We start from the raw sequence: 115343 nt of genomic DNA on the forward strand, positions 1-115343 counted from the left end.
ACCTTAGCCGTGTCCTGCGCACCCGTGGCACGGCATCTGAAGCCGCTTCAATCCCCATAGGTCACCGCCTTAACCCGGCGGTTCAGTCCAACCCGATTTTATCTGTCATGCTGTCGCACGACAGATAAAATCCTATTCGTTAGAAGGCCGCGATCGATGAGCGCCAAAGACATTATTGGCATCCTGCTATTCGCAGTCGGGGTAACGGTCGGAACGTTGGGTTACCGCTGGCTCGGACTTGTGTGGTTCTGGATAGGGGCACTCTCGCTCACTGTTGGCTTACTCCTTGTACTAAACGCAGTGCGCGAGCGTAAGTTACTCGATGAAATGCGAAAAGGTGAAGGGCCTGGCGACTTTGGAGATCGGCACTATTATTCTGGCTCTAGCGCTGCCGATTCAATTGATGTTGGTGGCGGTCATGGCGATGGTGGCGACTGAGGTGAATCCGCCTTCTAACCGTTCGCTGGTGCCGACCGTCCGCCTGCGGCGTCCGGCCGCACATCTTTTTCGTAGACGACATGGCCCGGCCACGCTGCGTTACTGTAAGTAGGCCCCAGACATGAACCATCCATTGCGGTGCCAGTGTGGCACTTTGAAGGGCTACGTCAGCCACCCCAAGAAAGTGAACCGGGGCGTGTGCTACTGCAAAGACTGTCAAGCCTATGCGCACTTCCTGGACAAGACCGGCGACATACTGGACGAGATGGGAGGAACGGACGTTGTCGCAACCCTTCCCAAGTACCTCACCTTCACCGAGGGCTTCGAAGCCCTCGCCTGCATGTCCCTCACAGAGAACGGACTTCTGCGTTGGTATGCGAGTTGCTGCAACACTCCAATTGCCAACACCCCGCGTGACTTCAAAGTTTCCTTTGTCGGCCTCGTTCACACATGCTTGGAAGATCCTTCGATAACCTTGGAGAGTTCCTTCGGCCCCGTCCGCATGCGGGTAAACACAAAGCACGCCAAGGGCAAGCCGAAGTCAATGCCGATCAGCACACTCGCAGCAGTTCTTCGGTTCTTGATTTCACTGATCCGCGCTCGCCTGGATGGCAGCTACAAGTGCACACCGTTCTTTGCCCCGGGTCGGGGAACCCCTGTCATACCGCCAAGGGTGCTCACCAGCAGTGAGCGAGATCGAGTGATGAATGCCGTCTAACAAACGTTGCCCGAACCCGCGTTCTCACTGTCTGCCCAGCACCCGCCCGGACCTTCCGCCGGTCGGCTTGCCGTTGCGCCAAACGACTGCACCGTTGACGATCGTCGCGTCGATGCCGCGCGCCGACTGGATCGGCTTCGCCCAAGTCGCGGTTTCATCCACGGTCTTCGGATCGAAGACGGTGATGTCCGCGTAAGCCCCCTCCCTCAGCACGCCTCGATCCTTCAGGCCGAAGGTCTTCGCCGGCAGGCCGGTCATCTTGCGCACGGCGGTTTCGAGGGGAAAAAGCTTGAGGTCGCGACTGTAGTGGCCGAGCACCCGCGGGAAACATCCCCACAACCGCGGATGCGGCGCGATGTCGTGCGGCAACCCGTCGGAACCGATCATGGTGTGCTCGAAGGAAAGAATGCGCTGCACGTCGGCCTCGTCCATCGAGAAGTAAATCGCCGACGCCGGCTGCAGCTTGGCGATCGCTTCTTCGACCGGCAGGCCCATTTTCCTCACCACGTCGTCGAGATCCATGCCCGCGAACTGCGGCCAGGGTCGCGAGGAGCTGACGATCACGCGCGAGCAGATCCGCGTTCGCGCATAACTCAGCATCGTCGAAGACGCCATGTACGGATAACAGTCCAGGCACACCGGCTGGGTGCGCATCGCATCGCCGATTCGCCGCAGCGTTTCCCTCGATCGTCCATGACTGCGTGTGCCCACGACTTTGTGGTGCGAGATCACCACCGGCACATCCAGCTCGCGTCCGACGCGAAAGCTTTCATCGAGCGACTCCATGACCCGCTCGGCCTCGTCGCGCATGTGCGTGCAATAGATGCCGTTGAATTCCTTCAGAGGCCGGGCAATCTCCATCACTTCCTCGGTCGGCGCCGCATTCGACAATTCGTAGTAGAGGCCCGTCGAGAAACCGATCGCGCCCGCCGACAAGGCTTCGCGCACCAGCTCGCGCATGCGCCCGATCTCCGCGGCGGTGGCGGGCCGGTCCAGGTTGTCCATCGTCGCCACGCGCAGCGTCATGTGGCCTACGAGCAGCGCACAATTGGCCGCCGCCGGGTGGGCGCCAAGTTCCTCGACATAAGCGCGGAAGGTCGGAAAGCGGAACCACTTGCCTTCGTTGTCGAGCAGGTCGAGCGGCGACGGTACGACGCCCTTCATGCCGCCCGGCATGGGCGACAACGAGATTCCGCAGTTGCCCGCCACCACCGTGGTCACGCCCTGGCTCACCTTCGGCGCCATCTCGCCGGCGGACAACATCAGCCGGTCGTCATGCGTGTGCGCGTCGATGAAACCCGGCGCCGCGACTTTTCCGGACGCATCCACTTCGACGTCGGCATTGTCCCGATCGAGCCGGCCAATTTTGGCGATGCGGTCGCCGCGCACGCCGATGTCGCCATCGAAGCGCGCAGCCCCGCTGCCGTCGATGATGGTTGCATTCCTGATCAGCAGATCGAATCGCTCGTCCATCTATTTACCCAATAAATTCTTCAGCCACAGAGGATTCTTCACAATACCCCCTTGAGGGGTACACAAAGGATACAGAGAAAGTCGGCGTGGTGGCATCGCCTTAAATTTGTCGCAGGCTGCCGCGCCCGAAACCTATTTCTCGTTTCCCGGAGCCGTCACTCGAAGATTGATCGGAACACGACCGCCCTGAGAATCGATGACGTAAAGCTTCACCTTCGGAAGGATCTTCTCCATGGAATCCAGATAGATCCGTGAGCGCGTCACGTCTGGTGCCTTTTGATACTCCTGCAGCAGCGCCTGGAAGCGGGTGGCATTGCCGATGGCTTCGGCGATGCGCTGCTGCCTGTAGTTCTGCGCGTCGCCCACGGTCCGGCTGGCTTCGCCCCGTGTTCTCGGAATCTGGTCATTCGCATAAGCGCGCGCCTCGTTTTGCGTTTTCTCGCGGTCTGCCATGGCGTCGGCGACATCCTGAAATGCCTGCGCAACGGATGGATCCAGCGTGATGTTCATGATGTTCACCGAGGAGATCTGGACGCCGCTCTGGTAGCGATCCAGCGCCTCCTGGGTCTTCAGCTTGACCCGCCCCTGGATGGCGAGCCGGCCGGTGGTCAACACTTCGTCGATCGGCATGCCCACCACCGTTTCCGTCAGAACGCTTTCGGCGAGCGTTCCGACCAGCGTCTGCGGTCCGTCGACCTGGAACAGATAATCGGCGGGGTTGCGGATGACGTATTGGACCACCAGGGCAACATTGAGGATGTTGGTGTCGCCCGTCAGGAGCTCGACGCCTTTGAGCGACTCCGAGTCATTGTCGCGCAAGTTGAAGCCGACTCCGATCTTCATGACACTGGTCGTCTTGAGAACGTCGACCCGATCCACCGGCCAAGGCATCCGGTAATGCATTCCCGGTCCTACGCGCGCCTCGATGGCTCCGAACCGGCGCACCACCGCGTGCTCGTCCGCATTCACCACGTAGAATCCGGAGGCGAAGTAGGCCACAGGCAGGACGAACCCGAGCACGCCGATCCAGTAACGCCGCTTAGGCATCGCCGACGTATCCCCCGGCGATCCCGCCTCGTTGCGCATGGCCTCCCGACCACGATCGCTCATTGCGACCTCCGGTCCGACCCGGGAGATCGACGCGCGAGCGGCAGGGATTCCGTCTCCGTCCCGGTCTGCGCGGGGTCATGCGGCTTCGATGTCGCGTAATGATGCGAAGGGCTGACTGCTCCTTGACGCGGCAGCGGTCCGAGTACGCGCAGCACTTCCGAATCGGCTGGAAGAAACAGCGTCGTGTTCTCGTCCATGAATTTCTCGTACGCCTGCAGGGTGCGCAGAAACTTGTAGAACGCGGGATTTCTGCTGAACGCCGCGGAATAGATGCGTGTGGCTTCCGCGTCGCCCTCGGCCTTGACGCGTTGCGCCTGGGAATAGGCCTCCGCCTCGATGTGAGTTTTTTCCCGGTCGGCCTGTGCGATGATCTTTCTGCCTTGCAGCTCTCCGGCGGTGCGGTACTCCTTGGCCATCTTGCCTCGCTCCGCTTTCATGCGTTCGAAAACAGGAATGCGGTTCTGCTCGGGAAGGCTCAGCCGCAACAGCTCCACGTCGATCACATCGATACCGTAGGCGGTCCGCGCGAAGGCCGCGACCCGCTCCCGGATTTCTCCGACAATGTCACGGAAGCGCTGGGTATTCCCGTCCGGTGCGATCAGCGACGCCGCCGGATGGGTGCCGAGCACGGACCCGACTTCGCCGAGCATGATGTCGGCGAGCCGCAGATCGGCCGCAGATCGCGTAGCCAGCGTCACCAGGTAGCGCTCCGGATCGGCGACGCGCCAGGTCACCAGGCTTTCGACGACGATATTCTTCTTGTCCACGGTGAGATATTCGGCCTGGCCGGGACGCGAAAAGGTCAGGCGCCTGTCCAGACTCACGACAGTGTCGAACGGGGCCTTGATGTGAAGGCCGGGCTCGTGCATCACTCGTACCACCTTGCCGAATCTGGTCACCAGGCCGAATTCAGTGACATCGACGGTGAAGAAGCAGGTGACCAGCGCCCACACCAGTAGCGCAATCGCGACCAGCGTCACGGCCATGCGCGCCCGCGCGGCGGCCTGTGCGGGAGTCATTGGGTTGGTCGCGTGTTCCATTTACTTGCTCCGGCTCATGCCGGGCGGCTGCAATAGCCACATGTCCAGGTCCTTGACGTCGCCTGCGCCCGGCATGACGAATTTCTGCAGGCCCGGCAGGGTTTCTTCGATGCTCTCGACCTGCAGACGGAACCTGGTGAGCCCGGGCGCGCGCTGGTATGCGCGGAGCTTCTGCCCGAAACCCGCCGCATCTCCCTGCGCGTGCAATATTTGCTGGTCCTTCAAAGCCAGCGCCTGCTCGATCATTGCAGCCGCCTCCGCCTTCGCCTGATTCACGGTCTCGACCGCGAAGATATTGGCCCGGTTGATGGTACGCAGCTTGTCTTCCTGCGAACTGGCGACGTCGCGGAAGGCGTCGTGGACCTCGCCAGGCGGATGGACATACAGAAGTTGGAAAGACAGGATTTCGACGCCGCTTCGGGTGTCGTCCAGGACGCGCTGCAGCGTTTCTTCGACTTGGCTCTCCACGCCGCTTCGTTCAGAGGTGTAGATCGCATCGATGCCGCTGCGCGCGACGACGCCTCGCAGCGCCGCCAGGCTCGCGCCGCGCACCAGCCTGTCGGACTCGGCGACGTTGAACGTGTAGGCGACGGCGTCCTTGATCCGGAACTGAACGGCCCAGCGCAAGTCGATCAGGTTCCCGTCGCCGGTCAGAAGATAGGGCTCCTCCGGGTCCGCCTCCTTCTGGAACCACGACCCCGTTGCGGTGGTGATGTCCGGCGTCGGGGTCCAGCCTGCGGCCGTGCGCGGGCGACCGATGGGTTGCGCCGCCATTTGGGTCTTCTTGCCCGCAAAGCCGAATTCGATACGCTGCACCGAATCCTTCGCGATGATCCGTTGCGCCTCGAACGGCCACGGCAACCGGTAATGCAGCCCCGGTTCGAGATCGGATTCGATGATCCTGCCGAATCGCATTTGCACGCCGACTTCGCCTGGCTGAACCGTGAACAGACCGCTGCCGACATACAGGACTGCAGCGATCGCGGCGGCCGCGCGCGTCAGCCCGGCGGTGGTCAGCCGCAATCCGGACAGAGCGGCAAAGCGGTCCCTCAGCCAGATCCATTCCGCGGGCACGGGGGTGCGCCGCATGCTCAGCACGAGCAGAACGATCAGCAGCAACGCAGCTCCGACCTTGACGGACTCGGGAAGAAAGGCGGTGGTGGTACCGAAAGTTGCGCGCGGATCGATTCCCCAGGCGCGGTATATCCAGTTGAGCGCAAAGCCTGCAAGCAGGGCGACGATGGCAATCGATCCGAGATAGATCGTCATGACCCTGGCACCGAGAAACTTCAGCAGCAGCACCATGCTGCCGATGTTGGTGGCGGGTCCCGCCAGCAGAAACACCAGTGCCGCGCCGGGATTCAGGCCTTTCATCACCAGCGCGGCGGCCAATGGGGTCGCTTCGGAGGCGCAAACATAGATCGGGATGCCGATGAGCAGCATCACCAGCATGGAAGCCAGCTCGTTGTCGAGGTAACGCTCGAAGAAAGCGGGCGGCAACGCGGCCGCCACGACAGCGGAGAGAATTATCCCCAGCACGATCCAGTAACCGGTGTCGTCCAGCAACTGACGAAACGCGTATTGATGAATTCGCCTCACGGCGTGCCACACCCCCGCCCCGCCTTCGGCGATGAGGCCCTGTCCTGTCTGCGGTCCCGAGGGGGGATCGCCAACGTGATGGTGCTCGTGAAGATCGCCGGAGTTCAGATCATGGAAATGCGCTGCCTGCGATTGCGTCTCGCCCGGGGAGGGTGGCACCTGGGTCTCGTGATGCTTCGGAGTCTTCGGCGTGCCGAACAGGTTGGTGCAAACACCGGCGGTGATGGCGGTGAACACCGCGGCAACCGGGCGGGCCACGGTGGTGATCGGATCCATCAGCGCGTAGGTGAGGCCGATGGAGTCGGCCCCGGTTTCCGGTGTGGCGATCAGGAATGCCACGGTCGCGCCCGGGTTCGCACCCTGCCGGCGCAGACCCAAAGCGGCCGGCACGACGCCGCACGAACACAAGGGCAACGGCGCGCCGATGGTCGACGCCCATAGCACCGACTTCAGCTTGCCGGCCCTGAACAGCCTGGCCAGAGTTTTTTCGGGAACGACCACGGCAAGCACCCCGGCGATGAGAAAGCCGAAGAGCAGGAAAACAGAAGCCTGCTTGAAGATGTTCCAGGTCTGCCACAGCACCTGTAAGAGGAATTCAGTCATCAAGAGTTCTCAGCGACTTGCCGGCCGGTGACCGCACTGAGTCGCGGTCACCAGCCGGCAAGATAATTACGCTGATGCTTGTCTCACTTCGGCAGATACTTCTTGTCCAGGATGCACGCCACGGAATACTGTGGATCCACTACGTTGGCAATCTTGAGTTGCGCGGTCTGACCCAGCAACTGCAGCGCTTCGAACTTGTCGTAGCCGTAGTCCTCTACCATCCAGTTGATGAGGTCGGAGCAAGCAAGACGTAAAGCATCCATCAGAGGCCGCGTGCTGCCGATCGACATGACAACTTTGTCGTTTATCAATCGCGGCCAGCCAATCCGCTTGCCCTTGATCAGGTTCACCGTGAATCGCACGTTGAACGAGGTCTCGATGGCGGCGCCGTCGATCTCTCCATCACCTTGCGCCGCGTGGCCGTCGCCGAGCATGAACAGCGCGCCTCTCTCGTTTACCGGGAAGTACATGGTGACGCCTTCAATCACCTCGTTGAAATCCATGTTGGCGCCGTGCTGACCGGGTACCAGCGAACTGATGCATTCCTTGCCGCCGGGCGCGGTTCCAATCGTGCCAAAGAAGGGCCGCAATGGAACCTCGACGCGCCCGATCTTGCTGTTGGGCAGGTCGAGGATGCCGACGCGACGGCTCCTGTCGATGCGCCAGATGAACAAGTGGTCCGGCACCGGTGCCGTGATCATCATGGTTTTGTACTCAGGCGCCAGGGCGCCGAAGTAGGGAATCGATCCGCCCCAGCCCCAGTCCCTGTTGAAGTCGATCTTGTCGAGGTGAACGACCAGCGTATCTCCAGGCTCCGCGCCCTCGATGAAGAACGGTCCGGTCTGAGGGTTGACCTTGCTTAGATCGAGCTTCGGAAAGAGCGTCTTGTCACCCGTTGTGTACACGTCGTTGGACGCGTCCCGGGTGCTCGTCACTACGCTGTCGCCAGGCTTGATCCGCAGTACCGGTGGATGCGAATGACAATAGGTAAACTGAACGTTATCTCCGGGATCGTACTTGAACTCGGCTGCGGCGGCCGGTCCGCACAAAGCAACAATGGATGCGGCAGCGAGCAACCACGAACTCGATGATGCCAACCTGCTGTACTTTGAAAACATGACGACCTCCCGATTATGGTTAGTGTTGCTGAGTCATTCAGTGAGGACACCGTGATTGCGTTGTGTCATTTCATCGTCCCCTCCTTTCTGGGTTTGGCACCGGCCTTCCTGTTTGCGCCGCCGCGGTCATAGTGGCTGCTGTCCTGAAGAAGGCCAAACAGCTCCGAGTCCGCCGGCAGCATCAGGGTCGTTCCCTTGGGTATGAGGTTGCGCGAAGCCTGCATGGTGCGCACGAATTCATAGAATTCCGGCCCTTTGGAGAGCGACTCCGCGTAGATTCGCGCCGCCCTGCCTTCGCCCTCCCCGCGGTGCTGCTGGGCAAGCTTCAGCGCTTCGGAAAGAATGCGGCTTTTCTCCTGGTCCGCCGCCGCCCGGATCTTGAGCCCTTCTTCTTCTCCTTCCGAGCGGAATTTCATGCTGAGACGCCCGCGTTCGGATTTCATGCGCGAGTAAAGAGGCGGCCTGTTCTGCTTCGGGAAGTCAAAACTTTTCAGCAGAACGTCGATTACTTCGATACCGTAGTCTCTCAGCGCAATCTCACGGCACTTGCCGCTCACCTCGGCAAGTATCGCTTCCGCCCGAAAGGTTTTGGGCTCGATTGAAACAAAGGCAACGAGAGGACTTCGCCCGATTGCCGCGCCAAGTTCCGCAAACAGGATGTCGCCGAGTCGCGACTCCGCTCCCGCGCGGTCGAAGACGGTTTGGAAAAACTTCTTGGGGTCGCTGACACGCCAGAGGACTGTGCTTGCAGCGACGACTGGCGTTTTTTCGAGCGTCAGGAACTCCGTGGACGCCGGGGTATAGGCGAATAGCCGGCTGTCAAAGGTTCGGACGCTTTGATACGGGTACTTGAAGCCAAGGCCGGGCGCAGTGATGACCTGCACCGGCTTGCCGAACTCGGTGACGAGCGCGTATTCCCCGGTTTCAACCGTAAAGCAGCATAGCTTCGCCATTGCGGCGACGATGCCGGCGATTCCCAGCGCGACGGCAATACGCATTCGCCGTCGTGTGGTCGACTGCTTGCCACTGCCATCGACTCCCGCCATGACCTCCCCCGGCCATCACGCAGAAGACACTACGACGTCTACACTTGAGTTTGATCGGCGCAGTCTGCGGCCGTTGTATGGACTTGACAAGTGGTGCTCGATGGCGTGGGTGTTGCGCTGCGGCGAAAACCCGGAGACAGCATGGTCGATCATGTCTGCTACAGTGGATCAATAGCCCTTTTTCCGACAACCCGCGCCATGCCAATCCTTGCCTGGATTGTTGCCTCGACGCTGCTTGGTGGCGTTCTGAGCGTGATTGCCGCCGCCATCCTCGCGCTGCGTGCGGGGCCGGGGCAACTGCCGATGCTGGTCAGCTACGCCATCGGCACACTGCTTGGCGCGGCGTTCCTCGAGATCCTGCCCCATGCTTTCGAAATCGCTCCGAGCACGAAGCACGTTACCGTAACCGTGCTGATCGGTATTCTGCTTTTCTTCGTGCTTGAGAAATTGGTGCTTTGGCGGCACTGCCATGAAGAGCAGTGCGAAGTACACACCCGCCGGAACGGTCAAAACGATCACGGCCGCATCGCCACGATGGTGATCATCGGCGATACCTTCCACAACTGCGTGGATGGAGTGATTATCGCCGGCGCATTTCTCGTGAGCTTTGAACTGGGGATTATTACTGCGCTGGCGATCATCACCCACGAGGTGCCGCAGGAAGTCGGCGATTTTCTGGTGCTGCTTCACTCGGGCTACAGCAAACGCCAGGCACTCGGCTTCAACCTTCTTGCCAGCGGCGCCATGGTGGTCGGCGGGGTCTTCGCCTATTACGCGCTGCAGACAATGCAACAGTTCATTCCGCCACTTCTTGGCATTGCCGCGGCGAGCATGCTCTACGTCTCGATAGCCGACCTAATACCCGGGCTGCACCGCCGACGCGGGCTGCTGGCCACAGCGCAGCAAGCGCTGCTGATTGCCGCCGGCATCGGCACCATTTGGGTGGTGGGCCGCATGGCCGCCTCGCTTGCCGGCGTGTGAAACTCAGCGCCGGGGAGATGGGGGTCAGTCGATCTTTGCACCGGCGCGCTTGATGATTTCCGCCCAGCGCGGCCGCTCGCGCCTGGCAATGGCCAGAAACTGTTCGGGCGTGCTACCGTCGATATCGGTATCGAGTTCGGCGAAACGCTTGCTCACCGCCGGCGAATGCAAGGCGGCGACTATCTCGCGATTGAGCTTCGCGACAATTTCCGGGGGAAGTTTCGCGGGGCCGATGACTCCACCCCACGCCACGGTCTCGTACCCCGGCACGCCCGCTTCGGAAATGGTCGGCAGGTCCGGGAACAGCGGGGAGCGATGCGGGCCCGATACCGCGAGTGCCCGCACCCTTCCGGACTTTGCGTATACCGAGAGCGACGTCAGGTTGTCGAACATCACCTGCACTTCGCCGGCGATCAGGTCGCCTATCGCCTGCGGGCTGCCGCGATAGGGAACGTGCAGCATCGACACTCCGGTCATTGCCTTGAACAACTCCCCGCCAAGATGTCCGGTCGTGCCGTTGCCGGCAGAGCCCATGACCAGCTTGTCCGGATTCCTGCGCGCGTAGTCGATCAGCTCCCGGACGCTGCGCACCGGCACATTGTTGTTCACTGCAAGCAGATTGGCGACGCGCAGACAGTTGGAAATCAAGGTCAGGTCTTCGATGCGATAGGGCACGTCCGTCATCAGACCGTGAACGATCGCGAGCGACACGATGTTGCCGTAACCGAGCGTGTAGCCGTCCGGCGGCGCGGCTACGATCTCCATGGTGCCGATTACGGCATTCGCGCCCGGCTTGTTGATGATCACGAACTGCACGCCGAGGCGCTTCGACAATTCAGCGGTGAGGATGCGCATCAGCACGTCCGGCGAACCGCCGGGAGCGGATGGCACGATGAAGCGGATCGGCTTGTCGGGGTAGTCGGCGAGCGCCGGGCCGCAAAACAGGAGCAGCAGTATCGTCGCGAAGAAACGGAGTCTCATGTCGCGCCAGCGAAAAGATCAGAGGTGAAAGGTAAGGGCAAAAGGCTGAACGACCGGGTAAATACGACCAGCCAGTCCATGCCTTCGCTTTCCCGTTTCACTGTTCACTCCTCACCGTTCACCTTACGGCAAAGCGAACACCGTCACCGTCATCGACCCCGGCGGTCCGAGCCAGAATCCCGCCGCCATTCCGGAAACGACGGCGACATATTGCTTGCCGTCGACCGCATAGCTGATCACGCCGCCGACGATCGCGCCGCCACCGTTATATTTGTAGACGACGTTGCCGTTGCGCGCATCCATGGCGAGAAAATTCCCGGTCAGTTCGCCGGTGAACAGCATGTCGCCGGAAGTCGCCGTCACGGAGGCGAGCATCGGACGGCTCGAGTGATAGCGCCACAGCGCTTCGCCGGTGGTCGCCTTGACGGCGGTCAGCCAGCCGCCGGATTTTTCCACCGGATCCCAGGTGAAGGAGCCGCCCAGAAACTGCTGGCCGGCCACGAAGCGCGCTTCGTCTTCCTTCTTGAATACGCCGCACCAGTCCACCGCCGGCACGACCATCATGTCCAGCTTCGGGCTGTAGGCGGGATTGCTCCACTCCACCCCACCGACCATGCCGGGACAGGTATAGACGCCTTCCTCGGTGGGTTCGAGTTCGGCATTGGTGCGCGTGGCCACGGCGACGGAATAAAATTCCTCGCGGCTGTGGCGGTCGACCAGCCGCATCAAGCCGTCCTTCGCCGCCATCGTGACCACGTCGTGCCGCGCACCGCCGATCGAAGCGGTGAACAAAGGCGCCGTGACCGGCATGTCCCAATCATGCGTATCGTGCGGCACCGCCTGCTTGTGCCACAGCAGCGCACCGGTGCGCACATCGAGCACCACGATCGAATTGGTATAGAGATTGGTGCCGGGCCGCAGGTTGGCGAACATGTCCGGCGCGGGATTGCCGACCGCGACATAGAGATGTCCGTTGGCGACATCGAGCGCAGGTGTGGTCCAGATTCCGCCGCCGCCCTTGAGTCGCGAGTCGGCATCGCCCCAGGTTTCCGCGCCGGGCTCGCCGTCGTCGGGGATGGTGTTGAATTTCCACACCGGCGCACCGTCCTCGAGCCTGAAGGCGCCGATCCAGCCCTTGACGCCGAACTCCGAACCCGACGGGCCGATGATCACGAGATTTTCGAACAGCAATGGGTTGATGGACAGCGCTTCGTACTTTTCGGCGTTGGCCGCCTTTACCTCCCACAGCAACTTGCCGGTCTCCGCGTCGAGTGCGAACATCCAGCCATCCTGTGCGCCACGCACGAGCTTGCCGTCCTTGATGGCAACGCCGCGGTTCTTGATCGACCCGTTCGCCTCCTTGCCTTTCGGTTTCCAATCGTGCCGCCACTTCGCTTTGCAGGTCGCCGGGTCGAGCGCGAACGTCGAATACAGCGTGGTGACGTACATCACGCCGCCGTACACGATCGGATTGTTCAGCGCGCGATTCAGGTCGGCGCCCTGGAACGCGCACACCGGCCGCAGCGAAGCGGCGTTGTCCGGCGTGATCTGGTCCAGGTTCACATAGCGCACGCCGGCGTAGTCGTGATTGGGCAGCAACCATTCCGTGCTGCTGCCCGCCTGGTTGAGTTCTTCCTGCGTCGGCCCGGCCGCATACACAAAACTGGCTAACGCCAATGAAAGCAGCGCTACGGCAAATCTGTTCATAATTCCCTCCCGTTAGTTCTTTTCTTCTTTAGGCCCCAGGATTCTATACTCCCTCTCCACCCTTTCCGGGGGGAGAGGGCTGGGGAGAGGGGGGATCTTCAGTGCGGCTGCAGGGTCACCGCCTTCATTGCAGCCGGCTTTGGAACCAGTTCCGCTTCACCTGCCGGATAGTTGTTGATCTTGAGAATGTACGCGACCACATCGGCATACTGCGCCTTGCTCAGCGAGCCCGGCGCATTGTTCGGCATCAGGCTGCGGATAATGTAGTACAGATCGTCGAGCGTGTGCTTGCCGTCTTCCCAGCGCCCCCGAAAGGCTTCGCCGGTGAGCGGCGCCGCCGGATTGCCCTGCAGCCGCGCGCCGTGACAGAGCGAACAATTTTGCTGATACAACTCTTCGCCCCGTACTGCCTGCGCATCGCTGTAGACCCGGCCTTCGTTCGCGGCATCGTCTGCAATCGCCTGTCCGGCGAATGCCGCCAGAACCGGGAAAGCGAACCGCACAAGCGAAAGAAGGTGCATGCAAAAGAGGGTACCCGGGAGGGTGGGCGGAGTAAAGACGAGGACTCGGAATGAGGGGCGAGGGACGAGGGGTGAGGAACGAGGGGCGAGTGAACTGGTTTTCGACCAGTGGCAAAAGCATACCGACGATGCTTTCCGAGTCCTGAATTCTTTACAGCGCGTCGCGCTGCTCTTTGCTCGTCCCTCGCCCCTCTCCCCTCGTCCCTCGCCCCTCGCCCCTCGCCCCTCACACGTGGCAACATGCCGGTTCCCGGCTCAGAGGAGTGCCCCATGCCCGCAAACAGCGAATCTTCCCCCGTCTGGTTCATCACCGGTTGTTCGACCGGCCTGGGCCGCGAGCTGGCGCAAGCCGTGCTGAAGCAAGGTCAACGCGCCGTCGTTACCGCACGCAATCCCGCGCAGATCCAGGACATCGTCACCCGGTATCCGAAGATTTCGCTTGCCCTGCAGCTCGACGTCGTCGACTACAGCCAGATCGATCGGGCCATTTCCGCCGCGGAGAAAACTTTCGGCCGCATCGACGTGCTGGTGAACAACGCGGGCTACGGTTATCTCGCCGCGGTCGAGGAAGGCGAAGAGCAGGAAATCCGCGCGATGTTCGAAACCAATTTCTTCGGCCTCGCCGCGCTGATCCGCCGCGTGTTGCCCGGCATGCGCGCACGCGCGCACGGCCACGTCATCAACATCTCGTCGGTCGGCGGCCTGCTCGGCAATCCCAGCGCGGGTTACTACAACGCGACCAAGTTCGCCGTGGAGGGCCTGTCCGAGGCGCTGGCGAAGGAGGTCGAGCCGCTCGGCATCCGCGTCACCGTGGTCGAACCGGGCCCGTTCCGCACCGACTGGGCCGGCCGCTCGCTGAAGCAAGTGCGCAATCCGAACGACGCCTACGCAAAAACGTCGGGCGCTCGCCGCGCACAGATCAGCGGCTACAGCGGCAGGCAGGCCGGCGATCCGGCGCGCGCCGCGCAAGCGATCATCCGCATCGTCGAATCCCCGACGCCGCCGCTGAACCTCGTGCTCGGCAAGGACGGGCTGAAGCGCGTGCGCGACAAGCTCGACAAATTTTCAGACAGCCTGCGACAATGGGAAACCGTTACCGTCGGCGCAGACTTTCCCGAGGCCTGAGACCATGCAGAACGACAGAATGCGCATCGCGGTTCTCGACGATTGGCAGGGCGTGGCAAAACAGAGCGCCGACTGGTCGAAACTGCAGCAGCGGGCCGACGTCGTTTTCTTCGAAGACCCTTTCGCCGGACCGGACAAGCTCGCAAGGGCGCTCAGCGAGTTCGACATCATCATCGCGATGCGCGAGCGCACGAAATTTTCGAAGGAGCTGCTCGATCGATTGCCGAAGCTGCGCATGATCGCCCTGACCGGCGGACGTACCTGGACCATGGACTTCGACACGCTCAATGCGCGCGGCATTCCCGTGTGCCATACCGGTGGCGAGAAATCCGGCGCCGCCACCGCCGAGATCGCGCTGGGACTTCTGCTGTCCGCCGCTCGATTCATCAGCCGCGGCGATGCCTCGATACGCACTGGCGGGTTCCAGGGCGGCGTGCCGGCCGGCGACGTGCTCGACGGCAAGACGCTCGGCATCATCGGACTGGGCAAGATCGGCGCAAGGATGGCGCGCTACGGCGCGGCGCTCGGCATGCAGGTAGTGGCGTGGAGCGCGAACCTGACGGAGGAGAAGGCCAAGGCGGCCGGCGCGCGGCTGGTGGACAAGGCGACCCTGCTCACGCAATCCGATGCGATCTCGCTGCACCTGGTGCTGTCCGATCGCACGCGCGGCATCCTCGGCGCGCAGGACCTCGCCCAAATGAAACCCGGCGCGATCCTCGTCAACACTTCGCGCGGGCCGTTGGTCGACGAAGCCGCGCTGGTGGAAAGACTGAAAACCGGAAAACTGATCGCGGGACTGGATGTGTTCGCACAGGAACCGTTGCCGACGGACCATCCGCTGCGCAGTCTGCCGAACACCGTGCTGACGCCTCACCTCGGCTATTGCGCGCGCGAGGTCTACGCGCAGTTCTACCGGGAGTCGATCGAGAACGTGCTGGCTTTCCTCGACGGCACGCCGACACGCGTACTCAATCCGGAAGCGCTGGGATAAAGCAGGTGAAAGGTGAAAGATAAGATGCCGTGGTCGCGACTTGATCTCACATACAGCGCCCGATTTGGTCGAAAGTCTTGTTCCATCAAAGGCAGGAACCGGCCAGCAGCAGCCATTGGAGTTGGCACATCAGAGCCGAGCCGGCTGGCCGCTACCTGGCTAATACCGGACATCCGCTAATTGAGCGTTGGAGCCCCGGTCAGGTACCTAACTACGCGCGGCGCGTCTGCGAATGGGCTGCGCCGCTCGCATAAGGTATCCCGTCTAATTGTGCCAAGACCTCTTGAATTACGCGTTCCGGGCAAATTGTTTAGAATTGCGACGATGAGCCGAGACCAACGGCAGCAGATCCGTTTTTGCACCAGCGCGGACGGTACACGTCTTGCCGTCGCGACGGTCAGCGAAGGCCCGCCTTTAGTCAAAGCGGCCACTTGGCTAACCCACGTCGAGAAGGAGCCGTACAACCTATTTTCGCGCCACTGGGTGTCCGAGTTGAGTCGCGACAATACCCTCATCCGCTACGACTCCCGCGGCTGTGGTATGTCCGAGCGGGACGTCGAGCGCATTTCCATGGAGGCTTGGCTCGAGGATCTGGAAGCAGTGGTCTCGACCCTCGACATCGACCGTTTTCCGCTGTTTGGCATGTCTCAGGGTGCGGCAATCGCCATCAACTATGCCGCACGCCACCCGGACAAGGTCAGTCACCTCGTACTCTATGGTGCCTGCGCGCGTGGACTGTTGAAACGCAATCCGCCTCCAAAGATCGTCGAAGCGGCGCAAGCCATGCTCAAGGCTGCGGAGTTGGGATGGGGCGCCGACAGTTCCTCGTTCCGGCAGGTCTTCATTTCCCAGCTGCTTCACGACGCGACGGCAGAACAGCAGCGCGCGGTCGACGAAGCTCAGCGGCTGACGATCTCGGGCGCGAACGCCGTTCGCTTCATGAAGGAAGTCTTCGAGATCGACGTGCGCGAAGCGGCGCCGAAGGTTCAATGCCCGACGCTGGTGTTTCACGCGAAAGAGGATCCGTGTTTCCCGTTCGACGAGGGGCGGCTCCTCGCATCGCTGATTCCCAACGCGCGTTTCGTTCCGCTTCCGAGCAAGAATCACCTGCCGTTCGAGACCGAGGCCGCATGGCCCGTGTTTCTTTCCGAGCTTCGCGCTTTCCTGCCTGCGTCGCGCGCGGCATCCGACTCGCGTGACGCGAACGCGGGCGCAACGAGTAAATCGCCGCTGACGCCGCGGCAAATCTAAATTCTGCGCGAAGTCGGACTGGGACAGACCGACAAGCAGATCGCGCGCAAACTTTCCCTGAGTCCGCGCACAGTCGAAATGCATGTCGCGAACGCACTGCTTGCATTGAAATGCCGCACGCGCGCCGAGGCTGTGCGGCGCGCCACCGAACTCAAGCTGCCCAGCTAAGCCGCCCGGCTACGGTAGCGACTACCGTAATCAAAGGCGGCGCCTGCCGTAGTTTCCCGACTGATTCGCTAGCCGCGCTCGCGGTACCTTGGCGCCGTACCGCTTTGAACGGGGTTTCTGGCCCATCGGGAGGGATGCACACATGGATCGACCATTACAGGATGTTTTCAAGGTTCACTGCTTCGGCTGCGGTGCGCTCAACGCGCACGGCCTGCAGATCAAGAGCCGATGGGAAGGCGACGATATGCTATGTATCTGGAAGCCCGAGCCGTATCACATCGGACATCCCGGATACGTATACGGCGGCACCATCGCCTCGGTGATCGATTGCCACTGCATCTGGACCGCGCTCGCCCACTATTGCCACGAAACGGGCCACGCGCTGGACGTCGGGCCGCCGCCGTTCGCATTTGTGACCGGCTCCCTCAAGGTCGACTATCTCAAACCCGTGCCCATCGACGGGGAGATGGAATTGCGCGCCCGAGTCCTGGAGAAGGGCGAGCGCAAGACGATCGTCCGCTGCCGCGTGCTCCATTCTGGTATCGAACGCGCGACCGCCGAAGCCGTAGCGGTGCGGGTCAAACTGGCGGCTTGATCATGCGCGCCGTCGTTTGCGAATCCTTCGGTGGACTAGATGCCCTGAGGCTCGGAGAAATCGAGAATCCGCAAGCTGCCGCAGGTCAAATTCTCGTCGACGTCCATGCAGCTTCGGTGAGTTTCATGGACTGCCTCATGGTCGCAGGAAAATACCAGATGCGGCCTCAAACGCCTTTTGTGCCGGGCACGGACGCCGCCGGCATCGTCTCGGCCGTAGGCGCAGGCGTCACCCGCTTCAAGCCGGGAGACCGCGTGGCCTGCGGCGGATGGGTCGGCTCCTATGCGGAGCAGTTGACCGCCCCACAAAGCTGGGCCGCGCGCCTGCCGCCGGCTGTCGACTATGTAACCGGCTCGGCCGTGCGGCATTGTTACGGCACCGCCTACTATGGGCTGGTGATGTGCGCGAAGCTTCAGCCCGGCGAAACTGTTTTTGTCACCGGGGCCGCGGGCGGCGTCGGGCTCGCGGTAGTCGACTTGGCACGGCATCTGGGCGCGCGGGTCGTCGCCGGGGTAGGCTCGGCGGAAAAGGCGGCGATCGTGCGCGAATACGGTGCGGCCGAAGTCATCGATTACGCGCATGAAGACTTGCGCGAGCGCATCAAAGCTGTCACCGGCGGCAAAGGCATCGACGTCTTCTTCGATATTCTCGGCGGCGAAGTATTCACAACCATGACGCGGCTGATGAACTGGGGCGGCCGCATGCTACCAATCGGCTTCGCGAGCGGAGCGATCCCGTCGGTGCCGATGAACCTGCCCTTGTTGAAAAACTATTCCATCGTCGGAGTCTTCTGGGGCGCTTGGGGCGAGCGCTTTCCGCATGCCAGCGTCGAGGCCGACGAGCAGTTGTTCGAGTGGGTGGCCCAAGGCAAGCTCAAACCGCACGTGGGAGCGGTACTCCCGCTGGATCAATTCAAGACAGCCATGGAATTGGTGCAGGAGCGAAAGACTCAAGGGCGTGTCGTGCTTCAAGTCCGGTAATCGGCCGGAAACCCAGAAACGATGCGGCTTTCCTGGCAGTGACCCTTGGCTCACCACCGCGCGGCACTGTCGCACAGTTGCGGCAAGGAATATGGCGGAGTGAATTAACGGGCACAAGAACTTGCTTAAAGGAGGGATGGGAATGGAAACGGCAGTTCTAGACAATGCAGTTCGTGGTCGCCTGAATGCGTGGTTCTTCGACTTTCTCGAAAGCTATATGCACCGCAAATACGCAACGATAAAATCGCGTCTGCTCGCCGAGGTCCCACCTGTGCTCGTGGAACTTGGCCCCGGCGCCGGCGCCAACCTCAGATATTTCCCGCGCGGGACCCGGCTAATCGCAATCGAACCGAATCGCCACTTCCACGCGGTCCTGCGCAAGCGGGCGCGGCAGCGCGGAATCGATCTAGACCTACGCGGCCTTGCGGGCGAAGCGCTCGACTTGGCGACAGCCTCGGTCGACTTCGTGTTTTCGTCGCTGGTTCTTTGTTCAGTTAACGACCCGGCAGCGGTACTTGCCGAAGTACGGCGGGTGCTCAAGCCGGGCGGACGATTCGCCTGCGTCGAACATGTGCCGGCGCCTTCGGGCTCGGCTAATGGCGCGTTGCAGCGGGCCGTCGCACGACCCTGGAAATGGACATTCGAGGGCTGTGACCTATGCCGAGATACTGGTGGAATGCTGGAGGGTGCCGGATTTTCACAGGTTCAAATCCAGCTCATGATCGTGCCCACGATGTTCTTGCCCATCCGTCACCAGATCACGGCGATGTGCGTCAATTAAACCGACAGCCAGATTAATCGCGACCATTTTCGGATTTCAACTTCTAGGAGACAGCGGCCGGACGCGCCTCCCCGACTACGGCTTGAACGGCGCGGTCGAAATTGATTCACCAGGAATGACCGCTTTTGCCGGAGGCAGACGCTGGATCTGCGTCAGGCTGTGTGTCCGCAGTGGGTCGACAGTTGCCGGTCGCGTTTACGAAAGGCTTCCGGTCACTTTGTGAACGCTCCGACACTATCTGTCCTGTCGCGTCTTAACTTCTACAAGTAAGAGCGAAAAGCAGAATTCGGCCCTTGAAGTTGCTTTCCGCTCTCCGCTCTCGCCTTTTACCTGCCCTTATATCGCCGGCTTCGCCTCGATCACGCTCCATGGGGTGCTGGTCGGGATTACGCGCTCCAACTTGAAGCCGGCCGCTACCAGGAGCGCGCGGTATTCTTTCTCGGTGCGCTCCCTGCCGCCATGGTTGGTCATCATCATGTGCAAGTCGATCAACTTTGCCGACGAAGGCTCGTTGCCCGCGGGCACGATGCGCTCGCAGATCAGCAGCCGCGCCCTCGCATCCATCGCCTTGCGGCAGGCAGCGAGAATCCTTGTGCATTCCTCGTCACCCCAGTCGTGAAGAATGTGTTTCATGAAGTAGGCGCCTGCGCCGGGCGGGACGGACTCGAAGAAACTGCCGCCAGCGAATTCGCAGCGCTCCGTCAATCGCTGCGTTGCGATGAACGCCCGCGCGCGCTCACCGACATGCGGCAGGTCGAACACGATGCCGCGCAGTCCCGGCGTTGCGCTCAGGATGCTGCATAGCGCGGCGCCGACGCCGCCCGCGACGTCCACCACCGTGCCCAATCCGGAAAAGTCGTAGGCCTCAACCACCGCGGCATTGGTCGTGGACGACGAGCTCGCCATCGCGCGATCGAACATGGCCGCCGTATCGGGGTGTCCCTGCAGGTAGTCGAAGAATTTTTCGCCATACAGATGCTCGAACGGCGCTTCGCCGGTGCGCACCGCATGCAGGATACCTTCCCACGAACGCCAGGAAGTCTCGTCGCCGAACAACAGCACCAGGTCGCGCAGCGATCCGGGCACATCGGCATGCAGCAGTTCCGACAGCGGTGTGTTCGAGATGCGCCCATCGCCGCCTTCCGCGAAAATTCCGGACGAGGCCAGCACCCGCAACACACGGTACAGCGAGGGTGCATGAGCGCCGGTTGCGGACGCCAGTTCGCCGATGTCCTTCGCACCGCCGGCCAGCGCGCCGGCAACATCCAGCGCCGCCGCCGCGTACAACGCGCGCGACGAAAAATACTGCGTGATGAGGCCGCGCAGCCTTGCGATGTCTTCTGCCGGTACGTCCGCTTTGGCCATAGGCGTCCTCAGGATAGCGACCGGTAGACCGCCGTTTCGAAATCGACGAACAGCGGCAGCGACTTCACGTCGGCGAAAGGCATGATCTGCGTCATGTAGACGCCACCGATGCCCGCGGCCGGGTCGATCCAGAAATAACAGTTCGACAATCCGGCCCAGGCCAGGCTGCCGGCGGAACGTCCGGTCGGCGCCTTGTCGTGATTGATCATGAAGCCCAGGCCCCAGCTCTTCGGCACGCCCGGAAAGAAATCGGCGTCGTTCGAGCGCAGCGAATTGACGGTGCGCAACGGCACGACGCGCAGCTCGCCCATGTGGTTGCGCGACATCAGCTCGACCGTTTCGGATTTGAGCACGCGGTTGCCGTTGCCCGCGCCCTTGTTCAGGATCATGCGCACGAAGGCGAGGTAGTCGGCGGCCGTCGAATACAAGCCGCCGCCGCCCATTTCGAATTCCGGCTCCTGCGGCACTTCGAAGTCGCCCGCCGTGAGTGCGCCGTCCGCGCCGCGCTCGTGTAATCGCGCCATGCGTTTGCGCATCGACGGCGTAATGCGAAAGCCGGTGCTGTCCATGCCGAGCGGGTCGAACAGGTTTTCCTTCAGATACACCCCCAGCTTCCTGCCGCTGACCGCCTCGATGACCTTGCCGGCCAGCTCGATATTGATGCCGTAGTTCCAGCGTTCGCCCGGATCGAACAGCAGCGGCAGACGCAGCGCGGCGTTCTGGCAGCTCGAGGTCGCAGGCAGTCCCGTCACTTCCATATAGCGCGCGATCGGCTCGTTCCACATTCCGTAGCCGTAACCCGAGGTATGCGTCAGCAGATGTCGCAGCGTGATCGACCGCTTCGGCGCGCGCAGACGCGGCGAGCCCGCTGCATCGAAACCTTCGAGCACCTGCACGGACGCCAGCTCCGGCACCCAGCGGCCCATGGCATCGTCGAGCGCGATTCTGCCCTGCTCGACCAACTGCATTACGCCGGCGGACGTGATCGGTTTGGTCATCGACGCGATCCAGACCACGGAGTCGGTTGTCATCGGCTTGTTCACGCCGAGCTTGCGGCTGCCGAACGCGCCTTCGTAAACCGTCGCGTCGCGGGTGCACGCTATCGCAGCCACACCCGGTATATCGCCGGCTTCGACGGCGCGATGCAATATTGTGTCGACCGACGGCTTCAGAATCGGGTACATCGGGCTTTCCTGTTGGTAGAGGTAGGCGGGTCGGATGTGAGATCAAAAAACCATTCACCGCCAGGGACGCCAAGGACGCGAAGGAACGTCAAATGCGAGGCAGGGTAGTAGAGGGCAACTCCCGTGCGCTCGAACCGGTAGGCATCGTATTTTCCCGTTCAGATTCGCCTCTTCCCGGTTTTCCCTTGCGTCCTTGGCGTCCCTGGCGGTGAATGTTTTTTATGAGTGCGCCATAACAACGCGGGACCGCGCACCCGCTGCCATACAACCTTCGACCCGCATAAAAACCGGATTATCCCGGAATCTCGGCGGATGCCCCATCTACTTGCCCTTGAAATCCGGTGCGCGCTTTTCCATGAAGGCGCGGCGACCTTCAACATAGTCTTCGCTCTTCATGCAGCGCATAACCTCTGCTTCGGCATCGGAAAAATCGCCGTTCGGCTCGGCCAGTGCATTGATGACCGCCTTCGACGCAGCGATGGTCATGGGCGCATTGGCCGCCAGCTCCAGCGCGACCTTGCGCACGTAGTCATCGAGCTCGGCGTCGGGCAGCACGCGATTGACCAGCCCCATCGCCAGCGCTTGGTCAGCGTCGTAGCGGCGCGCGCTGAACATGATCTCGCGCGCCGCCGCGTGACCGACGGTCGCGACCAGCCGGCCGGTGCCGTGCACGCCATAACCGAGGCCGAGGCGCGCGGCGGGGACCGCGAAACGGCTCGACGCATCCGCGTAGCGCAGGTCGCAGGAGAGCGCCACCGCCAGCCCACCGCCGACACAGAAGCCATGGATCAATGCGATCACCGGTTTGGGTACCGACTCGATGGCGTGATGTGCAGCGGAAGTCGCGGCTTCGTATTCCTTCACGTCGCCTTCGCTGGAGCGGTTTTGCTCGAATTCGGAAATGTCGGCGCCCGCCGCGAACGCCTGCGTTCCTTCGCCGCGTATTACGATGCATCGGATCGATGCATCGGCGTTGAATGTGCCGATCGCCTGCGGGATGGCCCGCCACATGTCGGCACCGATGGCATTGCGGCGCTCCGGATTGTCCAGCACCAGGCGGCCGACCGGTCCGTCGCGTTCGACGCGCAGCTTGCCCTTGCTCATGCGTTCTCCTCAGATAACCTTGGCGCCGCGCAACCCGGCGATGTCGGCATCGCTGTAGCCGAGATCGTGCAGGATTTCATCATTGTGCTCGCCCGCCGCTCCCACAGTGCGCTTCATGCGCGCGGGCGTGCGGGACAGCTTGATGGCCGGACCGACCAGCGTCATGGCACCACCACCGGGATCGGGCACCTGCACCGCCATGCCGAGATGCCGGACCTGCTCATCCCCGAATACCTGGTCGAGCTTGTAGATCGGTCCGCAGGGCACACCGGCTTTCGCGAGCAGGCCGATCAGCGCCGCGGAAGTGTAACGCCGCGTATGCGCGGCGATGGCATCGTTCAGCGCCACGCGATTCTTCGAACGCAGTTTCGCATCGGCATAGTCCGGATGCACCGCGAGGGCGGGATTGCCGAACGCTTCGGCCATTCTCGCGAAAATCGGATTGCCGGCCGCTGCGATGTTGACGTAGCCGTCCGAGGTCGGATAGACGCTGGTCGGCATCGAGGTCGGATGGTCGTTGCCCGCCTGTCCCGGCACATCGCCTTCGACCAGCCAGCGCGCGGCCTGGAAATCCATCATCGCGATCATCGACGAAAGCAGCGAGCTCTGCACCCACTGTCCTTTGCCTGAACGGCTGCGCTCCTGCAGGGCGATCAGTATCCCGAGCGCGGCGAACAATCCGGCGCTCAGGTCCGCAACCGGAATGCCCGCGCGTACCGGCCCCTGCCCCGGTAATCCGGTCACCCACATCAGGCCGCCCATGCCCTGCGCGACCTGGTCGAAACCGGCGCGGTCGCGGTACGGCCCGTCCTGGCCGAATCCGGAAATGCTGGCATAGATCAGCTTCGTATTTTCCCGTGCCAGCGTCTCGTAATCGATGCCGAGCTTGTGCTTCACGTCGGGCCGGTAGTTTTCCACCAGCACGTCGGCGGTTTTCGCCAGGCGCTTGAGCACTTCCACACCGCGCGGATCCTTCAGGTTCAGTGTCAGCGAACGCTTGTTGCGATGCAGGTTGTGGAAGTCCGATCCCTGGCGCGGGCCGAGGATGTCCTCGCTTGCCTCCGCCGGCATTTCGATCTTGATCACGTCGGCGCCCCAGTCCGCAAACTGCTTGACGCAGGTCGGCCCGGCGCGCACTCGTGTCAGGTCGATCACGCGCAGATGGGACAGGGCTTCCATGATAAATACCGGGGCTAGGGGCTAGGGAAAAAACTACGCCGGCGCGGGGCGCGACGGCCAGCGGCCGGCCTCGACCTGATGGAAGAAATCTTCCAGCAGGCGGTTGAACAACGCCGGGTCTTCGAGGTTGGTCATGTGTCCGCTCTTCGGCAGCACGACGAGCCCCGCCGTTGGAATGTTGCGCTTCATCAGCAGCGAAGGTTCCAGCACGGCATCGTCTTCGTCTCCGGCAACGATCAGTGTCGGCGCCATAATGCGCCCCATGTCGGCGGTCAGGTCGTACAGCGACGGTCGCCGTGCCTGGTAGCCGAGCATGGTGTTCGCGGAGCCCTGAGGGGAGTGTTCGGAAAAATGCCGAATGAACTCGGCGAAGCCTCGCGGATCCTTTTCCTTGAGCTGCAGGCGCGACGGACCGTGGCCGTAAGTGGCCGCGACGTGCTCCATGCCCTGGTCGAGCATCGACTTTGCCAGTTCCCGCGATTGCGTCTGGAATTGCGCATACTGCGACGGATGCGCTCCGTAACCGCACCCCGCGACGACCAGGGACAGTGCGCGCGGCGAGTAGGCCATGCCGAAATGGAGCGTGGCAAACCCTCCCATGGAGTTGCCGACGACATGCGCGCGCCGGACGCCGAGCGCATCGAGCACGCCGAGGATATCGTCCCGCGCACGTTGCTGGGAATACTGCTCGACATCCGCCGGCACATCCGACGGCGGGTAGCCGCGCGCGTTATAGGCGATACAACGATAGCGGCGCGAGAAATGGCGAAGCTGCGGCTCCCAGGTGCGCCAGTCTCCGGCGAACTCGTGCACGAAGACAACCGGCGTGCCGGAGCCGCTCTCCTCGTAATGCAGCTTCACACCATCGTCCGTTGTCAGGGTTGGCATGCGCGTTGCTCGCTACGAAATGACGGGGCCGGATTGTTGTTGTGCCGCAGGCGCGGCCGATTTGCGAAGCACATTATCAGATAATCCGCCCTGAGGCCGATCCGGATGGCAACATGACGATGGCTGAAGGCAGTCAGCCCGACGCCGTACAGATCGATACAGTGGAGACGCAGTGGCAAAGGTAGATCGCAGCGTCCTCGAACGGGACGGCGTGCGCAAGGCAGTGCGCGATTCCGGTTTCGGACATCTTCTGATGTCGGACGAGGAGGTGGCGCGTTCTCTCGCACAGACCATGGCCGGACATCGCAAGGGCGATCGGGTGTGGGTGTTCGGCTATGGATCGCTGATCTGGAACCCGTTGATGGAATTCGCCGAACGCCGGCCGGCGCGGATCCACGGCTATCACCGCGGCTTCTATTTGTGGTCGAAAGTCAATCGCGGATCGCCGCAAGTGCCCGGCCTGGTGCTCGGCCTGGATAGCGGCGGATCCTGCCACGGCGTGGCCTACCGCCTGCACGATGAAAAACTGATGGTCGAGCTCGGCCTGCTCTGGCGCAGGGAAATGGTGATAGGCACGTACATGCCGCGCTGGGTTAAAGCCGACGTCGGCGACCGCGTCGTGCGCGCGATCGCTTTTGTCGTCAACCGTAAGAAGCCCGGCTACACCGGCCGGCTGGACGATCGGCAGATCGTATCGATCGCGCTGAAGGCGTGCGGCCATTTCGGCACCTGCGCCGATTACCTGGTCCAGACCGCGACCAGTCTGGAAGTCGCGGGCATTGCCGATCCGCGGCTCTCGCGCCTGGCGAAACTCGTTGCCCATGCGGGCGATTCGGTTCCGGAGTCATAGAAGTTCAAAAAGTACGAATCCGGTCCGCGTCGACGGCCCGCGCCAAAGGGGGCCGGCTTGCGCCTGATGTGACAAATGAATTGCGGCTACTCCATAATGTTCCATATCGACGGCCATGAAATGCGCCTCCCGATGTCGGGACATCCGGAATTTCTGAAAGATTCCGGGCAGCTGGATTCGGGCCTAATGTGAGTTTTAGAGGGATTCCATGAACGCTCCGCTACGCGGCTACACATTGGATTTCATCCAGAGGATGCTGACCCAACAATCCGGGCGAGCATCCGGGTGGTTCCGGGACCTGGAACTCAAATCCGTATTCCAGCCCGCCTTCTGCCTGCCCCAGAAGCACGCCGTGGGATTCGAAGCAAGCCTGCGGGGGATGGATCCGAACGGCAATGCGGTTTCTCCCGAAACCCTGTTCGGACCGGTGGAGAACTATTCCGAGATGGCGATGCTGGACATGTTGTCGGCAACGATACACGTCCACAATTTCTTCTCGCGGCGGCCGTCGCATGGCGTGCTCTCCATCAACCTGCATCCCGAAGTCTTCCTGGATTTCGGCAACAGCGCCGGGTTCCTGACCTCGCTCTTCAGCCACTACGAAGTCGCACCGCAGAAGGTGATGATCGACATCGCCGGCTCCGTGCTGGGGCACGAACGTCTCGACGATGCGATCGCCAGTTACCGCAGTCTCGGCTGCCTGATCTCGGTGGACCATTTTGGCGTGGACAATGCCAACCTCGACTCCATCTGGCACACCGCGCCGGCCATCGTAAAAATCGGGCCTTCGGTGGTCGCGGAAGCAATGAAGAAACCGCGCACGCGGCAGATCCTGCCGCGCGCGGTTTCCCTGCTGCACGAGATGGGAACGCTCGTGCTGATGGAAGGTCTCGAGTCCGAGGACCAGGCTCTGCTGGCGATCGACGTGGACGCGGATTTCGGCAGCGGCTACTTCTTCGGCCAGCCTGTCGATGGCGTCACCGATTTTTCGGAACCGGACGACCTGTTGAACAAGCTGTGGAACAACTACCGGGAACAGCGCGTTTCAGTCCGGCCGGACATGCGCGTGACGCGGGTCTCCCTGGAGAACGAGACGCTGCACTCATCGCACGCGGACGGACTGCGCAAAGCCTCGCCTTCCGACATCGCGCGTTACCGCCAGCAGCGGCACCCGTACCTCGCCGCTATCCAGAACATTGCGGCACAGGTGAGGTCCGGCGTCGCGCTCGAGACTTCCAGCGATGCCTTCCTCGGCCTGGAAGGCGCATTACGATGTTTCCTGCTCGACGGCAGCGGCAGCCACCTCGGTGCCGACATTTTCTCGGCGAGCCCGCCGCCAAGGCAAAGCGCGGATTTCTACAGCATGGGGGCCCTCAACAAGAGCGACTGGTCGCGCCGGGATTTCTTTCGTCGCGCCATCCACGAACCGGAAGTGGTCCAGGCCACCCGGCAGTACTGTTCGCTGACCGGATACCTGCATTGCGTGACGTTCTCGATGGCGACAAGGGCCGGCAACGGCAAGCCGGTGGTGATCTGCGGCGACGTCGACTGGTCGACACACGCGCGGATTCAGTGACACACCGATCGCCCGGTCGATCAATTTACGGGTCGGCAATCGCGCAGCGAAGCTACTGGACTGGCAACCCCAGGCTAGAACCAGCAAGACAACCGTGGTGCAACGGCCGGCAGCACGGTGAACCTTCTCATGCCAGAACCCTGCCCATGGAAGCATGGTAAATCGCCGCATACTTTGCAGGGTCCTTCTGGAACGTTGTCCTGCAGCCGTCACAGCAGAAGTAGTAAGACACGCCTGCGTACTTCTCGATGTGCATCGGATTGGCGGTGCTCACGGCCAACCCGCAAACGGGGTTGATGACTGTGCCTTCCACCGCCGCCGTGCCAGGCGCAGTGCGCGAATTCTGCTGGCTCCTGTCTTGCCCGGCACCCTCGGCCGCCTCCTGCTGAACCTGCCCGGCGTTCACGGGTACCTGGCCACGACCGCGCAACAACGCCAGCACTGCGACGATCGCAACCAGCGCAATCTCGCCCGGTGTCTTGGCACCGGCATCCGGGCCCGCGGGGGCCTGCAAGCGCGCAAGCTGTGATTCGTCGACGCCGCGCATCCGCATCACGGCGCGCAGCTTTTCCGCTTTTCGCCGGCTTGCGATCATCAGCACCTGCTTTGCCGGGCTGCACAAGGCGGCCTCGAGCGCTTCCTCGTCGCCTTGCCCCTGCGTCGCGACCAGGACGACGGGCGCTTCACCCGGAGTATCGGTAAGCCTGATTCTGAGCCGTTCCGCAAGGAACCGCGCCTCGTCGGCGGCAGGCGTGCTCCCGAGCACGCACAGCGCGCTGCGAACGCTGTAAGGCTGGATGAAGAGTTCGATGCTCCCGTTGCTGGCGCAGGACATCGTGTAGTGCTCGACATCCTCTTCTGGATAAACGCGGTCGTTGCTGATGCGCACGAGCTTCGGCTCGCCGTTCTCGATGGCGCTCTGCGCAGCGCTGATGACCACGCTCTTCGCGCACCCTCCGCCGATCCAACCGTGCAGCGTCCCGTCGGCGAGGACGATCGCCTGGGCGCCAAGGTAAGCCGATGTGGGGGCGATCGCCCGAACCACCGTGACGAGCGCGTAGGCCTCGCCGCGGCTGTTCAGTTCGCGCGCCATATCCGGGAGTTCGTCGTTCGTCATCGCAACGCCTCGATGATCCGCGGCAATACGCGCTCGATGCCCGCAAGGTCGGCGCCCGGCGCGAGCAGATCGATGTGCGGCATGGCCGCCTGCATCCCCCGGCTCTCGGGACTGAAACCGGGCTGGTTCAACAACGGGTTGAGCCAGATCATGCGCCGCGACCGCCGTCGCAGCGTGGCAAGCGCCTGCGCCAGAAGCTCCGGCTCACCGGTGTCGTAACCGTCGCTGACGATGATCACGCCGGTGCGCGAATGCACCAGGCGCGCCGCGTGGTCGCGGTTGAAATCCCGCAGGCATTCGCCGATGCGCGTGCCCCCGGCCCATCCGGCGGCAAGGAGGTGCAGGCGTTCCTGCGATCGCCACGGGTCCGGGTCGCGCAGCGCCTCCGCCACGCCGGTGATGCGGGTGTGGAAAATGAAGCAATGCACGTCGGCCAACTCGGCGCACAGCGCGCGCGCAAGGCGCAGGTAAAAAAAGCTGTAGAGGCTCATCGAACGGCTCACGTCCAGGAGCAACAGCAGGCGCGGGCGCACGCGACGGCGTTCCTTCCAGGCGAGCCGCAACGGCGTGCCGCCGCAGGCCACGCTCTGCCGAATGGTGCCCTGCAAGTCGAGCCGGCGGCCGTGATGAAAGCGTGCTTCACGGCGCAGATGAAGGTGCTTCAGGCGCCTGGCGAAACGGCGCATCAGCGCCTCGATGTCGCGCGCGTGTTCTGCCTGATTCAACTCGCGAAAATCCGTGGACGCCAGGGATTCTTCGCGGCTCGCTCCGTGTCTGGCGGTGCCAGCGTCAGCGTCGCCGGCGACTCCGTGGCCCGCACCGGCGGCAGGCTCGATTTCGCCGCCGTCGCGCACCCCAGCAGTCGCCTCCCGCGCCCCGGCGGCAACAACGTTGCTTTCCACGAATATTTTTTTGTTCGGCGGCAGGAAGTAGGCGTCGAACAGGGCATCGAAGCGCCGCCATTCGTCGCCACGGCCGCATAGCAGCGCCTTGAGGCTCCAGCGCAGGATCTGCTGATCGAGAATCCCGGTCTGCACGGCCGTTTCGAGCACGCGGATCGAATCTGCGCCGCCTACACCGTAGCCGTTGGCGCGCAGGAACCCGGCAAAGCCTGTCAGACGCGCCTGCAAGGCTGCGCCCGGGTCAACGGCCGGGGAAGCGGCGACGATCAACATGCCGCCGCAATCCGGGCGACGACCTCCCGGGTAAACCCGGCGCGGTCCTCACGGGTCTTGATGAGGGCACTCAGGGTTTCGAGGATGCGCTCCGCCCCGTCGTCGTCGATCACGGAAATTCCCATGCGCAACAGGGCCGCCGTCCAGTCGAGCGTCTCCGCGATGCCCGGCTTTTTCTGCAGTTCCATGCGGCGCACGCTCTGCACGAATTCGACCACCTGGCGGGCAAATTGTCCCGCCGCCCGCGGCGCCTTGATTTCGACAATCGCCAATTCCTTCGCGAAGGCGGGATAGTCGATGTACTGGTACAGGCAGCGACGGCGCAGCGCGTCGGAGAGTTCGCGCGTGCCGTTCGAGGTAATGACGACCAGCGGTCGGCTAACGGCGCGCATGGTGCCGAGTTCCGGGATCGACATCTGGAAGTCCGATAGCAGTTCGAGCAGGTAGGCTTCGAAGGCCTCGTCGGCACGGTCGACTTCGTCGATCAGCAGCACCGGCGGCTCGGCGCAACTGATCGCCTCGAGCAGCGGTCGCTTCAGGAGATAGCGCTCGGAGAAGATGTCCTGCTCCTTTACGACAGCCGGACGGTCATCATGCTCGAGCAGCTTGATCGCCAGCAATTGCCGCTGGTAGTTCCATTCGTACATTGCGGCGTGAACATCGAGCCCTTCGTAACACTGCAGGCGGATGAGCCTGGCGCCGCGCACCGTGGCGAGCGCCTTGGCGATTTCGGTTTTTCCCACGCCGGCGTCACCCTCCAGCAGCAACGGACGGCCGAGATCCAGCATCAGCAGCAGCGCAGCCGCGAGCGCAGGCTCGGCGACATAACCGGCGCCCTCCAGTTGGAGTTCCAGGTCGACGACCTCATTCATGCGTTGGGCGGGAGGATTCACGCCGTTTTCCTGGAAAACAGGCCGCGCAGCCAGTCCTTGAAAATCGTCCACACGAGCGCGAGGCCGTTCAGTTCCCCGGCAGCCGGTGGAGGGATAGCCACTGCAGCCGCCGGCACGCCGCCGCCCGCTGCCGCGGGAGCCGCTCGTTGCGCCTGGAGCGCGCTGACCTGACCCGCGAAGTTGTCGGCGAACTGTTTCAGGATCTGGTCGGCGACCGTGTTCATCATGCGTCCGCCGAAGGCAGCCGCCTTGCCGCTCATCGATACTTCGCTCGCGCCCACCAGAGTGCAAAGGCCTCCTTCGGCAGCCTCGATACGGGCAGTCAGATTCATGGAAGCGCCTGAACTCCCCGTACTATCGGTACCCTTGCCCAGCAGACGCAACGTCCGGGCGGCCGAGTCGACATCCTTCATCTCAACCTCTCCCCGGAAGGACATCGTCGCCGGACCCACCTTCACTGTCACTGTTCCCTTGTAGCGTCCTGCGTCGAGGCGTTCGGTAATCTTCGCCCCGGGCATGCACGCGGCAACCGCTTCGAGGTTCTGCAGGAATTCCCACGCGACCTCCGCCGGGCACGGCATGGGATACGTCTTGTCGATCTGGACGTTCATGCCGATTGTCAGCCGCTTATCCGACCGGGCGCCCTATCTTGTGCTGATGCCGAGCGCTTTGCATTGCTGCCACACACGGAAGGCGGTGTGCGGCATGTCCATGTGCGTCACCCCCAGATGCGCAAAGGCATCCACAACCGCGTTGGAGAAGCACGGAATGCCGCCGACATGGGGCGATTCCGCCACGCCTTTGGCGCCGATCGGATGGTGCGGCGACGGCGTGACCGTGTGATCGGTTTCCCAATGCGGCGTTTCCACGGCCGTCGGCAGGAAGTAATCCATCAGGCTGTTGCCGAGATGGTTGCCGTTCTCGTCGAACGGGATAGCCTGACCAAAGGCCACGGCAAAGGCTTCCGTAAGACCGCCATGGATCTGGCCTTCGATGATCATCGGGTTGATGCGCGTGCCGCAATCGTCCAAGGCGTAGAAACGCCGGACCTTGGTCTCACCGGTAAAACGGTCGATATCCACAACGCAGACATAGGCGCCAAAAGGGAAGGTCATGTTGGGCGGATCGTAGTATTCCGTTGCATCGAGCCCCTTCTCCATGCCGTCCGGCAGGTTGCTGGTGTGCGCCGCCATGGCGATCTCTTTCATGGTCCTGGCCTGGGCCGGGTTGCCCTTGACCTTGAAGCGGTCGACCTCCCATTCCAGATCGCCTTCGCCCACCTCCAGCAGGTGAGCCGCGATCTTTTGCGCCTTTGCGCGGATCTTGCGCGCAGCCATCGCCGCTGCGGCGCCGCCGACCGGAGTGGAACGCGACCCCCAGGTGCCCGCTCCATAGGGGGCCTTGTCCGTATCGCCTTCCTCGATCTGGATCTCGTCCGACGACAAGCCCAGCTCGGTGGCGATGATCTGGGCGTAGGTCGTCGCGTGGCCCTGGCCCTGACTCATCGTGCCCAGCCGGGCAATGGCGCTGCCGGTGGGATTGACGCGGATGTCGCAGCTATCGAATAGTCCTATGCCGAGGATGTCGCAGACCTTGGTGGGTCCGGCGCCGACGATCTCGGTGAAGGTGCAAACCCCGATTCCCATCAGTTCGCCTTTGGCCCGTTTCTGGACCTGTTCCCTGCGCAGGCCTTCGTAATCCACCGCCTTCAACACCTTTTCCAACGCGGCTTGGTAGTTGCCGCTGTCGATCGTCCATCCCAGGGACGTGTTGTAAGGAAACTTGTCCGCGCTTACGAAGTTGCGCCGGCGGATCTCGGCCTTGTCGATGGAGAGCTTCTGCGCCAGGACGTCGATCATGCGCTCGATCAGGTACACCGCCTCGGTCACCCGCAGCGAGCAGCGATAGGCCACGCCGCCGGGTGCCTTGTTTGTATAGACCGCATCGACCCGGCAATAGGCCTTGGGAATGTCGTAAGAGCCGGTGCAGATGCTGAACAGGCCGGCCGGCAGCTTGGTGGCCGATACGTGGGAATTGAACGCGCCGTGATCGGCCAGTGCGGTAAAGCGCAAGGCCTTGATGCGGCCATCCTTGTCGGCCGCCAGTTCGCCGACGCCGTGATAGTCGCGCGCGAATCCGGTCGTGGAGATATTGTCGATGCGGGACTCAATCCACTTGATCGGCACTCCCGTCACGATCGACGCCACGATGGCAACGACATAGCCCGGATAGATCGGGACCTTGTTGCCGAATCCCCCGCCGATGTCGCCGCCGATGATGCGGATCTTGCTTTCGGGAATGCCGGATAGCATCGCGACCACGGTGCGCACCAGGTGCGGCGCCTGCGACGTAATGTAGACCGTCAACTGTCCCGTGACCTTGTCGAACGAGGCCACGCAGCCGCAGGTCTCCATCGGACACGGATGCACGCGCGGGTTCAGGATCTCTTCGCGGACGGTCACCGCGGCGCCGGCGAAGACCGCATCCGTGGCGGCCTTGTCGCCCGCTTCCCAGGTGAAGATATGATTGGGATGGGTGCGCTTGCCGTGACCGACCTCGTCCTTGCCGGCGATGTCTTCGCGAATGACCGGGGCACCGGGAGCCATGGACTTGTGCGGATCGACGATTGCGGGCAACTCCTCGTAATCGACTTCCACCATGTCCGCTCCATCCGCGGCGCTGTAGCGATCGCTGGCGATCACCATCGCGACCTCCTGCATCTGGAAGCAGACTTTCTTGTCCGCCAGCACGGCCTGAACGTCGCTGCCGAGCGTCGGCATCCAGTCCAGTTTCACCGGCTTCAGATCCTCCGCAACCAGGACCGCGACGACACCCGGCACGGCCAGCGCCTTGGCCTTGTTGATCGATTTGATGCGGGCATGGGCATAGGGGCTGCGCACCATGGCTCCGAACAGCATGCCCGGCAGCTTGATGTCATCGATATAGCTTCCCTTGCCGCGGATGAAGCGGGCGTCCTCCTTGCGCAATCTGGAACTGCCCAATCCCTGAAGCTTTTTTTCGCGCTCGATCGTGTCGGTTGAACCAGCCATGGCGAAATCTCCCGGTAAGGTGCTACGTATCAGGTATGCGCCGACGACATTTTCTTCGCCGCGTACTGCACCGCCTTGACGATGTTCTGGTAGCCCGTGCAGCGGCACAGATTGCCCGCCATCCAGTAGCGAATCTCTTCTTCCGACGGGCTGGGGTTTTCCTTGAGCAGCCGGAAGGCGCGCGTAATCATGCCGGGCGTACAGTAGCCGCACTGCAGTCCGTGTTCCTGCGTAAAGCCTTCCTGCAACGCGTGCAGTTCGCCTGACTGCTCGAAACCCTCGATGGTGAGCACTTCGGCGTCCTGGCATTGCACGGTGAGCACCGTGCAGGACTTCACCGACATGCCGTCGAGATCGACGGTGCACGCGCCGCAGTGCGAGGTCTCGCAGCCGATGTGCGGACCGGTATGCTGGAGTTTCTCGCGCAGGCTGTGAATCAGCAACTCGCGCGGCTCGACCAATACTTCGACTTGCCTGCCGTTGAGCTTGAACGACACCGCTTGTTTCTTGGCCATGTCTTTCTCCTCGCAGTCGAATCAGTGGGTGGCGCGCGAGCGGGCCGTGCGCAATGCCCGCTGCGTCATTTCGCCGGCCATGGCCGTCTTGTACTCCGCATCGCCGCGCTGATCCGCGGCCGGATCACAGATGCTCATCGCAAGCCTGGCAGCCTCTGCGATCGAAGCGTCATTCATGGCCTTTCCTCGCAGCGAGTCTTCAGCCGCGCGCGCCCTCAGCACGGAGGCGCCGACGTTGGTCAGCGCAATCGCGACTTCCTGGACAGTCTCGCCTTTCATGCGCAGCATGACGGCAGCCGCCGCGGTGGCGAAATCGCCGACCTTGCGCTTGAGCTTGGCGTAGCAGGTACCGGTTCCCGGCGCGGGGACGGGGATGCGTATTTCGGTCATGATCTCGCCCGGCTTCAACAGCGTGGCGTAGCTGCCGACGAAGAAGCCATCCGCAGGCACGACGCGCTCGCCTGTCGATGCCTTGAGAACGAAGGACGCGCCCAACACCAGCATCAGCGCCGGATGGTCGTTGCCCGGGTCGCCATGGGCGATATCGCCGCCGATCGTGCCCTTGTAGCGCACCTGCGGATCGGAGATGAGCCGTGCGCCCTCGACCAGCAATGGACACTTGTCCTGCAGCAATTTCGACCAGATGAGTTCGTTCTCCGTGGTCATTGCGCCGATGCGTAGCGTGCCGCCGTCCTCGCGTATGCCTTTGAGTTCGCGAATCCTGCCCAAATCGATCAGATGGCCGGGCTGGGCAAAGCGCAGTTTCATCATCGGCAACAGACTGTGGCCGCCGGCGAGCAACTTGGCCTCATCGCCGAACTGCTTGAGCAAGCCGAGCGCGTCGGGAATGGTCTTCGGCGCGTAATACTCGAATTCGCGGGGAATCATGGTCGCTCCTCCCAGAGGCATGTTCTTCTATGGCCAATACTGTTCTTACGCACTGCAACAACACAAGTGTTGTTTGCGCAGATCGCCGGATCATGCCCGCCAATGGCAGGGAACGAGTTGCTGGCGCGCTCTCTGCGCGCCAACGCGTTTACTCGACGGCCTCCAGTGCCGGCAATTCGAGCCGCCAGCCGGTGCGTTGTGCAAGCGCCTGCACATCCTCCACCGTGTCCAGGTCGGTGATGAAGCGGGTGTTGGCGGTTTTGTGCATATGCACGAGTTCGGGTTGGCGCTCGATCAGGTGGCGGCAGCCCAGGTTCATGCCGCTGGCGAGAATCTGCGCGTGCGCCACCTCGTCGAGCAGGATGGGGTTGCCCCGTTGCCCATCCACCACCGGCACCACGACATGGCCCGCCGGGCGCTTCTTGAACGCTCCGATCAGCTCGGTCAAATCGCCCGCTGCGATCAACGGCTGGTCAGAGGGCACGATGAATATCGCATCGAAGATTCCGTTGAGGGCGGCCAGCCCTACCCGCACCGAGCCTTCCTGACCTTGGGCATGCGCATCGTTGTGCGCCAGCGTCACCGAAAAGCTCCGCACCTGCTCCTCGATCGCGTTGCGCGCGTGGCCTGTCACCACGACCACCTCGTCGACACCGGCACCGCTGAGGGCGACCAGTTGCCGGCTGATCAGCGGCACTCCCTGAAGCCGTATCAGCGGCTTGGCCACACCACCCATGCGCCGGCCTTCGCCGGCAGCCAGCAGGACTGCACCGATGCGCAACCTCGGGTACAGTCCGCCGCCTTGTTTGAGCAAGCATCCCATGATCGTGATTCCGTCAGTCTGGTTCGTGAATGAAGGCGCGTTCATACCGGTCTATCGGGTACGCGCGACAAGCTCGACCGATTGTACGCCGGCATGAACCGGGTGACATGGTGTCCGGTGCGGGCGAGTGCGGGCGCGGTTCGCTTCCCGGCCGGCGGGCAGCGGTGCCGCGCCTAGCGCACGGCGGCGTGGGATCCGCCTTACATCCCGCCGAAGGCGGGTTGCCCTTTACTCGCCCCTTATGGGCGAAGCCCGGTTATGGTCGAAGACCGGTACCCTGCGGGATCCAGCGAAGTCGGGCGGCCCTCGTTCCTCGTCCCTGGATTTTTCGCTTCATGCGCAAGCAACATGCGCTTGCGCTCCAGCCCGCCGGCGTAACCGGTCAGGGAATTGTCGGCGCCGATCACGCGATGGCAGGGCACGATGATGGATATCGGGTTGCGCGCATTGGAGTGACCGACTGCGCGCGAGGCCGTCGGTCTGCCGATACGGCGTGCCAGCTCGGCGTAGGAGAGGGTCTCGCCGAACGGGATGTTGCACAGCTCGCGCCACACCGTCATCTGGAATGCGGTGCCTTGCGGCGCCAGCGGCAGGTCGAACTCGGTCAGCGCGCCGTCGAAGTAGGCCCGCAACTGCGCAACGGTCTGCGCGAACGGCGCCACGCCGCCGTCGCGAACCCAGTCGGGCTGAACGGCCGGACGGTGTTTGTCGTTGTCGGTATGCAGGCCGGTGAGCGATGTTCCGTCGGACATCAGCAGCAGCGGACCGACCGGGCTTTCGAACGTCGTATAAAAAGTAGTCATGCGAGTGTTCTCCATAAATGCATGGCGGCATAGCCGCGCCACGGGCGCCAGATTTCCGCATGCGCCAGGATCTTGCGCTCGTCGTCGATGCCGAGCGCCTTGCGAATGCCGAGGTCGGTCGCGGGAAACGCATCCGGCCAGGAAAAAGCGCGCATCGCCAGATACTGCGCAGTCCACTCGCCGATTCCCGGCAACTTCTTAAGCCGCGCAATCGCTTCGTCCACATCGGCACCGGGTTCGAGCAGGTTCGGGTTTCGGGCCATCGCGCGCGACACCCCGAGCAGCGTGTGCGCGCGCGCCGACGTCACGCCGATCTTCGCGAGTGCCGCCGGCGATGTTTTGGCAACCCTCTGCGCGGTCGGCATCAGCAATCGCAATTCCGGAAACGGCATCTCGACCGGCTCGCCGAAGGCCGCCGCAAAACGGCCGGCGATCGTCGTCGCCGCCTTGACGCTGATCTGCTGGCCGAGCACCGCGCGGATCGCCACCTCGTAGCCGTCGAACGCGCCGGGCAACCGCAACCCGGGACACAACGCCGCGAGCCTGCCCAGACGTTGCGCGATGCGCGCCGGCTCCGCACCCAGGTCGAACAACCTGCGCACTCGCGTCAGCACCGCCGGGATTGCGCGTCCCAGTTCCGGGGCAATCTCGACGGACAGCGCGTGGCGGCGCGAGCTCGGCTGCACGCGGATCCAGCCGGTGCGTCCGCCGATACTCACGGTGCGCAGATAACCCAAATCGACGATCGCCTCGACGCCGGCGTAAAGGCGCTTGTCCAGGAACTGCAGCAGCGCTTCCCAATCCAGCGGCGGCCGGTAGGCGAGATCGAACAGGAAGCGACCCGCTGCCTTCGAGCCGTCGGCACCACGACGGAACTGGCTCGGATTCAGGCGGTAGTTGGTCTTGAATGCGTCGTTGAAGCGCCGCAGGCTGGCAAAACCGCTTGCAAAGGCGACTTCCGTGACGGGCAGCATGGTGTCGGTCAGCAACAGCTTCGCGGTCAACAGCCGCTGCGTTTCCAGCAACTTGTTCGGCGAGACGCCGAATTCGTCCTGGATCACCCGTCGCAAGTGTCGGTCGCTGATTCCCATCTCCGCAGCCAGCGCGGGCACGCTGATTTCGTTCAGCGCGCCGTCTTCGATGCGGCGTCCAAGCGCCACCGCAAGGCGGTTGCGCGAATCGACCAGTGCGTTACCGGGCGCGATCTCGGGACGGCAGCGCAGGCAGGGACGAAAGCCCGCCAGTTCGGCGGCCGCGGCGTTCGGATAAAAAGTGCAGTTGCGCTTCAGCGGCCGGCGCGAATTGCAGATCAGGCGGCAGTAGATGCCGGTGGACGAGACGCCGACATACATCAATCCGTCGAAACGGGGATCGCGGCTGACGAGCGCCTGGTAACAGCTTTCGGGATCGAGTTGCATGCGAGCATGGTGCCCGCTCTCGCAATCCCGCGCTAGCCATTTTCGGACATGCAGTTCCTCCCTAGCCGGCTTCGACCGACACGATCTTCGGCAGGGTTTCGTGGTGATGTACCACCAGACGCTTGGCGTTCTGCCACACAGGAAATTCCGCCGTGTCCATCATGAACATCTTTTCAATCTCCACGTCGACCTGGCGCTCGCGCAGCCGGCGGCGGTCGCGCTTGCCGCAAAAGCGCGCCCAGTTGATCGAAGCCCAGCCCACCTGGATCAGGCCCATCACGAGGACGATGATGCTGTAAAAGCCGATCAAGTCGACCAGTGCTTCCCAGCCGCGGCGCATGACCATTTCTTCATAAACCGCGGTATAGCCGGCGTACCACGCCAGCAGCGTCGCCACCGGCAACAGCAGATAGACGTATGCAGTCCACAGCACGATGGTCAGCATGCTGAAGAAGGCGCGCATCGCCGGGGGCTGAAGCTCGGGCCGCTCGATGACAAATTCGCTCATGTGGTGTGTATTCCCCGATCGGGACTGCGCCAGGTTGCACGCTTGCCGGTCCGGCGCATGAGGACACGGGGCGTGGCGACAACGGTGGTGAAAACGTTGATGACCCAGAACGCGACCGGGTACCAGATCATCCAGAAGTAGTAGCGGAACAGGCCCTTCTCGTAGCGCGAGTCCATCAGCAGCGCGATTGCCACCTGGAGCATGCAGGTGATGCCGATCAGCACGCCGGAAAATCCGGGCAACAGGGTCGGCACCTGGATCGCCTGCGGCAGGTCGACGAACTTGCCAATGGCCCACAGCGCGAAGGTGATCAACATGGTGTGGGCCCACAGCATGCTGACGAAGTACTCGAGGAAAATCGGCCACATGCGCCGCTCGCGCCAACTGCGCAATTCGCCGAAGCGGCGGAAGATCACCTGCGCGCCGCCCATCGCCCAGCGCAGCCGCTGACGCCACAGCCCGGTCAGCGTCTCCGGCATCAGGATCCAGCACAACGCGCGCGGCTCGAAGCGCACGTCCCACTTGGCGATCTCGAGTTTCCAGGTAATGTCGATGTCTTCGGTCAGCATGTCCGGGCTCCAGTAGCCCGCCTGGTGCAGCGCCGACTTGCGGAAGGCGGCGACTACGCCGGACATGGTGAACAGCCGGCCGTAAGTGCGCTGTGCGCGCTTGAGCAACCCCGCCGTCGAGGAAAACTCGCCGACCTGGATGCGCCCGAACAGCGTCGAACGGTTGCGGATGCGTGGATTGCCGGTGACCGCACCGACCCGCGCGCTGGAGAGGAAGTGCCACATCATCCAGTTCGCCGCATTCCTGTCGAGCAGCGCATCCGAGTCGATGCAGATCAGGAATTCATTGCGCGTCAACAACGCCCCGGCCGTCAAGCCCATCGCCTTGCCCTGGTTGGCCGCGAGGTGGATCACACGCAACCTCGGGTGCCTGCCCGCCAGTTCGTCGAGGATGCGGCCGGTGCCGTCGTTGCTGCCATCGTTGATTGCGATGACTTCGAAGTCCGGATAGTTCTGCCGCATCAAGTGTTCGATGGTTTCGGCGACTATGCTCTGGTCGTTGTGGCAGGGCACCAGGAAGGTCACCGCCGGCGTCATCGAAAGCGACGGCGGCGCATTGACCCTGCCCAGCTTGATCTCGTAGTGGAAGAAGTAATACAGCGCGCCGATCATCCAGTGATAGGCCATGAACAGCGGGTAATAGAACGCGAAGCCGAACAGGATCTTGCCGGCCAGGCCGAATTCTTCAAACATGTTTTGCGCCCTTCATGGCCGGGTCAGTCCTTGCGCGGAAAATTCTGCAGAGACAGTGCCGGCTTTATCGTCGCCAGCGCCGGACGGTCGGCAACGAAATCGTCGGGGTAATAGCCGATGTTGACCGCGCCCAGCCGTTGCAACCGCTGCATTTGTGCCGCGAGCTCGGCCGCCGGCACCGGCTTGCGCGTGTTCCAGTCGACGCTCTGCAGTTCGAATACGGTCTTCGTCAGTCCGCCCGGCTGCGCGGCAACCTTGCGCACCAGCGTCTCGAACCAGGCATCGGGCCTGACCGCGCCTTCGAGCAACGGCATCGCCATCAGCGCCGTATAGTCGTAGGCCGAAAGGAAATCGGGCAGCGACTGCGCGAAGCGCGCCTGGCTTTGCGGTTCCATCACGGGCCGCGCGTAAAGATTGCGCGCGGTCTTGATCGAGCCCTGGTAACGGCGTACCCGCTGCGCCAGTTCCCCGGTGAATGCGATCAGTGTTGCGGTCTTGCGCTGTGTCCAGCGTTCGAGCAGCAGCGGATCGGCACGGATCGCCTCGATCGATGCCGGCAATCCCCACTCGGCATAAGCCTGTTGCGCGGCGGGGCTGGCATCCTCGAAGTCGTTCAGCGTCGCGTCGTCGTGGAAGAGCAGACCGTCGAAGCGCGCATGTTGCGCGAGGTCTTCGTAAATTTCGCCAACGATGTCGCGCACTTCGGCGCTGAATGGCGTCAGCCGCCGGTAGCGGTTACCCGACGCCGGTGCGGCCGGATCGAAAGACTGCACGGCAAATTCCGCAATGGCGTTGTTCGAGGGCAGTTCGAACGCCATCACCGGCATCCACGCATAGACCTTCACCAGCGCGCGCGTACTCAGTTGCCAGGCGACATGCGAGAACAGGTCGGCGCGCATCGGCAAATGGCGATTCGGAAAGTAGACGGACCCGGCCTGGCCGTTTCCGTCCGGATCGGAGAAGGCTTGCAGATAGACAGTGGTCACGCGCAAGGCTCGAATGCGATCGAGCAGGCGGTCGAGGTTGGCCTGTTGCTGGCGCGGATCGGCGTCGTAGACGTAGTCGAGATCGATGTGCACGACGCGCTGCGGCACCGGCAGCGGCCCCTTGTCCACCAGCGCTATGAAATCGTTCAGCGCCGGATTGTTGATGATCGCGTCGCGACGGATGCGCGACAGGTCGCCCGCGGCTTCGTTGGCACCGCCGTCCAGGTTCATCGCGAACGGCATGCCGAGTTCGCGCGCGATCTCGATCGCCTGCCCGCTGTCGCGCCCATAAGGCCACACCATCACCCGCGGTGCGCGCCCGGTCCTGGACTTGATCAGCGCGGCGTTGCGGGCGAGATCGGCACGTATGCGCGCGGCGTGCGCGCGCTCGTCCTCGTAGCCGCTGCCGGCCTCGAAGCGATAAGTCACCACCGCCGGGATCATGTTGCCCTGGGGATTGGCCAGGATGCCGCGATGCAGGTCGTAGCTGTGCGAGGCGATCTCGACGAGTCCGGAGGCAGCCATTTCCGAAATCTGCTCCCAGGACAGGAATCGGCTGCGCGGAACTTCTTTGCCTTCGTATTCGACCGTCCTGCCCGCCGGCGCATCGAGCCAGTGGCCGGACAGCGCGACGACGGCCGGATAGTCGAACAGCTTCAGCAGCGGAAATACACGGGTATAGACGCTGCGGTAGCCGTCGTCGAAGGTCAGCAGCACGGCCTTGTCGGGCAGTGCGCGCTTGCCCTCGCGGGCGGCAATCACGTCGTCGAGGCCGATCACGTGAAAGCCGTTTTCCTTCAGCCAGGCGAATTGCGAAACGAGTTGCGCGGTATCGACGGCGAAGGGATCGGGAATGACGCGCACGTCTTCCTGCACGTCGTGGTAACACAGTACGCGGTATGTGTTCGCCGCCAGCCCCGCTGCGGGGAGGCACGACATGAGCAGAACGAACAGGAAGGCGCGGGCCATCTAGAATTTCCAGTTCACGGCAGCGTTGTAGTAATTCGCGTACTCGCCCCGGCCGTCGTAGGGATGCAGCGTGCGCTGCGCGCCATAGAGCAGGCTCAGGCGGTCGTCGACGTTCCATTCGTGCTCGTAACGGATGCCGCGGGTCGGGCCGCTGCCGAAGTTCTTTTGGTCGTACTGCCCGATCGATAGATAGAGCCGGTGCGCGAAACCGCGCTCGTAACGGCGCCAGAGGCGCTGCTCGCCGATCAACGTTACGTCCGCGCCGAAATCGCTTTCGGGATTGAAGTAAGCCGCGCCGGCCAGCGAGTTGCGGGACGTAGACAGGCCGAGCACGCCGTCGAGCTTGTAGACCGGGCCGGTGATCAGGCGCTGGGTCGCGGAGCCGCTGAGGATTTCGCGCCGGTTGCCATCGCTGAAATCGATGTTCTGCACGCCGGCGCGGAAGCTGCGCGATTCGCTGACGCGGTAAGTCGCACCGGCACGCAGCGACCAGCCGTGCACACCCGTGCTGCGGGCCTGCAGCGGAATATCGTTGCTGGACGTGTCGGCGGCGACTTCGATGTTCCATTGGTCGTTCGCCCACCAGTCGCCCGCCACCGACAGGCCGGCGTCGGATTCGTCGTCGTAGCTCTCGTTGACTTCTGCGGAGGCATGCCAGTCGCGGATGCGATACTCGGCGCCCACACCGATGCGGCGCCGGAAGCCCGTGCTGTCGGGAAACGTTGCCTGCGCTTCGAACTGGTGAAGAAAGGCGCGCCAGTCGCGATCGATCGGCGCGGAATAGAGATGGGTCTCGATCTGGTGTTCGCGCGAACCCAGCGGACCGCCGCTGCCGCTCGAGTCGCCCGTGCCGGCCTCGACCTGCAGCTCGCGCATCTGATGGATGCGCCACAATCGCGCGACGCGCTGCACCTGTTTGTCTTCGGGGTATTCCCCTTCGAGCGTGGCGGCTTCGCGTTGCGCCGGCTCCCAGTCGCGCAATTCGCGCAGGGTGTCGGCGTAGCCGATGCGCGCCGCGCGATTGCGTGGCTCGGCGGCAAGAATCCACAGGTGGTCCTGCTCGGCACGGCGCGGCCAGCCGCGCGCGTTGTAGACGGCTGCGAGCTTTTCGCGCGCTTCCATGTTCCACGGTGCCAGGTCGCAAAACGCCTCGAGCCTGTGCTGCGCGTCGTCGAGCCGGTCCTGATAGCCGCGCGCCGCGCCGGCCGTTGCCAGGGCACTCGCGTAATCCGGGTTGTCGGCCACGGTGAGCGGGCTGTAAGCGTTGATCCGCTTCGGCGTCGCGGCCACAACCTTGTCGATCTGCTCGATCGCGGCTTGGTGCTGTTCCGCATCGGAGTAGGCATAGAACAATCCGACCTGCGCGGCAAAGTCGCTTTCGCCCTTCGATTGCGCCTGCAGAAACAGATCGCGCGCCTTTTTTGGTTGATGGAGATAGAGAGACGCATCAGCCGCGGCCGCCTGCGCATACGGCGCAACGTCGACGCTGTCACGAACCAGGCTCTCGTGAAGATCCACCGCTTCCTGCATGCGCACTCGATTGCGCAACAGCACGATGCGATCGAACTGCAGACGCCGCTGCGTCGCGCTCGCGGGTTTGCCGGATGCGGCGGCTTCCTTCAGCAACTGTTCGTTCTGCGCCAGTGCGGCGTCGGTTGCCGCGAAACGGCCGGGCGCATCCTGGTCCGCCGCCGCACCCCAGCGCGTGGTGATCGCTGCACGTTCGCTGCGCAGGGCAAGCAATTCTTCGTCGGTGAGCAGGCCGGGCGAGGCCTGCGCGAGTTCAAGCGCACGATGCGGCGCGCCGAGCCGCGCGACCGTGAAGATGCGGTTGCGCTGCGCAGCGCGGTTTCCCGGATCGAGCACGAGGATGCGCTCGTATACCGGCAACGCCTGCGTGTGCTCGCGCTGTGCGCGCAACGCTTCGGCGTACGCTTCGAGCAGCGGAACCTGGCGCCACGTCGTCTTCCGTCGGCTTTCGAGCAACGCGACGGCTTCGCCCGCCTTGCCATCGTCGATCAACGCATAGGAAAGCCCAACGATGGCGTCGTTGCGATCGGGTGCCTGGCGCAACGCTGCGCGGAAGAGTTCGGCAGCGACGGAGAAACGCTTCTGGTTGTTGGCTGCCCGGCCCAGACGAACCAGTACCGCGGGAGGCGCCGAGAAGAGATCGACCCTGGGCATTAACGCCAGCAGCTCGGCGTCGCGATGGGCCTCCTCGAGCGCCTGCAGGTAGTCGTAGAGGAAGGGTTTGCTGCCCGGATTACGATCCGCCTGTTCCTTGAGCCGTTGCAGGCGCTGCAATTGTGCTTCGTTCAGAGGTGGCGAGGGCGGCTGCGGGGGGTTTTGCCCCCAGCACGGGAGGATGGGTGTGGCGCCCAGAAAAGCCAGGGCCAGCACTAAGCGATGTGGAGGTCTCAGAACCCTCTTTCAATTTTTCTTTAGATTCAGCAACTGGCGCAAGTAACTTCACAAACTTTCTAGCGCCGGTCACAACAGCACACTCGCGCACGCGAGCAGCCCCCTGCAAAGCTGCATGGATTCTACGGTAATCCCGTCGGGAATGACGACTGGATCGCTGAAAATTTTTAGAAGGAGAAGACCGGCAAAACCTGCCGGATTTTCCAAATCGGGGCTAGCTCAGCCTGACTCCATTTCCTCACAAATCCAAGCCACAAAAATCACGTTCAGTCCGTACCTACGTTTGACTCGACAAGAAAGAGAGCACCGGAAATTCTCCAGCGCAGAGGAAGGCAATGTATGCTGGGAAAACGAGGACAGAGTCTTGTTCTTTTGACATTCATTGCCCTTCGAAGAAGTCACTTCTTTGGGAGAGACCCGGCGTACTTTGTCCCCAAGCGCACCCACCTCGCCAGCGCCGGTTCGTCCGCGAGCCCGGCGGGTTCGACCAGGATCCACCCTTTCATCGGGCGGCCGCTCAGGTCGAATATGCGGGTGTGAGGTTCAGCCAGTGCGGTGGCGGTCGCAGCCGGGTCCAGGCGCACGATCAATTCCTGCCGGTGCACGCCGCAGCACATGTTGCCGTTGAGCAGAAACGCGAGGCCTCCGAACATCTTTTTCTCGGTCAGCCCCTTTTCCCCTGCAAGACGCTTGCGAATGCGCTCTGCAAGCCCTTCGTCGAAAGCCATCGTATGCACCTCCCGGTTGGTCGGCTGCAGCGTCGCATTGATACTGTCGCGCTCGGCGACAGCCGAAAACGTTGACCCAGCTTCAACCGCTAAATATTAGCTTACGCCGCAACAAGCTCGCAGTGAGAGTGCGGCGACAAGACCAGTGCGGCTGTTGGGGTTGGGCGTGCATTTGGCCTGTGTTGTGTCGACGAAGCGCTGCGCCGGTAGATCTATCTGAGGGATGAGGCCTTTGTCGTGCGCACACAGGCTCTGGCCGAGCCGCGACGCTCAGTCACGTGCGAGATTCCCAAGGCACAGCGACGCACAACGCACAACCTTGCCAGTGATCGAACGCCGGCGCCTCTCACGAGGAAGTCCTGTTCCGGGCGCACACGGAAAATGGCACAAGACCTTACTGTTCCATCTCGCGCGTCGAAAGTATGTTTGGAGTATCGTAAACGCCGCTCTATAAACGCGGGAGGCTCGCATGCCCAAACTTGTTCAGCAGTCGGTCAAGCTGCCGGCACCGCCGGAGCGTCTCTACGACATGTACCTGGACTCCTCACTGCACGCGGAATTCACCGGCGCCCCGGTGACGATCGGGAGCACGCCGGGCGCCGAATTTCGCGCATTCGGTGACATGCTGTCGGGCCGCATGCTGGACACCGCGCCCAAGCGCATGATCGTGCAGTCCTGGCGGGCGTTCCATTGGAAGCCGGAGGACCTCGACTCCATCCTGATTCTGACGTTCTGGCCCGACCCGGCGGGCGCCCGCATCGATCTGATGCACGTCAACGTGGCCGATCACGACGTCGAGGGCGTAACGGAAGGCTGGAAGAAATACTACTGGGATCCGTGGCGGGCCTGGCTGAGCAAGAAGCCTTGAACTGCTCAGGGCATTTTTCTCCATTGGATTGGAGCCATCAGTTGCAGCCATTATGGGACTGGAAGTACTGTGCGGCTTTACTAGACTCGGGTAACGATTGACCCCGTCATGCGTTCGATTCACGAAAACTGACGTGCTGCGGACCCTGTCTCGATATGCCGGCAAAATCATCGGCGCCGCGTCTGGCGTTGCGGCATGCGGATTATGGCTGTGGACCCTTGGCACACCTCAGGGCGTCTTCTCACTCTCTGCCGCGAATATCGCGATCGACGTACTGATGATGCTGATTGCCATATCCGCTGTGATCGCGTCGGTACGTGGTCACGGTCTGGCCTTGGTGGTCATGTTCATCATGTCTTTTTTCCCGGTGGGTGCTTACCTTTTTGGAATCCCTCATTGGCTGCGCTGGATTGGCGTATTGGATCTCGGCTTCCTGGTGGCCGGTCTCATGATTTGGTCTTCGACACCGAAGACGGCGGAGCATCAAGCGTCGGTCACCGATCAGAGAGATCGGTAGCGGCGACAAAACCCGGGTTAGAGCCTGATCCCTTGTTTTCTTGTTTTGCACGTGCAGACTGCACGGGGCTCCATCCCAAGGCGGAGCGGCATGCGCTCCACGAGCACTGATTAGCGAGCCATCGCCGCCCGCTCGGTCCGGAAGCCCCTCACCGCGGCCATCCCAAGGACAACGAACAACGCGAGGACGATGAGGTGTGTCACCACAAATGCCGGAGCCTTTTGGGTGGGAGCTATGGCGATCAGTGCCGGGATCTTTTGAAAGAGCTGCGCGACCAGGACGAAGACATTGAGGTAGAGCGCGACCACCGTGGACACGACGAAGACCCCACGCCAGGCCCCGGCGAGGTGCTTCCAGTAACGCGTGGCGATGGCGGCAAGCAATACGACGAGTGAGATACCCCCCACGATGTGGGAGGGCAGGAGGGTCGCGAAGGGGAAGCCAAACCCGGTGACATTGGTTAAGACGGTGGTCACCAAGTAGACCACCGTCCAGCCGTCGAACCGTACCCCTGCCATGAGGCCTCCCACCACGACCAGGCCCGCGATGATTCCCACGAGACTCAATACAACGTGGATCAGCGTGAATGTAAGGAGATCAATGATCACGGTTGCATCCTTTCAGAAGGTAACCAGAGTCGTGCAATGAACGGGGCGGAACGCGGCGGCGATTAACATTGATTATGCCGACGGCAACGTCCGCATATCAATTGATGATGATGACAGCAGTATCGTAACCCAACAGCATGAAACGCAACAGCCTTGTGATGCCCGTGTCCGTACAACAACACCCAATAATGTGGCACCGTCCTGCGGAGCGCGCCTCCCGCCTATCCTCAGAAGTGTTTTGCCTTGCGAATGTCCGATCATGACCTTTTCAAACCCCTCTCATATGAGTTGGGGTCGACTTGGTCAGGCACTGTCTGTCACCTTAATTCTGAGCTACGATGAATTACGTTTAGATCGCACCTACGTTTGACGCGACAAAGGTTACTGAACAAGTATTGGAACTTCTCGCGGAAAACTTCTTTGTGCACACTGCATGCTCGGCCTCATTTCCCCCTAGGTTCGATGGGTGCGTCGTCTGACCGTCGATATCGTGCGGTACCGTGTTTCCGACAAAACATCCGCGTTACATCTACTTCCGGAATTTTTCTGCAATGCTGTCGATCGTGGCAAATACGGGCTCGATCGAATAGCCGGCCACAAATGCCAGTGCCACCGGCGACAGCGAGATACCGCTCCCTATCCAGCCAAAACCTACCACGACTCCGGAAAGTGCCCCCAACGCAACTCTCACTTGATGCCGCACGGGTGACGTATTGGAGAAAGTGGTGTCCTTTATCTGATCGGATATCAAACGCGTCACGTAGGCACAAGCGCCGATCAATCCGAGCAGAAGTGGCAAGAACGTCACGTTGATCACTTTAATGACCATCATCCCCTTCTCTTGGGTCTCGGTTATCCATCGTCTGTTCACAAAGAATGCAAGTATCTCTCTATTCATGCCCGTCAAGTTGGTGGGGTGAGTCAAGTCCCCCGGTTGGAACCCTGTGTCGATGAGCCCGAAGGAAGTGAGATAGCCAAACAACTGCAGCTTGGTGACCATTTTGCTTGTGTCAAACCACATTTTCTCGAACTCATTATTGATATCAATTATGGTTTTTTTCTGCTCAGGCGACAGTTTGATTTTGGCGAAGTCTTCTTCCGCTGGTATCCCTCCGAGCGAAGTCAGTCCCTGACTGATTTTGTTGGCGATCTGTTCATCAGCGGCAACTATCTTGTCAATCTCGGCGGATAAATTAGCTGCGGTCGCAACAATAAACTGAAGGCAAATGGAAGCGAAAAGCGCGATTAAAAGAATGCTGAGATAATTTCTGGCGGTGCTCTTCGCAAGTGATGTTGTCTCCAGCCGCCACCATAGAACCCAGGATCGACGCTGACGGTTCAAGCTGTTTGACGACATCGTATCCAGGCTCACCGGCTTGATGATTGAACAGAGCGTATTAAATGCTCCCCAGAATTTCGAGGATACTTCGGGCGTCCATGTGCTGGTATCCCGCGCCTCCCAAGCTGATGCGATCGTGGCGACGATATCTGGAGAAATTGATTTTGCGTTTTCGGCGGAGAATTTCAGCAGAATTCCTACTTGCTCGAGTGCAGCCAACTCGATTTCTTGAGGTTTCGACATGGTTTTCGCTTGCTAAAGGTTCGAAACTAATTAACCTTTTAATCCTGGACCATTTTTGCGAAAAAGCCAAGCCTATACAGCGCGCCTGACTCCTCAGAAATATACGCGGTGGGGCTATCTCGCGAAGCGATCGACGCAATCTTTGCTGTAATCCGCTTGATTCGGGCGGTTGCCGGTACGGTGAATACGCCCCCCAGGTTTCGCGCGACGAGGTGGCGAACTCGATTGCCGCTTTCAGGGAATTGAGCGCCGCCTTCGAATGATTCCAGTTGGCCGTTTCCAGCCCCTCCCAAAAAATGAGTTTGAGTCGAATTGGTCAGGCGCCATCTGTCAGCTCAAGTCTGAGTTACCACAAGTCACGGTCAAGTCGTACCTACGTTTGACGCGACAAAGGTTACTGAACAAGTATTGGAACTTCTCGCGAAAAACATCTTTATGCACACTGCAGGCCCAACCCCGCTTCTTGACCCCGCTTCGCTTTCCCCCCGGCCGTGCGACGTGGAGCTTGACGTCGTCGTCGGTGGTCAGGGTTGGCATGTCATTTTTCCTACTACCGATTCACCTGAATCAGCTCGATGCTGACGCCATCTGGCGCGGCGACATAGCAAAGCACCATCCCGGGTTTGAATTCCCACGGCTCCACCGCCATGCGCACGCCTTTTTGTTTCAGTGCCGCGCAGAACGCCCGCAGATCCCCTCGATAGGTGAAACCGAAGTGATCGGTCCCCCACTCGTCGTGGCTGGAGTAACCGTCGAATTGCTGCATAGGTTTGGTCGCGGTCGGTTGTTCTCCCGGTCGTTGTCCGCGGATGACGATTGTCATGCCGCCGACCCGGACATCGATCTGCGGCGCGCCGCGTAGATTGGGTTGTTCCGCGGCGATCTCGCCACCGAACATTTCCTTGTACCAGTCCGCGGCCGCCTTCGGGTCCCGGCTGATCAGATGAATGTGGTCGAACGCAATCACTTCGCCCATACGGCTATTCCTCCCGGCAGTGCTCTGGGAAAACTCGATAGGCTGAAGGCGTTCCCTTCGGCTCTCTTTTCTGGTCAGCGCCCTTCCGCGATCGAGAGTTCCTGAAGCTGCCACACACGCACCTTGCGCCCGCGGGCGCGCAACAGTGGTGCTGCCATCTCCTGCATACGCACCACAGCCCGAACTTTTTCCGGGAACGGCAACTCAGCGAGTTTGTGCCTGCGGGCTTCTTTGGCAGCAAGGAGTCTGGCGATTTCGGGAGTCAACTCTTCCATTGTTTCCAGTTCGATTCAAGGTCATGGCGCGCCAACACGCCGGACAAGTATTCCATATCCAGCTTTGCCTGGGTATTGAAGATTCGCACCCGCTCGCGGTCTTTGTCCCGCCCGGTTTGAAGGCAGATGGCCACAAGATGTTCGGCACGTAGCACCCGAGTATGCGTGTCCTCGTAGGGTGTGTCGAGTGCCTCGGCAAGGGCTTCCTCCAGCAACGCGTTGTACGCCGGCAGAAACTGCACCGGCACACCCTCGATGAATACGCATTCGCCTTCCTCCGCATAACCTTGCTTACGCAGGGCCGTGTAGAGCGGCGCAAGAGAAAGCAGTCCGCCACGGGTCTGCGGTAGAACGACGAACACATCGAGATCGAAAGTCAGCAGCGGCTCAACGTAGAAAGTTGCTCCCATAGCGCCGCCGATTGCGTAACGTCCAAGTACCCCGGCGCGTTCGAGATCGTTGAGTACTTGCAGTGTGCGTCGCATCGTCGGCGCCTTCCCGGAGCCATCAGCCCATACATGCCCGTTATCAACTGTAGTTTGCCATGGAATTCTTCCGGGCAAGGTCAAAAACCATATAGCCACGGAAACACACGGAATGACGCGGGAATCAATCCGGAAAGCAGACCACGTCATTGCTTCTTTCCTTCCGCGTGGTTCCGCGGCTAACCTGCCTTGGCCCTTCCCCAGATCATTCTCCGTGATTCCGTGCCTCGGCAGCCGTCGATACGAGGAACGTGAAAAATTCTCGAAGTCATTGCACCTTGATGCCTGTTTCTTTCACAAGCTTCGCCCAGCGTACTCGCTCAGCGGCGAGAAACACCCGGAACGCTTCCGGTTTGCTGGCAACGATTTCGGAATCGGCGAATTCGCGGCGAGCTTTGATGGCCGGGTCGCGCAGGATCTTGCTCAACTCGACTTGCAGCCGCTCGACGATCTCGGGCGCCAAACCGGCGGGGCCGGCCATCCCGGTCCAGATGGTCATTTCCACTTCGGGCATGCCGAGTTCGGTGAAGGTGGGTACATCGGGCAATTGCGGGGATCGCAATGCGCCTGTGGTGGCCAGCGCATGCAAACGCCCGGCCTTGACGTATGGGTCCACGGTCGTCGCAAAGCCAAAACCATAGTCCACCTGCCCGCCGATGAGATCGGTGATCATGGGCGCTTCGCCCTTGTACGGCACCGCGGGCACCTTGATGCCGACCCTGCGATTGAACACCTCGGTCGCGAAATGATTGAAGTGCGCCACACTCGGGGTTCCATAGCTCATCGTGTCGCCCTTCGCTTTGACCAGCGCCACCAGCTCGGCAACGGTCCGCACGTTGAGCGAGGCATTGACCACCAGCACGGCGGGACGGCGCAGGAACTGGGTGATAGGCGTGAAGTCCTTCGCCGCGTCGTAGCCGACATCCATGCCGATGGCCTGCGCGATCGCCTGCTCGTTGGGCGACATGTAGAGAAGTGTATAGCCGTCCGGCCTTGACTTGGCAACGGCGTCGGCGCCCAGCACGCCGCTGGCCCCGGCACGGTTGTCGATCATGATTTGCTGCCCGAGGGCTTTACCGAGCTGATCGGCGATGATGCGCGCCTGCGTATCCGCCACGCCCCCGGCCGGCCATGGCACGACCCAGCGGATGGGGCGGGTGGGATACGGGTCCGCAGCCCACGACAAGCCGGCAACGAGCAGCAACCCGAGCGCGAGTCCCAGCGCACGGGCGAACGCTTTGGTTCGATGGATCATCCGGACGCTGGCCAGCTTGAACCGGCGCAGCGTGGGCGTGGCAGAAAGCTGGCCATGACGCCTAGAAAGTATAGGCTTGTCATTTTTCAGTGGTGCGGTTAGATGTTGAATCCACCCTGTCATTTCCTTGCGGCCAAGATCGCCTGAAACTCATCGACGACGAGCCGACAATACCAAGTCAACCTCACCAGGTTTCAAATTCTTGTCACCAAAAAGCTCTGTTTGAGTTTTCCCTTGATAAGGCCTATCGCGAACCTGGATCTTCCTTCCCGGAAACGCGTACTGCAGTGCTGTATAAGTCGCATACAACGTAAATTCCCGAGCATCAGTTCTTACGTAAACTGCCGCTCGAGGTGTCAGAAGCATTGCTGCTTTCTCAAACACACGATGAAGCAAAACCTGATAGTCGATCATGTTTTCGAAACCACCTCGACTCATATGCTTTGACTTGACGGGACGTGAACGGCCCCCAAGGAGCCATAGCCTTAGCCACTGGTCATAGTGGTAGTTAACAACCGCGTAGTAAGGGGGCGAAGTTAGCAACAGATCAAACCTTTCTCGCCGCCTTGCCAGCTCGGTCAATACTTCAACTGAATCCCCAAGTCGAACCTTGGAATCAGAGAACTGTGGGGTCCCATGCTTGTACCGCCACTCGATCCGCGCTGTTAAGAACGCGATAGGGTCTTTGCGCTCCGGCTGCATCTTTTTCGAACGCCACCACTCCACTGAATAGTCTGGAGCCATGGATCGCGATTGATGCATTTGATTAGAAAGTGAACGCGCCAAATCGCCGTGTAAATTGTTCAGCAAGAATGCCATCAAAGTTCGATCTACCGAGTTTCTGCGCCAATTCAGATGGCTTCTAGCGGCCAACAGGAATCTCAAAACTTCGGAAGAGAAGCACCAACGAAAGAACTCAGGCAATTGGCGAATTGCGGGCGCGCTACCTGATCGCGCAAGCTCCGCGAGCTCCGCTAGCCTTGCAAGAACCGCATCCTTTGGTGCGGGACACAATTTCACCTGGCCATAGATCCATCCAGCCGGATGCACTTCGATTCCTACTCCCGTCCGTCCAATTGCCGCAGCAGCGTAGATACTTGTGCCGCGCCCGGCGAAGGGATCAAGTACACGACCACCTTGTGGACAGTAGTACCGCACGGTCTTTAGTGCGAATTCCATTGGGAACATGGCGTAATAGGGTCCCAACCCTGCCCAGCGTCCCAAGAATCCTGTTAGCTTGCCTTCCCCTTTTCTTTTCAGTGGCCTGAAAAGAGGTCGACCAGTCTCGCGAACAAATCGCATTGATTTCTCAATGTGACCCTCAATATAGGACGGCATTGCGGACTCGATGCGATGCCGACTATCCATTTTTTCCACCCACTAGCTCTTCTGCAAGGCGCTCTAGCACGCGGCGGCCGATATTCATTGGCAGAGTTGCCTCTGCGTGCGCTGCAGTCAGCGGGATTAGTGCATTGGGATAGCGAGTTGTTTCTAGACAATCGAGAAGATTCAGTGCATCCGCCAACCGAGGATACTGATCTGGTCGAGCAGTCGAGATATCGTGGTGTACCGGATCAAGAAAAGGTACCGCCGCAACGAGCAGGGAGCCAGCACGAGTCTTGTAGAAGAACTTCCTTCCAAAGTAGGTCTGCTTCCCATACTGCTCAGGAGAAGAAGAGAAGATTATGTTTTTCTTTATATACCGGTCTGTAAGAAAAAAAGCAGATTGCCTTGGCAGACGATCTGGGACGCCTTTGTCGTCTTGATCGAGACGCATCAGATGGTCGGCAAAAATGCCAGTCTTCTCAATGCCCACAATCAATAAATCTGGTAGGCCGCGCTGTCGTAGGATCTGATTGATACGACGTAGCTCTTGGTAGATTGATTGGGAAAGCCATGCGGGATGACCATAGACGGCCAATGGTCCATCCACTACGAAGGCGATCTGCGATAGAACTGGCAACAGATTCTTCTTCTCGATCATTCGCAAAACATGAATCAGGCGAAGCCGCTCAAGTATCTGCATTACTTCGCCGAAAGCTTTTCCTGAAGAGCCTACTGGGTTGATGCCCTCGTGTATACGCAGTGCGTCGGTCGAATAGAGTTTACGTTCGCCACATGCGCAACTGTAGATGCCAAATCCTTGATGGTGCTTACCATCTGGCTGTGCACACTCCTCCCAAGGGCATTTGGAACTGGGTTGTTGACGATGAGCCAGAAGTACTTCGTATGTTGCAAGAAGATTTTCACAACCCTCCCAACCCTTCTGCTGTTCTAACGCCTCATAGAGCGCTCGTCGGAACGATGCCCATGCGTGAGGCTCATCACGAAATATCACGTTGCAGCCAGGCAGTACCGTATCTAGAGACTCGGCGTTCTCAATACGGCGATACTCGGTGGGCGGCGGCTGCCGATCTCGTTGTTGCGAAAGGCTGCTTAGCTTCGAAACGTCAATGATGACGGTGGAGACGGTAAGGTATGCAAGCTCCGCCCCGGGGAAGCCTTTTCTTGGCTCGTAGGCCTGCGAACTTCCATCGATCGCCACGACCAGCCTTGGAAGAAATTCAGAGGGCGCAACTCTTGCAGCGACGAGTTCCTCAACCTTTTCCTTATTCCACTCGGGAACTCGAATCGCCCCTAAGAGCTCTTTAACACGTGGGTTTGTAGCAAGACGTTGTATGGCGCGATAGGAAGGCGCCTCTCCTTTAAACGGCACTGGGCACCTCAAATCGGTCGACCTGCACCGGAATAACAAAGCTATTCGACAGCGTCTTTACTCGTATGAATCCTTTGTCTTGAGCACGCAGAATAGAACGCTCGAAATCCGCGAAATCATAGAACTTGTTCAATTCCTTCGTTTCTTCAGTACTGTTCAGATGGCCAATGAACCAATTTGCTGTGTTCTTGAGTATGTTCTTCTGAATGCTTGAGACCTCTTGCGTGGAGTAAACCAGGCCGAGACCAAGTTTCGCGCCCTCCTTTGCTGCCCGCACCCAGATATCCTGCAGATCCGTCTCTTTACTCGAGGGAAGGAGGTTGTGTGCTTCTTCTATGTAAATAAGAATCTTGGGCGGAACCTGTGCGCCCGTGAAAGCCGACAGGTTCGAAACGAAGATTCTCGTCATGATTCGATCCGCCGCTGCCTTATTGATTTCCGGACTACCTGCCGACTGGTCAATAATCACCAACCTTCCCGTAACAAGATCGGAATACAGTTCGTCAGCATAGTCTGTACCCACAGTGTGGCTGTGCTGTTCTTGCACACGAGCGACCATTGCAGAGCCATTTCGATACTCAAACATCCCCAGTACATTGCGAAGTCTCTGGTCTGCCCAAGGTTCCCCGCTACTACCAGCCCGATTCATATAGGTTTGATTGAAGGCCTGAAAGCCTGTCTTGTCTCCTCGTCTGATGAAATCGTGCAGTGCCTCCATAGCGGTTGCCGCTTGATGCCAGTTTATTCGCGTCTCCCCGAGAAGGCGTGCCGCCTGGCCGTGCTCACCATTGGGGTCATCTTGGCTACTCGACAGGGCCGTGAGGAGTTGCTGATTGAAGAGACCAGTCGGAACGGCATGCTGCAGATTTGCCGGAGGAGTAAATCCCGCTTTTGCCAGCAATGCCCTGTAAGCAAATGCAGTGCGGTTGTGTCGAGTTACCTCTGATAGATTCTCTTGGTCCTCGATTCCAAACGCGACATCTCGAAAGTTGGAGAGATACTTGTCACTTCTCTCAGCAAGTGCCGCATTTATGATTTCCTTTCCGAGCTGCAGATTCTCCTCTGCATAGAAATTCAGCTTGGTAAGTTTCCTGCGAGGATCATCCGTTCTGGCAATACTTCCATAGGTTACGACGTCTTCACCTCTACCCGCCGCATTTCCGCGCCAGACATTCTTCAATGCTCCCGCGTTTAATCCGCCGGTCCCATCTTGAATGTTCTCATTTGCATACTCACCGTTGTAATCAAAGATCAGTTGACCTATACGCCCTTGGCGAGGATCCGCATAACGTAACTCGAAAATACTTCTCGCAATGACTTTGACCGTGTTCGACTTGCCAGTACGAGTCATGCCGAAAAGAGCTGTCTTTTGATCAACGAGATCCAGTGGACTCAGGTCAACCCGAACATTCGAGATCCCTTGATGCTGTCGATTGGTAGATGCGTAACGCACCTCGCCAACTGGAACGAGTCGCTGCGACAACGGAAAGAGATAGTGACCAGGATCAAATACCATTCTTGCCGGGTCACGAAAATTTACGATTCGCTGTAGCCCCTCATCCCGAGGTTTGTATACCTTTAGCCCACGATTCGGATAGTAGTTTGAAATATCTGAGCCGAACTTGAGCACGAGCCGATCATTCTCGGCATCATCGATGTAAAACGTTCCGATAATGCGACATCGCACACCAGCAAATGAAAGTTGGTTGCGTGTGTAGCCATCCATAATGGCCTCGTCGTCCCAATTCGCATCTTCACCGGAAGCACGCTGCGCCGCGTCAGCTCGCAAGCGTTCAAGCTCTCCCTGATTGGGAAGCGGGGCCGCATCCATTACTCGCAATAGTAGGACGCTCGCATCTTCGGATTGGTAAGAAAAGATGGCATCCGTATCAATACGAGTAGCGAGCAAGAAGGACAAGCTCGGAATCCCTCCAACGCGTTCACGATAGGAGTCGTGTATGACTACGACAGCCTCCTCGTAGCCAACAGAGAATACCTCGCCCACATACTGTGGCTTCTGGACTAAGCCTCCGAGTAGACGTTTAGCCTCTTCTGCCTTTTGGTTTAACCCGGCAGCCTCGATTACTTGATCAAGCGCCATATACCCCCCTTCCATCAAGGAACGGCAACACCGATTGTCCCAGCTTCACGCACGATGTTGCCGCGCAATCCTGTATAACCTGCTCAAGTTATACTTCATGCAACCATGACCGTCAGCCATTGAGCATCGAAAGATAGTCCCAATTTGCCACGCGCCCGCCGTTGAGCGAAGCGCGCTTCGGCAAAGCGCAGGAAGATGAGGCCAAGGACAGGCGTCGAATATTGCCCCGCCTTCAGCCCGGAATTCGCCCGGAACTGATCCGCCACGGCCCACAGGCGCTTTTCCAGCGTTTGATTAGCGGCGTCCTTCTCGGTCGGTGCGACCCAGTGCATGAACGATTACCCCTCAATCACGGCTTGGGCCGGTAGTCGCGCGGGTCGATGCAAGCGTCGTACGCGGCGCGGTCAATTTGAATCCAGTCGGTGCTGTTGATGCCGCGACGATTGCGTGCGGTCGGACTCACGGGAAAGGCGGAAGCGATTTTGATCCAACGGGATTGTTCCGCAGAGATCACGCGCACTTCGGCCGCCACTTCGGAGAGATCCTGGTCCTGGCTGAAGACGAGCGCCACGTCGTACTCCCGGCGGTGCGCCATGCGGATCACATCGAGGGCGATGCGAACGTCCACGCCCTTCTCTTCGGCCGCGAGAAACGCATGCGTCGTGCCGTCCGGAAGCTTAACGGTCTGGTTGCGGTAGCGTAGCGGCCGGGAAAATGTCCAGATGCCATGGCGGCTCATGGCGAGGAGTTTTGCCGCCCAGAATCCGCTCCAGAATGCGTTGTCGGTGGGATCTGGGACACCGGTGTAGAACCGCACCTGGTCGAGTTGCCAGCCGCGGACTGCACAAATCGACTGCGCAAGCGCCTTTACATCGAAATTTGGGTAGGTATGGCCAAATGCCGCCCGCACAGCATGAAAGAGATTCTGGCCGTCGATGAACGCAATAGCGCGCTTGACTTGGGGCTCGGTAGGCATTTCCGCCCCCTAGAAACGATAACCCCGCCCGGGCCTTTCGGCAGATCGGGCGGGGAGGAAGTGCAAATCAATTATAAGGGAAAACATCTCGCTTTCCAAGCGCAAAACCTGCTTGCCCATGACAGTCATCCTGCTCGCGATTATCAAGTAGGCGTCACCAAGACCGCCAGCCCGCATGCATTGGAAAGTACAGCCCGCGAGAAACGTCGCCAAATGCTGCGGCATATGCATCAAGTTGGCCAGTGTATCGCTTGCGCTCCTCGTCCAGAAACGCTTCAATGTTCGCGCCTTCGTGCAGGCTGGTCTTGTAGTCCACCACCACCGGGTTCCGTTCGCATCGCGAATCAGGCGATCCCGAAATCGTGTCAGTCCGAGTGCACCCGGACTCGCGGCTCCGCCTTCAGCCAGGTTGTGCGCTTCGCAACGCGCAGGTCGTAGTCCACCTGAAGGTTGAGCCAGAGCTCCGGCGATACCCCGAAATACTTGCCCAACCGCAGCGCCGTGTCGGCGGTAATCGAGCGCTTGCCGTTAACGATGTCGCTGATGCGATTGGGCGGCACGGCAATCTCGCGCGCGAGTGCGTTCATGCTCACGCCCAACGGCTTCATGAAGTCCTGGTAGAGAATCTCGCCCGGAGGGATCGGATCGAGCAGTTTGGCAGCCATGATGTCTCCCAGGAATGGTAACAGCCTACCACTCGAGGCAGGCGGCAAGCAGCGGGAAGTAAAGCCCGCGGCGGGCACCCCAAAACGTGGCAACCGGCCTGGCCAGACTTGAAACCGCCGGTTGCATTGCCTACAATGCAATCAATGATTGCAAAAAGGTGAAACCGATGGCCAGCATCACGATCCGCAACCTTGACGAGCAAACCAAGGCACGCCTGAGGGTGCGCGCGGCGCACCGCAAGCGTTCCATGGAGGAAGAGGTCCGCCACATTCTGCGCGCCGCACTGGCGGACGATGCGGCGGCATCAAGCGATCTCGCGCAAGCGATCCGGCGCCGCTTCGAGCCGCTTGGCGGCGTGGAACTCTCGCTTCCCGCCCGGGAGCCGATGCGGGATCCTCCAAAGTTGCGCAGGAAGTAACCGGCTCGGTGATCATCCTCGACACCAACGTCGTTTCCGAATTGATGAAGGCGGCGCCGGCCGAGCGTGTTCTCGGTTGGATTGCGGCGCAGCCCGCCTCGGCGCTTTACACAACCAGCATCACGGAGGCGGAAATCCTGCACGGTCTCGCGTTGCTGCCCACAGACAAGCGGCGCAACGCCCTCGAAAGCGCCGCCGAGGCGATGCTCAGTGACGACTTCGCCGGCCGAATCCTCCCCTTCGGCAGCGACGCGGCCCACGCCTACGCGCGCATCGCGGCCGACCGCCGCCGCGCTGGCCGCCCGATCTCGCACTTCGACGCCCAGATCGCCGCGATCGCCCGTTCCGCCGGGGCGGCGATCGCCACCCGCAACGTCACGGACTACGACCGCTGCGGCGTCAAGATCCTAAACCCCTGGGATGTCTGATTCGGGACTGCCGCCAGATCCGCTCCATTTGCTTCCGCGTCGCCCGTCCGGATCGCAGATGGCAAAACGATGTATCGGATTACTTTATACAACGTAACGACTTCGTTGGCTCTTGTACGTTGCACAGAGGATACTTCGGGAGCGCCTACCGCAAGATCTCCCGCCACCCGGCCAGTATCGGGAAATAAAGTCCGCAACGCGCTTCGCGATCGAGCGCCGACGCATAGCGCTGAAGTTGTGCCGCGTAGCGCTGCTGTTCCCGGTCCAGGAACCCTTCGACGTCTGCACCTGTGTGCGTACTGGTCTTGTAGTCCACTATCCACCGCGTGCCTTGCGCATCGTTGAACACGCGATCGATCACATAGTTGCGATCCCGCGTACGAATACGGAACTCGCTGTTCGCCTCGGGGTGCGATCCGAGCACCCAGCGGCCTTTCTGGTCGGTGATCGCGTTTCGCAATGCCTCCAGTACTCGCTCCGCTGCCGCTTCCAGCTCGGCACCACTCACGCCCCGCGCGGAGAGTTGGCCGCGTACGGCGATGCGGGCCTGCGCGACCCGAGCCGCGTCCCAGCCCTTCAGTTCATCGTCGGCGATGCGACGGAGCCACGCGTGCACGACTGTGCCCATGTGCCGCGCTGTTTCTCCTACCCAGGAGAACTCGATTTGCGCGGCATCCTCTCTGCCTTCCAGCGGCGATCTCCAAATTGTGGAATCGGGCACGGCAGGAATGCTGAAGCCCAATGGCAGCCGCCGCAGTCGATCACCTGGCAACCGCCCTGCTTCCCCCGACTTCGCCTCCGAATTTGTGGGGAGGGGAATATTTTCTGACAAGGCCCCCCACGCAATCCCCAGCAAGCTCCTCCGCGAAGGCATCTTCACCACTCCGTCCTCATCTACCTTCAGGCACGCCAGCAAATGCAGCCGCGACTCCGCCCGTGTCGCTGCGACATACAGCAAGCGCCCCGCCTCGATGTCTTCCGCCTGCTTGTCCAAGTTCCTCACATATTGGTAAAGCGGCTCCTTATCCCCGCCCGTCTCATCGATCGGCGCGAGCAGCAACCCCGTCTCCCCTGCTCCCTCACCTCCAGCCCCTCTGCTCCGCCCCAAGTGTTCCCTTGTCCCGGAGGGAGAGGGGAGAGAGCGCCACGCGAACAGCGGCTTGCGTCCACTGCGCCGTGGGCGATCCAGGCCGGGCACGATCACGGTGTCGAACTCCAAGCCTTTCGCCTTGTGGATGGTCATGATCTCGACCGCGTCCAAGCCGGCATTCACGTCGGGCAGCGCGTAGAGTTTTTTCAGGCTCGTCCCCAGCGCGGAGAAATCGGTCAGTTCGCCTGCCTCTTCCAGGCGATCGAGTTCATCGAGAAAAATTTCCGCGTCCTCGAGATCGGTGACGTCCTCGACGCAGGCCGGACCGCCCAAAGCCAGCCAGACTCCCTCGACGCGATCGCGCAGCGTGCCGCGCAGCCGATTGCCGAGAGCGGGCGCGAGCACCTCGCGCATGTGCGCAAGGCGCGGCGGGTCCTGACGATCCCCCTCTGCTGCGCTCCAAGTGTTCCCTTGTCCCCGGCCCTCTGCTCCGCCCCAAGTGTTCCCTTGTCCCGCAGGGGGAGAGGGAGCTCCAAAGCTTTGCTGAAATTCCGTCGTCGCTGATCGCGGCTCCTGCATTAATTCCCAGATGGTGCGATCGTTCCTGCCCCCCTCTCCCCGGCCCCCACCCTCTGCCCAGCCCTCTCCCGCCGAGGGAGAGGGAGCTTCAGGGCGTCCACCGGCGCAGAGGTCCAGCAGTTCTTTCAGATCGAGCCCGCACCACGGGGCGCGCAGGATGGCGAGCCAGGCGACGCGGTCGGCAAGATGGGTCAGCGCGCGCGTGAGCGCGTAGAGGTCCTGCACTACTTGTTTTTCGCCCAACTGCTCGATCTCCACCGCGCGAAAGCGGATGCCGGCATCCTTCAACGCCGGGACGATGGCGTCGAGATGGCTGCGATTGCGCACCAGGATCGCGGTCTTGCCTTGCGCTGTTTTCACCAGTTCGACCACACGCTGCGCCTCGCCATCCCGGTCGGAGAAAGTCTCGAGAGTCGGTTCGCCGTCCAGCGTCGCTTCGTGGAACAGCACTGACGGCGAATAAGGCACCGCCCCGGAAGCTTCATCTTCAGCCGTCGGCAACACGCGGGGAAACACCTCATTCGCCCACTCCACGATCTTCGCCTGCGAGCGGAAATTGGTGGAAAGCGTCAGAGGCTCGAGCTTGACGCCCGGCAGCCCCGCGCGCCGCGCGTGCAGAAAGAGCCCCACCTGCGCGTCGCGGAAGCGGTAGATGGACTGCATCGGATCGCCGACCACGAAAACCGTGCGTCCGTCACCCGCCTCCCAGCCCGCGGTAAGGCGTTCGAGCAATTCCCACTGCGAGTTGGACGTGTCCTGGAACTCGTCCACCAGCAGGTGCCGGACGCGTGCATCCATGGAAAGGAGGAGGTCGGTGGGTTCGTCCGGCGTGCCGAGCGCAAGGAGCGCGCCGTGCGCAATCTGGGTGAAATCCACCTCGCCGCGTTCGCCGAAGAGAGCGAGCATTTGCGCCATGGCGGGCTTGAGCAGCGCGAGGATCGCTTCCAGCGCTTCCCACTGCATCCCGGTGTATTCGGGCGGCGGCGCCGCGCTCAGCGCGACCAGTGCTTCGCGCAAACCAGGAATGGCAATGAGCTCCGGCGGTGCGGGCTTTGGTTTCTTGCGCCACTCGCCCTTCTGCGTCAGCACCTCGTTCGCCAGCTCCACCGACGCTTGCGGATAGAGCGCCTGCGCGTTGCGGATGAGCCGGTTCCTTTCTGCGGCAAGCGTCGCTTCCAGCTCCCCGCGATTCGGCGCATCGCCCGTCTTGCGCAGCCACTGGTCGCGCCGCTCGAGCATCCCGGCGAGCAGGTCGGTGGCATCCGCGACGTTGTTGTCCAGGTGCGCGAGCAGCCGCGCCACTGGCGGCGTGAGATCGGCGAGCGTGCGTGCCGCCGCCTCGTCGTACAGTTCTGACGCGTCCTCGGCCACCGCCGGTTGCGCGCCGAGCTTCGCGAGCACCGGCATCTGCCGGGTGAGCGCGGCGCACAGCGCGTCGATGGTCTGGATGCGCAGTCGCGGCGCGAGCTCGGGAGAGAGCTTCTCGATGACGCGCTTGCGCATCTCCGCAGCAGCCTTCTTGGTGAAGGTGATGGCGACGATCTCCTCGGGCTTCTCCACCGTCTCGAGAAGTTTGAGATAGCGCTGCACCAGCAGCTCGGTCTTCCCCGAGCCCGCTGGCGCCTGCACGATGAACGAGCGGCGCACGTCGAGCGCCGCTTCGCGCTCCTTTTGGTCGGCCGGTGCGCGCTCAGCCATCACCCTCTCCCCGACCCTCTCCCGTCGAGGGAGAGGGAGCTTTTTGGCCTTTATTAGAGTCCTTCATCATTCGACCTTCGCATCAGAATCCCCCTCTCCCCTCGCGGGACAAGGGAACACTTGGAGCGGAGCGGAGGGCCGGGGACAAGGGAACACTTGGAGCGTAGCAGAGGGGCTCATTCATCGCCGCCCTCCTCGCCTTCCGCCAGCGCATTCACTTTCTCGTACACGCGGCAGAGCGGCTGCAGATCGCAGTAGCGGCAGGTGGCGAGCTGCTTCTTGGGATCCACGCGCGCATCGCCGGAGGCGAAGCCAGTACCCAGGGCTTCGATCTCCTCCTTCCAGCCGTCAACCAGCGCGTTCCAATCCTTCGCCTGCTTCACGTCCGGGATCAGATCCTTCCTATCGGAAAAGCCCATGTAGCGCATCTCGCCGGTCTTGAGCTTGGCGAAGGCGACGGCGGCGATGTCTTCCCTGGCGTTCAGAGCATAGAGCGGCAACTGCGGATCGTCGGGACGCTCGCCGAGCCACTCATTGGGAGTAGGCCGCCCGGTCTTGTAGTCGATGAGTGCGTGGCCGCCGGCTTCGAGCTTATCCATGCGATCGATGCGGCCGTTCAACTCGAGTCCGGCGACAGAGAGCTTGCGCTTTTCCTCCATCGCGACGACTTCGAAAGGAGGACGCTCGCGCTCGACTTCGAGCCATTCGCGTGCGAGCTTCGCAAGGCGCTTGCGTTCAAGGCCGGCGAAAGGTTCTTCGAGCTTCGCTTCCCGAACTGCGACAGCGGTTGCGCGCTCGATGACAGGACCACAGTCCCCCTGGATGCCTTCGCTTCCTTTCAATTCGCTCCACAACTCTTTCATCAAGGTGTGCAACAGCAGGCCGCGGGCACGCGCGTCCAGACCGGCGACGGGTTCTTCCAGACTCTCCGCAGCCAAACGATGGCGCGCGAAAGCACGAAACGGACAGGCCGCCTGGTCGGAGAGAATCCGGGTTCCACCTCTCGGTGTTTTCGTGGCCAGTGCGGGCGCATGGCCGTCCTGCACGGTCTCGCTCCTGCGAGCGGCGAAGATGAGATCGCGGTAACGTTCGTAGATCCTTGTCTGTGGCGTCCTCAAGGGGACGGCAGAGATCAATGGAGAGGCGAGCAACGTCCTGTCCTCTTCCATCGTGGGATGCGAGACGACGACCTCGCCCGCTGCGGCCAGCCAGCCTTCGGTGATGCGCTTACCGCGCGCCAGGGTCGCTTCCGCGGAAGCCTCGGGAATCCCCGCCTTGCGCTGCAGAGCCGGAGGAATGAAAGGACTGGGCGCGGCGGCCAGCGGCCAGGCCTCGTCGGTCAGCCCGCTCACCCACAATGCATCGAACTCGAGCCCCGCCGACTCGAGCACGCCGAGCACCTGGATCGGCGCGTCCGGCGTCTCGGGCTGGAACAGGGTATCGGTGCAAAGGCGCCGCAATCGTGCGAGCGCCTGTACAAATGACATCTTCGGCGTAACGCGCTCGAGCTTGGCGAACTCGGCCAGCGTCTCGTTGAACTTGGCTCGGGTCTGGAATTCGTCGGAGTCGAGGCCGCGATCGCCGGGAAAGCCCGCCGCTTCGAGGAGCGCGGAGAAATGCCGCGCCCATTCGTGCGGCGAGCGCTCGCCGCCGGGTTGCTCCCGCACCATGGCGAAAAGCGCCTCGAGCCCTTGGCGCAGCACAGGCGCGCCTTCGATCAGCGCCACCAGCTTGCCCAGCGTCACGCGCGCAGGCGCTCGCTTGCGCGACTCCGCGTCGAGCCGCGCACGCTGCGCAAGTTCAGGCTCGGCGCCGGCGAGGAAGGGCGAGCGCATCAGCTTGCTCGCCTGCTCAAAGGGAATCTCGCCGGAAGCGAGCTCAAGGACGGAGAGCGCGGCGCGCGTAAGCGGATAGTCGGCGAGCGGTGTGCCGAGCGAAATATTGATTGGCAGCGCGTTGCGCTCCGCGCCGGGAAGGTTACGGGCCGGGTGCATGACGCGCGCGAACACGCGCGCCACTTCCTTGCGGCGCTGTCCCAATTCGGGAACCACGATGCCGATGCGCTTTGCGCCTGCTTCCAGTTTTGCGCGCGCCCAGCTTGCCGCCGCTTCCAGCTCCTCGCGCGCCGAGGGGAAAGCAATGCGGCTCGCCTTCGCTTGCTTTGCCTCTGGCGCGCAACTGCGCACCTCTATGCCCTGCTTCGCGCAGGCATCCAGAAAGTCCCGCACCTGCGGCGGCACGACGTCGAAGGCGTACGCGACTAAAAGTTTCGGTTTCCTGAGCGCCGCTTCTTTCAGCAGCGGCGCGACGACGTCGGCAACGCGCGCGCCCTCGGTGTTGCCCTCCTTGTCGCAACGCCTCGCGTAGTCCTTCGCCCACTCGGCAAAGGCTCTGGCGTCTTCATTTCCCGGAAAGCTCCCCAGCACGCCGGCAATGCGCCACTCGTGCGCGAGCCCCCAGGCCTTGCGGCAGTCCGCCGCGGCGCGCGGCACGGCAAGGAGCGCCTCGCCCCACTCGCTCGCGCGGATCGCCGCCTCCCACAGTTCCTGTTCCTGCGCGCCGGTGAGCAGCAGCGGAAGTTGCGCCGCGATATCGGAGTACAGCGCATCTTCGTAGAGCCGCTCGACGAAGGCGCCGAACGGAAGAATGTCCGCGGTTTCCCAGACGGTGAGGCCGGATGCGATTTGCCACTCGTCGAATTCGCGCGCGAGCGTCTGCGCGAGGCGCCGGTTCGGGGTCACGACGGCAATGCCCTCGGAATGTCCCCTGGCGAGATGCGCGAAGAGCTCGCGCTTTTGAACAACCGGAAATTCGGCGCCGACAGTCATGGCGCCCAATTTAATGGAATCCCGATCCTCGTGTTACCCGAAACAAAAATTCAACCACGGTCCAGCAGGCCGACTTTGTCTTTCTTGTCCTTCCAGTCGTCGGCATCCGCGGGAGCGTCCTTCTTTTCCGTGAGCGTCGGCCAGGCTTTCGACAACTCCGCGTTCAGTTTCAGGAAAGCCCGCTGGTTCTCAGGCACATCGTCCTCGGCATAGATGGCCTCGACCGGGCATTCGGCCACGCACAGCGTGCAATCGATGCATTCGTCCGGATCGATGACAAGCATGTTCGGGCCTTCGTGGAAGCAGTCCACGGGACAGACGTCCACGCAATCGGTGTACTTGCACTTGATGCAACTCTCGGTGACGACGTAGGTCATTACTGATCCTCTTAAAACGGGGAAAGCGCCCTTGAAACCCGTCGATGCACGCACCACATACGACTCAGCGCCTATCTTGTGTGCCGCCGAACGTGGCGCGACGCAACAAACCAAGACTATATTCTAGCAAAAACTCCCATCCGGACTATCGACGTTGCAGTGATTTTTAGGACTATGTCACGGAAAACCAAGCGGATTTCGCATATCGCACAAATGCGGTGCGGCGCTGCGCCTGCTTCCCTTCCAAAAACTTTTTCGCTAGCATAGGTCCCACTCTTCAGATCGCAGTTCGTCCGGACCGCGACGTTTCCCGCACTCTTTATCCACTGCCGAGGCAATCCATACATGAGCGAGCATATACATCACGTTACCGACGACACTTTCGAACCCGAGGTTCTCCAGTCACAGGTTCCCGTACTGGTGGATTACTGGGCGGAATGGTGCGGCCCGTGCAAGATGATCGCGCCGATCCTGGACGAAGTGGCGACCGAGTATTCGGGTCGCCTGAAGATCGCCAAGCTGAACATCGACGAGAACCAGGGCACGCCGCCGAAGTACGGCATCCGCGGCATCCCGACACTGATGCTCTTCAAGAACGGAAACATCGAAGCGACCAAGGTCGGCGCCGTATCCAAATCGCAGTTGACAGCCTTTATTGACAGCAATATCTAAACTCGCTAGGCTTCACCTCGTACTGGTCGGCGAACGCGCGAATTAGAACAGCGCCGCGACCGGTTACGGGCAGGTCCCTTCCCGTTTCACATCTTCCCGATCCTTCCGATTGTCACCCTGTAAGGCCCCCTCTTTATGCATTTGTCCGACCTGAAAAACCTCCACGTAACGGAACTCGTGGAGATGGCAATCTCCAACGAGATCGAGAATGCCAACCGGATGCGCAAGCAGGACCTGATCTTCGCGCTGTTGAAGAACCAGGCCAAGAAAGGCGAAAGCATATTCGGTGAAGGAACCCTGGAAGTCCTGCCCGACGGATTCGGATTCCTGCGATCGCCGGATACCTCGTACCTGGCCGGCCCCGACGACATTTACGTCAGCCCGTCGCAGATACGGCGATTCAACCTGCACACCGGCGATTCGATCGAGGGCGAGATCCGCACGCCAAAGGACGGCGAGCGCTATTTCGCGCTGGTAAAAGTCGACAAGGTCAATGCCGAGCCGCCCGAGAATTCCAAACACAAGATCCTGTTCGAAAACCTCACCCCGCTCTTCCCCACCGAGCAGTTCATCATGGAGCGGGACATCAAGTCCGAAGAAAACCTCACCGGCCGCATCATCGACATCATCGCCCCGATCGGCAAGGGCCAACGCGGCCTGCTGGTGTCCAGCCCGAAGAGCGGCAAGACGGTGATGCTGCAGCACATAGCGCATTCGATCGCGGCGAATTTTCCAGATGTCTATCTGATCGTGCTGCTGATCGACGAGCGTCCCGAGGAAGTGACGGAAATGCAACGCTCGGTCAAGGGTGAAGTGGTGTCCTCGACTTTCGACGAACCCGCCACCCGACACGTACAAGTGGCCGAGATGGTGCTGGAAAAAGCCAAGCGCCTGATCGAACACAAGAAGCACGTCGTCATTCTGCTGGATTCGATTACGCGTCTCGCGCGCGCCTACAACACCGTCGTGCCGGCATCGGGCAAGGTGCTGACGGGCGGCGTGGACGCGAATGCGCTGCAGCGGCCGAAGCGTTTCTTCGGCGCCGCACGCAATATCGAGGAAGGCGGATCACTGACGATCATCGCCACCGCGCTGATCGACACCGGCTCGCGGATGGACGACGTGATCTACGAAGAATTCAAGGGCACCGGCAACATGGAAATCCACCTTGACCGACGCATGGCCGAAAAGCGGATCTATCCTTCGATCAACGTCAACCGCTCCGGCACCCGGCGCGAGGAATTGCTGATCGAGAAGGAAATCCTGCAGAAGATCTGGGTGCTGCGGAAACTGCTTTACCCGATGGACGAACTTGAGGCTACGGAATTTCTGGTGGACAAGTTGCGGGGTACGAAGAACAACGCTGACTTCTTTGACAGTATGCGTCGGGGCTAATGTAGGTCATCGGGTACAAACGCGCGCTACCCGCAAACGGCCGGCTCCGCCGGTAACGAGTCCGCGCGCGACCCCATGGACGAATTGGAAGCGACGGAGTTCTTGGTCGATAAGCTGCGCGGGACCAAGAACAATGCGGATTTTTTTGACTCGATGCGCCGTGGTTAGATAGGTACGGGATAAAAGCGCGCCCTGCCCGCAAACGGCCGGCGCCGCCGGTAACGAGTCCGGGCGCGACCCAATGGACGAGATTGAAGCTACGGAATTTCTGGCGCACAGGTTGCGGTGTGCGAAAAAAAGCTTATTCAGCTTAGGTACTTAGTCCCCGACAGTCGCTTCCTAGCCCTTGAATTCGGGGTTGCCAATCCCCACGTTCCTGTGGATAATCCGCCCCCTTCGGAAGCGCAAATCCCGCTTCCATCAGATAAGGAACCAACATGAAACCTGAAATCCATCCCCAATATGCCGATGTCGCGGTGACCTGCAGCTGCGGGAATACGTTCACTACGCGTTCCACGCTGGGCAAACCGCTGCACGTGGAAGTCTGCTCCGCCTGCCACCCCTTCTATACCGGAAAGCAGAAGATCATGGACACCGCAGGTCGCGTGGAGAAATTCCGCCAGAAGTACAGCAAGGGCAAGACCGACACGAAGACCACCGCCGCTTAAGCGGTCGCTTGTGGCCACAGCAAAAAAAAGGGCAGCCTTGGCTGCCTTTTTCTTTTCTTCACCGGCTGTCGGGCGACCGATAGAATGATGCATGCAATTGGGCTGAGGCTCGGCATCCGCATCGAAGAGGTTCGAGGGAAACCGCGATGGAATCAAGCATCCTGGAGTTAGTGTCTCCGACGAATTGGGACCCCATCGTCAACGCCATCGAATCCGCGGACGCCACGCAGGCGTTGGAAAGAGGCCGCATCCTTTTGTTCAAGTTTCTGGGATTTTCGCTGACCCCGCGGGAGCAACGCTTTCTGAGCCCGGAATGCGCCGACCCGCGCGCCAAGAACATCAGCTACGACTCCGGCACCGACAAGGTTCGGGGCACCACTGTGCAAGGTGGAGACCGGGAGGACCTGACTGCGATGATGCGCCGGTTCGCCGCCCAGGCGCTGAACTTCGTCAACCAATTGTTGCCCATCTACGCAGAACATTTGGAAATGGGACGAACGAGCTACCGGCCCGTGGAAATCCTCGGGCGAACGACCTCGGCCACCAAGAACGATACTCGGCTCCATGTCGACGCCTTCGCGTCCAGCCCGGTGCAGCGGCGGCGCATCCTTAGGCTGTTCACCAATGTCAATCCACGCGGAGAGCCCCGCGTGTGGCAGGTCGGCGAACCGTTCGAACAGTTTGCTCCGCGCCTGTTGCCGGACATAGGGCTGCCGCGACCCATTGCCCCCTGGCTGCTGAAGCAACTGCGCATTACCAAAAGTCTCCGCACGCCCTACGATCACGTGATGCTCAATCTGCATGACCGGGTGAAGCTTGATACCGGTTATCAACGTAATGCGCCACGTGAGCAAGTAAATTTCCCGCCCGGATCGACCTGGATTGTATTCACCGATCGCGTGCTGCACGCTGCCCTTGGTGGGCAGTACCTGCTCGAGCAGACGTTCTATTTGCCAGTGCATGCGATGGCAGACGAAAGAATTTCGCCGCTGCGTATTCTCGAAAGCCACTACGGGCGGCCGCTTGCGTGAAATGAAGCCGATGAGCTTCGATGGCAACGACCGCGAGGCGTCGTCCTAGGTCGCCGGCACGACATCCTCCCCCTGCCCTGTCCGCCCCATGCTTCGCCCTGCCCATCTGCTGCGTAACGAGACTATCGCCGCGCATATCACGGAGAATCCGGTCGCGCTGGCCGTCCTCCTCTGCATAGCCTGGATTCTTCCCGGACTGGTCGGGCACGATCCCTGGAAACCGGACGAAGCGCACACCTTCGGCGTCGTCTATCAACTGCTGAAGGACGGCGACTGGGTCGTCCCGATGCTGGCCGGCGAACCTTATCTCGACAAGCCGCCTTTGATCTACTTGACGGCGGCTCTGACCGGCACGCTGTTTTCTCCGATATTGCCCCTGCACGACGGCGCACGCCTCGCCGCCGGCGTCTACATGGCGCTGGCATTCCTGTTCATCGCGCTGACCGCGAAGGAATTGTACGGAAGCAGCAAGAGCTGGGTTGCCGCGCTGATGCTGCTCGGCTGCGGAGGGTTGCTGGTGCGGGGACACCAGTTGATCGCGGATACCGCATTGCTGGCCAGCCTCGCGATCGGCCTTTACGCCCTCGCAATCTCGGCACGCCGCCCGCTGATAGCCGGATTGTGGCTGGGGACAGGCCTCGGCGTGTGCATCCTTTCCGAGGGACTGGTCGAACCGGTCATGCTGCTGCTCACGATGGCGTTGCTGCCGCTCATGTCATCGCACTGGCGCACCAGGCAGTATTTGCTGACCGTAGTTGTGGCTCTCGTGGTCGTAACGCCGTGGGCCGTAGTCTGGCCGCTGCTGCTGGAGGCTCGTTCACCGCGCCTGTTTGCGGAATGGTTCTGGGTCGAGAACGTGGAAAGGCTCAGGGGCATTTTCATTTTCACGGCGGACAAAAATTACTTCTATTACGCGAATGTGTTCCCCTGGTTTGCCTGGCCGGCCTGGCCTTTCGCGCTATGGGGACTGTGGGTCGAAGGTCGTGCCGGATTGCGAAAACCCGGGATCGTTCTTCCGCTCACTGCATTTGCCGCCTTCTTTCTGTTCCTCAGCATCATCGGCGAGGGCCGTGACGTTTACGGCATGCCATTGTTACTGCCGATCTCGCTGCTGGCAGTGGTGTCGTTCGAAACCCTGCGGCGCGGTGCCGCCAACCTGTACTACTGGTTCGCGATCATCCTGTTCACCTTCTTCGCCATCGTCGGCTGGTTCTACTGGATGGCGATCGACCTCGGCATACCGTTACGACTGTGGACGCACATGATGGACATGCAGCCGGCCTATCAGTCGGGTGGTCGTGCCATTGTGGTGATATTGGCCGCGCTGTTCACTTTCGCCTGGCTCCTGCTGCTGTTCAACGTCAAGCGCAGGCCGGAGAGGCCCGTGATCACCTGGGCGATCGGCATTACCATGCTATGGGCGCTGATCGCGTTGCTGCTGGTCAGATACATCGATACCGGGAAGACGTACCGCGCCGTATTTACACAGTTATCGCAGGCGATACCGGCGTCGCACGGCTGCATCTACAGCCAGTCGCTGGGAGATCCGCAGCGGGCGATGCTGCATTACTTCGCGAATATCCTGACCGTGCGCCTTGAAAATCCGGGCAAGCGCCCCGATTGCGATCTGCTGATCATTCAAGACAAGTGGAAGTCACCAACCCACGTCGACGGTTCCTGGAAACTGATCTGGGAAGGACGCCGTCCCGGCGACAAGGTGGAGCGCTTCCGGCTTTATCGACAATCATGAGCGATTCACTGCAACGATTTCTGCTGGAGAGCACGCCGGTTCGCGGCGAGATTGCGCATCTGGATGCCACCTGGCGCGCCGTGCTCGAACGGCGGACTTATCCGGCACCGCTGGAGCGGCTGCTCGGCGAGATGATGGCGGCTGCCGCACTGCTATCGGCGACGCTCAAATTCGAAGGCTCGCTGATCATGCAGATGCAAGGCAGCGGGCCGGTGCAATTGCTGGTGGTCGAAGCAACCAGCGAACGGACGCTGCGCGCCACCGCAAAGTGGGATGGAGATCTCGCCCAGGGCAACGTGACCGGGCTGCTGGGCGCGGGACGTTTCGTGATCTCCATCGTGCCGTCCAACGGCAAGCAGACCTATCAGGGCATCGTCAGCATCGAGGGCGAAAGCATCGCGCAGGTCCTGGAGCACTACATGGCGAAATCCGAACAGCTGGAAACCCGCCTTTGGCTTGCCTCGGATTCGCGTCAGGCCGCCGGAATGCTGTTGCAGAAGCTGCCGGCGGCGCCGAGCGAAGATGCGGATGCCTGGAACCGTGCGACCCGTCTGGGCGAAACCATCAAGCCCGAGGAATTGCTTCGGCTTCCGGCGCCGGAAATCATCCGCCGCCTCTATCACCAGGAAGACGTGCGCATTTTCGAACCGCGCCCGGTCGCGTTCCGCTGCTCCTGCTCGCACGAGCGGGTCACGTCCATGTTGCGCATGCTCGGGCACGATGAAGTGCGCTCCATTGTCGAAGAGCGCGGCAACGTCGAAGTGGACTGCGAATTCTGCGGCCGGCATTATATCTTCGATGCGGTCGATGCGGAGCAGGTGTTCGCGGCGAACGTCATCACGCCGGCGGAGAAGACGAAGCATTGATAGAAGCCGTGACGAACTGCTCATTCAAACGGACGCCTTCAGTAACCGCAGGTATGTCCAATAACGAAACCTCCCGCGTTCGCATCGACAAATGGCTTTGGGCGGCCCGCTTCTATAAAACCCGCAGTCTGGCGGCGGATGCAGTGGAGGGTGGCAAAGTGCAGGCCAACGGCGAACGCGTGAAACCGGCAAAGGTGCTCAAGGCCGGGGACATGCTCGCCATCCGCAACGGACATTTCACCTGGCAGATCACGGTGCTTGCATTGAGCGAGCGCCGCGGTTCCGCCACCGAAGCGTCCAAGCTGTATTCCGAATCCGATCAGAGCCGGAGGGAGCGCGAGGAGAAGAGTGCGCTGCTCAAGATCGAACGCCAGTCGAATCCGTTTCCCGGAGGGCGGCCCACCAAGAAGGCGCGCCGCCAGATCATCAAATTCACGCGGGAGCAAAACTAACAGCTGCGACCAAGTCATATTCCCCGGTGCGGCGCGCTGGCGGCCGTTCCCGCAAACGGGCCTGCGGCTAACGAGTCACGGCCGCGCCGCCAGATCATCAAATTCACACGGGAGCAAAACTAACAGCTGCGACCAAGTCATATTCCCCGGTGCGGCGCGCTGGCGGCCGTTCCCGCAAACGGGCCTGCGGCTAACGAGTCACGGCCGCGCCGCCAGATCATTCGCTTCATGCAGGACAACGATTGAGTCTTGACGAGCGAAACACCATTTTCCGCAAAGCAACATTTTTCTCGACAAGTCTCAAAACGCGGGCGTACACTGCGCCCTCCTTTCCGCCACCGTCAGAGAATGCTCAAGACATTCGCCGGTGGCGTTGCCGTTCCAGATGTTCCCGAGTGAGGAGATGCTCAGATGGATGACGTGGTAATCGTCGCTGCATTGCGCACCGGCGTCGGCAAGTTCGGCGGCACGATAGGCAAAATCCCCGCAACAGATCTCGGCGCGAAAGTCATTTCCGCGCTGCTCGCCAAGACCGGTGTGAAGCCGGACATGATCAGCGAAGTGTTGATGGGCCAGGTGCTCACCGCTGCCGCCGGCCAGAACCCTGCACGCCAGGCTTCCATCCGCGCCGGCCTTCCCCACATGGTTCCGGCGATGACCATCAATAAAGTCTGCGGTTCGGGGCTGAAGGCGACGCATCTCGCCGCACAGGCGATCAAGGCCGGCGATGCCGGCATCGTCATCGCCGGCGGGCAGGAGAGCATGAGCCTGGCGCCGCATGTGCTGAACGGCGCGCGCGACGGTTTGCGCATGATGGACGGCAAGTTAATCGACACGATGATCGTCGATGGCCTGTGGGACGTCTACAACCAGTACCACATGGGTGTCACGGCCGAGAACGTTGCGAAGAAATGGAAGGTATCGCGCCGGGAACAGGACGAGTTCGCCGCCGCCTCGCAGCAGAAAGCGGAAGCCGCGCAGAAAGCCGGCCGGTTCAAGGATGAGATCGTACCGATCACCATTTCCACCAGAAAAGGCGACGTGATCTTCGACTCGGATGAATACGTGCGCCACGGCACGACCGCCGATGCGCTGGCGTCGCTGAAACCGGCATTCGACAAGAGCGGCACCGTAACCGCCGGAAATGCATCGGGCATCAATGACGGCGCCGCTGCCGTGATGATGATGAGCGCGACCAAAGCAAGGGAACTGGGCTTCAAACCGCTGGCACGCATCAAGGCTTATTCGTCCGCCGGAGTCGATCCGAGCATCATGGGGATTGGTCCGATTCCGGCGTCGCAATTGTGTCTGAGGAAAGCTGGGTGGACGCCCGGGGAGATCGACCTGCTGGAAATCAACGAGGCGTTTGCAGCGCAAGCGATCGCGGTCAACCGCGACATGGGCTGGGACACGTCGAGGGTGAACGTCAACGGCGGCGCGATCGCGATCGGCCATCCGATCGGCGCATCCGGCTGCCGCATACTGGTCACACTAATTCACGAGATGATCAAGCGCGATGCGAAGAAAGGCCTCGCGTCGCTATGCATCGGCGGCGGCATGGGCGTTGCGCTCGCGGTCGAGCGGGGCTAAAGACAAAATCTGGAACCACGGAGGACACGGAGATCACGGAGGAAAGGTCAGGAACTGAAGTGAGCCAATGGGATGCAAGGTGGCCATCGCTATCGATTGGATACTCCGTCGATCTTCCCTTGTCCAGGTAGTCTTCAGCTCTCGAATTTCTCCGTGCCCTCCGTGGTTCAAGAATTGGAATCCGAACTGGAGAAAAGCAATGAACAACGGACGTGAAGTGGTAATTATTTCCGGCGTGCGAACCGCGATCGGCGATTTCGGCGGGGCACTGAAGGATTTCGCACCGACCGACCTGGGTGCGCGTTGCGTGCGTGAAGCGCTGTCGCGCGGCAAGGTGGCGCCCGAGGAAATCGGTCATGTCGTCTTCGGCAACGTGATCCACACCGAAACGAAGGACATGTATCTGTCGCGCGTCTGCGCAATCAACGGCGGGATCCCGAAGGAAGTTCCGGCGATGACGCTGAACCGGCTGTGCGGCAGCGGGCTGCAGGCCATCGTCAGCGCCGCCCAGATTGTTGCTCTGGGAGATGCGGACGTCGCGGTTGCGGGCGGTGCGGAGTCCATGAGCCGCGCCAACTATTGGCTGCCGGCTGCGCGCTGGGGTTCGAAGATGGGCGATCAGGTCGTACTGGATGCGCTGACTGGCGCGTTGTCCGATCCGTTCGATGCGATGCACATGGGGGTAACCGCGGAAAATGTCGCGGCCAAATACAGCCTGACGCGTGCCATGCAGGACGAGTTCTCGGTCGAAAGTCATCGGCGTGCGGCGAATGCGATACAGAATGGTTATTTCAAGGACCAGATCCTGTCGATAGAGATCAAGGACCGCAAAGGCACCAAATTATTCGACACCGACGAGCACGTGCGCGGCGACGCGACCGTGGAGAATCTCGGCAAACTCAAAGCGGTGTTCAAGAAAGACGGTACCGTTACCGCGGGGAATGCTTCCGGCATCAACGACGGTGCAGCCGCAGTCGTTTTGATGGAACGCAAACTCGCGGAAAAAAAAGGGTTGAAACCGATGGCGCGGCTGGTCGCATACGGCCACGCGGGCGTCGAACCGACGCTGATGGGTCTCGGCCCGATTCCCGCAGTGCAGAACGCCATGAAGAGGGCGGGCCTGAAAGTCGCCGACATGGATGTGATCGAATCGAATGAGGCCTTCGCTGCGCAAGCCTGCGCCGTCGCGAAGGATCTCGGCTTCGATCCGAAGAAGGTCAATCCGAACGGCGGCGCCGTTGCGCTGGGTCATCCGGTCGGCGCCACCGGCTGCATCCTCTCGGTCAAAGCGCTCTATGAACTGCAGCGCATCGAGGGCAAGTACGCACTGGTGACCATGTGCATCGGTGGGGGGCAGGGAATCGCTGCGATCTACGAGCGCCTCTGACGCTCGTAGATCGCAGCAGGGGCTAGGGACTAGGGGCTAGGGGGGGAATTTAAGGATTAGCCCAAGTCACAGGCGGCGCCATGCGCCGCTTTTTATTTCTAGCCCCTAGCCCCTGCATTTCCCCTAGCCCCTGAGCGCCAGCGGACCGCAGCCGCTGCAGCTCATCCAGGCACAGATGGATGAAGGCCAGCGCCGAAAACACCGGCGCCACCAGATTGAAGGGCGGGATGAAGTACATCACGCCGGTGATGAGCCCGAGCAGGAACAGCCGTCCACGCGCGATTTCGAAAATCCGCCTCATCTCTGCCGCATCGGCATGGTCTGACCAGGTGAAGCTGGCGTGGTCCAAAACCGCATTCTGAATAACGGTCGTCCAAGTGCCCCAATAGGCCCAGCTCACGCCGATCCAGACAGCGAGGGCGATCAGCATCGGCACCAGCAGGATGATCAGAATGATGGGGTGCACAAGAGATCTTGCGGCATCAATCAAAGCCTTAATCACAACGTCCATTTGAGCTCCATGGGTCTTAGGGGACTATATTAAATATATGTTTATATGAAATTAAATTTGAGTTACACGCGAATACGCCAACATTCGCAAATTTTGTGTTGACTTAGCCTGAGAGCCCATTACAATGCCATTGTTTTTTGCAGTGCAACAAGCTTCAGCCGCATCACAGGATTCAGTCCCGTAAATCGTTTCGCCTGCTCGAAGGAGAAAATCATGTACAACGTACCTGAGCAATTGTTGGCCACGAATAAGGAAAGCCTCGAAACTTTCGTTGAATTCGCCGGTATCGCCGCAGCCGGTGCCGAAAAGCTGCTGGACGTGCAACTGAAGATTGCCAAGGCCGTCTTTGCCGACACCGTGAAGCATGCCAAAACGGTCGTTGCCGCCAAAGATGTCCAGGAACTGACCGAAATCCAGACCTCGATCGTCCAGCCCTCCGCTGAAAAAGCGGCTGCTTATGGACGCAGCGTCTATGCCGTCGTCGCTGAGACCCAGACGGAACTGAGCAAGTTCTTCGAAGTACGCTTTGCCGATGTGAACAAGAACTTGACGACTGCCCTGGACAAGGCCGTAAAAAGCGCACCCGCTGGTTCTGATGTTGCCGTCGCTGCCGTGAAGTCGGCGCTGGCCGCCGCAAACCAGGCTTACGACGCATTCAGCAAGGCGACCAAACAAGTCGCGGAAGCAACGGAAGCCTCGATCACCGCCGCCAGCGGCGCGACCACCAAGAAAAAGGCCGCTTAAGCGTCCAGTAAACAGATTCAATTCAAAGGCCCCCGGAATAGTCCGGGGGCCTTTTGTTTTTGGAGGGGGCCGTCCTATAGAATCCGGTTTGATTTGGCGTTATCCGTTTTTGGCACTCACCAATCACCAATCCCCGCTCATGCGCCTGACCGACCGCCCGACATGGCAAGCCCTGGATGCGCACTCCCGTGACATGGGCGATGCGCGAATCCTCGACTTGTTTGCGCAGGATCCGCAGCGCGCCCAGGCGTTTTCGATCGAAGCCTGCGGGATGCTGCTCGATTATTCCAAGAATCCGATTTCGGTCGAAACACGACGTCTGCTGGTGGCTTTGGCCGTAGACGCCAGCGTCCCGGCACAAATTGCGGCCATGTTCGAAGGCCGACGCATCAACGTCACCGAAAAACGCGCCGTCCTGCATACGGCCCTGCGCAATCGTTCGCAGCGGCCGGTCATGGTGGACGGGCAGGACGTCATGCCCGGGATTCGCGCCATCCTCGAGCGCATGCGCGGCATGGCCGAACGTATTCGCGGAGGCATCGCGCGGGGCTGCACCGGCCGAACGTTCACCGACATAGTGAACATCGGCATCGGCGGCTCCGACCTCGGTCCGCTGATGGTGACAACAGCGTTGCGGCCCTATGGCTCGCCCGGCCTGCGCGCCCATTTCGTCTCCAATGTCGACGGCGCGCACCTGGCCGCCACCCTCGCCGGTCTGAATCCCGAGGCGACACTGTTCATTGTCTCGTCGAAGACCTTCACGACACAGGAAACCTTAACCAATGCGCGCTCTGCGCGCGAGTGGTTGCTTACTAAACTGGCTGCTTTCGCTCCCGCGGACTTGCTGGTTAAGCATCATTTCGCTGCCGTTTCGACCAATCTCGAAGCCACCGCCGCCTTCGGCATCATCCCCGAGCGCGTGTTCGGATTCTGGGACTGGGTGGGGGGTCGCTACTCGCTGTGGTCCGCCATCGGACTGCCGATCGCACTTGCAATCGGCTTCGAACGCTTCGAGGAACTCCTCGTCGGCGCCTACGAAATGGACGAGCACTTCCGCAACACCCCGCTGCAACGCAACCTGCCGGCCATGGCAGCGCTGATCGGGGTGTGGCACCTCGATTTTCTGGGTCATCCCACGCATGCGGTGCTGCCTTACGCCCAGGACCTGTTGCATTTTCCGGCCTTCCTGCAGCAGCTCGACATGGAGAGCAATGGCAAAAGAGTGGATCGGTCGGGCACGGCGACCAACTACTCCACCGGACCAGTGATTTGGGGCGCACCGGGGACCAATGGCCAGCATGCGTTCCTCCAGCATCTGCACCAGGGCACCCAGGTCACGCCGGCTGACTTCATCGTTGCGGTAAACGCGGGCGACAACATGCCTGGGCACCACGACATGCTGCTCGCCAACTGCATCGCGCAGACCGAAGCTCTGTTGCGGGGCAAGAGCGCCGACGAAGTCCAAACCGAACTGAAGGCGCGCGGCATGCAGGGCGAGGAACTGGAGCGACTGACGCCGCATCGCGTGTTTCCGGGAAACCGTCCGAGCAACACCATAGTTCTCAAGCAACTGGACCCGCGCTCACTCGGTGCGCTGATCGCGCTCTACGAGCACAAGGTATTCGTGCAAGGCGCGATCTGGAACGTGAACTCCTTCGACCAGTGGGGCGTGGAACTCGGCAAACAGCTTGCGGGTGGCGTGCTGGAGGATTTGAAGGCCGGCAAACCGGGACCGAGACACGACGCATCGACGCAAAGGTTGATCGAGTATGTCCTTAAAAACCGTGACGCGTGACGATCGTGACGACGTGACGAGGTACCAATGAGAACAGCGCGCCATGCGACGCTTTCTTGCGTCCAGGCTATCCGGTTTTGCATTTGTCCCTGCTCTTACGCCGTCACGGCTCGTCAACCTTCCAGGTTGAGGAAGTGCTCCCTGTAGTATTTCAATTCCTCGATCGATTCATGGATGTCGGCCAGCGCCTCGTGCTTGCCGTGCTTGACGAAGCCGGCCATGATTCCCGGCTTCCAGCGCTTGGCCAGTTCCTTCAGCGTGGAGACATCCAAGTTGCGGTAGTGGAAGAAGGCCTCGAGTTTCGGCAGGTGCCGGGCGAGAAAGCGGCGGTCCTGGCAGATTGAATTGCCGCACATCGGCGACGTGTTCTCCGGCAGGTGCTGCGCCAGGAAAGCGATCAGCGCCGCTTCCACTTCCGCCTCGTTTTCTGTCGCTGCCTTGACCCTGTCGATCAGGCCGGATTTCTTGTGCGTGGACTTGTTCCACGAATCCATGCGGTCGAAGACGTCGTCAGGCTGATGAACGACCTTGACCGGGCCTTCGGCTACGACGTTCAACTGCGAATCGGTGATGACGATCGCCACTTCGAGGACACGGTCATTGTCGGGACTCAGCCCGCTCATTTCCATATCGATCCAGATTAGGTTGCCGGGATCCTGTGCCATAATCTTTTGTGTTTTTTCGAATTTTCCTGACGCCATTCTGTCACAGACCCTAACCGACATCCATGAACACATTTGCCATATTGTTCCTTGCAGCGTTACTGACAGCCACCGGTCTGCGTCTCTGGCTGGCGTCGCGCCATGTGCGGCACATCCAGGCGAATCGCGGCGCGGTTCCCGCCGCGTTCTCGGATGACATCGGTCTTGAGGCCCACCAAAAGGCCGCGGACTACAGCAGCGCGAAGACGCGCCTCAACATGAAGGTCATCGTCTTCGATGCAGCGGTTCTGCTGATTCTGACTTTCGGCGGCGGGCTGCAGGCAATCGACAATCTCGCGGCGTCTTTTTTCGCGACCGGGATTTTCCGTGGCGTCATGTTCGTCGCGGTCCTGGCGGTGGTCCTGTCCGTCATCGAACTTCCGTTCGACCTGTACCGCACTTTCGGCATCGAGAGCCGCTTCGGCTTCAACAAGATGACGCTGGCGATGTTCTTCGGCGATCTTGCAAAACAGGCGGCGGTCGGCACGATACTCGGATTGCCGCTGCTGTTCGCAGTGCTGTGGCTGATGGCGGGAATGGGCGAAACATGGTGGCTGTACGTGTGGCTGGTGGCGATCGTCTTCATGCTCTTCGTGCAATTCATAGCGCCCAGCGTGATTGCACCGCTGTTCAACAAATTCGCACCGATGCAGGACGGCGAAATGAAGACGCGGATCGAGAATCTGATCGCCCGCTGCGGCTTCACGTCCAAAGGCCTGTTCGTGATGGATGGGTCGAAACGCAGCAGCCATGGCAATGCCTATTTCACCGGCTTCGGAAAATCCAAGCGCATCGTGTTTTTCGACACGCTGCTGTCGCGGCTGGACATCGCCGAGATCGAAGCGGTGCTGGCGCACGAGCTCGGACATTTCCGCATGCGCCACGTGATCAAGCGGCTCGCGCTGATGGCGGCATTCTCGCTGATATTCTTTTTCCTGCTGGGCCAACTCAAGAATCAGGAATGGTTCTATCAGGGACTCAACGTCGGCTATCCCGCCATGGATGCGATGGCGCTGACCCTGTTCTTCATGGTCATGCCGGTATTCACCTTCCTGCTCCAGCCCCTGCTTGCGATGTACTCGCGCAAGCACGAATTCGAGGCCGATCAGTACGCCGCGAAATTCACGCCGGCTCGCGACCTCGTTCACGCCCTGGTGAAACTGTACAAGGACAATGCTTCCACACTGACGCCGGATCCCCTGCATTCGGCGTTCTACGATTCTCATCCGCCCGCTGCTATTCGTATTGCTCGCCTCGAACAACTCGCAAGAACGTGAAGATCATGAACCACGGAGGGCACGGAGAACAACGAATGGAGATAAAAAACGAACAACGGTCGGACGATTGCCTGAAGCTAACCATATTCCTGCCCATTTCCCGCTACATTTTCGAACTTTCTATTTAATGCATTCCTCCGTGTTCTCCGTGGTTCGGAATTTTGAATGAGGTATTCTTTATGAGCGAGATATCGGAAGGACTGGTTCGGAAGAAATGCAAACCCTGCGAAGGCGGTGTGGCGCCGATGACGGAAACTCAGATCGGACACATGCTGAAAGGACTGTCCGGCTGGGAGTACAAGAACGGATTGGTGCAGAAGACGTTCAAGTTCAAGAATTACCACGAAACCATGGCGTTCGTTAATGCCACTGCATGGATTTCGCATCGCGAAGACCATCATCCCGACATTGCGGTCGGCTATGGCCAGGCCACCGTCGCCTACATGACGCACGCGATCAAGGGGATTTCGGAAAACGATTTCATTTGTGCCGCCAAAATAGATGCGCTTTTCGATCTGTAAATCAATCACCGCAGAGGACGCAGAGGGCGCGGAGGAAGAGCAAGAACAGGAGCGAACAACAAATGCGCACCGAATCGTCCGGCAGATTGCTCCTTCTTCCGCTTTAAGGTTTTGTTCCGCTATTCCTCCGCGTCCTCTGCGGTTGGCGTTGGTCTTGAATAAGCGTTGAGTGCGCCGCAGACCTTGCATCACGGCCTCGTAGTCGGCACTTTCGGCCGGCAATATCTGGTCGAACTCCCCGGTCCCGAAATCCTTACCTGTTTTCCGCGCGGCAAACGCAGCACGCTGGCCTGCGGCGATCGTGTCGAAGTCGCTCGCACAGCGCCCGACCAGGGTGTCGTCGAAGCCATCGATCCCCGCTCCGCATTGCTGTATCGCTCCGACCAATTCCGCCAGAAACTGATTGCCGCCAACGTCACGCAGATCGTCATCGTGCTGGCCGTCGTCCCCAGTTTCTACGAAGAGTTGCTGAATCGCTGCATCGCGGCCGCCGAAAATCAGCGCCTTTCATTGGTCATCGTATTGAACAAGTTCGACCTGGCGGAAGAAAGCACCGGCGCGATGGATCGCCTGATCCTGTATTCCGATCTCGGCTATCGCGTCATCCCGCTATCGGCCAAGCGCGACATATCGCCGCTGCGTCCCGCGCTGAGCGGACAGGTGAGTGTCCTGATCGGTCAGTCCGGCATGGGAAAATCCACGATCATCAACGCGCTGATTCCCGGAGCCGGAGCCACCACCGCGGAGATTTCGGCGGCGCTCGATTCGGGCCGGCATACGACGACTCACGCCAGGCTCTATCACCTCGATCCCACCTGCGATCTGATCGACTCTCCCGGGATGCAGGAATTCGGCCTGCATCACCTCACGCAGCAGGACATTGCCGAAGCATTCCTCGAATTCAGGCCATTGCTGGGCCATTGCCGTTTCCACAACTGCAGGCACCTGGTGGAGCCCGGGTGCGCGATCGCGCAGTCGGAAGCCGAAGGAAAAATCGATGCACGGCGGCTCGACGCCTATCGCAAACTGGTCAGGGAGATCGACTCGGGCAGGAAGTTTTAGTGTCCTGTTCCGCTGGTTCGTCGCTGAAAACCCGACGAGAATCGGCGGAACGGGGTACTGGGCACGTTACGCGCCCACCCAGCGCGCGACGGTGACCAGCGCGATGATGAACATCCACAACACCAGTGTGCGCCACATCATTCCCACCGCGCTTGTCATCGTGTTCACATCGGCGTCATCGCCGAGTCCGAGCTCGGGACGAAAACTCACGGTGCCATGATGATGCAGCGTTTCGCCGAGCCGAACTCCCAGCGCACCGGCGCCGCTCGCCAGAACCACACCCTGCTCCGGATCCATCCATGTCGTCGCCTGCGAGCGCCAGCAGTACACGGCATCCTCGAAGTCGCCGGCAACGGCGAAACTCATTGCCGTGAGCCGCACGGGAATCCAGTCGATGTAGTAAAATATCTTCTGCGCGAATTTCCCGAAATCGCCGTAATCCTGTCGCGAACGCGAACCCCATTTCTGATCGAGGATCCCGGACAGGCGATAGAGCACCACGCCGCTCGGGCCGGGCAGGATCAGGAACCAGAAGATGACGCCGAACACATGGCGATGCGAATTGATCAGGCCTTCTTCGATGGCCACCTTGGCGATCTCGGTGCCGTTGTACTCTACCGCCGATTCGCCGCGCCAATCGGTCAACAGCACCCGCGCCCGGTCCAGATCGCCGGTGCGCAACGCTTCGACGATTTCGGTGAAGGCATGACTGAACTGGCGGAATCCCATGGCGAGATAGAGCACCGCGACGTTCCACACCCATGCCGCGGCGATACTGACGTCCAGAAGGAAATAATGAATCGCCAGCGAAACCAAAACCCAAGGCAGCATCGCCAGCAGCCAGGCGACCATGCCCTGATCCTGCGCGCCGGCATTGAAATGATTGCCCAACGAATTGACGTAGCGCAGATACCAGCGATAGACCGCATTGCGCGAGCTGAGCGGCCGAACCTGCTCGATCAGCAGCGTGAACAGAATAGAGAGGAATGACATTGCGAAGTCGGATCACCGTTCCAGCCCGCATCTTACCGGATCGCAGCGCAACGGCCGGGACTGGCGCCCCGTCACGCTGACTTCGCCCCGGCAGTCACTTCGCTCCGGCACTAGCTTGGCGGTGCGGTGCCGGGGCGCCATTTGTGTGCGACGGGTTTTACTCCAGCTCTTCGGCGCCGGTAGTGCAAGTCTATCAACCGGAAACACTTTTTTGGCTCACCGCCGGATTGGCACCGCTATTGCTTTGATAGCGTGCAGACGGAGAATGGTCTTGCTGCCCGAAAGCAGCATGATCCGGTAGGGACACTAGGGTTCCGACCCGAAAGGGTGACTGGTCCGAGAGTGGCCCGGCCTCATGATGAGGCTCCACGGAGGGATAAAAGCCCGGGAGAGCGAGACTGCTCTCCATCGCTTTTTCTACCCGAATGAGGAGTTCAACATGCAAGGCCTGCTCACTGTAGTCACGCGTCGCGTTACGCAGTCCCTCGTCGCCATCCTGCTTCTCGCCGGGAGCGGCGCCTTCGCCGCGGGAACGGCAAAAATCGGCACGGTAATCTGGATCGGCTACGGGCCCTACTACGTCGCCGACGCGCTCGATCTTTACAAGAAGTCCGGCCTCAAAGTCACGCTGCAGGTCTTCAGAGATCCCGCGCTGATTCCGCCCGCGATCGAAGGCGGCTCGGTGGACGGCGGCATGCTGACTTACGACCAGGTCATCGGCCAGGTCGCCAAAGGCAGCACCCAGCGTGTAGTCAGTCCGATCGATTATTCCGCGGGCGGCGACGCGATCGTCAGCAGCGTGGACATCAAGAAGGTCGCCGACTTCAAGGGCAAGAAAGTGGGCTTCAATCCACTGTCGCCCTCGGACTTTCTGTTGTCTTACGCGCTCAAGGTCAACAAGCTGAGCGAGAAAGACGTCCAGCCTGTCAACATGACGCCGGAAGCGATCCCTGCGGCGATGGCCTCCGGCGCATTGCCGATCGGCGTGACCTACGAGCCCAACGTGTCGCAGATCACCGCGCTCGAAGGCGGGAAGAAATTCCATGTGGTGTATTCGTCCAAGGATGCCCCCGGCCTGATCACTGACGTGATGGTGTTCAAGAAGGAGGTCATCAAGGCCAAGCCCGAGGTCGTCAAGGCGCTGATCCAGGGTTACATCGACGGGCTCGACTACATGAAAAAGAATCCCGACAAGGCCGCTGAAATCATCGGCAAGGCGCTCGGGGTGTCCGCCGCCGAAGTGAAGGAACGACTGTCCGGGGTGTACAACATGCTGCCAAACGAAATGACCAAGGTCTTGGCGAAAGGCAAGGACACCACCTCCCTCTACGTCAGCGGCGCGCTGATCGGCGAAATTCTGAAGGCAAAAGGCCAGATCACCGCGATACCGAAAATCGAGGATACCTACGACGACTCCATCCTCAGGACGATGATGAAGAAGTAACCGGAGCGGGCCCGCGCACGCGCGGGCCCTTCAGGGGCAATCCAACGACATGCCGAAACAGTTCTTTCGCTCTCCCGACGGCGCCTGGCTGAATATCGTGGCGCTGTCTTATACGCTCCTGGGATGGGCATTCGGCATCGCACTGATGACCGCCGACGCCTGGTATGCAAACCTGGTCGGCGTGCTGCTCGCCGGGCATTGCCTGACCTACAGCGCCTACTTCGTGCACGAGTTCGCCCACCAGAGCATTTTCAAGTCTGCGGCCGCGAACAACCGCTGGGGCGTGCTGATGAGCTGGATCAACGGCAGCTGCTACGCGTCTTTCCAGGCGTTGCGCCGCAAGCACATGCGCCACCACATCGATCGCGCCGATGTGCTGACTTTCGACTACAAGAAATTTCTGCGGGTGTCTCCCGCCTGGTTCCGCGGACTGGCGATCGCCGCCGAATGGCTGTACATCCCGGCAGTGGAACTGATCATGCACGCTTACGTGATGGTGCTGCCGTTCGTGAAGCCGGCGCGACATGCCGAGCGGCCGCGCGTACTCGCGACTGTCGTAATCCGGCTCGCTGCGTTCGCGGCGCTCGGCTGGTATGCGCCGCAGGCGCTGGTGCTGTATGCCGTTGCCTACTTCATCATGCTGCACGCGCTGCGTTTTACGGACGCGTATCAGCATACCTACGACGCCTTCGCGGTACTCGAGGAAGGCGATATTCCGGACGACAAGGTTCGCGATCGCCGGTACGAGCAGGCCAACACCTATTCCAACCTGGTTTCGGTGGTCCACCCCTGGATGAACCTGCTGTTGCTGAATTTCTCTTATCACAATGCCCATCATGAGCGCCCGATCGTGCCATGGCATGATTTGCCGGCGCTGGACGCACAACTGTTTCCATCGGACCACGTGCAGGTCATGCCGATGAGTGAACTGCTCAAAGGCTATCACCGCGACCGTGTCGCCCGCATTCTGTCCGACGACTACGGCGAGGTCGCCACCAGTGGTCCCCACAAGGCGGACGGCTTTCTCGGCGCTGCAGGTGTCTCCTTCCTCACCGCAGTGTGATATAGGGGATGAACCCGAACTACGCGCTTGCCGGCAAGGCCGTCATGGTCACCGGAGCGGCCCGCGGTATCGGCCACGCCATCGCGCGCGGTGCGTACGTTGTTGCCGTTGCTGGGATCGGGATCGAGCATCATCAATCAGGCCTCCATCTGGGGCCTCACCGGCGTATCGGGTTTCTCCGCCTACGTCGCCAGCAAACATGCGGTGATCGTGGTTTCCAACGGCGAAGTGATGCACTGAATCGATGACCACCATTTCCCTCGAAGGCAAGACCGCGCTGGTCACGGGCGCTGCGACCGGCATCGGGCGGGCCATTGCCGTCGCGCTCGCGGCGGCCGGAGCGCGCATTGCGGTCAATCACCTGGGGCGCGCCGCCGAAGCGCGGCAAGCGGTCAAGGAAATGGCCGCCGCCGGCGCGAGCGCCATCGAGGTCGACGCCGACATCACCAAGGCCGCCAAAGTCGAACGCATGGTCAACAAGGTCAGAGATGCGCTGGGACAGATCGACATCCTGATCAACAACGCCGGCGTGATCCTCGAGAAACCGTTGCTGGAAACCAGCGAGGAGGACTGGGACTTCGTGCTCGACACCGACCTCAAAGCCGTTTTCCTGTGCTAGCGCGCGGTGCTGCCGGCGATGGTCGAACGCGGCGGCGGCCAGCATTTTCCCGGCACCACCAGCCTCGACGCAATGACGCTGGCGCATACCGTGCGCGACACCGTGCGCGAGTTCGCGCGACATGGCGTGAAAAAACTCGTCATCGTCAACGGCCACTACGAAAACCAGTGGTTCCTGATCGAGGGCATCGATCTGGCGATGCGTGAATTGGGCACAACGCCGCTGACGATCATGCGCTTGGAGTACTGGGATTTTTTCACTCCAGCAACGCTGGCGAAAGCGTTTCCCGATGGATTTCCCGGCTACGCGCTGGAGCATGCGGCCGTGCTCGAAACTTCCATGATGTTGCACTACCATCCCGAACTGGTCCGGCTGGACCGCATCCCGAACGATCCGCCGGCGGATTTCCCGCCTTACGACATTTATCCGACCCGAACCGAATGGGTGCCGCCGTCCGGCGTGTTGTCATCGGCGAAAGCCGCGACCAAGGAGAAAGGATCGGCGATGGCGCAGGAACTCACGACATTGATCTCCGGCGCGGTGCGCAAGGAGTTTTCGTGATCCAACCCCCTACACCCAACACAGAGGCACAGAGGGCACGAAGAAAAACAATAACAGAGGAAAAACCGCTGCGAGTTGGAGATACCAGTGTATGCAATCGTCGGAGCGGGTCGACAGAAATTCACACCTCCAAGAAATATTCATTCCGTCTTCCTCTGTGCTCTCTGTGTCCTCTGTGCCTTAAGGTGCAACACTTACGGCCGAAGCTGCTGTGTTGGGTGTAGATAAGGTGTAGACATGAACCTTCTTGAAGGTTTGGCATTGGAGCGCACGGCGCTGCTGGTCATCGACATGCAGCGCGACTTTCTCGACCCGCGCGGCTACGCGGCAAAGGCCGGGCTGGATATTGCGCCGTTGCAGACCGCCATCGCGCCGGTGCGCAAGCTGCTCGATGCCGCACGCGCCGCCGGACTGATGATCGTGCACACCCGCGAGGGACATGTCCCCGATCTGTCCGATTGTCCGCCGGTCAAGCTTGCCCGCAGCCGCAACGCCGGCGCGGAAATCGGCAGCCCCGGTCCGCTCGGACGCCTGCTCATTCGCGGCGAACCCGGACACGATTTCATCGATGAATTGCAGCCGGCCGCCGCAGAGATCGTGATCGACAAACCCGGCTACAGCGCCTTTGCGCACACCGACCTCGATCACCGGCTGCGCGTGCGCGACATCGAAACGCTGTTGTTGAGCGGCATTACCACCGAGGTCTGCGTCAGTTCCACGCTGCGCGACGCGGTGGATCGTGGTTACCGCTGCATCACCATCGGCGACGCCTGTGCATCGGCATTTCCCGACCTGCACGACGCAGCCCTGCGCATGATCGCCGTCGAAGGCGGCATCTTCGGGTCCGTCTCGAGCAGCGAACAAGTTGCCGCTGAACTCGCTGGCAGAATGGTCGCGTGACCGCGGCCACAGAATTCACCCGAATATTTACACCCAACGCAGAGGCGCGGAGTGCGCGGAGTGCGCAGAGAAAAACAAACGGGGATAGAAACTGCAACAAGTTCGAGCGTCAGATATACACAATCATCGGAGCACATTGGCAGGAATTAAGCCCGCCACGAACCAATCATATTTCTCTTCCTCTGCGTCCTCCAGCCTTTCTCTGCGCCTCTGCGTTGGGTGTAATCCTTAGATGGTGATCCAGCTTCAGCCTGGTCCCCCAGTACCGCCGGCGTATATAGGCGTATGGAAACGAACGCTGCTGCGCACGCCGGAGATCGAGGACACGACTACGCAGGTGGTCTGGATGCAGACGCAATCGTGGCACGCCGACATTCGCGTACCCGCCGGCCGTCCAGCTTTCGCGGGCAAAGCAGGGCCGGATCAGTTGAACCGCACCGAGTTGCTGGAGCTGGCGAGGCAACAGGGATTCTGCGGCACGACGGTCGTGGACGAGGATATCTGCAGATGGTTGCGGCGCCACGACTTCCAACCGCCGAGCGGCGCCAACGACATCGGCCGCATGGTGTTCGACACACCGGACCGCGTGTTCGAATATGGCGTCGAAACCGATTACTTTGAGATCTGGGAACGTGTACCTGTGAGCGCCGGGGAAAGCTCTGCCAATCAATTGTCAGCCGACCCTCTGACCCTGCTACTGACGATGGGCCCGTTCTTCATGATCGTTCGCCCGCGTGCAATCAGGCTGCCACAGGCGACCTGCCTTGCCGACTTCGCGGCAGAAAAATGCAGTGCCGAGCTGCGGCAACTGGTGGATTTCGAGATCTCGTTCGGAAGGCGCGGCAACTGCAGCGACACGTGGCGGATAGAACTCTCGACGTTGCCGTGGCAGGAGGGCGCCGATATTCCAATGGATGCCTGATCAGCGCAATGGCATTGCCGGAATGTGCATAATACATAATTACCATACACACGGAGACAATCGGTGCGGACCAACATTGTCATTGACGAAAAACTGATCGCGGATGCAATCAAGGCTACCGGAGCACAAACCAAGCGAGAGGCCGTGGAGCTTGGACTCAAAGCCCTGATTCGGCTTAAGGAGCAGGAGGCGCTCAAGGGATTTCGCGGCAAGCTCAAGTGGCGGAGTGATCTGGACCGCATGCGAACCGACTGATGCTCCTGGTCGATTCCGGCGTATGGGTGGATTATTGCAACGGTCGGATTACGGAGGAAACCGACCGCCTTGACGCACTTCTCGGGACCGAGCCTGTAGCGATTGGCGACCTGATACTAGCCGAGGTGCTGCAGGGATTCCGCAATGATGCCGACCATGCGACCGCAAAGCGGCTAATGACCAGTCTGACGATTTACGACCTGCTGGGAGCCACGCTGGCGCTCAAGACTGCCGACAACTATCGGGCGCTTCGAAAAAAAGGCGTCACCGTCCGCAAGACGACGGATGCAATCATTGCCACGTTCTGCATCGAAAACGGGATCCCGCTTTTATATTCCGATCGCGATTTTGATCCGTTTGTTAAACACCTCGGACTGAAGACGGCTCTTCGTCGCATTTAAGAAATCTATCGAACATCGGGCCCGCCATCAGCACAGGAAAAGGCGGTTGCCGCGCGTCAGTCGTTGATGGCCTGATACACCATTTGCTTGAACAGATAGCGGTCGTAACGTCGCGGCATGCCCGGCTGCCCTTGAGTCATCCATACGCAAATCAGTTCCTCTTTCGGATCGACGTAGAAGCCCGTGCCTGCCGCCCCCGCCCAGTAGTATTCGCCGGCCGAACCGGTAACTTCGAACCGGCCTGTTTCCCGTCTCACGGCGAAACCGAGCCCGAAGCCGGTGCCCGCCGGCAGCGTTGTCAGTCCCGAGGCTTTGGTGTCGCCGAGATGGTCCGCAGTCATGTACTGCACGGTGGTGCGGCTCAACAACCGCACGCCACCGAGTTGGCCGCCGTTGATCATCATCTGCAGGAAGCGGGCATAGTCCGCGGCGGTTCCCACGCTGCCCGCGCCGCCAGCATCGTTCTTCTGGGGTACCGTAACATCGAGGAGGTTGATGGGGGTATTGGTCGCACGATCGGTGGCGAAGGGTTGCGCGAGCCGGTCGAGCTTTTCTTTCGGCACGATGAACGCCGAATCCGTCATGGCAAGCGGCGTGAAGATGCGCTCCTGGAGGAACTGGCCGAGGGGCATGCCGGATATCGCCTCGATCACGCGCCCGAGCACGTCAGTCGACAAACTGTATTCGAATGTGCTGCCCGGCTGGTGCGCGAGCGGCACCTTCGCCAGGCGCTCGATCTGCTCGGTGGGCGTCACGTCCTTCCAGTCGACGCCTTCCTTCGCGTAAAGCTCCTTGACCTTGGGATGCGCGGTATAGGCTCCATACACGAACCCCGATGTGTGCCGGAGCAGATCCTGGATCGTAACCTCGCGATCGACCGGAACGTTGAAATATTTCGCCACCCCGGTGTAGGGGTCCGTCGAGGCGACGCTGACCTGCAGATTGGCGAGCGCCGGAATATATCTGGAGACGGGATCGGTCACGCGCAGCCGCCCCTCCTCCATCAGCATCATGGCCGCCACCGAGGTATACGGCTTGGTCATCGAGTAAAGACGGAAGATCGCATCCTTCGTCATCGGCTTGCCGCTCGCGGGGTCGAGTTGCCCGAAGCTCTCGAAGTAGACGATCTGACCTTTGCGCGCAACCAGTATCACCGCACCCGGGTATTGTCCTTTCTCGATCTCGCCCTTGATTGCGGGACCGATACGCGCCAGACGCTCTGAGGAAAATCCGAAATCTTCAGGTGAAGCCGACGGCAGATCCGCCGCCCAGGTTGCAGCCATTACGGAAAATACAACCATCAAACACCCGAAGAGATTACGAATTCCTGTCATGTCCGTCCCTCGATAATTATTTAGTAGCGTATTTTTCTTAAGAGACTCATCCAGCGGCGAGTCGTCCTGAGAACGTCTTGAGGTCCACGACTTCACCGTAGGCCGAGGCCAGAGCCGCCATGAACGCGCCGTGCACCAGCGTTGCGGGAATGATGTTGCCGCCGAACTCCAGATCGCAGGCTGCGCAGGCATCTTCGATCACCGTACAGCGATAACCCATGTCGAATGCCGCTCTCACGGTGGCGTCCACGCACAGGTTGCTCATCGCGCCGCAGAAGAACAGTTCTTTCGCCCCGAGCACGTGGATGATCTTGGCCAGCGTAGTATCGCGAAACGCATTCGGATAATTCTTGGTGATCAGCATGTCGTCGCCCTGCGGCGTGACCCGCGGATCGATCTCTACGCCGGAAGTCCCATCCAGTAGAAATCCGACTGCCGGATCCCTCTCTACATGCCGCACGTGAATGACCGGCATGCCTTGGGCACGGAACAGTGCGATCAGTGACGCGGCCCGCTCGACCGTGCGTTCGATGCCGGGTAGCACGAATTTGCCATCAGGAAAATAATCGCGCTGCAGGTCAATGACGATGAGGGCGGTGTCGAACATCGTTTCAGGTAGCAGGTAGGAAAGTCAGGCAGCGAGGCGCATTTTCACCGGTATGCCCGCCTTGGCGCACAAGCCGACCAGATAATCGAGTGAAAGCAGCTCCACCTTGCCCCGCGTGATCTCCGATACGCGAGGTTGCGTAATGCCCAGTCTTTTTGCGGCATCCGCCTGAGTAAGAGCGCTATATTCCATCCACCCCCGCAATGCCTCGGCAAGTTGCGCACGCAGCAGCATGACAGCCGCCTCATGGGGCGGGAATCCCAGGTCGAGGAACACGTTTCCGCTGGATTTCGAAATTTTTGTGGTCATCGTCCAGCCCTTTTTTAATCGCGACCTTCATGTCCGCGCGAATCGTCTTCTGCTTTTCTCTCTTGGAAAGCATGCAGGACATAGCAGTAGCTTCACGCGACGATTATACGAATATTCGTATCGACGTCAAGCATCGAGACATTAACGGCGCCCATGGTGCAGCGCATCCAGCCGCCCGGTTCTGGACTTGGCGGTCGGGCGGGTGCATGCTTTTCAGCCTGCCCGGTCGCGGGCGGGGACCTATGACGGCGCCATCGCGCACACGCTGCGCTCGCGCCACGGTCCGCGTCGCCTTATTTCGGCCGGAGAGAACAGAAGAATCGACTACGGGAGGGGAAAACCATGAGTGCTGCCGGATCTGCTGCAAACCCGCGCTGGTGGGTGGCGGGCGACTGGAACGGGTTCTTCGGTCTTTTCACCAACGTCCTGCTGAATGTCATTGTCCTCACCACGCTGTGCCTGTATGTCGTGCAGCTTCCGCCCGACACGGTGTACGGACGGGTGCTGCCGGCGCTGGGCATTGCGCTGCCGATCGGCAACCTGTTCTACGCCTGGCTTGCCTACAAGCTGGCGAAGGAGACCGGTCGCTCCGATGTCACGGCGATGCCGTACGGCCCGAGCGTGCCGCACATGTTCATCGTGGTGCTGGTCGTCATGCTGCCCACCTATCTTTCCACCAAGGACCCGATGATCGCCTATGCCGCAGGGCTGGCCTGGTGCTTCATCATCGGCGTGATCGTTCTGCTCGGTTGCTTCGTCGGGCCGTGGATCCGCAAGATGACCCCGCGCGCCGCGATGCTCGGCACACTGGCCGGCATTTCCATCGCCTTCATCTCGATGCGCCCGGCCTTCCAGATGTGGGAAGTGCCCTGGATCGGCTTCGTCTGCTTCGCCATCGTGCTCATCGCCTGGACCGCCAACATCCGGCTCCCGGGCGGCGTTCCCGGCGGACTGGCCGCGGTGATTGTGGGCGCGGCGATCGGCTGGCTCGCCGCGGCCTTCGGCTGGAGCGACTACATGAAGGGCGCCGAAGTCGGCAAGGCCTTCGAGCAATTCGGCCTGCACCTGCCGTGGTTCTCCGCCGATGTATTCCGCGGTCTGGCGGGCATTGCCCCGCTGCTGGCCACCGCCATCCCGCTGGGGATCTACAACTTCACGGAAGCGATGAACAACGTGGAGAGCGCCTCGGCGGCGGGCGACAACTACAACCTGCGCAAAATTCTCGCGGCGGACGGTATCGGTGCGATCGTCGGATCGATGCTGGGAAGCCCGTTCCCGCCGGCGGTGTATATCGGGCATCCGGGCTGGAAGTCGGTAGGCGGGCGCATCGGTTATTCGTTCGCCACCGGTATCGCCATTGCGCTGGTCTGCTTCCTCGGACTCACCGCGCTGTTGCTGAACCTGATTCCGCTGGTGGCGATCCTGCCGATCCTGCTGTACATCGGCCTGGTCATCGGCGCGCAGGCATTCCAGGCCAGCCCGGCAAAGCACGCGCCGGCGGTGGTGCTGGCCATCATCCCGAACATCGCCGAATGGGCCAAGATCAACATCGACGGTGCGCTCGGCGCGGCGGGCACCAGTGCCGACAAAGTCGGCATGGCCGCGCTCGGACAAGTGGGCGTCGTCTATCACGGCCTTGCCACACTCGGAGGCGGATCAGTGCTTGCCGGCATGGTGCTGGGTGCGATGGCAGCCTTCATCATCGACTCCAAGCTGACCCACGCCGCCATCGTGGCGTTTGTCGGCGCGGCGTTCGCCTTCATCGGCCTGATCCACGGTCCGCAACTCGGCTGGATGGTGTCGCCGCTGGTCTCGCTCGGCTATGTGATGTTCGGCGCGGTGTGCCTGCTGATGTCGCGACAGGAGACGCCGCCCGCCGCGGCGTAGCGCCGTAAGGCGAGGCCGCGCAGCCGATATCTTCAGGCCGGCACGACGTGAGTGCCGGATGCGCCTGAAAGCGCGCGCCCGAGGTTGGGCGGATTGGTGATCAGTGCGCGATCGCCGCCGCCTTCGAGGAAAGCGATGATCGCCTCGATCTTGGGACCCATGCTGCCTTTCGGAAACTGCCCCTCGGCGAGATAGCGCCGCGCGTCGGCGAGCACGATGCGCTCCAGCCAGCGCTGATCCGGCTTGCCGAAATTGACGGCCACCTTTTCCACGCCGGTGGAAACCACGAACAGCTCCGCACGGATGTCGCGCGCCAGCAGGCTGGACGCGAAATCCTTGTCGATCACCGCTTCCAGGCCCTGCAACCCGCCGTGTTCGTCGCGCAGCACGGGAATGCCGCCGCCGCCGCAAGCGATGACGATGTAGCCCAGGTCGATCAGCGCCTCGATGATGTCGCGCTCGATGATTTCCTGCGGCAAAGGCGAGGCCACCACCCGCCGCCAGCCGCGGCCGGCCTCCTCCTTCACGGTCCATCCCAGATCCTGTGCCAGCGACTTGGCGACGTCCTCGGTCATGTACGCACCGATCGGTTTGGTCGGAGCTTTGAAAGCCGGGTCGTTCGGATCCACCCGCACCTGCGTGACGATCGCGACCACCTTGCGCTTGAGTTTGCGGCGCTGAAATTCGTTGTAGAGCGCGCGCTGGAACATGTAGCCGATCGCACCCTGGGTGTCGGCGTCGGCATAGTCCACCGGCACCTCCGGCACGACGCCCTTGGCAATGCCCGAGCGGCGCAGGATGAAGCCCACCTGCGGGCCGTTGCCGTGGGTGAGCACCACCGTCCAGCCCGCCTCGACCATGTCCGCGACATACTGCGAAGTCATCGTCGCAGCTTTTACCTGGTCAGGAATCGATTGATGCTGATCGTCCAGGATGAGCGAGTTGCCGCCGACTGCCACGACCGCTGTGCGATTGCGTTTGCTCATCGCGGTGCCCTCTGTCTAGGACCGAGTGGACCGAACAATGCCGGGCACGGCCACGCCGACCCGGGACGCCAGCGCAATGACGGCCTGCGTGAAACACTCCAGCGGTGCACGCGTGATGCCCGCGCCGATCTGGCCGACGCCGGCTTCCTTGTGGGCGATGCCGGTGTTGATGATCGGCGTGATGTTGGTATCAAGCACGCGGCGGGCATCGATGCCCGCAGGCGTGCCGCTGAAATTTATCGCCGGCAGCGTGAACGCGCTGTTGCGGCCGAGCGTGATGTGGCGCATTTCGCGCGTGCTCGCGATCGCATCCTGCGGCGTACCGCCTACGAACTGCACGATGGCAGGCGCGGTGGCCATGGCAAAACCGCCGAGACCGGCGGTCTCGGTGATGGAACTGTCCCCCATGTCCGGCGCCGCGTGCTCCGGCCCATAGCTCGGGAAGTAAAGTCCGCCCACGACCGGGGAAGGCGCTTCGAACCACTGCTCACCGGTGCCCGAGAGGCGGATGCCGAAGCGCACGCCGTTACGCGACATGGCGGTGACCAGACTGCTTCCCGGCACGCCATGTGCGGCATCGAGCATCGACTTGCAGGCTGCCATCGACAGATTCAGAAAAAAATGGTCGTTGCCGGCGATGAACGTCACTGCGTCGGCGATCGCTGCCGCGTCGAAACCGGAATGCAGCGCCGCGGGCACGATCTTCTTCAGGAACAGCGAAGACGCCGCGGCGTTGCGGTTGTGGACTTCGTCGCCCATTTGCAGCGCCTGCGCGATCAGCGGCTTCAGCTCCAGCGGTCCGGACTTCGCGAGGGCGGCAGCCAGCGCGGGGGCGAGCACCTCGGCCATCCATCGCAGGCGTTTGATCACTTCCGGGGAATTGGCGCCGAAGCGCAGCACCTTGCCGAGACCCTCGTTCATGTTGGAATACGCGCGATTGCTGCCGGCGGCGTTTTCGATCACCCACACCGGCATCGACGGGCTGATGACCCCCGCCATAGGTCCCACCGTGGCGTGGTGGTGCGCAGATTCGAATGCGATCGTTCCGCCTTCGGCCAGCCGGCGGGCCGCCTCCGCGTCGGCGGCCCAGCCTTCGTACAGGATCGCTCCGATCACTGCGCCCTGCATCGGCCCGCACATTTCCTGCCACGCGATCGGCGGCCCGGCGTGCAGGACCATGCGGCCGTCCATTCCCGGCATCTGCGCGCGGGCAACGCCGATCCCGGCAAGCACCGGTTGGGCGGCGAGAAAAGCCGCGTAGGCTTTTTCATTGGCGTGCTCCACCGCCGGGTGATTGAGCAGTTGCGCGAGGCTCCAGCCGGCGACGCGGTTGCCGCCCGCCGGCGGCGTCCAGTCCACCTGCACCGATTTGCCGCCGGCCGACACGATGGAATCGGCAAACGACTGCAACCCGACGTTGATGATGCGTTTGTCCTCACGAAACAGCGTGCTCATCGAATCCTCATTCTCTTCATTTCAGTGTCCGCTGCGCGGCTGCACACCCGCGGCGACGATGGCGGCGGCGAGCCGCACCGCCTGCGCATTGCTCTCAGTGAGCAGCATGCCGGCTTCGGTCAGCGCCCGGCTCTGGCGGGCGAGGTCCTGCGGGTCCGCGGCCGTGCCGCAGATTTGCCCGACGAACGCCACGCTGCGGCCCTGCGCGGCGGCGGCTGCGCGCGCGCGATGAATCGCCGGCACGAACTCGCTGGCCGGATCCATGTGGCTGCCATGGCCCAGCACCACGTCGAGAAGGATGACCGCCGTTTGCGGGTCCTCGGCCTCCTTCACGATACGCTCGGTGCGCAGACGGTAGTCGATCATCGGATGCGGGCGGCCGCGGGTAAATACGTCATCGCCGAGGTCGACCAGCGTGTGATGATGGCTCTGCCAGACATCGGCGAGTTCGTGCGCATTGCGCGTCGGTGTATTCGAGTGCACCCCGGCCAGAAGTTCGCCGAGCAGCAGCGTCGCCTCGTAGCAGAACGTGCCTCCGCTGTAGAGTCCGCGCAGGTAGCGTTGCGATTCGGCAAATTTCGGCAATCCGGCAGGCAAATCCGGCACGCCGGTGTAACTGTCGCGCGGCTTTTCTCCCTTGACGATGGCAACTGCCGCGCGGGCGGCGTCCTCCAGGGTCTTCACCGCGTGCACGCCCTTGCGCGCTATGCTCGCGGGATCGGCGCCGAGGAACACCACCACCACCGGCTTGCCCGCCTTTGCTGCCTCGGCCAGCACTCGCTCTGCCACATCGGGTGAAGGCGGCTTCGAGATCAAGACCACGACCTGCGTCGCGGGATCGGCAGCGAGATCCTTGAGGCCCTTCAGCATCGAGATGCCGCCGATCTCCCGATGCAGGTCGCGCCCGCCGGTGCCGATCGCTTGCGAGATGCCCGAGCCGAGGCGATCGACCAGCACGCTCACCTGTTGCAGACCGGTGCCCGAGGCGCCCACCGCGCCGACCGGGCCGCGCTTCACCACGTTGGCGAAGGCAAGTGGCGTGCCGTTGATGATGGCGGTGCCGCAGTCCGGCCCCATGACGATGAGGTCGCTATCGCGCGCGAACTCCTTGAGCGCGAGCTCTTCCTCCACCGACACGTTGTTGCTGAACAGCATGACGTTGAGCCCGAGCCGCAACGCCTTCATCGCTTCCGCCGCCGCGTAATCGCCGGGCGTGGATATGAGTGCCATGTTGGCATCGCCGGCGACTTTCAGCGCCATCTGAATGCTGCGCGGACGCAGCGCCGCGTGCGTCTCGCCGCCGTCGTCCTCGGCCTGCCGGGTGAGGCTCTTCATCGCCTCCTCGATCGCCGCGGGCAGGGCTGATTTCTCGCCCTGCACCACGATCAGCAGGTCGCTTGCGTGCGCACCCTTCGCGTCGACGCGCAAGCCGGCTTCCGCCAGCAGCGCCAGGTTGTTCTCGGTGGCCATCACCGCCGAGGCCTGTTCCACGCCCGGCAGCCTGCCCAGCATCGCCGACAGTTGCATCAGCGACACCGAGTCCCGGTATTCTCGGGAAACGATTTTCACCAGAATGGCAGACAAGTCACGCTCTCCAGATTCATCAGGCGACTGCGGCCGTTCGGCCGGCATTGCTTTCGAATTGAGCGGCGCGCGGGAGCGGATGCCTCGGTGGACGATCCGGCGACGGCGCCTCCTGCGTCGCCAGGTCCGGCGCATAGCCGAACAGCAGGCCGCACAGCGTATCCGCGCCCGAGCTGTGTCCGCTCGCCAGCGCACGCGCGGTCGCCTCGACGACATCGCCCGCGCCCGAGATCGCAACCGTCACATCGACCAAGCGCTCGGCGAATCGCCCCTGCGCCGCGTCGCTCAGCATCTGGCGGCTGATTGCATTGGTGCGCAGGACAAGCGGCGCGAGCGAATCGGCCAGCGACCGCAGCATCGCGTCGATGCCGCTTTCGAAGCCGGCACGGCTCCGGAGCGCCGCCAGATAGCCGGCGATGAAGTCGTCACCCGAAGGCGTCAATCCAGGACCGAGCCCCACGAGTCGCGCCGCCGCCCCGGCGACGGCCGTGACGTCATGCCGTTCGGTTGCCCGCGCGAGCATCGGCAGCGTGTGCGAAAGCCGGGTGGCGAATGCGCGTTCGACCGAAGAACGCGCACTGGCGGGAGCGGCAAGCAGCGGCCCAAATCCCCGCTCCGGCGCGCGTTCGACCAGGGTCGCGCGCAACTCGTGCAGCGCCACCGCGATGGCGGCGCCGCCAGGATCCATCGAGACGGCGGCGACGGCGCCGCGCCAGACGGCGGCACCGGACAGGTCGACGGTAATGCCCGCGTTGGTTATGCGCAGCGCCGCATGATCGAGAATCGCACTCTGCCCCGGAATCAGCCAAGACTCGAATGACGCGACCGGGCTGGCCAGCCGGATGCCGTGCGGAAGGTTGCCCAGATCGCTCGCCAGCAGGGTTACCAACTCGCCCGCATCCGTTTCGATGTTGCAGGCGCGGCGGAAGACGCTGTGCAGCCGCCCGTGGGCGCGCGCGGGCACAAGATCTCCAACGCAGTCCGAGATTTCGGTGTCGGACACGAGGTCGCGCGGATCGCGGCTCACTACGGCATCGCAGCGCTCACGCGCCGATGGCGGCCAGCGCGCGCCTGGAGTCCGATACCCAGCCGAAAATCCCGCCTTGTGCCTTGATCATCGCCAGCGCGGCCTTCTGGAACTCCGGGAAGTACGACCCGACGCAATCGGACAGCACCACGCATTCGTAGCCGCGGTCGTTGGCTTCGCGCACGCTGGTGTTGACGCAGACCTCGGTGGTGACGCCGCAGACGATCAGCGTCTTGATGCTGCGGTCGCGCAGGATCAGTTCGAGATCGGTGGCGTAGAACGCGCCCTTGCCGGGCTTGTCGATCACCGGCTCGCCGGCCCGGGGATACAGTTCCGGCACGATGTCGTGGCCGACCTCGCCGCGCACCAGGATGCGCCCCATCGGGCCGGGATCGCCGATGCGCGTCTTGCCCCGGCCGCGCACCAGCTTTGAAGGCGGGCAATCGGTGAGATCCGGCCGATGGCCTTCGCGGGTGTGCACCACCAGCATCCCCCGCTTACGTGCCGCCTCCAGCACGCGCGCGGTCGGCGCGATGGTCGCCTGCAGCGGCGTAACGTCGTTGCCCAGGGCCTCGCCGAATCCGCCGGGCATGACGAAGTCCCGCTGCATGTCGATGATCAGCAGCGCGGTCGTCTTCGGATCGAATTCGAGTTCGTACGGTTCCGCTTCGATTGCCATGTTCGCCATGTCGCCTCCCTTGCACCGTTCTCGCTGCGCGACGGTGGATTCCGCGCGGCGTCCGTGGGTATACTCAATGGTATACAAGATGCCACACGGGGGAAAGCAGTGTCCATGACCCTATCGTCGCTCCTCACCGATTACCGGCTGGCAAAGCGCACACCATCCGAAGTGATCGAATCGCTGCGCCCCGCGCAGGACGATGCGTATGCCTGCGCATGGATCTGCCGAGTCGGCCCCGATGCGCTTGCCCGACGCGCACGGCAACTCGAACAGATGACGCGCGAGGATTCGCGGACCCTGTCCCGTCTGCCGCTGTACGGCATTCCGTTCGCAGTCAAGGACAACATCGACGTGGCTGGCCTGCCGACCACCGCGGCCTGCCCCGCGTTCTCCCATGTTCCCGAGCGCTCCGCCACGGTGGTCGAGAAGCTGGAGGCAGCCGGCGCCATCCTGGTCGGCAAGACCAACCTCGATCAGTTCGCCACCGGGCTGGTCGGCACGCGCTCGCCCTACGGCGCCGTGCCCAATGCATTCCGCCCCGAATACATCTCGGGCGGCTCGAGTTCCGGGTCGGCGGTCACGGTCGCACGCGGCGCGGTCAGTTTTTCCCTCGGAACCGACACCGCCGGCTCGGGCCGTGTGCCGGCGGGGCTGAACAACATCGTCGGCTTGAAACCCAGCCGCGGCCTCATCAGCGCGCGCGGCGTGGTGCCGGCCTGCCAGTCTCTCGACTGCGTATCGGTGTTCGCGCTTACCGTTCCCGACGCGGTCGCGGTGCTCGAGGCGGCGCGCGGCTACGATGCGGAAGATCCCTGGTCGCGCGAATTGGCATTGTCCGCGCCGAGACTGCCGGAGCGTTTCACCTTCGCGCTCCCCGAGCCACTCGAATTCCATGGCGATGCCCATGCGATGCACGCGTTCAACGAAGCGGTGGACCGGCTCGAAGGCCTCGGCGGCAAGCCGGTCCGCGTCGACTTCTCGATGTTCCTCGAAGTGGCGGGGCTGCTCTACGAAGGCCCGTGGGTGGCGGAACGGCTCGCTGCCATCCGGCCGTTCTTCGAAAAGCACGCCGACCAGGTGCATCCGGTGGTGCGCAGGATCATCGAAGGCGCCGCGAAGTATTCAGCGGCGGACCTGTTCGCCGGGCTGACCCGGATCGAGGCGCTGAAGAAGACCGCAGCGCGATTGTGGAACCGCGCCGACGTCATGGTGGTGCCCACCGCACCGACCGCCTACACCATCGAGGAACTCGTCGCCGAGCCGTTCCTGAACAATCGCAGGCTCGGGCATTACACCAATTTCGTGAACCTGCTCGACCTCGCAGCCTGCGCAGTCCCCGCGTCGATGCGTCCGGACGGGCTGCCCAGCGGCATCACGCTGATCGCACCGGCGCGCAGCGATCTCATGCTCGCCGATCTCGCGCAACGCTTCCACCAACTCACCGGCCTCAAACTCGGCGCGCTCGACGAAACGCTGCCGCCGCCCGAACCCGTCGCATTCGCCGACGATAGCGTGCGCATCGCGGTGGTCGGCGCGCACCTCTCGGGGTTGCCGCTCAATTACCAACTCATCGAACGCGGCGGCCAGCTGGAGAAAGCGGCGCGCACCAGCGCGCAGTATCGCCTCTACGCGCTGCCGGGCACCACGCCGCCCAAACCCGGAATGGTGCGCGATCCCGGTCATGGCGGCGCCATCGAACTCGAAGTGTGGCACCTGCCGGTCAGCGAGTACGGCTCGTTCGTGGCCGGCATCCCGTCGCCGCTGGGCATCGGCCGTGTCGAACTCGAAGACGGCGAATGGGTGCAGGGCTTCGTCTGCGAGGGCTGGGCGGTGCAGGGTGCCGAAGAGATTTCGCAGTTCGGCGGGTGGCGCGCGTTCCTCGCGCAGAAAGCCGCGCATTGAATCGCGCGGCGAGTCGAGCGCCGGCGAAGAAGGCGGACGGAGCCCGGCGGCGAACGGCCGCGGCGCCCGACGAGGCGCGCAAGCCGTCGTTGGCCGATTCCGTGTATCTGGGCATCAAGCAGAGCATCTTCGATTTCCGGCTGCTGCCGGGTGACCGCTTCACCGAGAACGAAATCGCCGCGCGATTGCATGTGAGCCGCACGCCGGTGCGCGAGGCGCTTTACCGGCTTGAGCGCGAAGGCTACCTGCAGGTGCAGTTCCGCAGCGGCTGGAACGTTCGCGAACTGGATTTCAGGCAGTTCGACGATCTGTACGACTTGCGCATCGCGCTCGAAACCGCCTGCGTGCGAACCTTGTGCGATCGCCCCGAGCAGCCTAGCCTCAATGAACTGGAATCGATCTGGCTGGTCGTGCCGAAACGCAGGCTGCGGGACGGCGAGCAGGTATGCGCGCTGGACGAGGCCTTTCACGGCACGCTGGTCGCCGCCACCGGCAACCGCGAGATAGCGCGCTGCCATCAGGAAGTGACCGAGCGCATCCGCCTGCTGCGCCGGCTCGATTTCACCGAAGAAGGCCGCATCACCGCCACCTACGATGAGCATGCGCAAATCCTGCGCGCGGTGTTGCGGCGAAGCGCCGATCGGGCGATCCAGTTGCTGCGCAACCACATCGAAACCAGCAAGGCCGAGGTCAAGAAAATCAGCCTGCACAAACTGTATTCCGCCCGGCGCCGTTAAGACTTTCGGCGGCCGGGTATCGAAAGATCCATGATCCAAATCTCAACGCAAAGGCGCAAAGAGCGCAAAGGGATGCAAAGAAAGGCAAGAACTGATTGATGCGGAAATTCCGAAGTCAGAATTGTTGTGGGCGGCAACCATTTGCTCCTTCGCTCTTCTATCTTCATGTCTTGTCTTCGTTTTCCTTTGCGGCCTTCGCGTCCTTTGCGTCTTTGCGTTGAGGTGTTGCCCTAAGCCGCTTCGAGAACGATCAGGTCCTGCCCCGCCGACACCTGCGAGCCTTCCTGGCAGAACACCTGCAGCACCTTGCCGTCGCAGGGCACGGCAATCGGGAATTTCTTCTTCATCGCGCCACGATACCGAATTTCACTTGTGAATCGCGGCGGCCAGTTGGTCGCAGGTGGCGGTCCAGCCGACGATCGCACCTTGGGCGCGGATCATGTCCATGGCAGCGCGCTTGAACTCGGGAAAATAGCTTTCGGTCGCATCCTCGATCAGTAGTGAATCGTAGCCGCGGTCGTTTGCCTCGCGCATGGTGGTCTGCACGCAAACCTCGGTGGTCACGCCGGCAAACAGCAGATGTGTCGTACCACGCAGGCGCAGGATGTCGCCGAGCGGTGTGGCGTAGAACGCGCCCTTGCCCGGCTTGTCGATCACGATTTCGCCGGGCAGCGGCGCGCAGCCGGGCACGATATCGTTGCCGGGTTCGCCCGCAATCAGGATGCGACCCATCGCACTGGGGTCGCCGATGCGCAGCTTGGGATTGCCGCGCTTGAGTTTCGCCGGCGGCAGATCGGACAAGTCGGGACGATGCGCTTCGCGTGTATGGATGATGGTGATACCGGCCTTGCGGCAGGTATCGAGCAATCGCTTTACCGTCGGCACGATGGCGGCGAGCAGCTTGACGTTGTTGCCGAGCGTCTCGCCGAAGCCGCCCGGTTCGATGAAATCGCGCTGCATGTCGATGACGACGAGGGCCGTCGACGGGACGGAAAATTCGTAGTCGAACGGTTTCGCCTGTACCTTTGCCATGTCAATAATCCTTCGCGGTTTTGGACGAGCCGGTGGCGGCAGCGCTGCCGCCGGCATGGCCCGCCATGCACGGGCCGATCACGCCGATGTCTGCCCGGGCCGTCGGCGTTTCATGGACGATGCGGCCGTCGAAGATCACCAGCAGCCGGTCGGAAAGTTCCAGCAACTCGTCGAGATCTTCGCTGACCAGCAGCACTGCGGCGCCGGCATTGCGCGCGGCGAGGATGCGATCGTGGATTTCCGCGACTGCGGCGAAATCCAGGCCGAACACCGGATTGGCGACAATCAGCACCGAAACATCTTCGGACAGCTCGCGCGCCAGTACCGCGCGCTGCACATTGCCGCCGGACAAGGTCGCGATGGGCGCGTCCGCGCCCTGGGTCTTGACCTTGAACTCCCCGATCCAGCGCTGTGCCTGCTCCAGCATTGCGCCGCCGCGCAGCCAGATGCCGGAGGCGAGCGGCGACTGATCGAAGTTGCGCAACGCCATGTTTTCGGCGACGCTCATCCCGGGCACGCAGGCATTCCTGAGCGGCTCCTCCGGCAGGCTGAATGCGCGGTGCAGGCGAATCTCGCCGCGCGAAGCGGCATAGGGCTTGCCATTGACGTGGACCGAGCCCGCGACCGGCTGGCGCTGGCCGATCAGCGCTTCGACCAGTTCGCGCTGCCCGTTGCCCGACACGCCGGCGATGCCGACGATCTCTCCGGGGCGCACGTCGAGCGAAAAATCCTCTACCGCGGGCAGGCCGGTGTCATCTTCCACCACGAGATTACGCACGGAGAGCCGCGGCTCGTCGGCAGCCGTCCCGGCTTTGGTGCCGTGCGCCTGTGGAATGTCGCGCGATCCGACCATCATTTCCGCCAGCCTGGCCGGAGTCAGGTCGGCGATGCGCCCTTCCCCGGTGAGCTTACCCCGCCGCAGCACGGAGGCCGCGTCGGCGAACGCCATCACCTCGCGGAATTTGTGGGTGATCATCAGGATGGTCACCCTGTTCGCGCGCGTCATGTCACGCAGCATGCCCAGCACTTCGTCGGCTTCCGAAGGCGTCAGCACGGAAGTCGGTTCGTCCAGGATCATGAAGCGGCGATCGAGGTAGATCTGTTTGAGGATTTCCAGCTTCTGTTTCTCGCCGGCCGCGAGCTGCGACACCGGTTTATCCAGCGGCACCTTGAACGGCACCGTCTCCATGAAGGCGGCGAGGCGCGCCCGTTCCCGCCGCCAGTTGATGACGGCCGGCACATCCGTGCGCGACATCACCAGATTCTCCGCCGCGGTCATGCTCGGCACCAGCGTGAAATGCTGGTAGACCATGCCGATGCCCAGAGCATGCGAATCGTGCGGCGAATGGATCGAGCGTTCGCGTCCATCCACCGAAATCTGCCCGGCGGTCGGTTCGTAGAAACCGACCAGGCATTTCACCAGCGTGCTTTTGCCCGCGCCATTCTCGCCCAGCAGTGCGTGGAAAGACCCGGCCGCCACGCGCATCGATACATCGTCGAGCGCGGTAAACGCGCCGAAACGCTTGGTCATGCCGGAGACCTGCACCTCGAGCGCGTGGTCGAGCACGATCTCGTGCTCGGGCTTGAACCGCATCATTTCCGATTCGGACATCAGACGACCGCCTTGATCGCTTCGATCACCGCGGTGGAACTTCCGACCGCGCCGAACACGCCGCCCTGCATCGTCACCATTTTCAGCGCCGCGAGGTGATTGCCCCGGTCGGTGGCCGCGGTGCAGTCCGACAGGATCAGGCACTCATAGCCGCGGTCGTTGGCGTCGCGCATGGTCGTGTGTACGCACACATCGGTGGTAATGCCGGTGAGAATCAAATTTCGGATGCCCCGGGTATGCAGGATCAGATCGAAATTGGTGGCGTAGAACGAACCCTTGCCGGGTTTATCGATCACCGGTTCGCCCGGCAGCGGCGCAAGGTCGGAAATGATTTCCCAGCCGGGCTCGCCGATGGTCAGGATGCGCCCGCACGGCCCGACGTCGCCGATGCCGATGCCGCCGGTGCCGATCTGCCGCGATCGCCAGCGTTTGTTGGCGGGCAAATCCGACAGATCGGGCTTGTGGCCTTCACGCGTGTGGATGACCGTGTAGCCGCCCTTGCGCATCGCGGCCAGCAGTTTCTTGAGCGGCTCGATGGGCTTGCGCGTGAGCGAGATGTCGTAGCCCATCTTGTCGACGTAGCCGCCCTCGCCGCAAAAGTCGACCTGCATGTCGATGACGATCAGCGCGGTATTGGCCGGCGTCAGGTTGCCGTCGTAAGGCCAGCGGTACGGGTCGGCGTCGACGTAGCAGCCAAGATTCCTGGTTTCGTCACGCATGTTTGCGCCTCCTCGGCATGTCCCGGACAGCGGTGTCCGGCCGGTAGTCACGCACTGGCGCGGGAAAGCCGCAGGATGTGCCGTCGATCACTTTCACATCGCTTTCCCAGGGCAGCCGGTAGCGGCCCGCGACCATGTCCTGCATGTAGGTATAGGGACAGTCCTGCGCGCCGCCTCTCACCGCGACATAGCCGCGATGACCGAACTGGTAGATGTTGTTTTCCACGCCCCATTGAACACGGGCTTCGCGCACCAGATCCGGACGTAGTTCGCAGGTGATGATTTCATCGGGCCGGTCGCCGCCTTCCACCAGCAGCGTGCCGTCGAAGTTGACGAACATGCCCTCGCCCATCGAATCGAAGCTGCCGTCGCTGCCGCACATGCACACGCTCGCGGTATAGATCAGGTTACAGAACGCGTTGGCCTGGTTGGTGACCTTCCACGTGTGGCGGATCGGCGCCGTGTAGCCGGCGGTGCGGATCATGATGTCGGCACCCTTGTACGCGGATTCGCGCGCCATCTCCGGGAACATGCCGTCATGGCAGATGATCAGCGCCAGCTTCGAGCCGTTCGGTCCGTCGCACACCGGGATGCCGAGGTCGCCCGGTTCCCAAGGTTCCACCGGTACCCATGGATGCAGTTTGCGGTAGTAGAGCTTGATCGCGCCCTGATCGTCGATGATCAGCCCGCTGTTGAAGGGATTGCCGTTCGGATTGAATTCCATGATCGAGAAGCAACCCCAGATCCTGTTGTCGACGCAGGCGAGTTTGAACGCGGCGACCTCCGGCCCGTCCAGGCGGCACATGATTTCCGGATTGGTATCCATCGACAGGCCGTGCAGTGAATACTCCGGAAACACCACCAGGTCCATGGTGGAGAGGTTGCGCCTGGCCTTGGCCACCATGTCGCAGATCTTCGTCGTCTGCACCGCAAGATCCAGCGGCGTTTTGACCACGGGCAGTTGCAACTGCACCATGCCAAGCACTACGCCGTGAGGAGATTTGTTCAGTCCGCCCAGTCCGCTCATGGTTCCACCTCCGTGTCTGTTGGTGCGATGCACATTAGCGATTGATGCTCAATTCGCCCGGCGCGCCGGCCAGCGTGCGTCGCGTCGAGCAGGTCGCGATCATGATGCCGAGCGTCAGCACGTAAGGCGCGGCATTGAACAGGTAGTAGCCGCTGGTGATGCCGACCGACTGCAGCGCGGGGCCGAGCGCGCCGGCGCCCCCGAACAGCAGCGCCGCGTAAAAACAATACAAGGGATTCCAGCGCGCGAAGATCACCAGCGCCACCGCCATCAACCCCTGCCCGCTGGACAGGCCTTCGCTCCAACTGCCGGGATAGTAAAGGGACAGGAAAGAGCCGCCGATGCCCGCGAGGAATCCGCCCACCGCCGTGGCCAGCGTGCGCACCACCGGTACCCGAAAGCCCATCGCGCGCGCCGCATCGGAACTGTCGCCGACCATGCGCACAATCAGTCCCCAGCGTGTGTTGCGGAACGCCCAGGCAAGCAGGATCGCAAGCACGATGCCGATGATCAACAGCGGATTGACTTGAAGCGCTGCCTGAATCTGCGGCGAATCGCTCCAGTTGCCGAACGGAATCGACAGCAGCGTCGGCGCCTTCGGCTGCACATAAGGTTTGCCGAGGAAGAATGCGAGGCCGGTGCCGAACAACATCAAACCGATGCCGACCGCGATGTCGTTTACGCGCGGCAAGTTGCAGATCAGGCCATGCAACAATCCGAGCAGCAGTCCGGCAACGCCGGCCGCCAGCACGCCCAGCCAGGGACTGCCCGAAACGTACGACACCGCGTAGCCGCTCATTGCGCCCATCACCAGAATGCCTTCGAGGCCGAGATTGATGCGGCCGCTCTTCTCCGTAATGCACTCGCCGAGACTCACGAACAGGAACGGCGTGCTGACGCGGATTGCACCGCCCAGCACTGCGATCGGGACACCCCACCAGCCGAGTTCCATCTTTAGATTCCGTGACAATCGTGAAAACGGCCAGCAATTATGGCCGTTTCAGTGAAGGGTAACGTTTGCGAAGCCAACGTTATGCCGGAACTACAATTCATTCGCACGCGGGCAACGCCCGCATATTGTGACGGCGTGACGATCGTAAATGCGGAATGGTTCGAGCTCACTCTCGCCTTAGTCCCGTGCCTTACATGCGACGTCATACCTCACCCCTTTCGTCTTACCTGCTACCGAACACGTCGTCACGACCATCACGATTATGGCGAAGCCGGTTATGGCAACGCCGGTATCCCTTGGGAACGCCCGCGCGTCACGCCGTCACGGTCTTTTGTTGAAAGACGCGAAAGCGTCCATACAACGTTTCCGCTGCGAGAACCAGCATGAAAGCCATGCCCTGCAGCACGAGCACGGTCGCGTCCGGCATGTCGAGGCGCCGCTGCAGCATGCCGCCGCTCGCGGAGATGCCGCCGAGCAGCACCGCGACCGGCAGGATCGCCAAAGGATTCTGGCGTGCGATGAAGGCGACCAGGATTCCCGTGTAACCGTAACCTGCGATCAGCGATGCGTTCGCTGCGCCATGCACCGCGGCCACTTCGGCCATGCCGGCCAGGCCGGCGGCGCTGCCGCCGAGGAAACACGCGGCCAGCACCAGCTTGCTGACGGGCAGCCCGGCCAGACGTGCGGCACGCGCATTGCCGCCGACGATGCGCAGCGAAAATCCCATCGTGGTGTGCTTCACCAGCACGTACATCGCAATGCAGAACACGATGCCGAAACCAAGGCCCCAGTGCACGTCGAGACCGAAAAAGGGTCCGAGCATGTTGGCATCGCCGATCGGGTACGTTGCCGGCTTGTTGAGGCTGCCCGGATCGCGCAGCAACCCCTCGACGAAGTGATTGAACAGCGCGATGGCGATATAGGTCAGCAGCAGGCTGGAGATGGTTTCGTTCACGCCGCGATATTGCCGCAGCGCGCCCGCCAACGCGATCCACATGCCCCCCAACAGCATCGCGAATACGGCCATCGCAAGCTTGACTACGAACGGCGGCATGCCGGTCAGCAGATGTCCGGCCACCGCGGCGGCCAGCCCACCCAATACCAGCGCGCCTTCTCCGCCGATAATCATCAGTCCCGCCTGTGCCGGCAGCGCGACGCAAAGCGCGGTGAGAATCAGCGGCGCGGCTCGCACCAGCGAGTTCTGCCAGGCGAAGCCGCTGCCGAATGCGCCCTGGTACATCAGCGCATAGACTTCCCGCGGATTCTTGCCGAGCACGGCGACGAACAGTCCGAACAGGGCCATCGCCGCCAGCAGCGCACCGACCGGAATCGCAAACGCTTCTAGCGCCCGGCCGAGGCGGCCGGAACCGGAGAAGGCCACGGTATGCCTTCAGACCTTGCCGCTGACGCCTTCAACCAGGTAATTCATCTGCTCGAGCACCGGATCCGTCTGCTTCAATGCGTTACCGGATTCGATCACGGTCTTGCCGGTGTTGTCCTTCAGCGGGCCCTTGAAGATCACGTACTCGCCTTTCAGCATTTGCGCCTTGATGCCGTCGGCCTTTTTCTTCGCCGCATCGGGCACCGCCTTGCCGTACGCCGACATTTTCACGAATCCGTCCTTGAGCCCGCCGCGCACGAAATTCTTGAACGGCGCCGCGGACATCGCGTCCTTGACGTGCATGCTGTAGACCGTCAGCCAATTCCACTCGGCACCGGTGAGATAGCCCTTTGGCGCCAGCGCGGATTGGTCCGCGTGATAGCCGCAGACGTAGATGCCGCGGCGTTCGCAGGTCTCGACGATGACCTTGGGGCTGTCGACGTGACAGGTGATCACATCCACGCCCTGGTCGACCAGGCTGTTCGCGGCTTCGGCTTCCTTGACCGGCAGCGACCAGTCGCCTGTGACGATCAATTGCGTGGTGATCTTCGGGTCGACGCTCTTCGCGCCGAGCGTGTAGGCGTTGATGTTGCGCAGCACCTGCGGAATCGGTTTGGCGGCGATGAAACCCAGTTTCTTGCTCTTGCTGACGTGACCGGCGATCACGCCGTTCAGGTACTGGCACTCGTCTATGTAACCGAAATAGCTGCCGGTGTTCTTGGGGTGTTTGCCTTCGGTCCACAGGCCGCCGCAATGGGCAAAGCGAACTTTCGGATATTTCTCCGCCATCTTGATCATGTGCGGATCGAAATAACCGAAGGAAGTCGGGAATACCAGCGCCGCGCCATCCTGCTCGACCATCGACGCCATGGTTTTCTGCACTTCCACGGTTTCCGGCACTTTCTCCTGCTCGATCACCGTTACGCCCGCCATTTTCTTGATCGCCGCGGCAGCCTGGGCCTGCGCCTGGTTATAGCCGTAGTCGTCGCGCGGACCGACATAGATCACGCCGACGACCAGTTTGTCGGCGGCGAAGGCGGGCGAAGCGAGCCATGGTGCCGAGCCCACGGCGCCGGCCGCACCGAGCATTTTCAATACATCGCGACGATTGAAATTCCTGGACATGTTCTGAGTCTCCTCTAGGTATGTGGTGTGATTGGAATGAAACACGTTCGCCCCGCAGGCGGTGGGTTCGGCGTTTTTTCCGTGATCTATTCCGCAAGAGCCATGCCAAACGCCGCAGCCGGCGCATCAAGCGCTTTACCAGCAGGTACCCAGAGTTGCGGACCGGGATCGACCGACCTGCGAACTGCACGCGACGGCCATTAGTGGTGCACGCAAAGTGGCGCATGCGCCGGTCTGGTGCGTCAGGGAGAGGCAATGTCCTTGGCGGCGAGCCAAGCGCGCCAGCCGCCGTGAACGGTGATGTCGGTCGCCCCGGCCGCCGCATGCGCCTCGCACACGAAACCTTGTACCCTCGAACCATCGGCGAGTTCTATCGTGCCGATGCCGAGCGGCGCTGCGATACCGGCGACGAAGCTGCCGAATTCTTTCGCGGGCAGCTCCCAGACTTCGAGTTCGATCGCCTTGCCGCCGTCGCCTCGCACCATGCCAGGCCGGTGCGGCGGCCCGCCGGGCAACGCATATAGCTTGTAGTGCGGCGCACTGCTCGTGGCGCTGACCAGACGTGCTCCGCGGCTCAGCAACTGATGATTCAGCGGCAGGCCCGACAGATGGGCACCGCACACTGCGACCTTCACCTGGCCGGACGGCGACGGCGTGACGCCGACCGGTTCCGCGGCAGGCAGCGGCCGGTTGGTCGCGCCGGCGGTATTCACGCAGGCGCGTTGTAGTTTCGACGCAAGGCGCAGCAGCGGCACGTCCTGGTGCGCGGGCGCGAAGAGCGTTACGCCCAGCGGCAAACCGTTGGCCTCGAACCCGGTCGGGACCGCGGTCGCGGCGTAGTCCAGCAGGTTCATGAAATTGGTGTAGTAGCGGAGATTGGAGTTGAGCTGGATCGGATTAGCCTCCAGTTCCGCGATCGTATAAATCGTCCCCGCCGTCGGCGTCACCACGACATCGACTTCGGTCCAGACCTTGTCCGCGAGGCGCTTCAGTTCCCGGAGTTTGTACAGCGCGGCATAGGCGTCGGCCGCAAGCCAGTTGCGGCTCTTGCCGATGATTTCGCGCGTGACCGGAAACAACGCATCGGCATGGTCGTCGAAGAATTCGCGGATCGCGGCGTAACGCTCCGCCACCCACGGGCCGTCGTACAGCAACCGCGCAGCGTCGAGAAAAGGTTGCAGGTCGATTTCCACCGTGCTGCCGCCCAGTTCTTCGAGTTCCTCCACGGCCACCCGAAACAACCGTTCGCATTCGGCGTTGTCGAAGAAATGCAGGTTCGCTCTCTTCGGCACGCCGAACCGGAATGTCGGCGCGGCACCGAAATCGAAACCGTAAGGCTCCGCCGCGCGCGAGAACGGATCTGCGGCATCGAATCCCGCCGCGACTGCGACCGCCGAGCCGGAACTCGACCCGCCGGAAATGTAGTCCGGGTTGAAACTGTTTCGGCAGGCGCCATAGGGCGAGCGCGTACCGACGAGTCCGGTCGCAAACTGGTCGAGGTTGGTCTTGCCGATCGGAATCGCGCCGGCATCGATCAGCCGTTGCACGACCACCGCACTTGCTTTCGGCGTGTACGCAAACGCGGGACACGCGGCCGTCGTCGACACGCCGGCCAGATCGATGTTGTCCTTGATGGCGAACGGAATGCCATACAGCGGCAGCGTCTCAGGTTTCTTGTCGTCGAGCGCCTTCGCGTACTCGCGCAGCTTCTCCACCGGCAGGCGATGGATCCAGACGCGATTCGGATCTTCCGCCGTGCGCCCGGCGATTTCCTCGATCGATGCAGAAGGTTTCAGCTCGCCCCTGAGGTAGCGCTGGCGCAGGTTAGTTATCGATAGGTCCATACTAAATAGTCTCAAAAAATCTTCAACGCAGAGACGCAGAGGAGAACGGAGGGCGCAGAGATAAACCAAGAAGAATGAATATGCGCATTGGAACGTAATTGCGGATGATCGCCATAGTGACCTCTGCTGCCATCTGTTGGTTCTCGTCTTTCATCTCAAAGTCTTTCTCTGCCTACTCTGCGCTCTCCGCGCCTCTGCGTTGGGTTTAGACAGCGTTGGGCTTAAGCAGCTTCGAGGACGATCAGGTCCTGGCCGGCGGAAACCTGCGAGCCCTCGCGACAGAATACCTGCAGCACCTTCCCGGCAAAAGGCGCGGCCACCGGAAATTCCATTTTCATGGACTCGACGATGACCAGCGGATCGCCTTCCGAAACCTTGTCGCCGGGCTTGACCGATATCTTCCAGACGTTGCCGGCCAGATGCGTCGCCACGGCGCGGCCGTTGGGAGGAAGCCTGTGTTCGCTGTCCGTGGCGGATCCGGCCATGGCGGCTTCCGCCGCATAGTCCGTCTGACCGGCGTCGCGCCAGCGTTCGCGTTCCGCCTCGAAGGCGGCCTGCTGGCGCGACTTGAACGCGGTGATCGACTGCGCATTGCCTCGCAGAAAATCGTTGTAGTCGCGCAGTGAAAACACCGATTCCTCGATCCGCAGCGGATAGCGGCCGAGCGGAAAATCCTCGCGAATCTTCAGCAGCTCCTGTTCGGTGACCGGGAAAAAACGAATCTGGTCGAAGAAGCGCAGCAGCCAGGGCTTGCCTTCGGTGAACGCGTCCGTCTGCTTATAGCGATTCCACATCTGCAGCGTGCGGCCGACGAACTGGTAACCGCCCGGCCCTTCCATGCCATAGACGCAGAGATAGGCGCCGCCGATGCCGACGGCGTTCTCCGGCGTCCAGGTGCGCGCCGGATTGTATTTGGTGGTGACCAGCCGATGGCGCGGGTCCACCGGTGTCGCCACCGGCGCCCCGAGATAGACGTCACCCAGGCCGAGCACCAGATAGGAGGCGTCGAATACGAGTCGGTGCACATCGTCGATCGAGTCGAGTCCGTTGATGCGGCGGATGAACTCGATGTTACTCGGACACCACGGCGCATCCTTGCGTACCGACTGGGTGTATTTTTCGATGGCCAGCCGCGTCGCTGCGTCGTCCCAGGACAACGGCAGATGGACAACCCGCGTCGGCACCTCCATATCGTCGATCGATGGCAGTTCCTTTTCCGCCGAGATCAGCAGATCGAGGAGTCTCGCCAACGGCAAGCGGCGGCCGTCGAAATGCACTTGCAACGAACGGATGCCCGGCGTGAGATCGATGACGCCGGGGATGTTCTGTTCCTGCACCCAGCACATCAGCGCATGCACGCGAAAGCGCAGGTTCAGATCCAGCACCAGCGGTCCGTATTCGACCAGCAGGTAGCGGTCGCCGGCTTGGCGGTAGAGCACCTCAATCTGCCGCTTCGTCGCTGGGCTCCTATGCAGCAGAGGTGAGGCGTGAGGGGTGAGGGGTGAGGGATGAGGAAATTCTCGCTGCGCTGGCATCGAGAGGGTCTCGATCGCCTTGTCAACGGCAGCAGACATTTGCGCCGCCCACTCCTGGCTCACGCGCGTGAAGCGTACATGGTCGCCTGGCTTGAGCTGCCCCATTTTCCACAGTTCGCAATCGACGATGACCGCCGGGCAAACGAATCCGCCCAGGCTCGGTCCGTCCGGACCGAGGATCACCGGCATGTCGCCGGTGAAATCGATTGCGCCGATCGCATAGGCGTTGTCGTGGATATTCGACGGATGCAGTCCGGCTTCGCCCCCGTCATGGCGCGCCCACTTCGGCTTCGGTCCGATGAGCCGCACGCCGGTACGGCTGGAGTTGTAGTGCACCTCCCACTCGGTGGCGAAAAAAGTTTTTACGTCGTCCGTCGTGAAGAAATCCGGCGCGCCGTGCGGGCCGTATAGCACGGCGATGTCCCAGTGATCGAAATAGTGCGGCAGCAATGCTGGCGGCGGGGTCACGCCTGCTTGCGGTAATTTCTCGCGTTTTGCGAGATGCAGCATGTCACCCACGCGCAACGTGCGCCCCGCATGACCGCCGAAGCGGCCGAGGGTGAAGGTCGCCTTGGCGCCGAGATAGTCCGGCACGTCGACACCGCCGGCGACCGCGAGATAGGTGCGCAAGCCCGCGCCGGTAACGCGGCCGAGTTTCAGCACGGAACCGGCTTTGACGGCATGCGAACTCCATAACGCGAGCGGCTTGCCGTCGAGCGTCGCCTCCATCGGCGCGCCGGCAATCGCAATCACGGTATCCGAATGGAATTTCAGCACCGGCCCCGCGGCCGTGCACTCCAGCGCCGCCGCGCCCTGATCGTTTCCCAGCAGGCGATTCGCAAGACGCAACGCAAGTGCGTCCATCGGCCCCGAAGGGGGCACGCCGACGTCCCAAAACCCAAGCCGGCCCGGCCAATCCTGCACGCTGGTCTGCACGCCGGGCTCGATCACCTCGACGGCGCGCGAACGGTACACCAGGCTTGCGAGCATGCCCGTGGTCTGCCGGCCTTGCGCGAACGTCGCATCGGTCACGACCTGGCGCAGATAGTCGAGATTGGTCTCGATGCCGGCCACGCGCGTATCGGACAGAGCGGCGGACAGTTTCTTCAGCGCGGCGCGCCGATCCGGCGCGCGCACGATGATCTTGGCGATCATCGGGTCGTAGTAAGGCGGCACCTCGGTACCCTGCTCGACCCAGGTCTCCACGCGCGCATTGCGCGGAAACGTCGCGGCGGTAAGCGTGCCGCTGCAAGGCTGGAAGTTCCGGCCCGGATCTTCGGCATAGAGCCGCACCTGGATCGATGCGCCTTGTGGAACGGGTTTGATTGCATCGAGCGGCGGCAGATCGCCGGATGCGCACTTCACCATCCATTCGACCAGATCCACGCCGGTGACTTCCTCGGTCACGCCGTGCTCGACCTGAAGCCGGGTGTTCACTTCGAGGAAATAGAATTCGCCGGTCGCCGCGTCGAGCACGAACTCGACGGTCCCTGCGGAGCGATAGCCGACCGCCTGCGCCAGGCGGACCGAAGTGTCGAGCAGTTGTACGCGTACCGCGTCCGAAAGATTGGGGGCCGGCGTTTCCTCGATGACTTTCTGGTTGCGGCGCTGGACCGAGCAATCGCGTTCGCCGAGGGCGATGACCTTGCCGTGGCCGTCGCCGAATATCTGCACTTCCACATGGCGGGCCTGCTCGACGTATTTTTCCAGATAGATGCCCGCATCCTTGAAGTTCGCGCGAGCCAGGCGATCCACTGACGCGTAAGCCTCGGCGAGTTCGTTTTCGGTCCGGATCAAGCGCATGCCGATGCCACCGCCGCCAGCCGTGCTCTTGAGCATCACCGGATAGCCGATGCGCATGGCTTCGGCACACGCCTGTTCCATATCGGGCAGCAGGCCGCTTCCCTGCAGCAATGGCACGCCATTCTGCCGGGCCAGTTCGCGCGCGCGATGCTTCAACCCGAATGCGCGCATCTGCTCCGACGACGGGCCGATAAAGGCGATCGCGACCCGCTCGCAGGCTTCGGCGAAATCGGCGTTCTCCGACAGGAAACCGTAGCCCGGATGGATGGCCTGCGCTCCGGTCGCACGCGCGACTTCCATGATCTTCTCGCCGCGCAGATAGCTTTCCGCAGCCGGCGCCCGCCCGATACACACCGCCTCGTCTGCCTGCGCCACGTGCAACGAAGCCAGATCGGCTTCGGAGTAAACCGCCACCGACTTGATGCCGAGCCTCTTCAGCGTGCGGATGATGCGGCAGGCGATGGCGCCTCTATTCGCGATCAGGACCTTCTCAAACATTTGTCTTTGACTCTCACACTAGACCTGTGAACCACGGAGGACACGGAGAAGAGCAAGAATAGTTATAGGGAGATTTCGTTGTGCCGATTGGAACTGGAGCACAAAAGAGCGGGCGCCACCGCTCGTACGTTATCCTTGCGCAATCCTTCTTCCCGTCGGTCATCCATAACTCCCATTTCTTGTTATCTGATTTCTTCATGTACTTCCTCCGTGTCCTAAAAGGGTACTCCACGCTTCGCGAGGGTATCCGTGCTCTCCGTGGTTCGGGACTTTCGTTCTTTGATCGCTAGTCCACCGTTACATCCCATATCAGCAACCGGATAGGAGTCGGGTTATACGCATTGCACGGATTGT

General features: G+C 61.6%; 106 protein-coding genes and 2 pseudogenes (1 of these 108 running past the window's edge). 41 read left to right on the top strand and 67 right to left on the bottom strand.

The window, feature by feature from the left end:
* Positions 1-156: 156 nt before the first annotated feature.
* Both HY067_21670 and HY067_21675 read left to right on the top strand, forming a co-directional pair.
* Positions 157-438 carry a hypothetical protein gene (locus tag HY067_21670; protein ID MBI3530564.1) on the top strand — a complete coding sequence of 94 codons (282 nt, stop codon included), beginning with the start codon at positions 157-159 and terminating at the stop codon, positions 436-438.
* Between the two features lie 121 nt (positions 439-559).
* Positions 560-1156 carry a hypothetical protein gene (locus HY067_21675; protein ID MBI3530565.1) on the top strand — a complete coding sequence of 199 codons (597 nt, stop codon included), beginning with the start codon at positions 560-562 and terminating at the stop codon, positions 1154-1156.
* Positions 1157-1180: 24 nt separating this feature from the next.
* Here HY067_21675 and HY067_21680 read toward each other — a convergent pair whose 3' ends face one another.
* The 6 genes from HY067_21680 to HY067_21705 all read right to left on the bottom strand — a co-directional run bounded on the left by HY067_21680 (position 1181) and on the right by HY067_21705 (position 9145).
* Entirely contained in the window at positions 1181-2629 is a 1449-nt protein-coding gene (locus HY067_21680) for a D-aminoacylase (protein ID MBI3530566.1), read from the bottom strand.
* Between the two features lie 132 nt (positions 2630-2761).
* Positions 2762-3739 (bottom strand): FtsH protease activity modulator HflK, encoded by a 978-nt coding sequence (hflK, locus tag HY067_21685; GenBank protein ID MBI3530567.1) that lies wholly within the window; start codon positions 3737-3739, stop codon positions 2762-2764.
* Positions 3736-4779, bottom strand: coding sequence for a protease modulator HflC (locus HY067_21690; protein ID MBI3530568.1), 1044 nt, complete (start codon positions 4777-4779; stop codon positions 3736-3738). The genes hflK and HY067_21690 overlap by 4 nt, the downstream gene beginning before the upstream one ends.
* Positions 4780-6981, bottom strand: a complete 2202-nt coding sequence (locus HY067_21695) for an SO_0444 family Cu/Zn efflux transporter (GenBank protein ID MBI3530569.1) — start codon at positions 6979-6981, stop codon at positions 4780-4782.
* An 83-nt stretch (positions 6982-7064) separates the two neighbouring features.
* The gene (locus HY067_21700) at positions 7065-8099 is read right to left on the bottom strand and encodes an acetamidase/formamidase family protein (GenBank protein MBI3530570.1); all 1035 of its coding nucleotides are present in this window, start codon (positions 8097-8099) and stop codon (positions 7065-7067) included.
* 65 nt (positions 8100-8164) lie between these two features.
* A complete protein-coding gene (locus HY067_21705; protein MBI3530571.1) occupies positions 8165-9145 on the bottom strand; it encodes a protease modulator HflC in 981 nt (326 codons plus the stop codon).
* A 198-nt stretch (positions 9146-9343) separates the two neighbouring features.
* On the opposite strand from HY067_21705, the gene HY067_21710 reads away from it, so the two are divergent.
* Positions 9344-10126, top strand: a complete 783-nt coding sequence (locus tag HY067_21710; protein ID MBI3530572.1) for a ZIP family metal transporter — start codon at positions 9344-9346, stop codon at positions 10124-10126.
* 24 nt (positions 10127-10150) lie between these two features.
* On the opposite strand, the gene HY067_21715 is transcribed toward HY067_21710, so the two are convergent.
* From HY067_21715 to HY067_21725, 3 genes are all read right to left on the bottom strand, one after another.
* Complete coding sequence (locus tag HY067_21715) at positions 10151-11107, bottom strand: tripartite tricarboxylate transporter substrate binding protein (GenBank protein ID MBI3530573.1); 957 nt, start codon at positions 11105-11107, stop codon at positions 10151-10153.
* A gap of 123 nt (positions 11108-11230) precedes the next feature.
* Positions 11231-12814, bottom strand: coding sequence for a PQQ-binding-like beta-propeller repeat protein (locus HY067_21720; GenBank protein MBI3530574.1), 1584 nt, complete (start codon positions 12812-12814; stop codon positions 11231-11233).
* 98 nt (positions 12815-12912) lie between these two features.
* Positions 12913-13335 (bottom strand): cytochrome c, encoded by a 423-nt coding sequence (locus HY067_21725; protein ID MBI3530575.1) that lies wholly within the window; start codon positions 13333-13335, stop codon positions 12913-12915.
* 270 nt (positions 13336-13605) lie between these two features.
* Here HY067_21725 and HY067_21730 point away from each other — a divergent pair, with 270 nt between their 5' ends.
* The 6 genes and pseudogenes from HY067_21730 to HY067_21755 all read left to right on the top strand — a co-directional run bounded on the left by HY067_21730 (position 13606) and on the right by HY067_21755 (position 19226).
* Positions 13606-14460, top strand: a complete 855-nt coding sequence (locus HY067_21730; protein ID MBI3530576.1) for an oxidoreductase — start codon at positions 13606-13608, stop codon at positions 14458-14460.
* A gap of 19 nt (positions 14461-14479) precedes the next feature.
* The gene (locus HY067_21735; GenBank protein ID MBI3530577.1) at positions 14480-15451 is read left to right on the top strand and encodes a D-2-hydroxyacid dehydrogenase family protein; all 972 of its coding nucleotides are present in this window, start codon (positions 14480-14482) and stop codon (positions 15449-15451) included.
* A gap of 1062 nt (positions 15452-16513) precedes the next feature.
* Positions 16514-16870 (top strand): annotated as a pseudogene (locus HY067_21740) (response regulator transcription factor).
* A gap of 142 nt (positions 16871-17012) precedes the next feature.
* Positions 17013-17465 (top strand): PaaI family thioesterase, encoded by a 453-nt coding sequence (locus HY067_21745; GenBank protein ID MBI3530578.1) that lies wholly within the window; start codon positions 17013-17015, stop codon positions 17463-17465.
* A gap of 2 nt (positions 17466-17467) precedes the next feature.
* The gene (locus HY067_21750) at positions 17468-18445 is read left to right on the top strand and encodes an NADPH:quinone oxidoreductase family protein (GenBank protein ID MBI3530579.1); all 978 of its coding nucleotides are present in this window, start codon (positions 17468-17470) and stop codon (positions 18443-18445) included.
* Between the two features lie 136 nt (positions 18446-18581).
* Positions 18582-19226, top strand: a complete 645-nt coding sequence (locus tag HY067_21755) for a class I SAM-dependent methyltransferase (protein ID MBI3530580.1) — start codon at positions 18582-18584, stop codon at positions 19224-19226.
* Positions 19227-19562: 336 nt separating this feature from the next.
* On the opposite strand, the gene HY067_21760 is transcribed toward HY067_21755, so the two are convergent.
* The 5 genes from HY067_21760 to HY067_21780 form a co-directional block, all read right to left on the bottom strand.
* Positions 19563-20591 (bottom strand): methyltransferase, encoded by a 1029-nt coding sequence (locus tag HY067_21760; protein ID MBI3530581.1) that lies wholly within the window; start codon positions 20589-20591, stop codon positions 19563-19565.
* 8 nt (positions 20592-20599) lie between these two features.
* Complete coding sequence (locus HY067_21765; protein ID MBI3530582.1) at positions 20600-21775, bottom strand: beta-lactamase family protein; 1176 nt, start codon at positions 21773-21775, stop codon at positions 20600-20602.
* A 321-nt stretch (positions 21776-22096) separates the two neighbouring features.
* On the bottom strand, positions 22097-22879 hold the full coding sequence (locus HY067_21770; protein MBI3530583.1) for an enoyl-CoA hydratase/isomerase family protein: 783 nt from the start codon (positions 22877-22879) through the stop codon (positions 22097-22099).
* A 9-nt stretch (positions 22880-22888) separates the two neighbouring features.
* Complete coding sequence (locus HY067_21775; protein ID MBI3530584.1) at positions 22889-24058, bottom strand: CoA transferase; 1170 nt, start codon at positions 24056-24058, stop codon at positions 22889-22891.
* A 33-nt stretch (positions 24059-24091) separates the two neighbouring features.
* On the bottom strand, positions 24092-24946 hold the full coding sequence (locus HY067_21780; GenBank protein ID MBI3530585.1) for an alpha/beta hydrolase: 855 nt from the start codon (positions 24944-24946) through the stop codon (positions 24092-24094).
* A gap of 172 nt (positions 24947-25118) precedes the next feature.
* Here HY067_21780 and HY067_21785 point away from each other — a divergent pair, with 172 nt between their 5' ends.
* Together HY067_21785 and HY067_21790 are read left to right on the top strand one after the other, a co-directional pair.
* The gene (locus HY067_21785) at positions 25119-25796 is read left to right on the top strand and encodes a gamma-glutamylcyclotransferase (GenBank protein MBI3530586.1); all 678 of its coding nucleotides are present in this window, start codon (positions 25119-25121) and stop codon (positions 25794-25796) included.
* A gap of 208 nt (positions 25797-26004) precedes the next feature.
* Positions 26005-27372, top strand: a complete 1368-nt coding sequence (locus HY067_21790; GenBank protein MBI3530587.1) for an EAL domain-containing protein — start codon at positions 26005-26007, stop codon at positions 27370-27372.
* A 127-nt stretch (positions 27373-27499) separates the two neighbouring features.
* Here HY067_21790 and HY067_21795 read toward each other — a convergent pair whose 3' ends face one another.
* The 15 genes from HY067_21795 to HY067_21865 form a co-directional block, all read right to left on the bottom strand.
* The gene (locus tag HY067_21795) at positions 27500-28489 is read right to left on the bottom strand and encodes an XdhC family protein (GenBank protein ID MBI3530588.1); all 990 of its coding nucleotides are present in this window, start codon (positions 28487-28489) and stop codon (positions 27500-27502) included.
* Positions 28486-29664 carry a VWA domain-containing protein gene (locus tag HY067_21800; GenBank protein MBI3530589.1) on the bottom strand — a complete coding sequence of 393 codons (1179 nt, stop codon included), beginning with the start codon at positions 29662-29664 and terminating at the stop codon, positions 28486-28488. The genes HY067_21795 and HY067_21800 overlap by 4 nt, the downstream gene beginning before the upstream one ends.
* Positions 29658-30536 (bottom strand): MoxR family ATPase, encoded by an 879-nt coding sequence (locus tag HY067_21805; GenBank protein MBI3530590.1) that lies wholly within the window; start codon positions 30534-30536, stop codon positions 29658-29660. The genes HY067_21800 and HY067_21805 overlap by 7 nt, the downstream gene beginning before the upstream one ends.
* Before the next feature lie 17 nt (positions 30537-30553).
* Positions 30554-31168: an SRPBCC family protein gene (locus tag HY067_21810; GenBank protein ID MBI3530591.1), complete on the bottom strand. Its 615-nt coding sequence runs from the start codon at positions 31166-31168 to the stop codon at positions 30554-30556.
* 33 nt (positions 31169-31201) lie between these two features.
* Positions 31202-33607 carry a carbon-monoxide dehydrogenase large subunit gene (locus HY067_21815; GenBank protein ID MBI3530592.1) on the bottom strand — a complete coding sequence of 802 codons (2406 nt, stop codon included), beginning with the start codon at positions 33605-33607 and terminating at the stop codon, positions 31202-31204.
* Positions 33608-33636: 29 nt separating this feature from the next.
* Positions 33637-34122, bottom strand: a complete 486-nt coding sequence (locus HY067_21820) for a (2Fe-2S)-binding protein (protein MBI3530593.1) — start codon at positions 34120-34122, stop codon at positions 33637-33639.
* A gap of 21 nt (positions 34123-34143) precedes the next feature.
* Positions 34144-35010 carry a xanthine dehydrogenase family protein subunit M gene (locus HY067_21825; protein MBI3530594.1) on the bottom strand — a complete coding sequence of 289 codons (867 nt, stop codon included), beginning with the start codon at positions 35008-35010 and terminating at the stop codon, positions 34144-34146.
* Positions 35011-35158: 148 nt separating this feature from the next.
* A complete protein-coding gene (locus HY067_21830) occupies positions 35159-35833 on the bottom strand; it encodes a nucleotidyltransferase family protein (GenBank protein MBI3530595.1) in 675 nt (224 codons plus the stop codon).
* 239 nt (positions 35834-36072) lie between these two features.
* Positions 36073-36636: a methylated-DNA--[protein]-cysteine S-methyltransferase gene (locus HY067_21835; GenBank protein ID MBI3530596.1), complete on the bottom strand. Its 564-nt coding sequence runs from the start codon at positions 36634-36636 to the stop codon at positions 36073-36075.
* Entirely contained in the window at positions 36633-38054 is a 1422-nt protein-coding gene (locus HY067_21840) for a helix-turn-helix domain-containing protein (protein ID MBI3530597.1), read from the bottom strand. The genes HY067_21835 and HY067_21840 overlap by 4 nt, the downstream gene beginning before the upstream one ends.
* 61 nt (positions 38055-38115) lie before the next feature.
* Complete coding sequence (gene pgaD, locus HY067_21845) at positions 38116-38562, bottom strand: poly-beta-1,6-N-acetyl-D-glucosamine biosynthesis protein PgaD (protein MBI3530598.1); 447 nt, start codon at positions 38560-38562, stop codon at positions 38116-38118.
* The gene (gene pgaC / locus HY067_21850) at positions 38559-39824 is read right to left on the bottom strand and encodes a poly-beta-1,6 N-acetyl-D-glucosamine synthase (protein ID MBI3530599.1); all 1266 of its coding nucleotides are present in this window, start codon (positions 39822-39824) and stop codon (positions 38559-38561) included. The genes pgaD and pgaC overlap by 4 nt, the downstream gene beginning before the upstream one ends.
* Before the next feature lie 23 nt (positions 39825-39847).
* A complete protein-coding gene (gene pgaB / locus HY067_21855; GenBank protein ID MBI3530600.1) occupies positions 39848-41779 on the bottom strand; it encodes a poly-beta-1,6-N-acetyl-D-glucosamine N-deacetylase PgaB in 1932 nt (643 codons plus the stop codon).
* Positions 41780-44083 (bottom strand): poly-beta-1,6 N-acetyl-D-glucosamine export porin PgaA, encoded by a 2304-nt coding sequence (gene pgaA, locus HY067_21860; GenBank protein ID MBI3530601.1) that lies wholly within the window; start codon positions 44081-44083, stop codon positions 41780-41782.
* A gap of 515 nt (positions 44084-44598) precedes the next feature.
* Positions 44599-44928, bottom strand: a complete 330-nt coding sequence (locus tag HY067_21865; protein MBI3530602.1) for a TfoX/Sxy family protein — start codon at positions 44926-44928, stop codon at positions 44599-44601.
* 469 nt (positions 44929-45397) lie between these two features.
* Between HY067_21865 and HY067_21870 the strand changes: the two genes are divergently transcribed.
* Together HY067_21870 and HY067_21875 are read left to right on the top strand one after the other, a co-directional pair.
* Positions 45398-45796 (top strand): SRPBCC domain-containing protein, encoded by a 399-nt coding sequence (locus HY067_21870; protein ID MBI3530603.1) that lies wholly within the window; start codon positions 45398-45400, stop codon positions 45794-45796.
* A gap of 133 nt (positions 45797-45929) precedes the next feature.
* Positions 45930-46313: a hypothetical protein gene (locus HY067_21875; protein ID MBI3530604.1), complete on the top strand. Its 384-nt coding sequence runs from the start codon at positions 45930-45932 to the stop codon at positions 46311-46313.
* 110 nt (positions 46314-46423) lie between these two features.
* Here HY067_21875 and HY067_21880 read toward each other — a convergent pair whose 3' ends face one another.
* The 13 genes from HY067_21880 to HY067_21940 form a co-directional block, all read right to left on the bottom strand.
* The gene (locus HY067_21880) at positions 46424-46921 is read right to left on the bottom strand and encodes a hypothetical protein (protein ID MBI3530605.1); all 498 of its coding nucleotides are present in this window, start codon (positions 46919-46921) and stop codon (positions 46424-46426) included.
* A gap of 529 nt (positions 46922-47450) precedes the next feature.
* The gene (locus HY067_21885; protein ID MBI3530606.1) at positions 47451-48503 is read right to left on the bottom strand and encodes a hypothetical protein; all 1053 of its coding nucleotides are present in this window, start codon (positions 48501-48503) and stop codon (positions 47451-47453) included.
* Between the two features lie 550 nt (positions 48504-49053).
* Complete coding sequence (locus tag HY067_21890) at positions 49054-49479, bottom strand: VOC family protein (protein ID MBI3530607.1); 426 nt, start codon at positions 49477-49479, stop codon at positions 49054-49056.
* Positions 49480-49553: 74 nt separating this feature from the next.
* A complete protein-coding gene (locus tag HY067_21895) occupies positions 49554-49754 on the bottom strand; it encodes a hypothetical protein (GenBank protein ID MBI3530608.1) in 201 nt (66 codons plus the stop codon).
* Positions 49742-50239 carry a hypothetical protein gene (locus HY067_21900; protein MBI3530609.1) on the bottom strand — a complete coding sequence of 166 codons (498 nt, stop codon included), beginning with the start codon at positions 50237-50239 and terminating at the stop codon, positions 49742-49744. Before HY067_21900 ends, HY067_21895 begins: the two co-directional genes overlap by 13 nt.
* 268 nt (positions 50240-50507) lie before the next feature.
* Positions 50508-51617 carry a tripartite tricarboxylate transporter substrate binding protein gene (locus HY067_21905; protein ID MBI3530610.1) on the bottom strand — a complete coding sequence of 370 codons (1110 nt, stop codon included), beginning with the start codon at positions 51615-51617 and terminating at the stop codon, positions 50508-50510.
* Between the two features lie 27 nt (positions 51618-51644).
* Positions 51645-52796, bottom strand: coding sequence for a site-specific DNA-methyltransferase (locus HY067_21910; protein ID MBI3530611.1), 1152 nt, complete (start codon positions 52794-52796; stop codon positions 51645-51647).
* Between the two features lie 58 nt (positions 52797-52854).
* Positions 52855-54210, bottom strand: a complete 1356-nt coding sequence (locus tag HY067_21915; GenBank protein ID MBI3530612.1) for a DNA double-strand break repair nuclease NurA — start codon at positions 54208-54210, stop codon at positions 52855-52857.
* Positions 54200-56311 (bottom strand): ATP-binding protein, encoded by a 2112-nt coding sequence (locus HY067_21920; GenBank protein ID MBI3530613.1) that lies wholly within the window; start codon positions 56309-56311, stop codon positions 54200-54202. Before HY067_21920 ends, HY067_21915 begins: the two co-directional genes overlap by 11 nt.
* Before the next feature lie 95 nt (positions 56312-56406).
* Positions 56407-56643 carry a type I restriction-modification system subunit M N-terminal domain-containing protein gene (locus HY067_21925; GenBank protein MBI3530614.1) on the bottom strand — a complete coding sequence of 79 codons (237 nt, stop codon included), beginning with the start codon at positions 56641-56643 and terminating at the stop codon, positions 56407-56409.
* A gap of 17 nt (positions 56644-56660) precedes the next feature.
* Positions 56661-57287 carry an NYN domain-containing protein gene (locus HY067_21930; GenBank protein ID MBI3530615.1) on the bottom strand — a complete coding sequence of 209 codons (627 nt, stop codon included), beginning with the start codon at positions 57285-57287 and terminating at the stop codon, positions 56661-56663.
* A gap of 154 nt (positions 57288-57441) precedes the next feature.
* A complete protein-coding gene (locus tag HY067_21935) occupies positions 57442-57603 on the bottom strand; it encodes a hypothetical protein (protein ID MBI3530616.1) in 162 nt (53 codons plus the stop codon).
* Positions 57604-57652: 49 nt separating this feature from the next.
* Complete coding sequence (locus tag HY067_21940; GenBank protein ID MBI3530617.1) at positions 57653-57952, bottom strand: HigA family addiction module antidote protein; 300 nt, start codon at positions 57950-57952, stop codon at positions 57653-57655.
* A 167-nt stretch (positions 57953-58119) separates the two neighbouring features.
* Here HY067_21940 and HY067_21945 point away from each other — a divergent pair, with 167 nt between their 5' ends.
* Both HY067_21945 and HY067_21950 read left to right on the top strand, forming a co-directional pair.
* Complete coding sequence (locus HY067_21945) at positions 58120-58371, top strand: plasmid stabilization protein (protein MBI3530618.1); 252 nt, start codon at positions 58120-58122, stop codon at positions 58369-58371.
* A gap of 8 nt (positions 58372-58379) precedes the next feature.
* On the top strand, positions 58380-58799 hold the full coding sequence (locus HY067_21950) for a PIN domain-containing protein (GenBank protein MBI3530619.1): 420 nt from the start codon (positions 58380-58382) through the stop codon (positions 58797-58799).
* A 145-nt stretch (positions 58800-58944) separates the two neighbouring features.
* Here the strand turns inward: HY067_21950 and HY067_21955 are convergent, their stop codons facing one another.
* From HY067_21955 to HY067_21965, 3 genes are all read right to left on the bottom strand, one after another.
* Positions 58945-62166, bottom strand: a complete 3222-nt coding sequence (locus tag HY067_21955) for a UvrD-helicase domain-containing protein (GenBank protein MBI3530620.1) — start codon at positions 62164-62166, stop codon at positions 58945-58947.
* A 176-nt stretch (positions 62167-62342) separates the two neighbouring features.
* On the bottom strand, positions 62343-65003 hold the full coding sequence (locus tag HY067_21960) for a PD-(D/E)XK nuclease family protein (GenBank protein ID MBI3530621.1): 2661 nt from the start codon (positions 65001-65003) through the stop codon (positions 62343-62345).
* A 41-nt stretch (positions 65004-65044) separates the two neighbouring features.
* Positions 65045-65371 carry a ferredoxin family protein gene (locus HY067_21965; GenBank protein ID MBI3530622.1) on the bottom strand — a complete coding sequence of 109 codons (327 nt, stop codon included), beginning with the start codon at positions 65369-65371 and terminating at the stop codon, positions 65045-65047.
* Between the two features lie 345 nt (positions 65372-65716).
* Between HY067_21965 and trxA the strand changes: the two genes are divergently transcribed.
* The 9 genes from trxA to HY067_22010 all read left to right on the top strand — a co-directional run bounded on the left by trxA (position 65717) and on the right by HY067_22010 (position 75182).
* Positions 65717-66043, top strand: coding sequence for a thioredoxin TrxA (trxA, locus tag HY067_21970; protein MBI3530623.1), 327 nt, complete (start codon positions 65717-65719; stop codon positions 66041-66043).
* Between the two features lie 135 nt (positions 66044-66178).
* Positions 66179-67438 (top strand): transcription termination factor Rho, encoded by a 1260-nt coding sequence (rho, locus tag HY067_21975; GenBank protein ID MBI3530624.1) that lies wholly within the window; start codon positions 66179-66181, stop codon positions 67436-67438.
* 437 nt (positions 67439-67875) lie between these two features.
* Positions 67876-68106, top strand: a complete 231-nt coding sequence (rpmE, locus tag HY067_21980; GenBank protein MBI3530625.1) for a 50S ribosomal protein L31 — start codon at positions 67876-67878, stop codon at positions 68104-68106.
* A gap of 146 nt (positions 68107-68252) precedes the next feature.
* The gene (locus HY067_21985) at positions 68253-69137 is read left to right on the top strand and encodes a Kdo hydroxylase family protein (GenBank protein ID MBI3530626.1); all 885 of its coding nucleotides are present in this window, start codon (positions 68253-68255) and stop codon (positions 69135-69137) included.
* Between the two features lie 88 nt (positions 69138-69225).
* Positions 69226-70887 (top strand): glycosyltransferase family 39 protein, encoded by a 1662-nt coding sequence (locus HY067_21990; GenBank protein ID MBI3530627.1) that lies wholly within the window; start codon positions 69226-69228, stop codon positions 70885-70887.
* On the top strand, positions 70884-71753 hold the full coding sequence (gene hslO, locus HY067_21995) for an Hsp33 family molecular chaperone HslO (GenBank protein ID MBI3530628.1): 870 nt from the start codon (positions 70884-70886) through the stop codon (positions 71751-71753). Before HY067_21990 ends, hslO begins: the two co-directional genes overlap by 4 nt.
* A gap of 53 nt (positions 71754-71806) precedes the next feature.
* Positions 71807-72205 carry an RNA-binding S4 domain-containing protein gene (locus HY067_22000; protein MBI3530629.1) on the top strand — a complete coding sequence of 133 codons (399 nt, stop codon included), beginning with the start codon at positions 71807-71809 and terminating at the stop codon, positions 72203-72205.
* A 411-nt stretch (positions 72206-72616) separates the two neighbouring features.
* On the top strand, positions 72617-73795 hold the full coding sequence (locus HY067_22005) for an acetyl-CoA C-acetyltransferase (GenBank protein MBI3530630.1): 1179 nt from the start codon (positions 72617-72619) through the stop codon (positions 73793-73795).
* Positions 73796-73994: 199 nt separating this feature from the next.
* Entirely contained in the window at positions 73995-75182 is a 1188-nt protein-coding gene (locus tag HY067_22010) for an acetyl-CoA C-acyltransferase family protein (GenBank protein ID MBI3530631.1), read from the top strand.
* A gap of 49 nt (positions 75183-75231) precedes the next feature.
* Here HY067_22010 and HY067_22015 read toward each other — a convergent pair whose 3' ends face one another.
* Positions 75232-75693, bottom strand: coding sequence for a hypothetical protein (locus HY067_22015; GenBank protein MBI3530632.1), 462 nt, complete (start codon positions 75691-75693; stop codon positions 75232-75234).
* A gap of 213 nt (positions 75694-75906) precedes the next feature.
* On the opposite strand from HY067_22015, the gene HY067_22020 reads away from it, so the two are divergent.
* Entirely contained in the window at positions 75907-76437 is a 531-nt protein-coding gene (locus HY067_22020) for a phasin family protein (protein ID MBI3530633.1), read from the top strand.
* A gap of 139 nt (positions 76438-76576) precedes the next feature.
* Positions 76577-78232, top strand: a complete 1656-nt coding sequence (gene pgi / locus HY067_22025; GenBank protein ID MBI3530634.1) for a glucose-6-phosphate isomerase — start codon at positions 76577-76579, stop codon at positions 78230-78232.
* 113 nt (positions 78233-78345) lie between these two features.
* On the opposite strand, the gene orn is transcribed toward pgi, so the two are convergent.
* A complete protein-coding gene (orn, locus tag HY067_22030; protein ID MBI3530635.1) occupies positions 78346-78897 on the bottom strand; it encodes an oligoribonuclease in 552 nt (183 codons plus the stop codon).
* Positions 78898-78959: 62 nt separating this feature from the next.
* Between orn and HY067_22035 the strand changes: the two genes are divergently transcribed.
* From HY067_22035 to rsgA, 3 genes are all read left to right on the top strand, one after another.
* On the top strand, positions 78960-80210 hold the full coding sequence (locus HY067_22035; protein ID MBI3530636.1) for a M48 family metallopeptidase: 1251 nt from the start codon (positions 78960-78962) through the stop codon (positions 80208-80210).
* A gap of 179 nt (positions 80211-80389) precedes the next feature.
* The gene (locus HY067_22040; protein MBI3530637.1) at positions 80390-80731 is read left to right on the top strand and encodes a 4a-hydroxytetrahydrobiopterin dehydratase; all 342 of its coding nucleotides are present in this window, start codon (positions 80390-80392) and stop codon (positions 80729-80731) included.
* A gap of 165 nt (positions 80732-80896) precedes the next feature.
* Positions 80897-81793, top strand: coding sequence for a ribosome small subunit-dependent GTPase A (gene rsgA / locus HY067_22045; protein MBI3530638.1), 897 nt, complete (start codon positions 80897-80899; stop codon positions 81791-81793).
* Between the two features lie 66 nt (positions 81794-81859).
* On the opposite strand, the gene HY067_22050 is transcribed toward rsgA, so the two are convergent.
* Positions 81860-82786 (bottom strand): CobD/CbiB family protein, encoded by a 927-nt coding sequence (locus HY067_22050; protein MBI3530639.1) that lies wholly within the window; start codon positions 82784-82786, stop codon positions 81860-81862.
* A gap of 439 nt (positions 82787-83225) precedes the next feature.
* Between HY067_22050 and HY067_22055 the strand changes: the two genes are divergently transcribed.
* The 9 genes and pseudogenes from HY067_22055 to HY067_22095 all read left to right on the top strand — a co-directional run bounded on the left by HY067_22055 (position 83226) and on the right by HY067_22095 (position 88951).
* Positions 83226-84230: an ABC transporter substrate-binding protein gene (locus HY067_22055; GenBank protein ID MBI3530640.1), complete on the top strand. Its 1005-nt coding sequence runs from the start codon at positions 83226-83228 to the stop codon at positions 84228-84230.
* Positions 84231-84279: 49 nt separating this feature from the next.
* The gene (locus HY067_22060; protein ID MBI3530641.1) at positions 84280-85293 is read left to right on the top strand and encodes a fatty acid desaturase; all 1014 of its coding nucleotides are present in this window, start codon (positions 84280-84282) and stop codon (positions 85291-85293) included.
* Positions 85294-85386: 93 nt separating this feature from the next.
* A pseudogene (locus HY067_22065) lies at positions 85387-85503 on the top strand (SDR family NAD(P)-dependent oxidoreductase).
* Between the two features lie 34 nt (positions 85504-85537).
* Positions 85538-85912 carry an SDR family NAD(P)-dependent oxidoreductase gene (locus tag HY067_22070; GenBank protein ID MBI3530642.1) on the top strand — a complete coding sequence of 125 codons (375 nt, stop codon included), beginning with the start codon at positions 85538-85540 and terminating at the stop codon, positions 85910-85912.
* A gap of 18 nt (positions 85913-85930) precedes the next feature.
* Positions 85931-86473, top strand: a complete 543-nt coding sequence (locus tag HY067_22075) for a creatininase (GenBank protein MBI3530643.1) — start codon at positions 85931-85933, stop codon at positions 86471-86473.
* A 237-nt stretch (positions 86474-86710) separates the two neighbouring features.
* Positions 86711-87373 carry a cysteine hydrolase gene (locus HY067_22080; protein MBI3530644.1) on the top strand — a complete coding sequence of 221 codons (663 nt, stop codon included), beginning with the start codon at positions 86711-86713 and terminating at the stop codon, positions 87371-87373.
* 232 nt (positions 87374-87605) lie between these two features.
* A complete protein-coding gene (locus HY067_22085; GenBank protein MBI3530645.1) occupies positions 87606-88295 on the top strand; it encodes a hypothetical protein in 690 nt (229 codons plus the stop codon).
* Positions 88296-88358: 63 nt separating this feature from the next.
* Entirely contained in the window at positions 88359-88550 is a 192-nt protein-coding gene (locus tag HY067_22090; GenBank protein ID MBI3530646.1) for a type II toxin-antitoxin system VapB family antitoxin, read from the top strand.
* Entirely contained in the window at positions 88550-88951 is a 402-nt protein-coding gene (locus HY067_22095) for a PIN domain nuclease (protein ID MBI3530647.1), read from the top strand. Before HY067_22090 ends, HY067_22095 begins: the two co-directional genes overlap by 1 nt.
* A gap of 56 nt (positions 88952-89007) precedes the next feature.
* Here the strand turns inward: HY067_22095 and HY067_22100 are convergent, their stop codons facing one another.
* Genes HY067_22100 through HY067_22110 form a run of 3 tightly spaced genes read right to left on the bottom strand, consistent with a single transcriptional unit; the run spans position 89008 to position 91201 of the window.
* On the bottom strand, positions 89008-90285 hold the full coding sequence (locus HY067_22100; GenBank protein ID MBI3530648.1) for a beta-lactamase family protein: 1278 nt from the start codon (positions 90283-90285) through the stop codon (positions 89008-89010).
* 46 nt (positions 90286-90331) lie between these two features.
* Positions 90332-90892, bottom strand: coding sequence for a cysteine hydrolase (locus HY067_22105; protein MBI3530649.1), 561 nt, complete (start codon positions 90890-90892; stop codon positions 90332-90334).
* Positions 90893-90916: 24 nt separating this feature from the next.
* Complete coding sequence (locus HY067_22110; GenBank protein MBI3530650.1) at positions 90917-91201, bottom strand: XRE family transcriptional regulator; 285 nt, start codon at positions 91199-91201, stop codon at positions 90917-90919.
* 342 nt (positions 91202-91543) lie between these two features.
* Between HY067_22110 and HY067_22115 the strand changes: the two genes are divergently transcribed.
* Entirely contained in the window at positions 91544-93088 is a 1545-nt protein-coding gene (locus HY067_22115) for a regulator (protein MBI3530651.1), read from the top strand.
* Between the two features lie 32 nt (positions 93089-93120).
* On the opposite strand, the gene HY067_22120 is transcribed toward HY067_22115, so the two are convergent.
* From HY067_22120 to HY067_22140, 5 genes are read right to left on the bottom strand one after another with little or no spacing between them, the layout of a single operon-like run.
* Positions 93121-94074 (bottom strand): carbamate kinase, encoded by a 954-nt coding sequence (locus tag HY067_22120; GenBank protein MBI3530652.1) that lies wholly within the window; start codon positions 94072-94074, stop codon positions 93121-93123.
* Positions 94075-94089: 15 nt separating this feature from the next.
* Positions 94090-95529: a DUF1116 domain-containing protein gene (locus tag HY067_22125; protein ID MBI3530653.1), complete on the bottom strand. Its 1440-nt coding sequence runs from the start codon at positions 95527-95529 to the stop codon at positions 94090-94092.
* Between the two features lie 21 nt (positions 95530-95550).
* On the bottom strand, positions 95551-97161 hold the full coding sequence (fdrA, locus tag HY067_22130) for an acyl-CoA synthetase FdrA (GenBank protein MBI3530654.1): 1611 nt from the start codon (positions 97159-97161) through the stop codon (positions 95551-95553).
* Positions 97133-98140 carry a DUF2877 domain-containing protein gene (locus HY067_22135; GenBank protein MBI3530655.1) on the bottom strand — a complete coding sequence of 336 codons (1008 nt, stop codon included), beginning with the start codon at positions 98138-98140 and terminating at the stop codon, positions 97133-97135. The genes fdrA and HY067_22135 overlap by 29 nt, the downstream gene beginning before the upstream one ends.
* 16 nt (positions 98141-98156) lie before the next feature.
* A complete protein-coding gene (locus HY067_22140) occupies positions 98157-98819 on the bottom strand; it encodes a cysteine hydrolase (protein ID MBI3530656.1) in 663 nt (220 codons plus the stop codon).
* Positions 98820-98933: 114 nt separating this feature from the next.
* On the opposite strand from HY067_22140, the gene atzF reads away from it, so the two are divergent.
* Positions 98934-100724 (top strand): allophanate hydrolase, encoded by a 1791-nt coding sequence (gene atzF, locus HY067_22145; protein ID MBI3530657.1) that lies wholly within the window; start codon positions 98934-98936, stop codon positions 100722-100724.
* The gene (locus tag HY067_22150) at positions 100619-101461 is read left to right on the top strand and encodes a GntR family transcriptional regulator (protein MBI3530658.1); all 843 of its coding nucleotides are present in this window, start codon (positions 100619-100621) and stop codon (positions 101459-101461) included. Before atzF ends, HY067_22150 begins: the two co-directional genes overlap by 106 nt.
* Positions 101462-101691: 230 nt before the next feature.
* Here the strand turns inward: HY067_22150 and HY067_22155 are convergent, their stop codons facing one another.
* The 11 genes from HY067_22155 to HY067_22205 all read right to left on the bottom strand — a co-directional run.
* Complete coding sequence (locus tag HY067_22155) at positions 101692-101808, bottom strand: biotin/lipoyl-binding protein (GenBank protein MBI3530659.1); 117 nt, start codon at positions 101806-101808, stop codon at positions 101692-101694.
* Between the two features lie 19 nt (positions 101809-101827).
* Complete coding sequence (locus HY067_22160; protein ID MBI3530660.1) at positions 101828-102493, bottom strand: cysteine hydrolase; 666 nt, start codon at positions 102491-102493, stop codon at positions 101828-101830.
* Between the two features lies 1 nt (position 102494).
* Positions 102495-104087 carry an ABC transporter ATP-binding protein gene (locus HY067_22165; protein ID MBI3530661.1) on the bottom strand — a complete coding sequence of 531 codons (1593 nt, stop codon included), beginning with the start codon at positions 104085-104087 and terminating at the stop codon, positions 102495-102497.
* Positions 104088-104104: 17 nt separating this feature from the next.
* Positions 104105-104824, bottom strand: coding sequence for a cysteine hydrolase (locus HY067_22170; protein MBI3530662.1), 720 nt, complete (start codon positions 104822-104824; stop codon positions 104105-104107).
* Complete coding sequence (locus tag HY067_22175) at positions 104817-105851, bottom strand: formamidase (GenBank protein MBI3530663.1); 1035 nt, start codon at positions 105849-105851, stop codon at positions 104817-104819. The genes HY067_22170 and HY067_22175 overlap by 8 nt, the downstream gene beginning before the upstream one ends.
* A 34-nt stretch (positions 105852-105885) precedes the next feature.
* The gene (locus HY067_22180) at positions 105886-106803 is read right to left on the bottom strand and encodes an ABC transporter permease (GenBank protein ID MBI3530664.1); all 918 of its coding nucleotides are present in this window, start codon (positions 106801-106803) and stop codon (positions 105886-105888) included.
* A gap of 313 nt (positions 106804-107116) precedes the next feature.
* Positions 107117-108106: an ABC transporter permease gene (locus tag HY067_22185; protein ID MBI3530665.1), complete on the bottom strand. Its 990-nt coding sequence runs from the start codon at positions 108104-108106 to the stop codon at positions 107117-107119.
* An 87-nt stretch (positions 108107-108193) separates the two neighbouring features.
* Entirely contained in the window at positions 108194-109309 is a 1116-nt protein-coding gene (locus tag HY067_22190; protein MBI3530666.1) for a BMP family ABC transporter substrate-binding protein, read from the bottom strand.
* Between the two features lie 242 nt (positions 109310-109551).
* Complete coding sequence (locus HY067_22195; protein MBI3530667.1) at positions 109552-111153, bottom strand: allophanate hydrolase; 1602 nt, start codon at positions 111151-111153, stop codon at positions 109552-109554.
* 221 nt (positions 111154-111374) lie between these two features.
* Positions 111375-114989 carry an urea carboxylase gene (uca, locus tag HY067_22200; protein ID MBI3530668.1) on the bottom strand — a complete coding sequence of 1205 codons (3615 nt, stop codon included), beginning with the start codon at positions 114987-114989 and terminating at the stop codon, positions 111375-111377.
* Between the two features lie 286 nt (positions 114990-115275).
* On the bottom strand, positions 115276-115343 hold the final stretch of the coding sequence (locus HY067_22205; protein ID MBI3530669.1) for an urea carboxylase-associated family protein. Its footprint extends 583 nt past the window's final position; 68 of the gene's 651 nt are visible here — the last part of the coding sequence; the start codon falls outside the window, past its right edge; it ends in the stop codon at positions 115276-115278.

This window comes from Betaproteobacteria bacterium (genome assembly GCA_016194905.1).
In the GTDB taxonomy this organism is placed as follows: domain Bacteria; phylum Pseudomonadota; class Gammaproteobacteria; order Burkholderiales; family JACQAP01; genus JACQAP01.

Bases quoted from the DNA above. Each gene is read 5' to 3' on its own strand.
- HY067_21705 (MBI3530571.1), bottom strand. From the start codon at position 9,145: ATGGCGGGAGTCGATGGCAGTGGCAAGCAGTCGACCACACGACGGCGA.
- HY067_22115 (MBI3530651.1), top strand. From the start codon at position 91,544: ATGAGTGCTGCCGGATCTGCTGCAAACCCGCGCTGGTGGGTGGCGGGC.
- HY067_21825 (MBI3530594.1), bottom strand. From the start codon at position 35,010: ATGATTCCCCGCGAATTCGAGTATTACGCGCCGAAGACCATTCCCGAC.
- HY067_21805 (MBI3530590.1), bottom strand. From the start codon at position 30,536: ATGAATGAGGTCGTCGACCTGGAACTCCAACTGGAGGGCGCCGGTTAT.
- HY067_22040 (MBI3530637.1), top strand. From the start codon at position 80,390: ATGAGCGAGATATCGGAAGGACTGGTTCGGAAGAAATGCAAACCCTGC.
- rho (MBI3530624.1), top strand. From the start codon at position 66,179: ATGCATTTGTCCGACCTGAAAAACCTCCACGTAACGGAACTCGTGGAG.
- HY067_21730 (MBI3530576.1), top strand. From the start codon at position 13,606: ATGCCCGCAAACAGCGAATCTTCCCCCGTCTGGTTCATCACCGGTTGT.
- HY067_22110 (MBI3530650.1), bottom strand. From the start codon at position 91,201: ATGACCACAAAAATTTCGAAATCCAGCGGAAACGTGTTCCTCGACCTG.
- HY067_21765 (MBI3530582.1), bottom strand. From the start codon at position 21,775: ATGTACCCGATTCTGAAGCCGTCGGTCGACACAATATTGCATCGCGCC.
- hslO (MBI3530628.1), top strand. From the start codon at position 70,884: ATGAGCGATTCACTGCAACGATTTCTGCTGGAGAGCACGCCGGTTCGC.
- HY067_21920 (MBI3530613.1), bottom strand. From the start codon at position 56,311: ATGGCGCTTGATCAAGTAATCGAGGCTGCCGGGTTAAACCAAAAGGCA.
- HY067_22000 (MBI3530629.1), top strand. From the start codon at position 71,807: ATGTCCAATAACGAAACCTCCCGCGTTCGCATCGACAAATGGCTTTGG.
- HY067_22015 (MBI3530632.1), bottom strand. From the start codon at position 75,693: ATGGACGTTGTGATTAAGGCTTTGATTGATGCCGCAAGATCTCTTGTG.
- HY067_21695 (MBI3530569.1), bottom strand. From the start codon at position 6,981: ATGACTGAATTCCTCTTACAGGTGCTGTGGCAGACCTGGAACATCTTC.
- HY067_21945 (MBI3530618.1), top strand. From the start codon at position 58,120: ATGGCCAGCATCACGATCCGCAACCTTGACGAGCAAACCAAGGCACGC.
- HY067_21965 (MBI3530622.1), bottom strand. From the start codon at position 65,371: ATGACCTACGTCGTCACCGAGAGTTGCATCAAGTGCAAGTACACCGAT.
- HY067_21795 (MBI3530588.1), bottom strand. From the start codon at position 28,489: ATGACGAACGACGAACTCCCGGATATGGCGCGCGAACTGAACAGCCGC.
- rpmE (MBI3530625.1), top strand. From the start codon at position 67,876: ATGAAACCTGAAATCCATCCCCAATATGCCGATGTCGCGGTGACCTGC.
- HY067_22055 (MBI3530640.1), top strand. From the start codon at position 83,226: ATGCAAGGCCTGCTCACTGTAGTCACGCGTCGCGTTACGCAGTCCCTC.
- HY067_21700 (MBI3530570.1), bottom strand. From the start codon at position 8,099: ATGTTTTCAAAGTACAGCAGGTTGGCATCATCGAGTTCGTGGTTGCTC.
- HY067_22155 (MBI3530659.1), bottom strand. From the start codon at position 101,808: ATGAAGAAGAAATTCCCGATTGCCGTGCCCTGCGACGGCAAGGTGCTG.
- hflK (MBI3530567.1), bottom strand. From the start codon at position 3,739: ATGAGCGATCGTGGTCGGGAGGCCATGCGCAACGAGGCGGGATCGCCG.
- HY067_22095 (MBI3530647.1), top strand. From the start codon at position 88,550: ATGCTCCTGGTCGATTCCGGCGTATGGGTGGATTATTGCAACGGTCGG.
- HY067_21900 (MBI3530609.1), bottom strand. From the start codon at position 50,239: ATGCGACGCACACTGCAAGTACTCAACGATCTCGAACGCGCCGGGGTA.
- HY067_22020 (MBI3530633.1), top strand. From the start codon at position 75,907: ATGTACAACGTACCTGAGCAATTGTTGGCCACGAATAAGGAAAGCCTC.
- HY067_21870 (MBI3530603.1), top strand. From the start codon at position 45,398: ATGCCCAAACTTGTTCAGCAGTCGGTCAAGCTGCCGGCACCGCCGGAG.
- pgi (MBI3530634.1), top strand. From the start codon at position 76,577: ATGCGCCTGACCGACCGCCCGACATGGCAAGCCCTGGATGCGCACTCC.
- HY067_22180 (MBI3530664.1), bottom strand. From the start codon at position 106,803: ATGGAACTCGGCTGGTGGGGTGTCCCGATCGCAGTGCTGGGCGGTGCA.
- orn (MBI3530635.1), bottom strand. From the start codon at position 78,897: ATGGCACAGGATCCCGGCAACCTAATCTGGATCGATATGGAAATGAGC.
- HY067_21865 (MBI3530602.1), bottom strand. From the start codon at position 44,928: ATGGCTTTCGACGAAGGGCTTGCAGAGCGCATTCGCAAGCGTCTTGCA.
- HY067_21820 (MBI3530593.1), bottom strand. From the start codon at position 34,122: ATGGCCAAGAAACAAGCGGTGTCGTTCAAGCTCAACGGCAGGCAAGTC.
- HY067_21815 (MBI3530592.1), bottom strand. From the start codon at position 33,607: ATGGCTGGTTCAACCGACACGATCGAGCGCGAAAAAAAGCTTCAGGGA.
- HY067_22185 (MBI3530665.1), bottom strand. From the start codon at position 108,106: ATGGCCCTGTTCGGACTGTTCGTCGCCGTGCTCGGCAAGAATCCGCGG.
- HY067_21835 (MBI3530596.1), bottom strand. From the start codon at position 36,636: ATGACTACTTTTTATACGACGTTCGAAAGCCCGGTCGGTCCGCTGCTG.
- HY067_21910 (MBI3530611.1), bottom strand. From the start codon at position 52,796: ATGCGATTTGTTCGCGAGACTGGTCGACCTCTTTTCAGGCCACTGAAA.
- pgaB (MBI3530600.1), bottom strand. From the start codon at position 41,779: ATGGCCCGCGCCTTCCTGTTCGTTCTGCTCATGTCGTGCCTCCCCGCA.
- trxA (MBI3530623.1), top strand. From the start codon at position 65,717: ATGAGCGAGCATATACATCACGTTACCGACGACACTTTCGAACCCGAG.
- HY067_22035 (MBI3530636.1), top strand. From the start codon at position 78,960: ATGAACACATTTGCCATATTGTTCCTTGCAGCGTTACTGACAGCCACC.
- HY067_21725 (MBI3530575.1), bottom strand. From the start codon at position 13,335: ATGCACCTTCTTTCGCTTGTGCGGTTCGCTTTCCCGGTTCTGGCGGCA.
- HY067_22175 (MBI3530663.1), bottom strand. From the start codon at position 105,851: ATGAGCGGACTGGGCGGACTGAACAAATCTCCTCACGGCGTAGTGCTT.
- HY067_22125 (MBI3530653.1), bottom strand. From the start codon at position 95,529: ATGAGCACGCTGTTTCGTGAGGACAAACGCATCATCAACGTCGGGTTG.
- HY067_22080 (MBI3530644.1), top strand. From the start codon at position 86,711: ATGAACCTTCTTGAAGGTTTGGCATTGGAGCGCACGGCGCTGCTGGTC.
- HY067_22140 (MBI3530656.1), bottom strand. From the start codon at position 98,819: ATGGCAATCGAAGCGGAACCGTACGAACTCGAATTCGATCCGAAGACG.
- HY067_21930 (MBI3530615.1), bottom strand. From the start codon at position 57,287: ATGCCTACCGAGCCCCAAGTCAAGCGCGCTATTGCGTTCATCGACGGC.
- HY067_21775 (MBI3530584.1), bottom strand. From the start codon at position 24,058: ATGGAAGCCCTGTCCCATCTGCGCGTGATCGACCTGACACGAGTGCGC.
- HY067_22005 (MBI3530630.1), top strand. From the start codon at position 72,617: ATGGATGACGTGGTAATCGTCGCTGCATTGCGCACCGGCGTCGGCAAG.
- HY067_21670 (MBI3530564.1), top strand. From the start codon at position 157: ATGAGCGCCAAAGACATTATTGGCATCCTGCTATTCGCAGTCGGGGTA.
- HY067_21890 (MBI3530607.1), bottom strand. From the start codon at position 49,479: ATGGGCGAAGTGATTGCGTTCGACCACATTCATCTGATCAGCCGGGAC.
- HY067_21895 (MBI3530608.1), bottom strand. From the start codon at position 49,754: ATGGAAGAGTTGACTCCCGAAATCGCCAGACTCCTTGCTGCCAAAGAA.
- HY067_22075 (MBI3530643.1), top strand. From the start codon at position 85,931: ATGGTCGAACGCGGCGGCGGCCAGCATTTTCCCGGCACCACCAGCCTC.
- HY067_22070 (MBI3530642.1), top strand. From the start codon at position 85,538: ATGACCACCATTTCCCTCGAAGGCAAGACCGCGCTGGTCACGGGCGCT.
- HY067_22060 (MBI3530641.1), top strand. From the start codon at position 84,280: ATGCCGAAACAGTTCTTTCGCTCTCCCGACGGCGCCTGGCTGAATATC.
- HY067_21720 (MBI3530574.1), bottom strand. From the start codon at position 12,814: ATGAACAGATTTGCCGTAGCGCTGCTTTCATTGGCGTTAGCCAGTTTT.
- HY067_22150 (MBI3530658.1), top strand. From the start codon at position 100,619: ATGGGTGCAGGGCTTCGTCTGCGAGGGCTGGGCGGTGCAGGGTGCCGA.
- HY067_21885 (MBI3530606.1), bottom strand. From the start codon at position 48,503: ATGTCGAAACCTCAAGAAATCGAGTTGGCTGCACTCGAGCAAGTAGGA.
- HY067_21780 (MBI3530585.1), bottom strand. From the start codon at position 24,946: ATGCCAACCCTGACAACGGACGATGGTGTGAAGCTGCATTACGAGGAG.
- HY067_22120 (MBI3530652.1), bottom strand. From the start codon at position 94,074: ATGAGCAAACGCAATCGCACAGCGGTCGTGGCAGTCGGCGGCAACTCG.
- HY067_21675 (MBI3530565.1), top strand. From the start codon at position 560: ATGAACCATCCATTGCGGTGCCAGTGTGGCACTTTGAAGGGCTACGTC.
- HY067_21690 (MBI3530568.1), bottom strand. From the start codon at position 4,779: ATGGAACACGCGACCAACCCAATGACTCCCGCACAGGCCGCCGCGCGG.
- HY067_21790 (MBI3530587.1), top strand. From the start codon at position 26,005: ATGAACGCTCCGCTACGCGGCTACACATTGGATTTCATCCAGAGGATG.
- HY067_22195 (MBI3530667.1), bottom strand. From the start codon at position 111,153: ATGGACCTATCGATAACTAACCTGCGCCAGCGCTACCTCAGGGGCGAG.
- HY067_21680 (MBI3530566.1), bottom strand. From the start codon at position 2,629: ATGGACGAGCGATTCGATCTGCTGATCAGGAATGCAACCATCATCGAC.
- atzF (MBI3530657.1), top strand. From the start codon at position 98,934: ATGACCCTATCGTCGCTCCTCACCGATTACCGGCTGGCAAAGCGCACA.
- HY067_21990 (MBI3530627.1), top strand. From the start codon at position 69,226: ATGCTTCGCCCTGCCCATCTGCTGCGTAACGAGACTATCGCCGCGCAT.
- HY067_22100 (MBI3530648.1), bottom strand. From the start codon at position 90,285: ATGACAGGAATTCGTAATCTCTTCGGGTGTTTGATGGTTGTATTTTCC.
- HY067_21735 (MBI3530577.1), top strand. From the start codon at position 14,480: ATGCGCATCGCGGTTCTCGACGATTGGCAGGGCGTGGCAAAACAGAGC.
- HY067_21810 (MBI3530591.1), bottom strand. From the start codon at position 31,168: ATGAACGTCCAGATCGACAAGACGTATCCCATGCCGTGCCCGGCGGAG.
- HY067_21755 (MBI3530580.1), top strand. From the start codon at position 18,582: ATGGGAATGGAAACGGCAGTTCTAGACAATGCAGTTCGTGGTCGCCTG.
- HY067_21840 (MBI3530597.1), bottom strand. From the start codon at position 38,054: ATGCAACTCGATCCCGAAAGCTGTTACCAGGCGCTCGTCAGCCGCGAT.
- uca (MBI3530668.1), bottom strand. From the start codon at position 114,989: ATGTTTGAGAAGGTCCTGATCGCGAATAGAGGCGCCATCGCCTGCCGC.
- HY067_21710 (MBI3530572.1), top strand. From the start codon at position 9,344: ATGCCAATCCTTGCCTGGATTGTTGCCTCGACGCTGCTTGGTGGCGTT.
- HY067_21715 (MBI3530573.1), bottom strand. From the start codon at position 11,107: ATGAGACTCCGTTTCTTCGCGACGATACTGCTGCTCCTGTTTTGCGGC.
- HY067_22190 (MBI3530666.1), bottom strand. From the start codon at position 109,309: ATGTCCAGGAATTTCAATCGTCGCGATGTATTGAAAATGCTCGGTGCG.
- pgaC (MBI3530599.1), bottom strand. From the start codon at position 39,824: ATGTTTGAAGAATTCGGCCTGGCCGGCAAGATCCTGTTCGGCTTCGCG.
- HY067_21985 (MBI3530626.1), top strand. From the start codon at position 68,253: ATGGAATCAAGCATCCTGGAGTTAGTGTCTCCGACGAATTGGGACCCC.
- HY067_22170 (MBI3530662.1), bottom strand. From the start codon at position 104,824: ATGCGTGACGAAACCAGGAATCTTGGCTGCTACGTCGACGCCGACCCG.
- HY067_21955 (MBI3530620.1), bottom strand. From the start codon at position 62,166: ATGGCTGAGCGCGCACCGGCCGACCAAAAGGAGCGCGAAGCGGCGCTC.
- HY067_22105 (MBI3530649.1), bottom strand. From the start codon at position 90,892: ATGTTCGACACCGCCCTCATCGTCATTGACCTGCAGCGCGATTATTTT.
- HY067_21800 (MBI3530589.1), bottom strand. From the start codon at position 29,664: ATGTTGATCGTCGCCGCTTCCCCGGCCGTTGACCCGGGCGCAGCCTTG.
- pgaD (MBI3530598.1), bottom strand. From the start codon at position 38,562: ATGAGCGAATTTGTCATCGAGCGGCCCGAGCTTCAGCCCCCGGCGATG.
- HY067_21745 (MBI3530578.1), top strand. From the start codon at position 17,013: ATGGATCGACCATTACAGGATGTTTTCAAGGTTCACTGCTTCGGCTGC.
- fdrA (MBI3530654.1), bottom strand. From the start codon at position 97,161: ATGCCGGCCGAACGGCCGCAGTCGCCTGATGAATCTGGAGAGCGTGAC.
- HY067_21770 (MBI3530583.1), bottom strand. From the start codon at position 22,879: ATGAGCAAGGGCAAGCTGCGCGTCGAACGCGACGGACCGGTCGGCCGC.
- HY067_21830 (MBI3530595.1), bottom strand. From the start codon at position 35,833: ATGGGATGCTTGCTCAAACAAGGCGGCGGACTGTACCCGAGGTTGCGC.
- HY067_22085 (MBI3530645.1), top strand. From the start codon at position 87,606: ATGGTGATCCAGCTTCAGCCTGGTCCCCCAGTACCGCCGGCGTATATA.
- HY067_21940 (MBI3530617.1), bottom strand. From the start codon at position 57,952: ATGGCTGCCAAACTGCTCGATCCGATCCCTCCGGGCGAGATTCTCTAC.
- HY067_22160 (MBI3530660.1), bottom strand. From the start codon at position 102,493: ATGGCAAAGGTACAGGCGAAACCGTTCGACTACGAATTTTCCGTCCCG.
- HY067_22165 (MBI3530661.1), bottom strand. From the start codon at position 104,087: ATGCGGTTCAAGCCCGAGCACGAGATCGTGCTCGACCACGCGCTCGAG.
- HY067_22050 (MBI3530639.1), bottom strand. From the start codon at position 82,786: ATGTCATTCCTCTCTATTCTGTTCACGCTGCTGATCGAGCAGGTTCGG.
- HY067_22010 (MBI3530631.1), top strand. From the start codon at position 73,995: ATGAACAACGGACGTGAAGTGGTAATTATTTCCGGCGTGCGAACCGCG.
- HY067_21750 (MBI3530579.1), top strand. From the start codon at position 17,468: ATGCGCGCCGTCGTTTGCGAATCCTTCGGTGGACTAGATGCCCTGAGG.
- HY067_21760 (MBI3530581.1), bottom strand. From the start codon at position 20,591: ATGGCCAAAGCGGACGTACCGGCAGAAGACATCGCAAGGCTGCGCGGC.
- HY067_21925 (MBI3530614.1), bottom strand. From the start codon at position 56,643: ATGCACTGGGTCGCACCGACCGAGAAGGACGCCGCTAATCAAACGCTG.
- HY067_21905 (MBI3530610.1), bottom strand. From the start codon at position 51,617: ATGACAGGGTGGATTCAACATCTAACCGCACCACTGAAAAATGACAAG.